Origin of the sequence: Levilactobacillus sp. HBUAS70063 (assembly GCF_038374745.1) — a bacterium.
Classification (GTDB): Bacteria; Bacillota; Bacilli; order Lactobacillales; family Lactobacillaceae; genus Levilactobacillus.
The window spans coordinates 115,134-230,476 of the sequence record NZ_JBANSM010000005.1 but is presented as its reverse complement, the minus strand read 5'-3'; the positions used below and the strand labels follow the sequence as shown (position 1 = coordinate 230,476).

Here is a 115,343-nt window from a genome sequence, read left to right as displayed (position 1 = left end):
AATCTGAATCCACTTCTGATGTGTAGTTCCTTTAACTGCTAGGCTGGGAAGAGTGTGCTTAACGGCATCCGCGACATAAATTGGTATACCGATTAGTTTGTTCGTTTTAGCTAGTTTAAAGATATCAACACGCAGCATGCGTCCGTTTTTAGCAATCCCTCTTCCCTGATTGACAGTAGTGGGTGAGGTCAATTTTTGGATAGTTTTAACATGGGTGACAATCTGTAAGTTTTTACCCATGTTAACTGTCACTTGGCCTGTTGGAAAAGCTTCTTTGGCATCCCCATCTTTTTCTATCAATTTTTGTTTGAGAACCGCATAAATATTTTGGTTACTCCCATCTTTGGCTAGTGGGTAGTTCTGAATAATGTCATGTTTAGAATCATATTTAAGTTTGTTGATGGGTGTACGTAATAGTCCGTAACTAGTTTCGTTGAAAATTTTGGGAGAATATGTGGTTTCTTCATGAGCCGGCCCCGATATTTTATGATTGGCAGTGCGAATAACGAATGCGGGTTTTAGTTGTTTAATTTGATCATCGGTATAATGCTCCCACTGGTGTCCTAGCATCATTTGCGTTGGATCGCTGGAAATGAGGGCAACTAATTCATTACGAAAATCTGGCCAAGGTTGTGGGAAACTTTCGGGAGTACCTTGGTAATTGGATTTGTTTTGTCGAAGTTTTTTACTGTAGCGTGTTTCTCGAAATTCGCTGTATCTGGTGACATCTTTGATGAATTTCGGTGTGATGCAAGCCAATACAACTGCGTCAACAGCATGATGCAAGTCAGTTGCCTCACGGTTTTTAATGATTCCATAGCGATTCCGAATATGAGCAGTTGTTGCACCATTTACTGTAAGGACAGGGGACTTACTTCGAGTAGTAAATGTTATATTCTGGCGTAAATATTGGCTGAGCAATCGGTTAATATATCCTGTGTCATTAATATTGCGAGACTTCCAAGCTATGCGATCTTTTTCGTCAAAACTTGATGTCAATAGATTCTGCCGCTTTCGAGCATTTTTAATATTGGCTATGACACAGTTTTTGAACCGTTCAGCATTTGTGGTTTCTTGTCCTAAGTACTGTAGAGGGGTGCGATTAGCTTTAGCCTGATTGCAGTGGGTTGCGGTGACAGTTTTATTAGTAAAACTATCATCGAAGCACAATGAGTAGGGAATAATGTGATCAATTTGAAAAAGAGTATCAGTGAAAAGGTGTTCTTCGTTGATTGGTTTCCCAGTGTAAAGATCAATCCCCCCCTGTTCATTGAATAGTTTTTGTTTAAGGATATTTATTCCATTAACTGGAATTCCATTTTCGCGTAATTGTTCCGCTAAAGCCTCGTTTTTGCGTTGATTTTTGTCGTTATTCTTTTTAATTTCATTTCGTTCAGCAAAATTGTGTTTGATTTCACGGGTTAGTTCAATGTGAATGGCGTCCGGTTTTCCGTATTTTTTTATGACGGCGTTAACTACTTTTAGAGTTTTGGCAACAGCTCTGTTCACTACTGGATTGGTGATGTTGTCACGTAAGTACGCGCGGTTGACTTTGTTATTCTTGAAGTCGTAACCGGCTGACTGTGCAGCCTCGTTATATAGTTGTCCCTTTTCCAAATAGGGCAGGATATTTCTCATGGTTTTCAGAGACAAATTGCTGAAGCCAGATGATTTTATTGGCAGGAGCTGTTCAATCTGATCTTCGCTAAGGCCAAGCGTTCTTAAATGTTCCCAGCGTGATGAGTCACCTTTGTAATAAGATAATATTGTCCCAATGTCGTCAATTAATTGATAGTTAGTCGTTACTTTACGGATATCTACCAGAGTATCCTGTTTAAATAATTTCTTTTCTTCATCTTTGGTAAAGTCTTTTTTTGAGTTATCATAATCAACGAGATTAAATCGTGCCTCATCGTTGAGATTAAGCTTCTTTCGGATTTGACCAAATGATAAAGACTTTAGACGTGTTGCGTCTAAAATTATTTTTCGCTGTTCGTTTGTTAGAGGGATAAATGGTTGCCCGATCATGTAGCGAATTTTCAAATTATTAAGTTGAGATAGAAAATTAAAGCGAAAAAAAGTTTCAGTTGTTTTTGCAGCGCGCTTTTCTTTTGGATCTAAAGAGTCTACACCAACCATTCGTTTAACTAGATTACCGCCGAAGCGACTTGGTTTAGCTGGTCCTTGATCAAAGTCTCTTTGGGATTGAAAAATGCTTAAATATTCGTCAGTAAATGCTCTAGTCAAGTCGGTGTTTCCTAGACAATGTTGGGAGTGGAGAATTTCATGAATTTCGTCAACCAACCACCGACGTAGGGGAAAAATTATGCTCTCTTCACGATATGTTTTGTTGTGTTTAATTTGATTGAATTCAGGAAGAGAACCCATAAATTCGCCAAAAGTTTTAAAGTCTTTGACTCTTTTATCGTTTTTTGCAATATTTGAAAGAACGATACGCTTGTCGGGGTCTTGGTTATCAGATTGTACTTCTGAGCGCCTATTAGACTTGAATCCGCGATGCCCGGCGAAGTAATAAAGGATTTCGAAGAGCTCTTCATTGGATATGCGTTCTTTTAATGCAAGCTCACGGAGATACCAAATGTCGTGGTGAGGTGTCTTAAAACTCAAAAAATCGGAGATAGTATATTTATCGAGTAGGTGATATCGTATAAATAGACTACGAACCCTCTTTTTTCGGAATTTTGCGCGTCTATTAGTTCGACGGCTTCCACGATGTTGGCGTGTTGGTCGCGCAAGTGATGATCCGTTCTTAGGGTTCTCTGCTCCAGGGAAAATTACGCTATTTAGACAAAGTATTTTGTAAGGATTTCCGTTCTTATCTGTGGCGAGAACAGCATATCCGACAGATGTAATACCAATGTCAAGTCCAAGAATATAACTCAATGTAGTGTCCCTCCAAAATTTGTGAGAATTTGGCCGATAGACAGATAACCCCCACAAGAGAACTTGTGGGGGTTAGAGCTGCACGGAAAATGATCACAAAGTGGTCATTTCCTTACTTTAAGTTCCTCTCAAATTAGGGTATAAAAGAGGTAACTAAAATGTCTCTCGACACTCCGAATTATAGCATGTATTGAAAGAGAATGAAAGACTTTTTCCAACATTTAGCCAGCTTATAATATCAGGGGGGTATACCTCTTCATAAGATACCTCCTCAACTGCTAAGTGAATTTTAGGAAGTAAGCTTGAGCTTTTGTTCGGATTTATCCGGCGAGAGTCCAGCTCAAAAAAGACAGGGACTCGCGCTCTTTAAATTAGACGGTGTGGGGCTTTTCGTTCGTTGTATAATGATTGTGCAGCACATATATTCTAGGGGGTAATTAAAGTTGTTAAATCTTAGAGGTAAACTGGTCACGGGTGCCGTGCTAGCCGGTGCGTTCGTGGGGTTGGGGATCACCACGACGACTGCTACGGCACAGGCGTCCAGCAAGTATTTGAAGCCACAATTTGGGACGTACGTCCGGGCAAAACGTAATGTTTACGTGGGAATATCGCAGAAACATGGTCGAACCTATCGGCCGTTGCTCAAGAAGAGGGGGTCCTTGCTGTTTGTGATGAGTTCTACGCAAGATCAGGGAAGTCCGGTCGTTAAGGCATCTTTTACGTCCGGTGCAGTGCACTACAATCGGCTGAAGAAATTGGCCTTTACCATGACGGACTCGGTACCTTTGACGAAGGCCAACTTCAAGAAGGTCAGTCTAAAGGCGCCGATCCGAGGAACCGTTCTGCGGCAAGGAAATGGTTTCAAAGAAGACCGCCACGGTGGTTTTGTGTCGCCTATGTTTTATCTGACGCTGGACAATTACATTCAATACTATAGTCGTGCAGCGATGAGTAAGTACGATAGCGGTGGGGAAATGCAAGTTCAGTTTGGCAATGGAATGGAAGTCTATAAGCCGACCGCCTCGGCTAAGATGACCAAGACCACGGTCAAGGGCAATACCACCACGGTTCGCTACAACAAATACATCAAGGGGCTTCCCGGCAAAAAAGTTGGCAAGCATACGTATCAGATTAAGATTAAAAATCTGAAGACCACCGGCCGTCGTTATTTTGACGATGACTATTGGGGTGGCAGTTGGGATAATTACACGGTCAACGGCAAGCCCTACTTCTCCGGCATCATCAACGATTACGGTTAAAATAAAACAGTAAATAGGCAACAAGCAGGGCCACCAAACGCGGTTAATACAACGTTTGGTGGCCCTGTCTGGCTTCTATTCAACTGCTCTAGTGGTCGTTAATTCGTGGCTAACTGTTGGACTGGTTGCTTCGTAGGCTTGTCAACGTGGGGATGATAGCCAATCAGGCGCATCGCGTTGAAGATAACCACGAGGATGGAGGCTTCGTGGACGAACATCCCACTGGCCATGTAGATGTAGCCGTAAACCAGGCCAATCAGTAAGAAGATAACCGTAGCGATGGCAATCGTGATGTTTTCCTTGGTATTAGCCGCCGTCTTCTTGGCCAGGCCAACCGCGTGATTCAATGCCGTAAAGCTGGATTGCATGAGGACCACATCCGCCGTTTCAATGGCGACGTCGGTCCCGCCACCCATGGCGATCCCCACACTAGCCGTTGCCAGGGAAGGACTATCGTTGATACCGTCTCCGACGAAGGCCACGTTGCGACCCATGTCTTGAAACTTCTTGACGAAGGTAACCTTATCGGCTGGGAGTAAGTCGGCGTGAACTTCGTCGATCCCCAGGGATTCTGCGACCGCTTGCGCTGTGGCTTGGTTGTCCCCCGTTAACATGACGAGGTGCTTGATGCCTTGGCGTTTCAGCGCAGCGAGGGCGGCTGGGACTTCCGGCCGAACCGTATCGGCAACGCCGAGGATGAAGGCTAATTTGCCTTGGTAACCCACCAGCACCGTGGATTGCCCGTCGTCTTGCATTTCGTGTAAGTCAACCAATTGTGCATCGGTTAAATCGATACCGTTGTCCTTCAGTAGGGCGGCATTCCCAACGTAAAGGGATTCGTCGTGCCATTGACCGACCATGCCGCGACCCTTGATGGTATCGGTGGTCATGGTTGGCGCGTCACTGGCAATTCGACCGGCCAGATGGGTGGTAATCGCCGTTGCCAGTGGGTGATCGGAGGTCTGTTCGACCTGAGCTACGGCCCCCAGCAGGCTGTCATCGTCCGTGTATTGTTTCATGCCGGCCACGTCCATCTTACCCGTGGTCAGTGTTCCCGTTTTATCAAAGACAATCGTGTCGACCTTAGAGAGGCTGTCGACCACGTCGCCCCCCTTAATCAGAATCCCGTTCTTTGCGCCGTTACCAATTCCGGCCACGTTGGAGACGGGAGCGCCGATAACCAAGGCCCCAGGGCAACCCAGAACCAGCACCGTGATGGCTAAACGCAGGTCTCGGGAGAAGACGAAGACCAGAATGGCGATGACCAGAACGGCCGGCGTATAGTATTGGGCAAATTTATCAATAAACTTTTCGGCAGGTGACTTGGTGTCTTGGGCCTCTTCGACCAATTCGATAATCTTGGAGAAGGTCGTCTCGTCCCCAACCTGAGTGGCTTCAATCTGCAAGGTTCCACTTTCGACCATGGCGCCGGAGTAGACGCCATCACCATCGGCCTTATTGATGGGCCGGGATTCACCGGTAATGGAAGATTCGTTGACGTAGCCGGTTCCACCGACGACCTTACCGTCGACCGGAACCTGACCACCGGCCTTGACTAAGACCACGTTGCCTTCTTCCAAATCATCGACGTCGACCTCTTCGGTTTCGCCGTCATCGTTGACCAACAGCGCCGTTGTCGGGGCCATTTCGGTCAGTGATTGGATGGCGCCCCGCGTCTTGGCCAGCGTCTTTTGTTCCAGGTAGGACCCGAAGAGAAAGAGGAAGGTAACGATTGCAGATTCTTCGAATTCCCCGATGGCAAACGCCCCAATTACGGCGATGCCGACTAACAATTCAATACTGAAAACCTTGGCCTTCAGTGCGCTGATGGCCCGCAGAACAATTGGGGCCGCGGCGATAACGGAAGCGATGATCCAGGCGGTGTCGGTCACATAGGGTACCTTGGTGAACCAGGTGTTGAGAAAACCGAGGATAATCAGTCCGGCCGACCAGAAAGTAATGGGATTAGTGTGAGCATAAATATAACGTTGGAATGCCATAAGATAACGATCCTTTCTTTGTTTGCTTGGTTTAAATGTTTCGTTCCTTGTTTATGTATCCATTATGCCTGGAAGCGGCCCCCTTTAACTTGATGCGAATCAAGTTGGCCAACTTATTTCTAATTTCTGAGTAAAAGCAGGACTTTTGTCAGGCCTATTAGACGCCAAAAGCGCGCCACCACCGGCTTTATAGCCGATGAGGACGCGCTTTATTTTTTTGATGAAAATTAAAATCTAAATAGGCAAGACCGTGAAAATTTTCCAGCTAATAAATCGTGAAAACGCCGAGCTAGTGGTTACTGGTCCCCACGTATGTCCACCAAAGATTCCGACGCTAGGAGGACCACCCGCGGACATCGGTTCTAGCAGCCTCCGGTTATGGTAGCTGAATGCCATAGGATTTGCGCGACCGTCGCTAGCTTACTTCAACCGATAGCCATCGCTCGCCCGGTCGTACGTCAGCGTGACGCTGCTGTCCGGCAAATCTAGCGTGATGGTTTGGTAAGCGGACGCGAAGCCGTGGTGTAAGAGTTTAACACCCACTTGTCCGTCCCGCACGGTGATGGCGTAACGGTTGAATTCGCCGTTCTGGTAGTCGAAGTCCAGGCCGTTGTCTTGGTAGTGCTCGTAGGTGCCGGCATTGCCGAAGAGCTTAAAGGTCATGGTCGTATCGGGTTCCTCGCTAATGTGGTCGACCGCGGGGCCCCAAGGCAGGATGGTGCCGGCCTTGATGAACAGCGGCAGCTTATCCAACGGTGCGTCGACGACGATGTCCTGTTGGCCGTTGTATTCACGGTTATTCCAGAAATCAATCCACTTACCGGCCGGCAGGTAGACGAGCCGCTTGGTCAGGGACTTCTGGACGATTGGCGCTACCAACACGTCATCGCCAACCATGTATTCATCGTTGAGGTCGCGAACGCGTGGGTCATCGTCGTAGTTTAGAACCAGTGGCCGCATGACCGGCAACCCATTTTGACTCTCCTGCGCGAACAAGTCGTACAGATAGGGGATAAATCGGTAGCGGAGCTTGAGGTATTTCCGATAAATCGACAAGGTCGGCTCACCGAAGGCCCATGGTTCTTGCCGCCGGGTGCCCATGGCCGCGTGGTTCCGGAGCAGGGGGCTAAAAATGGCGGCTTCGATCCAGCGCGTCAGTAATTCCGCGTTGGAATCGGAGGCAAACCCACCGATGTCCGTGCCGACAAAGCTAAAGCCACTGAGTCCCAGATTGCACAGTTGTGGGATCATCATTTGAATGTGTGGCCAGATGCTCCGGTTATCACCGGTCCAGACGGTCGAATACTTCTGCGTACCGGCGTAGGCGGCCCGGGTAATCACGTACGGCCGGCGCCCCTGTTGCTGCTTGAGCCCCTCGTAGGTGGCCTTGGCCATGTTGTGCCCATAAACGTTGTGCATCTTGGTATGGGTGGAGGGGGTGTCCTGATCGCTGAAGACCACGTCGTCGGGGATTTCTCCCTCGAAGGTGGCGGGTTCATTCATGTCGTTCCAGACCCCACCGACGCCCATGTCCGTGAGAAATTGGTTGTTCTTAGCCCACCACTTGCGGACCTCTGGGCGACCAAAGTCTGGGAAGGCGGAATCACCGGGCCAAACCTTGTTGATGTAGACCTTGCCGTCTGGCGTCTTCACGAAGTAGTTGTGCTTCACGCCATCCGCGTAAGTCTGGTAGTCGGGGTCCTTCTTGACGCCGGGATCGATGATGGGGATGACTTTGATGCCGCGTTGCTTTAATTTAGCCACGAAGGCCTTCGGATTGCCGTTAAACTTGGCTTTGTCCCAGGTGAAGACCCGGTAGCCGTCCATGTAGTCCACGTCGAAGTGAATCGCGTCGCAGGGGAGGTCGTATTTCTTCAAATTATCTGCGATGCCTTGGACCTCGGCCTGGCTAGCACTGTAGCCCCAGCGGGATTGTTGGTAACCCAGCGTCCACTTCTGCGGCAACGGCACGCGGCCGGTCAGGTAGGTGTAGCCCGTAACCACGTCCTTGAGGCTTTGCCCGCCGATGATGTAGTAGTCCAGGTTGCCCTGAACGGCGGAGTAGAAGTAGTAGTGGGGATCTTCCTTCCCCATATCGAAGTGACTCTTGTAGGTGTTGTCGAAGAATAGACCGTACGGATGGCCATTCTTCAAGCCCAGCATAACAGGGATCGACTTGTAGAGGTTGGGGAAATTCTCCAATTGCGGCGCCGGATTATCCACGTTCCAGTTGTCGTATTCGAAGCCGCGTTTATCGAGGTAGCCGGTCTTGTCACCCAGACCGTAGAGCTGTTCGTCGGGGGCGAGGGCCTTGATGACCTCGTAGTAGCCCGTGTCGGACTTGACGGTAGACTTGGTGACGCTATGGCCCTCGGCTTCGACCAGTCGTTCGTGAACTTTGTCGATACCCTTATCCAGCAATTGCCGTTCGCCACGGTAGTCCGTGACCAAGGCGTGACCCGCGGCATCGTAGGTGTCCACGTGGCGGTCAGCATCTAATTTCAGCGTCAAAGCACGGGTCTTTAATTCGTAGTGATCGCCAACATCGGTGAGAATGTAGTCGGTGGGCTGTTCCTTATTGCCTTCGATGGCGTAGGACTGGCCGTTATCGCCGCGATTTTCAAAGACCCGCACAATAGTCGAGGTCAACACGGTTAGCTGCAGGGGATGCTGCGGGTAATCGAAGGTAACCGTTTGTTTATTTTGCGTATAAGTTGGTAATGTCATAGAAATTCTCTCCTCAGTAAGCTAAAACTAGTGAACATCTTCGGACAAATCCTTTTGGGGCTTATCCTGCTTCAGGACGCTGATGGTCGCAACGGCAATCAGCATGGAAATCCCAGCGACCAGCATCATCCCGGGCATGGACTTGCCGACCATCCGGAAGACCAGGAAGCTGGCGACGGACGCGATGATTTGTGGCAAGCAGATGGTTCCGTTGAAAATGCCGATGTAGGAGCCTTCGTTGGACCCATTTAACGATGAAGTGAAGATGTTAAAGGGTTCGACGTGAATGGTGAAGAAGCCAATCCCGATTAAGCAGAAGGGCAGGATCAGTAAGTATTGGTTGTGAATGAAGAAGACCCAGATTAAGCCGATGGCAAAGCAGGTAATCCCGAAGCGGTACCAGAACTTCCGCTTGAAAGGATTCGTGTGCGACAGAACCAGGAAGCCGTAGAGTACGGCGGCCATGGATTGAATGAACGTCAGAATCCCGTACCAGTTACCGGCGGCTTGATACCCGGCGGAGGTGGCATTCGTGGTGTTCCAGACGTTTTGGGCAATGGCCCCGGTCGTGTAGGTCCACATGTATTGAATCCCAATCCAGGCAAACATCTGGACTAGTGCGACTTCCCACAAGGCTTTAGGCGCTTCCTTAATGAGTTGCCAGATGGACTTGTGGTTCTTGTGGGCTTGCGGATCAATCTGGTGGTAGTTGGCGTAGGTTTCGGGGTCGTATTCCTTAACGGAGTGGATGGTATAAGCCGAAATCCCCAATAGAATGGCGGCACCGATGTAGAAGGCCAACCGTACGGACAGCGGTACCACGCCTTTCTTGGCGGTGTTGGCGACACCGAAGTAGGTTAAGACGAATGGCAAAAGCGTTGCCAGCACACCGCCGAGGTTACTGAAGGCCTGTTGCCAGGACCACGCTTTATCCTTTTGATTTTCGTTGACCATATCGCCAATGATCATCCGGAACGGCTGCATGCAGACGTTACTGGACAGGTCCATGAATAGAATGGCGATGGCGCCGAAGAGCAAGGCGGCTAGTGACGCATAGCCGAAGCCAAATGACCCGGCGTTGGGTAACAGGACCATGACCAGTGCGGCGATCGGGGCACTGAACAACAGGTACGGCATCCGCCGGCCAAAGCGTGGTGACCAGGTCCGGTCGGAGTATTTTCCGACCAAGGGCTGGACGATTAAGCCGGCGAGTGGGGGCAGAATGAAGAAGAGCCCCAGGTTAGTGGGGTCGGCCCCGATGGTCTGAAAGATTCGACTCATCTGTGACGATTGTAGTGAGAAGGCCATGTTAACCCCGCAAAAACCAAACGTAATCGCGAAAATGGTCTTCAATGGTAAGTTCGGCAGGGAATTGGAAATCCGTGCCGTTTTCTTAGTGGCAGTTCCGGTCGGTTGGGCGACCCCCGCTGCGTGCGCTGTTGGTTGATTCATGGTGTGCATCCCCTTGATATAGTTTAAACCTAATTTCCTTCAACGCCTATAGCCTATCACTTTACGTAAACGTTTACAATGCCTAATTGACGGTGAAGTAAACGTTTACTTTATTTGCTGGGAAATTGACCCGAATAAGGCTATAATTGAGGCAACGATTCATTAGCCGTATCTCCAAGGGCAATCGGGACCGCTTAAAGCTGTGGTCCCAAGCCGAGCAGCCTTAGCGTTCGCCGGTCAAATGCCCGGAGACCAGAAATTAGAGGAAGTCAGGTGGAAGTCGTGACCAAACCAACCATTAAAGATATTGCGGCCCAATCAGGGGTGTCGATTGCCACCGTTTCGCGGGTGTTGGGCAATAAGACGGGGTCGTATAGTCAGAAGACCCAAAAGAAAGTTTTGAAAATTGCTAAGGAATTGGGCTACCGGAAGAATTCGGCGGCCGTGGATCTCGTCAGGAAACGGACCGACGTGATCGCTTTAATCATTAACGCCACGCCCACGAACTTCTCTACGCAGATTATCGACGGTATTCAGCAGCGCGCCGGCGAATTGGGACAGGGCGTGATGATTCTCTACGCCGGCAACCGAGACCATGCGCTTCAGCATCAAGCCATCATCACGGCGCTGGAACGGTCGGTCACGGGAATTTTACTGGCGGCGATTGAGCCGGACGAAAAAGACCTGACGTTGTTGAAGGACTCGCGAATTCCGTTTTGTTTCGTGTCACTCTATCTGGGGACGCGAGACATTCTGGCCGTCAGCTCGGACAACCGGGATCTGGCCTACCAGGCGACCCAGTACCTGATTGACCACGGACACACGCAGATTAGCCTAGCCGGTATCGACGGCTACCACACGGGAAGTCAGCGACAGGCGGGCTACCGCGAGGCCATGGCGGCTAACCAGTTGCGCGCACCGGCCGTTTTGCCCGGTGACTATAGCTATGCGTCCGGCACGAGCCTGCTACAAGCGGTTCGCGACCAAGGCGTTACGGCCGTGATTGCGGCCAGTGACATGGTGGCGGCGGGCTTACTGACGGCGGCCCATCAGCAGGGCGTTCGGGTGCCCGCGGACCTGTCCATTATGAGCATCGATGGGACCATCATTTGCCAAATCACCACGCCCGCGCTGACCAGCATGACGCAGGACTTCTACCAAATAGGAAGTCAGAGCGTCAACAAGGTGTTGGGACAACCGGCCGCGGATTTTGTGCCGGTGACCGTGACGGAGCGGGACAGTGTGGCAACCCTAACGCGTTGATTGGCCATGCTTTAGGTGAAATTGGTCAATCGCTTGAAAAAATATTTATACAGAAAAATGGGTGGTGGCGTTTCCACCGCGCAAAATAAAAAACGTGAGGTCACCTCGCAGTGTGGCCTCACATTTTTCAGATAGTTAAGCGTTAGTCTTCATCATCGTCATCGTCTTCTTCGTCCAGACCGTCGCGGGCGTCGTTGCCCAGTACAGCCTGGAGTTCACGAATGATATGGTTGTTTGTGCCCCGCAACGTGGTTAAGAAGCTGGCTAAGGCTGGGCGTTCTTCCTTTTCGGCGAGCTTGATGGCCCGGTCGATGAAGAGGTTGTGGGTATCTGCGTCGTGAACCAGCTCACTGACTTGTTCTTCGGCGGTCAGATACTTCTTGGCGCCACTTTCCTGTAGCATGTTGTAGTCGTGGAATTCCTTAGTCGTGGTGGAAACAATCTCGCCTTCATCCAACAGGAGTTCGCCGAGGGCATCGAATTGTTGCCGGTAGGTGGCGATGTAATCGCTGAGTAATTGCCGGACGCTCAGGGATAACGGGCCCTTGACTGACCAGCGAACTTGGTGGAACTTCACAATTGAGATGTGCAGGTTGGCCAGGATATGGTTGGTCATGGCACCGGCCGTGGGGACGTGATGGTCGTGGTCGGTTTGGGCTTGTTCAGCGGCGTAACGGTCTTCAACAGACATTGTGGTTGTGGTCATGGGGTAACTTCCTTTCGTATTTGGGGGATTAGAGGGCCTTAACTTTAGAACTCTTGACAACGTAACCGAGGTCAGTGACCGTGTCGGCTAGGCTTTCAGCGGTGACTTGGCTGTCATCGAATTCGGCCTTAATCTTGCTGGCGTTGAAGAGAACCTTGACGTTTTGTACGCCATCTTTCTTGCTCAGCGCGCCTTCAATCTTGGTCATGCAGGACGGGCAGGTCAGTGCATCTAACTTCATCGTTACTTTACTCATATCAAAAACCTCCTAAGTGGTTTACTTAACGTTACGATTTCAACGGATAGCGGGCTATCCGGGACTAAATCAACGGCGGTGACGTTGCTAATGAACGCTTGCCTTGATTACATAACTTAGTATACGGGCAGGCGGTCGAGAAAAACTTGACTCAAATCAAGTTGACGAATCTTTTTTGAAATATACATAAAATGAATAAACTTCAAGAACAAAAGCGCGAATTAATAGAGACTAGCGAGCGTTGTGGTTTTCTTTCCCTAAGAAATATGCGACAATGAAAAGCAGAATTTAAACAAGCGAGGGACATTAAATGTGGAAAAGTAACAAGGAAGTCAGTCTGGTGGGGATTCTGTCGGCCACCCTCCTGCTTAACGCCGCCGCAGCGTGTATGTGGCCGTTAACGACTGTCTATATGCATAACGAGTTACATCAAACGCTGACGCTGGCGGGAATTGCCCTATTGGGGATGTCTCTGTGTATGATTTTGGGAAATTGGCTGGGCGGCTGGCTCTTCGATAATTGGTCGCCGTTTAAATCAGCCGTCGTGGGAACGTTGTGTTCCTTTATCCCCATGCTGATTCTGATCTTCTTCCACGGCTGGCCGATCTTTGGCATCATGCTCCTGTTCATCGGCCTGGGCGACGGGATCGTTATGACCGTGGTCAATTCGTTTGCGGCCAATGTGACGTCCATCAGTAGTCGCAAGGTCTTTAATTATTTATATATCGGTATGAACTTGGGGGTCGTCGGCACGCTGATGGTCGGCTACCTGATGGATCACGGGGTCCAGCTGGTCTTTATCGCCGCTAGCATCTGCTACACGGCCCTGTTGCTGATTATTCTAGCGGACTTCCGCATGAAAATTACCACCAAGACGCAGCATCATCAGCACAAGGCGGCCAAACCCGCTCAGTTCAATCTGATCTGGCTGATTGCGGTGATGGTCTTTTGCCTCTACATGAGCTACACGCTGTGGGAAAGCGTGATTTCCGTGCACATGACCAATCTCGGAATTTCCTTTGAACACTACAGTCTGTTGTGGACGCTGAACGGTCTGATGATTGTGTTTGGCCAGCCGATTGCTAACCGACTGGGCGAATACTTCAAGATGAGTTCGCAGATTGCGGTGGGCTCACTAATCTTTATCCTGTCGTTTCTGATTCTTGTCTTTGCCAAGACCTACGCGATGTTTGTCCTGACCATGGTGATCCTCACGATTGGTGAAATGATTGGTTTCCCGGGCATTCCGGCGTGGATTGACAAGCTGGCCGGCGATAACGATAAGGGGAAGTTCCAGGGCATCTACAACATGGCCATTTCGTTCGGTCGGGCGATTGGGCCGTTGTACGGCGGCCTGCTGATCGAATACGGGAGTTATCGGGACCTCTTCGGCTCGGTCACGTTGTTGATGCTGTTGGCCTTAGCCGCCGTGATGATTCGGAATCGGGTCAACCAGGCACGGTTAAAATAATAGGACGTGTCATGAGTAACTTCTTCAGCGGAGTTGCTCTTTTTTCGTGCAATTTTATCAGGGGATTAACTGATAATCGGGTGGGTGTATCGGTATTGATTTGACGGGATTGTGACCGCTTTTATAAACACTGTAATAGCGGATTTGGCCATTTCGAATGTAAGTGATTGCTTCTCTCCCAAACTAGCGTAACATGCTAGAAAAAGGGGAGGTTGTGTGATGTTAATCGACTTTACGTTGACCAATTTTCGATCGTATAAGGCTACCGCGACGCTGTCATTAGAGAGTGGCGGTGGCGTGCGCCAGTGGCAACATGAAAACACCGTACCCGTGACGGCTGACCTAAGCGTGCTCAAATGTGCGGCCATTTTTGGCGCCAATGGTGCGGGTAAGAGTGCCGTTTTGGCCGGGTTAGAACGCATGCGACGGATGGTGACGGCACCGACCGAACAGATCACAGACCGCCTTCCGTACGAACCGTTTCAATTTGATCACGAGTCGATAAGGCACCAAACGACTTTTATGGTGAACTTTGATCGCGAGGGTCATCAGTACCGGTATGTCTTTAGCTACACGGCCACCCGTATCGTGGATGAAGTGCTCAGCGTCGCGGTCGGAGATGATTACGATGTCCTCTTCGCCCGGGAGAAGGGTGTGATGACGGTAATTCCCGAGGGCCTGGCCACGGCGGCGCAGCGGGTGCGGCCCAACGCCTTGATGCTCTACGCGTTTCAGAATTGGAACTATCAGCCGGCCATCACCGTATTCGAATGGTTTAGCCAAGATTTGGTCATCTTAAACGATCATCCGACGGGCACCGGCCTCGATGACGAGTGGGTCCATAGCCAACTGACGCAATTCTTGCGGGCCGTGGGTAGTGAGGTTGCCGGTCTCACGCAACGGAAGGTGGCCATTCAATTTTTGGATGGGTCGGCCTTTACGCGCCCCGATCTGTACTTGGTTTACGAAAAGTATGACGAGGAGGGAGCGGTCACTGGTCGTGAGGAGCTACCTTTGAACAGCGCGTCAACGGGGATGCGCCAGCTAGTCGCCTTGGGATTGGCCCTGATTACGGCCCAGCACGCCGCTCATCCGCAGACTATCCTGACCGATGAACGATTGGCCGCGATTCATCCGACGGCCTTAGCCGCCCTGTTAACCCTGTTTAATTCGGTGGCCAATACGAGCCAGATTGTCATGACGACCAACCAGTCCATGCTGATGAGTCAGCATTTGCGGGTGGATCAGGTGTATCTGGCTGAAAAAAACTATCGTGGCGAAAGTCAATTGGTTTCCCTATTTGACCTGGCGGACGTGCCCACGACCGGCTGGTTAGAGGACTACTTAGCCGGAAATTTCGGCGCGATGCCCCGGGTGGATGCGCACGACCTGTTGGTGGCGTTTGATCCGAGTTTGTGAGTAAATAGTGAGCGGACGTTTGTGAAAATTAAAAAGGCCGCCTCAGCAGGTAACTGAGACGACCCTAGTAAAGCATTGCTTAACGTTTTTGTAGAAACCCCTGATACTCCAGAGCCTGATTTAGCTTGGCCCGTTGTTGCGGGTCGCGTGCTAGTTCGGTCGCGATGTGGTGGGAGAAGGTCTCTGGCCGCTGGTGACTGTCGCGGGCCTGATAGTAGTCGTTAATGACTTGATTATAGGCGGCTAAGGTCGGGTCGTCTGCGGTGATGGACTGATAGTCGTTGGTGAAGTGAATCAGCGATTGTGGCATCCGGGGCTTCTGTTCGGGCGCCTCGGCGGGATGACCGACGGCAAGTCCGAAGACCGGGAACGTTAGCTCGGGAAGGTGGAAGAGGTCAATCAGCTGGGGAACGTCGTTGAGCACACTGCCCATGATGGTGCTACCCAGGCCGAGACTCTCGCCGGCCACGACCATGGCTTCCACGGCGATGCTAGCGTCGAAGATTCCGGCGAGTAGCTTGTCGGTGCTGTGTAGATTTGCTACGGCGGTTGGCGTGGCCGTGATCAATTGGGCGTTACGATACTGGTCGGCCAGAAATAGGAAGAAGTGGCCGGACTTTTCCAGCCAGGTGTGCCCGGTAATCTGGGCTAAGACCGCCAACTTTTGGGGGTCGGTCACGCTGATGATGCTATATTGCTGGGAAAAGGTACTGGTCGGGGTGTGTTGTGCGGCATCCACCAGGGTGGTGATTTCGGCCGCGGTTAATTTTTCATCGGTAAAGTGGCGAATGCTCCGGTGGTTCAGCAACGTCTTCAACGTCGGATTAGTCATGGCTGATCACTTCCTTTTGGCGCGTTACCAGGGCGTCATAGACCCGTTGTTCATCGCGCGGCACACCGCGTAGTTCGTAGTTGGCAATGAATGGCGCGTTGAACTTCTCGGCATAGCGCTTGGCGGTCAGACAATATTGTTCGTTAAAGTTACGGTTACCGCTACCGACCACGCCGATTAAGTGCTGGGCGTTGTCGCCGTAGTCGATGTATTCGCCCAAGACGTTGGTCATCAGTTCCTTGACGCCGTTGTCGATCCCGTTACCGCCATCGAGGTACGTGGGCACAAAGCAGAAATAAGGTGTCGTTTCGGCCGTGAAGTCGCTGGCTTCGCTAATTTCTGTAGCGGCAATTTCGGGAGCAGCGGCGTTTTCGGCGTGTCGCTTAGCGGCGTAGGCCGTCAGATGTTCCACGAAGTTGCGGGTGTTCCCCTCGATGGAAATAAATAAGATACGTAATGGTTGCATGGATTGTCCCTCCAATTTCGGTTGTTAACTTACCTTTAGTGTACTCGAATTTTAGCCGGAATGCTCCTAAAGTTTGCCGGCCATTTTGGATAGGTTGTCCGGTCGGCTTGTCAAAGGTGAAGCGATATGCTATCCTAGTCGTACTTTAAGAAAGAACGAGGTATTCAGCCGATGCGTAACTAATCACTCTCAAATGTTTGTCAGCTTCACCACCATTAAGGGGTGGAGTGGGCCTGCAATTGGGATTGATGGTTACGCCGACTGACTTGCCAAGTGCAATCAATGGGCGCCATTTCCGTGTGGGAAATGCGGCCACTTTTTTATTTGCCAGCCATCGATCCCTGCTTTCAAAAGGGGGACGACTCTGTGATCCAACTGAACTTAACACATCTTACGAAAATCGTCGCGGGGGAACCGCTATTTACACTCAATCAACTGACCGCACATGCCGGGGAACGCATCGGAATTATCGGCGCCAATGGCACGGGCAAGACCACGTTGGCCCACATCATTGCCGGGACGGATACGGACTTTACCGGCCAACGAACGGTTACGGCGCCCGTCACGTTGGTGCCCCAGATTGCGCCGACGAACGGTCGCTCCGGGGGACAAAGCATGCTGGACCGCGTGCGGCGGGCCCTGGCGCAACGTCCCGAGATTTTAATTCTCGACGAGCCCTCGGCCAACCTGGATGACGAGCACCAGCGCTGGCTGATTGGGCAACTCCAACATTTCAACGGGTTACTGCTGGTCATCTCGCATGACCGGGAGCTGTTGACGGCCGTGACCACGCAGATCTGGTCGTTGGCCGACCGCGTCTACACGACGTACAACGGCAACTTCGCGGACTTTATCACCCTACGCGATCAGGAGAAACGTAACGACTTGGACCGTTACCAACAGGAACAGCGCGAACGGCGGGCTCTCCGACAGGCCATTCAAGCGCGCCACGAAAAGGCAGACCGCATCCGCAAGGGCAGTCGCCACATGAGCGAGGCCGAGCGGGCGAACTCCAAGAGTATGCGGGAACAAAACGCCGGAAAGATGGAGCGGGGCGCCCGGGCGCTCAAGGACCGGATGAATCGGCAAAAGGTTGCGGGTAAACCGCGCGAGGTCGCGCCCCTTAAATTGGTGGCGACCGACCTGCCACCGGTGACCGGGAAATACGTCATTAATGTGACGGACGTTCATCTACGGCGGGGCAAGCATGATCTACTAGACCACGTGCAGTTGCGGATCAAGCCGGGCGAGCGCGTGGCCTTGGCGGGACCCAACGGCAGTGGAAAATCAACCCTGATTGCGGCCATTTTGGCGCAACGTCCGGGAATTCGCTTGGCGCCCAGCGCGCGGGTGGGTTATTTCCACCAAGACATGACGACGTTACCGACCGACCAGACGGTTTGGCAGGTGATGCGACGTGTAACGGCGCTGGACGATAATCGGACGCGCCAGTTGATGGGGGCGTTTGGTCTCAAGGCCGGGTTCTACGACCGCTTGATTGGCGAATTGAGTGGCGGTGAACGGGTGAAGGTCCAGTTGCTCGCCATTCTGGTGAGCGCTAGCAATCTATTGGTGCTGGATGAACCCACGAACTATCTGGATTTGCCGGCTCTTCAAGCGCTCGAAGACTTTCTAGTCGGCTACCCGGGCACGGTCCTCTTCGTGGCCCACGACCAGGCCTTTCGTCAGCGGGTCGCCACGCGTGTGCTGACGTTAAGCGACCATCGCTTGGTCGATCCGCAACGCGCGGCCCAGGGTGTGCCGGCCACCGATCTGCCCCGGTTACAGTTTGAATACGACCAATTGATGCAGGCGCCGGAGCTGGATACCCAACGATTGCGGGAGATTCGGGACCAGATTGCCGCGCTAAAATCGGCGCCAAACTAATGAATCGGTAAGAATTTAGTCATGAAAACGATTACCTCTAATTTTTTGATAATTTTTGCTTACGAAGACTGTTTTTTTCTGGTAGAGTAATCCATTGTGTTTGAAATGAAAGCGAGTGTGAAAACAAAATGGATTCTGTACAAAGTAGCCAAACTAATGTGGCTAAAAAAGCTCGAGTACAAGTTGCTCACCCAATGCTAGCCATGATGGGGATGCTAATCGGGGGCTTTGTCGGGATGTTCTCAGAAACGTCCCTAAATATTGCTTTACCACAATTAATGGCGCAATTAGGTGTCACGACCGCCACCGTTCAGTGGTTGGTCACCGGATACATGTTAATGGTGGGGATTGTCCTCCCGTTATCCAGTATCATTACGAAATGGTTCACCACGCGACAGGTCATCCTGTTTGCGTTGATTGACTTTATGGTCGGGGCCATTATCTCGGCCATCGCACCGGGCTTCGGCGTGTTACTCTTCGGGCGGATGATTCAAGGGATTGCCACCGGGTTAATTCTGCCGCTGATGTTTACCGTGGCCATGCAAATTTTCCCACCCTACAAGTTAGGGGCGGCCATGGGGATGGTCGGACTGGTCATCATGTTCGCCCCCGCCGTTGGGCCAACCTTAGCCGGAATCGTGCTGGGGGTTGCTTCCTGGCGGTGGATCTTCTGGCTGTTCGTGCCATTCTTATTGATTGCCTTTATCTTTGCCGTGACGTCATTGAAGAACATTGCGGAAGTCTCCCGTCCGAAGGTCGACTTCCTCTCCATTCTCTTGTCGACGGTTGGTTTCGGGAGTTTGGTGCTCGGCGTTAGCTTGGCCAGTGATCGCGGCTGGGGTTCAGCGGTCGTCATCAGTGCCTTGATCGTTGGGATTATCGTGTTGGCTTGGTACACCCATCGTCAATTAACGATGGACAAGCCAATCTTGAACCTGCGGGCCTTTGCCATCCCGGGCTTCCGGATTGGGGCCAGCCTGGTCATGATTAACTTTGGGATTATTCTCTCCGCCATGTACCTCTTACCGATGTACATTCAAAAGGGATTGCTGGTGCCCGTCGCCTTGACCGGGATCATCATGTTCCCCGGTGGGGTAATGAACGCCGTGGTTTCCGCCGTTTCCGGCCGGATGTATGACCACGTGGGTGCACAAATGCCCGCCCGGATTGGGTTCATTATCTCGATGATTGGGGCCTTGATGTTGGCCTTCACCACCACGCAGAGTGCGGTATGGTACGTCATCCTAGCCCACGTCATCTTGATGATTGGGGCGCCACTGGCGATGTCACCGTCACAAACGTACGGGTTAAACTCCCTGACCGGGCCAATTGCGGCCGATGGGAGTGCCATCATGAACACCTTACAACAGATTGTTGGGGCGATTGCCACGGCGATTGCGACCAGCCTGTTGGGGATTGGTCAAGCGGCCTACATGGCTTCTGGCGCCAATCACGCGGCGGGTGCCTTCGTTAATGGGGCCCACTACGGTTTCTTCTTCACCTTTGCTTTGGCCGTGGTCGGCTTCTTACTGGCCCTGCGGATTCCTAAGGCGAACCGGTAATTGTTTCATGTGAAACAGTCAAATTAAGTGTAAATGAAATGGGTCGCTAATCCTCGGTGGATTGGCGGCCCATTTTTAGTAGGCAATCATTAAGCTAACTGGTCCTTGCGCCGAAATACGCGGAAGACCATGACGATACAGTAAGCCAGAGCCAAGCCCCAAGCCAGCGGATTAGCGTAAGCAATGGCGGTAAAGCCGAAACCGGCGATGGATAACCAACCGGCCGCGGTCCGCCCAATTAATTCACCCATACCGGAGAAGATGGCGTAGAAGCTATGGCCCCAGCCCTGTAAGGTGTTGCGAAAGATCATCAGAATCCCGTGAACCGGGAAGTAACAGCTGATAATGATGATGTAGTAGTTGGCCTCGCGAACGATATCGGCGTGTCCCGGGCCAATGATGGCGGTCACCAGTGGCGTCTTTGCCAGATTGATGATGAGAAAGGCGGCCGCAGAATAGATGACCTGAATCCAGACCCCATCGATGATGCCGCGCTTCATCCGGCCCCGTTGCTTGGCCCCAAAGTTTTGGGCCTGATAGGTTGCCATGGCGGCCCCCACGCTTTCCATCGGCAGGGTGAAGAGCTGACGAATCTTCTCGGCGGCGGATTGGGCGGCGATGATGTTGGTTCCCAATAGGTTGATGGCGTCCTGCATGACGATGGCCCCGATGGCGGAAACCGAGTATTCGAAGCCCATTGGTAGGCCGATCAGATTCATCTTCTTGATGCGTTTCCAATTGAGGGCCCAATCCCGGCGTGTCAGGCCGAGGCGGAACTTCGGAAAGACGGTCAGGTTGAGCAGGCCGCCGATGAATTCACTAATGACCGTGGCGATGGCGGCCCCGGCGATACCCCAGTGGAAGACCAGAATGAAGAGTAGGTCGAGCCCCACGTTGATGACCAGCGAGGCGATCAGAAAGTATAGCGGATGCACCGCGTCCCCAAAGGAGCGAAGCGCGTCGGCCGAGTAGTTAAAGAGAATGTTGGCCGGAATCCCCAGAAATGAAATGGCCGTGAAGATGATGGTCAGATGGAGAATCCGGTTGGGTGTATGTAGGGCCGTCAGTAAGGTGGGAGTCAACGCGACCATCAGCGGCGTCAAGATCACCGCTAAGGCCACGCAGAGCCACACCGCATTGGTTAGGTATTGGCGGACGGCCGCGTGATTTTCCTCCCCCACACTGTGCGAGAGGGGGATGCTAAAGCCAATGCAGGTTCCCTGAACAAAGCCCATGATCAGGAAGCTCAGGGGATAGTAGGCCCCGATTGCGGCCACGGCATCCACGCCGATGAGGCGACCGACAATCAGGGTATCGATGAAGTTGTAGAGTTGTTGAAAGAGGGAGCCGCCGATTAGGGGCAGGGAAAAGAGAATAATCTGCTTAAGGGGTCGGCCTTCGGTTAATTTCAGGGGTGCCATGTGAGTCCTCCTAGTTGATAGCGTTTCCAATACCAACTAGTATACCCGTTACCCAGCAAATAAGTAACTGATCAGGGCAGACTTTTGACCACCTTTTTGGGATTCTCGGCCGCGAGCCCTACTTTTAGAGATTGCAGAGGGCAAAAACTACCGGAATGGTGGCGACGCTGAAGATAGTCGAGATACTCATCAACGTGACGGCCGGACTGGTGTCACCGTGGGCCTTCAGCGTGAAGAGCACGACGTTTCCGGCCACGGGGCAAGCCGCCATTAAGACGGTGGTGTATAGCGGGATACCGCTGAGACCAAAGGCCCTTAGAATCACGATATCGATTACCGGGAAGAGCAGGTTACGGCAGAGGAGGGGCCACCACAACCGCTGATTGAGCGAGGCGCGGTTAAATTTGACGGCGGCTAGGCTATTTCCGATGACGATCATGGACAGCGGTGTGTTGATGGAGCTGACGTAGGTGACCGTGTGGTTGAGCAGACTCGGCAGATGCCAGCCGCTCATGAAGATGGCGAGTCCCACCACAATCGCGATGATGTTGGGATTGAGCAGGATCTGCCGCCAGTTAATTGGCTCGTCCTTCGCTCGCGGCGTGAACAGGGCGATGCCGTGGGTCCAACAGAAGATATTGAAAGCGGCTAGCGAGGCCACCGCGAAGAAGACCCCGGTGTTGCCGAAGAGGGCACTGGCCAGGGGAACCCCCATGAAGCCGGCGTTGGAGTAGACCGCGCCGAACTGCATGATTCGGCGGAGGTTGGGATCTCCCCCGCGTTTAAACGCCAGAGTGGTCACCAGCACCATCACGCCATAGGTGAGGAGAATGCCCAACATGACTAGCGCCAGACTCTGAAGACGACTGGCCGAGAAGCGTTGCTCGAAGGCGTTGATGATGAGGCAGGGCGACACGATGTAGAGCAGAATATTGGTGAGATCGGTTGCGGTCTGGCCGTGCATGAAGCCCAGCTTATTAATCAGTAAGCCGACCCCCATCAGAAGAAACATGAGAATAATTTGATTCGTTAATTGGCCCATTGCCATGCGGCTTGCCGCTTCCTTTCTAAAAAGACTAGACGGTTCATTATGGGAGTAGGCGGACCGTCCTGTCAAATGGCTCGGAATTTTCTGTCTTCAGCCGTTAGTTGACTCGTGAATTTCCCACGCGGCGGGCTTACAATGGGAGAACAGGAGGAATTTCCATGGCCTTTAATCGTCGCTTCTATCGCACGGTGCGCTTTTGGAGTGGTCTAGTGGTGATTGCCTTGATGCTCCCCAACGTCATCTCGGTGAGCCTCACCAGCATCTTCTGGTGGGTCTCGCTGGCTTGCCTCGTGGGCGGCGTCGGTTACGCACTGGCTGGCTTCATCAGGCGTCGTTAGAAAAAGCCGTCACCCAGATGGGCGGCGGCTTTTTGACTAACTTTACTTTGTTTCTTGATTGTGGTCTTCGGTCGTTGCAAGCTGCTTTTGCGGCGGATTGACCGTGACCTCTAACCAGTTAATAAATGAGTTCTCGTAATCCAAGACTTTCAAGTCAAAGTTCTTCAAATGAATGACATCGTTGACCTTGACGTTCGGGTAGTTATCAATGATAAAACCGGCCATGGTCACCGTTTCGGTGGTCTCAAAGCCCTTAATATCGGTATTGAAGTACCGCTCGAAGTCGTAGGTGGTCATCTTCCCGTTAACTTGGAAGGTGCCATTCGGTTGCTTAAAGATGTACTGATCGTTAGCGTCATCGATCTCATCGCGGACGGTACCGAAGAGTTCCTCGTAGATGTCCTTATCGGTGATGATCCCGGAGGTTCCCCCGTATTCATCGACCACGACCACGATTGGCGTGCGTTTCTTAATCATCTGTTGTAAGACTTCGGTGATCGGCGTGGCCTCGGGCGTGGTGGAGATGTCTCGAATCAGCTTGTCGACGCGGACCTTGGCATCCACCTGCTGTTGGCGAATCAGGTCGTAGTTGTAGACGTAGCCGAGGATCTTATCCTTGTCTCCGTCGGCAACCACCGGCAGACGACTGAAGCGTTCTTGCAGGTAAACGTTCAAGGCTTCCTTGACGTTGGCCGTGATGTCGATGACTTCCAGCTGCGTCCGGTCAATCATGATGTCTTTAGCGACCTTATCGTTTAACTCGAACGCCCGTTGCATGTAAACCAGGTCGTTTTTTTCCAGTTCGCCACCCTCCACGGCACTCCGTGAAAGGTTGAGAATCTCGGCTTGGGAGAAGACTTCATCGCTTTCGTTAGCGACCTTCAGCCCCATTAACCGGACAACGCCGGAAGCGCTGGTGTTGAGTAACCAGACGAACGGGTAGAACAGAATGTGGCAGTAGTGCAGCGGCGTCACGATTAGCATGAGCACCTTCATCGGCATATCGATCGAAATGTTCTTAGGCACGATTTCCGTGAAGACCACTTCGAGGTAAGTCAGTAACAGCACCCCCACAACCACACTGATGGTATGCGTGGTTGCCGTGTTGAGGTGGGCCGGGGCCATGCCGTCCAAGAGCAGATCGACGAAGAATGATTCACCGATCCACCCCAAGATAATACCGGCAAGGGAAACCCCAACCTGCGTCGTTGATAAATATTCATTTAAATTGGTGACCATTTTCATGGCCCGATTGAGCTTAGTTGACGGTTTATCCCGTTCCTCGATCTTTTCTTCGAGGGCACTAGGACGCGTCTGGACTAAGGCAAACTCACAAGCAACAAAGAAAGCTGCAAAGAAGAAGGTAATTAAAATAATAATTAGGTTCACAACTATCTGACCGCTATCCACACATCATTCCTCATTTCATTATTTCTATCACTTCATTATAGCGCGTCTACCACCCTTTTAGTAGGTAGATTGAATCAAATTTTACGCTCAAAGTGCGCGTCTGGCAACCGAACAACGGAAAATAGTTGGATTAACTTTGGGGAATGAGTTACTTAACGTTTTTGCCAAAAAGGACTAGACTAAAATTAGTAACATCAAAGGAGATTTTGATTATGGCAGATACACCACAGGACGAAAAAATTGAACCGACTATCGAGATTCCAACGGATGACGTGGAAAAGGCGGCAAAGTTAATATTGACAACGGGGTATGTGACCAAGCGCGATCTACCAAAGATGGACGACTTAGCCTGGGCAACCGCATTGTCAAAGGCCGTGACCAAGCATTTCTTGGAAGATGACGATGATCACGATCCTTACGTTTACTTCGAACAATTCGACTTCGCCGGTGGGGACATCGATTCCATTCTCTTTAACATGGACATCGTGCCAACCCGTGAAGAAGCTTTGCAAGACTTAGCCGATGCGTTGGGTGAAAAGATCGTTGTCCCTAAGGATAATGACCAAACAACTTATTAAAACTCGATTTTAGGGTGAGGGGCTTCCAGCAGAGATGCTGGGAGTCTTTTTTGATCCCTAAAGATTTGATTAAGGCCGTCGTCAGCGTGCAACAAAAGCGCCGATTTTTACATTAGTAAAGGTATAGGGACCGTTGAGCGTGTTTGACCTTTAAACGGATTTCTTGACCTTTGACAATCGAACGACTAGACTACTCCTAAAACTAAATGCTGATTTGCGGGGATTAAGCCGTCAAAATTAGCACTCTAAAAATTGAGTGCTAATTATTTGCTTTTCTGACCAATACTGACTATTATAGAAAATGTAATCAAGTAAAGCAGTAAAGCAGAAAGGGGAAATTGATTATGGCTAATGATATGATGAAGCGGAACTTTGATTTCTTTGATCCAATGAATTTCTTTAATGAAGTGGGCAACTTAGGTCACGACATGTTCAGCGGTGATAATGAAATGAAGACGGATGTCGTTGAACACGATAAGGATTACGTGGTTACGGCTGAATTGCCAGGCTTCAAGAAGGATGACATCCACGTTGACTACCGTGACGACACGTTGCGGATTACCGGGAAGTCCGAAGTTAGCCAGTCTGCAAAGGATGACGACGGTCGGATCTTGCGGCAAGAACGTCACAGTCAAAATGTGGCGCGTTCCTTCTACCTGCCAAACATTGATTTGAAGCAGGTTAAGGCTGGCTTTACCGATGGTGTCTTGACACTGACCTTGCCAAAGCAAGCGGATGTCGCGGATCATCATGAAATCAATATTGATTAATACCAATCAATCATACTGTGGCGCGCGTTCTGGTCGATTTCCGGAACGCGCGTTTTTTTGTTGGCCGGAGATCCTGCCCACCGCGCTCCAGACCAAATTTGGCGAACGGTAAGGCGGCTGTGAACGTAGCAACTACAAAAAAGGCCCGCTAGTCGCCGAATGCACGGTGATTAGCGGGTCGTGGCTAGTATTGTTTGCCAGTTTCGTAAACGATTTCCGGTTCGTTGCCGGTCCGTTGATACTTGTTCAACAGGTCGATCATGGTCATTTCGTCTTCGCTTAACGTGAAATCAAAGACCTGCGCATTTTCCGTGATACGTTCCGCGTGTTGGGACTTTGGAATTGGCAGGATTCCGTGTTGGAGCTCCCAACGCAAAATGACCTGTGCCACGGATTTCTGGTGATGGCGGCCAATCTTAGCAATCATCGGGTCGCCCAGTACGGCGCGCCGGCCCAGCGGACTCCAGGCTTCGGTGACGATGTGGTGTCGTTGGTTGTAGTCCAACAAGGCCAATTGATTCAGGTAGGGGTGATATTCCACCTGATCGATGACAGGCATTTCCTTGGCCTTAGTGGCGAGAAGGTCCAGGTGAGCGGCGGTGTAGTTGGAAACGCCAATGGACTTCACCTTGCCGTCCGCCTTGAGCTGTTCAAAGGCGCGCCAGGTCTCAAAGAAGTGTTCGCGGACCGGCCAGTGGACCAATAAGAGGTCTAAATAGTCTAAGCCGAGCCGTTTCAGTGAGCCCTCTACGGATTTTAACGTCCGATCGTACCCCTGGACCTCCTCGGCGACCTTCGTTGTCAAGTAGAGCTCCTGACGGGGGATTTCTAAGCGGCGCAGCGTCTCGCCCAAGAGATCTTCGTTACGGTATAGCATGGCCGTGTCGAAGAGCCGGTAGCCCTGATCCCAGGCCGTTTTAATCGTATTATCCATGGCGTCCTGATCACTGATGAGGTAGGTGCCAAAACCGAAGCCGGGAATTTCGTGGCCATCGGCGAGTTTGATGGTATCTGCAAGACTGGTAAGTGTCATTATTTTTCCTCCTTGGCGTTAACGTACGGTCACGAGCGGCGTTGCGCGCCCCTCTGATCGGTTGATAAGTCTTATGTTAGGCCAATTTAGACTATCTGACAACGCTTACTTTTTGGTTTTAAACTGATCGTACAGGTTGATCGACGCCTCAATTAACATCCCGAATGTCATGAGCCACATGGCCAGCATGTCTTGATGGGCGAGCATGCATCCCAGCAAGATGAGATAGAGAATAAATAAAATAACCGCGGATGATTTGTGATTCATCGTAAAGCCTCCCTTGGATAATTAGGTCCATCTCCATTTAACCACGTCTGGCGGCGACTGTGAACTGCTAGCGTTTCACTTAAGAATCGTAAAAAAGACGACAGATTAGTCGTTATGAAAGCGGATTATCGGTTACAATGTGGGTAAAGAACCGGTAAAGGAGGGCGCCCAGATGACAGATCGTTACCTACCGCCATTGGATCAGGGACTCACGGAAGCTGAAGTCCGGCAACGCGTGGCAGATGGCCTCAAGAACGACCCACTGCCGCCGTTAACGCGGAGTGTGAAACAAATATTTCGGGATAACTTATTAACGTTATTTAACTTAATCAACGTGCTCTTGGGCGGCCTCGTGCTGTTTACGGGGAGCTATAAAAATCTGCTGTTTTTAGGGGTCGTGGTCTTTAATACCGGGATTGGCATCTTTCAGGAAATCCGCTCCAAACGCCAGGTAGATAAGCTCGCCCTGCTGTCGGAGGGGAAAATCAACGTCCGCCGGGGCGGTCAGGTGACGGCGCGTCATCAAGACGAAATCGTTCAAGACGACCTGCTCATTATCGGGCGGGGCGATCAGTTGCCCGTGGATGGCCTGGTACGCGAGACGGCCGGCATGGAAGTCGATGAATCCCAGATTACCGGGGAATCCACGCCGATCGTGAAGAACACGGCCGATCAGCTGGTCTCCGGTAGCGTCATCTTAGGGGGCAAGGCGGTGGTTCAGGCCACGAAGGTCGGTAGCAGCAGCTTCGTGAAGCAGTTAGCCCACTCGGCCAAGCAAAAACGCCGGTCTGCCAGTCAGTTGCTCATCATCATTAATCGCATTATCAAGGTGCTCACGTTTGCCATTATTCCGCTGGGGGCGGGGCTGTTCATCTCGTCTCTAATGCGCGGACAGGATCAGAACCGTGCCATCCTAGGAACCGTAGCCTCGATGGTGGGGATGATTCCGGAAGGGCTGGTTTTATTGACCTCGGTGGCCCTGGCCGCTGGGGCGTTCACCCTCGGTCGGCGCCATGTCCTGGTACGGGAGTTACCGGCCATCGAGGCCCTGGCGCGTGTTGACGTGCTCTGTTTGGACAAGACCGGGACGATTACGAACGGTAAGCTGGTGTTAGAGAGCGTGGAAGGCGTGGGCGACCAGTCGCCGGAACGGTTAAAAGCGGTGTTGGCGCAGTTGGTTGCCGCCACGGGCGATGATAATGAGACCGCCACGGCCGTGAGAAACGCCTTGGGGACACCCACCGTGGCATCGTCGACGGTCTTGCCGTTCTCGTCCGGTCGTAAATGGAGCGGTGCCCAACTCGCGGACGGGGCCTACGTTATGGGGGCGCCGGAGTTTATTTTTGACACGGTGCCCGCCGCGGTCCAACGACGGATTCAAACGTTGGCGGCCCAAGGCTACCGGGTTCTCCTGTTAGCCAAGGTTGCCGCGTTAACGACGCCCAAGCCCACCGCCCCGCAGGCCATGGGTTTAATTCTGATTACCGACGAATTGCGACCCCGGGCGCAAGATACCTTTAATTTCTTCGCCAATCAGGACGTGGCCTTGAAGGTCATTTCCGGTGATAATCCGGTTACGGTGGCTAGTATCGCCGATCGGGCGGGTATCGTCGGGGCCAAGCAGTTGGTAGACATGAGTCAGGTGGGGGCCGAACCCGATTACGACCACCTGGTGGCTAATTACAACGTCTTTGGCCGAGTCACGCCGCAGCAAAAGCAGGGGCTGATTAAGGCTTACCAGACGGCCGGGCACACCGTGGCGATGACGGGGGATGGGGTCAATGACCTGCTCGCGTTACGCCAGTCGGATTGTAGTATTGCCATGGCTTCCGGAAGTGAGGCCACCAAGAGTCTTGCCGACTTCGTCCTGGTTGATTCGAACTTCGATGCGATGATTAACGTCTTAAATGAGGGGCGCCGAGTCATTAATAACATCGAACGGGTGGCCTCGTTGTACCTGATTAAGACCATGTATTCCGTGACCTTAACGCTGATTTTTATCTTCATGAGTCGGAGCTATCCCTTTGAACCCATCCAGTTAACGCCGATTTCGTCGTTGATGGTCGGGATTCCGACCTTCTTTCTGGCCCTGCAGCCCAACTACGCGCGAATTGCCGATCGATTCATGAAGCAAGTCATGGAAATTGCCGCGCCAGCCGCCGTCTGTGTCGTCGGGTATATCCTGGTGATTATGGGGTTGGGCACGCAATTTAACCTCAGCTTTGCGACCACGTCGACGTTGAGTGTCTTGATGACGGGGTTAATTAGCCTCAACGCCCTGATCATGGTGGCGCGGCCACTCAACCGCTTCAAGATTGGCCTGATCGCCTTAATGGCCGGTTTATTTGCGGTCATCTTCCTGTTGCTGGGGCCAATCTTTTCACTGGTTAGCCTGATTAATTGGAAATTAGCGCTGATTTATCTGCCACTCATGGTCAGCGTCCAGCCGGTCTTCATCCTGGTCCAGGAAATCCTGGGTAAACGAATCCTGAGTCGAATTCGGTGGCGTTAAGGGTCGCGGCCAATAGCATAGTGACTTAGTTGTGAAACGAGCGAACCATCACCCGGCCAACCGTTACTCATCATGGCGCTAGCTGAGATCGCGTTAATTGGTCGTATCTAGTCGCTACCACTAGGTAATATGCTATAATGAAAGTTAGAAATGGAAGGGTAGGGAAGAAATATGGCTGATTATAATCAATACACCCGTTGGGAAAATCAGATGCACAAGGCAAAGTTGCCACGATGGGATGACTTACCGAAGTTTGACCTCTACATGGACCAGGTGACCGCACTAATCAATGACATTCTCGGGCCATTGGGTATCGATACCATCACACCAGCGATGATTAATAACTATGTGAAGCACCATGTCATTTTGGCGCCCGTCAAGAAGAAGTATCAAACCATGCAGCTGACGGATATTTTGATGATCAGCCTCCTGAAACCCATGTTCCAAACGGATACGGTGCGTTCGGGCATCGACCAGATTACGGCCGGCGACTATCCCAAACAAGCCTACGACAACTTCATTGGTCAGCTGGAGAACCGCCTGCACCATTTGGGTGAAGAACAGGTCCAACCGGCGGCCAAGGATCTCAACGAAAAGCTCATGCAGGTCGCGGTAGACGCCGTGGTCGCACGCCTGCAGTCCGAGAAATTGCTGCACTTGATCAAGCGGCCGATTCGTAAGATTGAAAAGAAATAGGGTTAAAGCAATAGAGAAAACGCGTCAACACGAAAAAAGTGTTGGCGCGTTTTTTAATTGAAATTGAGGTGTCCCCCACAGCAGGCGGAACCCCTGGCAGGCGCAGGCTCCTGGCTTCACTAATTTTAGTGGGCAGAACACCATCGTTGTGAGAATAAGCGCATTAATTCTACTTTCAATCTTTAAATCGAAATCTATTGCGTCTGCGTTTCCAACGTTAAGTCATTCATAAAGGTCAGAAGCAGGTTGGCGTAGCTCGGGTGGTCCGTGTTGTCTTTGATTTCCTGTTGAATCAGGTGAAGATTGTTGGTGATGACCCCGTTGACGCCGATAAACATCATCTGGTCCATGGTGGTTATATCATCGATGTCCCAGGCGTAAACCTTCTTGTGTTCCCGGTCGGCCTGCTCGATGAAGGTGTCGTTGAGCGTGGTTTCCTCCATGGTGTAGGCGTTGGCCCGTGTGTGGGGGAAGGTGAGGTTGTACGGCAGAATATAGCTGACGAACAACTCGGGATGTTCTTTCTTCAGTCGGTTCATGATGGTGTAGCTTAACGTATGCACCTGTTCGTGATTGGCCAGGATGCGGGCACCAAACTGCCGGTAGAACCGCTCCGGCAAGTCCTTCGTGTCGGCTCCGCCAGTTTTAATCTCGATGAGGAGTTTCTGATGATGTTGGATGGCCGAATTGAGGTAGTGGTTAAAGCTAGGAATCTTGGCCTGGTAGCCATTTTCGGTCACGGTGATGTGGGTGAGTTGCTTGAGAGTCAACGAGGAGACCTTGCGATTGATGCCAGCGAGGGCCTTTAGGTTGCCATCGTGCATGACCACGAATTGATGGTCCTTGGTCATTCGGATGTCCATTTCCACGTAGTCCGGCTTCTCCCGACTGGTCTTAACCATGGCGGGAATCGTGTTCTGCACGCCATTGCCGTTATCCACACCCCGGTGGGCAATGGTCAACGGTTTGCTCATAGCCAGACCGTTGAGATAAATCAGGTTGAATCCAACCAGCGCGGCGCTAATGACAACGAGGCCGCTGACAATCAACGCGCGGGTTCGTAGTCGAGTCTTGGCCGGTTCGCGGAAGCTAAAGAGCATGGATGGTGTGGTCTGATGGATATCGTGGCTACTGAGAATCACCATCATGAAGATCACGGTGGCGTAGCAGACAATAAATTCCGTAATGACTTCCATCAAAAATAGATTAATCGTGGCCGCGACCAACGCCACGTGGGTCTTGTCGAAAAAGACTTGGCCGACGTATAAGGCGGCGTAGATGAAAGCCACGGCAATGCTGACCATGATTAAGGTCACGATAATTTTGAAGAAATAGTTCCAGAAGTGGCCGCGCGTCCGTTGCCAGCTGAGGCGAATGGCTTCGCGGCTGTGGTAGTGGTCGATCATCATCAGCGGAAGCACAGCGATGAGTCGAATGCCCAGGTAGGCCGCGCCGACGTAGAAGATGCCGAGGAGGACCGCGAAGACGTTGTTATCCATGAGATAACTGATGATAAAGGCGGGAATCTTAGCCTTGTTGAGCAGGGGCGTGGTGAAGAGTTCGCTCGCGAATGGCATGAGAACAATAAAATAAACAATAAAGAAAAGAAAGGTACTGGGGGAGGCGCCGGCAATACTACGAATGGTATCCCCCAAAATGCCGAGCATGGTCTGTGGCCGTCCGTGGCGGATATTGGTAATTCCCAGTAATAAGTAAGCAAATTGCCAGTAAATTAGGGTCACGATTGCTAGGAGAATGAGAAGCAGTCCCACGATGGCGAGGGGATGATTAAGAACAAGCGATCCGATGTTGGTGTAAGAAATATAGGGTACGTGTTGCCATCGCATGAGTGCCGAAGTCAGCCACGTTAAGATGGGGACGGCAATGTAACTGACCACGAGGTTCGTCAAGAAGACGAGGGTCACGTAGCTTCCCCAATGGCTAAAGAAGTGATGGTTGGCATCGCGCCAAAAAGCCCAAGGCCGCATAAAAATCACGCTTTCCGATTAATAAGTAGGGTGGTGTTCCAGCGGGAAATGCCGCAGATACACCACGTCTAAGCTAACTTTAGCATAGTCTGCAAACGGACGGGCGAAAATCGGTTAAGTTAAGTGAAAAAAGCTTGGCAACGACAAACGTTACGCGCCACGTAAACGATTGCAATGAAAAAGAAAGGACTGGTTGTGATTTAAAATACATATAAAAATAATTTTAAAAAAGTTTTGGTGAAGTGTATGCGCTTACATTAGCCGTGGCTGTAAGCCTTGCTATCAGTGGGTTTGTTTGCCAATCTAACTAGTTGTGATTTTTTTAACATAAACCTCTTGCAGAATTTCAAAAAGGTGATATGATTTAACTCGTGAATAACTTAACAAGATGTTTTCAAATGGAGGCATAAGAATGTTAAAAGACGTGAAAGAAAACCCAAAAGCTAAAAAACAAGAAAACGGCGAAACCGTTGACCAAATGATCGACCGGTTGACCGCGAAAGCCCATGATGCTCTGTGCGCCATGGATGACTTTACCCAAGAAAAAGTTGACCACATCGTTCACCAAATGGCGATTGCTGGTTTGGACAAGCATATGGAATTGGCCAAGGCCGCTTACGAAGAAACCGGTCGTGGTGTGATGGAAGATAAGGCCGTTAAGAACATGTTTGCCACCGAAGAAATCTGGCACTCAATCAAGCATGATAAGACGGTCGGCATCATCAAGGATGACCGTGAACGTCAATTGATTACGGTCGCCGAACCCCTGGGTATCTTAGCCGGGGTGACGCCCGTGACTAACCCAACGTCAACGGCAATGTTCAAGTCCTTGATTGCGGTGAAGACGCGGAACCCAATCATCTTCGCCTTTCACCCACAAGCACAGAAGTCTTCCGTGATGGCTGCCAAGGTCGTCCGGGATGCAGCGATTGCTGCAGGAGCCCCAGAAGGCGTGATTCAATGGATCGACAAGCCTAGCCTGGAAGCCACGACGGCATTGATGAATCACCCAATGGTGGCCAGCGTCTTGGCTACTGGTGGTCCTGGGATGGTTAAGGCCGCTTACTCCACTGGGAAGCCAGCCTTAGGGGTTGGTCCTGGTAACGGTCCGGCTTACATTGAAAAGACGGCCAACATCAAGCGTTCCGTTTACGACATTGTTTTATCGAAGACGTTTGATAACGGGATGGTTTGTGCTTCCGAGAACAGCGCCGTGATTGACCAAGAGATTTACGACGATGTGAAGAAGGAAATGGAAGCTCGCGGCGTCTTCTTCATTAAGAAGAGCGACGAGAAAGCTTTAGCCGACGCAATGTTCCGGCCAGAAGGCGGCGTTAAGGGTCCCGTTGCCGGGATGTCGGCCCAAAAGATTGCCGAACTTGCTGGGATTAAGGTACCCGCAACGGCCAAGGTCTTGGCAGCCGAATTGAAGGGTGTGGGTCCTAAGTTCCCGCTGTCTCAAGAAAAGCTGTCACCCGTTCTGTCCGTCTACAAGGCCAAGAGCCACGAGGATGCCTTCAGACTCTGTGATGAACTCCTCCACTTCGGTGGATTGGGTCACACGGCCGGCATCCACACGATGGACGATGATCTCGCTACGGAATTTGGGATTAAGATGAAGGCCAGTCGGGTCTTGGTTAACACGCCATCCGCTATCGGGGGAATCGGGAACCTTTACAACGAAATGATTCCTTCATTAACCTTAGGAACCGGTTCATGGGGCAAGAACTCCGTGTCCCATAACGTTTCCTCATTTGACCTGTTGAACATCAAAACGATTGCAAAGCGGCGAAATAATATGCAGTGGATTAAATTACCTCGAGTTTACTTTGAAAAGACGTCTGTCCGTTACCTGGACGATATGCCTGGCATCAAGCGGGTCTTCCTGGTAACCAGCCCATCCATGGTGGAATTGGGTTACGTTGACACCGTCTTAAATGAATTGAAACGGCAACCAGATGGCATTGAATACTCCCTGTTCTCAGACGTTGAACCCGACCCAACGACCGATACGGTTAACCGTGGGGTTGCGCAGATGCGGACGTTCAAGCCGGATACCATCGTTGCCTTAGGTGGGGGCTCGCCAATCGATGCCGCCAAGAACATGTGGTTATTCTACGAAGATCCGAACGCTAGCTTCTTTGGCGCCAAGCAGAAGTTCTTGGATATTCGGAAGCGGACTTACAAGTTCCACAAGCCACACAAGGCCCAATTCGTGGCCATTCCAACGACTTCTGGGACGGGTTCCGAAGTAACGCCATTCTCCGTGATTACCGATTCCAAGACCCACGTGAAGTACCCATTGGCCGACTACGCCTTGACGCCGGACGTGGCTATCGTGGATTCGCAATTTATCCAAACGGTACCGAAGAAGACGGTGGCTTACTCCGGACTGGACGTTTTGACCCACGCCATCGAATCTTACGTTTCAGCGATGGCCTCCGATTACACGCGGCCATGGTCCTTACAAGCCATCAAGTTAGTCATGGAAAACCTGACGAACTCCTACAATGGGGATGTTACGGCGCGTGAAGAAATGCATAACGCTTCGACGCTTGCTGGCATGGCCTTTGCCAACGCCTTCCTCGGGGTGGACCACTCCATCGCCCACAAATTGGGTGGCGAGTTTGGCTTACCTCATGGGTTAGCGATTGCCATCACCCTGCCACACGTTATCCGGTACAACTTCAAGGAACCAACGAAGCTGGCTATGTGGCCGAAGTACGAGTACTTCCGGGCGGATGAAGACTACGCACAGATTGCTCGGTACCTGGGTCTGTCAGGAAACACCAAGGAAGAATTGAAGGAAGCCTTAGTCAAGAAGGTTATTGATTTGGCTCACTCGGTTGGTGTGACCCTGAGTCTGAAGGCTAACGGGGTGGATAAGGCCCACTTCGACAAGACCGTGGATCACTTAGCGGAATTGGCCTTTGAAGACCAATGCACTACGGCTAACCCAAAGGAACCGCTAGTGTCAGAATTGAAGCAGATCATGATTGATGAATATGACGGGAAAAACGTTGAAAAATAACGGTTAACCCGGGACGGTCGCTCTGAAAAGGGCGACCGTTTTTTCGTTTTCTACTATATTATATGAGCCGTGGAGATCGGTTTGATATGGAAAAGCAAGGGGTGGCGGAGACGGAAAAGGAAGAAATAGCGAATTTTTTGAATAGAAGGAACCGGTTATTGGCGATGACGGTTGTCGTTTTAGGGTGAAATTAGGCGATCTTTGGGGGAGAATTGCTGACGGTTATCGAGAATTTCACGCGTGATTTTGGTGAATTTTGCCAAAAATGACCGAATTTTCATCGAATTATCATTAAAAAGCATAAAAAAATCGCGATTTTCAGTGCAAAAAGCACGTAAAAACACCGGCCTTTTTCGCCAAAATGGGTAAAAATTGGCTGATTAAAGCGTTTTATATTACGGTGGAGTTACAAATATTACGGAATGTCATAATGTAATATTTTTCTTAACCTCCGTGTAATCTAACATCAATTTGAATGTAATACCCATCAGTTATTCTAATAGCCGTTAAGCAAACAAAGGAGGACATTCATTTCTTATGAATATCAAAAAAGCTTTAGTTACGACTTTAGGGACGGTAGCCGTTGTCGGTGCCGGTCTCTTCGCCTCAACGCAAACGGCTAACGCCGATACTGTTACGGTCAAGCAGGGGGATTCTGTTTGGTCATTAGCTAACACGTACAACACGTCAGTCAACGCCATCGAAAAGGCTAACAGCCTTGCCAACAGCAACTTAATTTATGTAGGTCAAACGTTAAACGTGCCAACCAGCACGACGACGTCAACGACTGCTGCTAACGTTGCTAGCCAAAACTACAGCAACAACACGACGGCTCAAACTAGCCAATCCACGACTAGTCAAGCAACCACGTCTTACTCTAACCAAGCCGCTACTAGCAGCACCACGTCTGCTTCTACGGGTGTTTCTGGCTCCGAAGCCAGTGCCAAGGCTTGGATTGCGGGTAAGGAATCCGGTGGTTCATACTCAGCACGTAACGGTCAATACGTCGGTAAGTACCAATTGAGTGCTTCCTACCTAAACGGTGACTACTCTGCCGCTAACCAAGAAAAGGTTGCGAACAGCTACGTTGCTTCCCGTTACGGTTCATGGTCTGCTGCCCAAGCTTTCTGGCAAGCAAACGGCTGGTACTAAAAACTCAGCTCATTTAATCGTTTAAATCAAGTAAGCTCTCATGGATGCAGGTCCGTGGGGGCTTTTTTGTGCGTTTTAGGACGTTTTCTTCTATATAAGAAGAGATCGCGACGTTTGCCGGGAAACAAGGCGCGCGCAGCCGGACACTTATTGGCTGGTATGCTGACCACAGCGTGTGAGATTGACTAAACGTCACGCTTTTTCTAAAAAATGGCGAATTCAGTGGTGAGTTCAAGGCAAATTTTCGCTGATGAAGGGGACGGTTTGATTAAATTCGTCACATCTCGGCAAAGAAGCATTCGAAAACCGGGTTAATGTTTCGGTACGGTTAACCATGTTACAGTTTGTCATTTAACCGCTTTTTTCTTAACGCGGGTGTAACTCAGGAACAATCGCGGTGTAACGTCCACAGGTTATGATAGGTCTCGTTAAGTAATTGATAGACAAACCGCTTCACTTAAATTAAAAGGAGGACATTCATTTTTATGAATATCAAAAAAGTTTTAGTTTCTACTTTAGGTACTGCTGCAGTGTTAGGCGCTGGGTTATTTGCCGGCACCACTTCCGCTAACGCCGACGTCCGGGTAACGGTGAAGTCGGGAGACACTGTCGCTAAGATTGCTAACCAATACAGTTCAAGTGTTTCTTCAATCGAAAAGGCCAACAGCTTAAAGAACGTCAACTTGATTTACGTTGGTGAATCCTTGGTTGTTCCTAGCTCGACTAGCACGAGTGCTTCAACGACGACTAGTCAATCAGCACAAACCACGACGCCAAGCACGTCAACGACCACTACGGCCGCTAAGACTAGCGCCAACACTTACAACACCACGTCCGCAGCTTCAACTGGGACCAGCACCACGTCAACGAGCACGTCTTCAACGACCAGCTCTGATTCCTCAGCCAAGGCGTGGATTGCCAACAAGGAATCCGGTGGTTCATACACCGCTTCTAACGGGAACTACTACGGTAAGTACCAATTGAGCAAGTCTTACCTGAACGGCGATTATTCTGCTGCGAACCAGGAAAAGGTAGCCAACTCTTATGTTAGCTCCCGGTACGGTTCTTGGGCAGCTGCGAAGGCCTTCTGGCAAGCAAACGGCTGGTACTAAGCCGAATCTGATCGCTTGAACAGCGAGTTTATAAACTAAGATAAGAAACGACGGTAAAACCTTTGCGGGTGGACCGTCGTTTTTGCGTTAGCTAAATGGCGAAAAATCGGGATTTTCGCCCCATTCCTGTCAAAATGGGGGTGACTGTCACCGTTTCGTAACATTCGGACAACTTTCCTGTAACTTAACAACGTTATGCTATTCTTAATAAATTCGTTAGGAGGGATTTCGTTGAAGCTAAAGTCACTGTTCATGGTTATGTTAATGTTAGTTTCGATGATCCTGCCTAGCGTTGCCACGGTTGCTAGCACGAGTACCACTGCGGAAGCTAGCGTTAAGTACGTTTGCACCCTGTCCAAGAAGGAAAAACGGGCCAAGGCCTGGATTGCCAATAAGGAGTCTGGCGGTAATTACCGTGCTAGCAATGGTCGGTATTACGGGAAGTATCAGTTGACCCGCTCATACTTGAAGGGTGATTATAGTAAGGCTAATCAAGAAAAGACGGCGGATAGGTACGCTCACAGTCGTTATGGCTCGTGGGTTAAGGCCAAGCGTCATTGGCTATCCTGGGGCTGGTTCTAAGTTGGTTATCATGATGTAAATGAGTTTTCCGCTACACGTCTTAGGTGACGCGTGGCGGATTTTTTATTTTAAGGAGCATGAGGCTGGTATGGTGGTTAACGTTACCGTGGAGGCCTTTTCGTCTAATTAGGGTGACTGGTTAATGGCATGCGGTTATGTGCGAAGCTAGCTGGGTGTTAACACCTAGCGATTGCCTCAGCGGATCGGCGAAGTGGCTAAAGGACGCCGAAATATTGTGCGTCATTTTGATTGTAAACGGTTCCGGACTCCGATAAACTGTGATCAACAACAGAGTGGGAGGCGTATCATGGCAAAAGTATTGGCAATTAATGCGGGAAGTTCGACCCTAAAATGGCAACTATTTGCAATGCCCGAAGAACGGGTGATTGCATCGGGACTCGTTGATCGGCTGAACCTGCCGGGATCGATTTTTAAAGTAAAACTGGCTAACGGGGAGAAGTATTCGGAAACGCAAGATAACATTACGAATAAGTTGGCAGCGGCGATGGTGCTGACGCGGTTGAAATCATATGGGATTCTGCAACATTTACGTGAGATTACCGGGGTTGGCCATCGCGTGGTGGCGGGCGGCGAGATTTTTAAGGACTCCGCGGTGATTACGCCGACCGTGTTGAAGCAGATTAAGGCACTGAAGGATTATGCGCCGCTGCACAATCCAGTACAGGCCTACTACATTGAGGTATTTGCACAACTCCTGCCACACGCGCAACAGGTTGCCGTATTTGATACCGCCCTGTACACGCAACTCCCTACGGTTAACTATCTGTATGCCATTCCGTATGCGTACTACGAAAAATTTGGGGCCCGTAAATACGGCGCTCATGGGACGAGTCATCGCTACGTGGCGGCGCGAACGGCGGAACTATTAAAGCGCCCTTTAGCTGATCTGAAGCTGATTACCCTTCACCTGGGGTCTGGTTCGTCGATTACGGCATTTGACCACGGACGGGCATTAGACACCTCAATGGGTTTCACGCCGTTGGCCGGAGTTATGATGGGGACACGTTCCGGCGATATTGATGCGTCATTGGTGGCGTTTCTGGCTGAGAAATTACATAAAACGATGCCGGAAATGATTGGGATCTTAAATCACCACTCTGGACTGTTGGGGATTTCGGAACTTTCGCCGGACCAGCGGGACCTCGAACAGACGCAGGAGGAGCGGCCAAAGTCCAAGTTAGCCTTGGACATGTTTGTCAATCGCGTGGTGCGCTACGTGGGAAGCTACGTGGCCGAACTAGGCGGGGTGGATGCCGTGGTCTTTACGGCCGGTTCTGGCGAGAATGGGATTGCTATGCGGCAAGCAATTGCCGATAAGCTAGCCTACCTGGGCATTGCTATAGATCCAGCAAAGAACGATTTTCGAGGACAGGAACGGGTAGTTAGCCCGGACGGCAATGCCGTGAAGGTGCTCGTCGTTCCGACCAATGAGGAACTCATGATTGTTCGCGATGTTGCCCGGTTAACGCAAGAATAGAGGAAGGACCCGCGTAATGGCGGGCCTTTTAAATTAGCCAAAACTAACGTGGCGCCAAGAAAACTTCTGCGGCTCGGCATGACTTTAGCATACCGGAACGGTCAACGAAATACGACAACAATTTGATTATTCTTTTTGGCGGTTTAGACGTCATGCCTGGAAATGAATTTGTTGATGAACAGTGGTTAACGGCGACAAGTCTGTTAATTTCAAATTATAAATAATATTATTAATAGTTAATACTTGTAATTCGTGGAAAAATCTCGTATGCTAAGACTACAAATTAAAAACGACATCCGTAATTGGATGCCGTTTCATTGAAAGGTTAGCTCATGTGCAGATCCCGTCGCCGGTAACCCCACCAACCAAGGAGAATCAGACCAAGACTTAGAAGGATGAGCCAGCTAAAGTTGGACCACTCAACATCGTGACTGGGAACTTTATTCATCCAGCCAAGTGGTGACAAATGTTGCGCCCATTTGGGAAGTTTTAGCATACCACCCATATAGATTGAAATAAAACCAAGGCCCAAGTATAGCCAGTTAAGGCTTCTAATTCGTGGCCACCAGCCAATGATGGCTGTGGCAATGCCGATAAAGACCAAAATTGCCGGCAGTTGTCCCCAAATGGATTGCCAAAACTCGAAGACCGTGAGTCCATCTTTGGGGTGACTCAAGGTGGCATTGCCCACAAAAATTAAACTACTGATCGCGACACCGTAAGCGATGACGCTGGTGAGCAGTCCCGTACAAACGTAACTGAAGAATAGTCGCGTCCGGGAAAGGGGCCGCGCGTAGAGTGATTCTAGCCAACCGTTCGTTTCGTCACTGTAGAGTTTGTAAATAAGCTGGATACCCGGGACGGCAGCCAGTGCCGCCATCAGAATAACCAAAGTAGAGGTAAAACTCACCAGCATAGCGTGATTCGCTTCGTGCACAACGTTGGCACCGAAAACCTGTTGCATGGTCGGGTTGGTTTTCAGCATATTGCCTACGCTATTGTAGATACTGCCGTAGGTCATGGCCAAAATGGCTAGGCCAACAATCCAGCCAATGATAACGTTGTGTTCGCGCCGCCAGAGTAGCGATGCGGGACCACGGAGAAAATCGGATGCGGTTCGCCGACCAGGTTTGGTAGCGATGGCGCCGGCGTTTAAGTCCCGGTGTAAGTTAATCAGCGCCGCAAGGCCAAAGAGTACCAGGCCGGTGAACAAAGCCAGCAGAATCGGTATCCAGTTGGGGTGGTAGTAGGGCGAAATCTTTTCTACCCAACCCAAGGGTGACCACCACGTGTAGTCGGGATTTTGAATATCGGTGACCATGCGGACAATGTAGGTCAGTCCAAATAACAGGTAAGCCAATCCGGTGGCACTGGCCGAGTGGTCGGCCAACTGCGCCGTCACCAGCCCCAGCAGGCCAAAGACCAGGCTAACGGCCGCTAACCCGAGCGCCACGGCCCAGTTGCCGGCCGTTGTAATACCGTGCATGTTGGAAAAGCCTAAGCCGACGCCGTAGATTACGGTAATTAGGGCATTGACCAAGACCAATTCTAGTGCCGCGGCACAGAGGGGGGCTAGCTGACCAACCGCACGGGAACGAACGAGTTCGGTAATGCCTTGGTCTTCTTCCCCCCGAGTGGCATGGATTCCTAACATCAAGTTCATGATAATTTGGGTAATGGCCATGAAGACGACCATTTCCGTTGAAAAGATCTGCGCCGTGGAAGGGTCATTTTTGAATTTGAAGGCCCCCAACAGGGCCACCATAGCAGGACTCTTGAGGGTATCCTTGATTGCCGCGATTTCGTGTTGTGTTCCGAAAATATCGGTGAACTTAAAGGCCACACCAACCATTAAACCGGCGAGAATGAGGACCCAGATGAAAATCCGAAAGCGGTCGCGGCGTAGTGCAAGCCCAGTCAAGCGACCCGTGCGGGCAAAGCGAGATGTCATGTCCCTCACTCCTTTTCCGTGGTGTAGTAGTGCATGAAGAGATCCTCCAGCGTTGGCGGCGTGCTCTGTAGCGCCATAATGTGGTGCTCGGTCAAGGCCAACATGACGGCGGGCAGGGCTTTAGCCTCCACGGAGAACTGCCATTCGTTGGGATGGTGGCCAGCTTCAACATTGTGGACACCCGTTAACTGGGTGAGGTCGATGGGCGTCTTCAACGTGGCGGTCATGACCGTCCGTTTGAGGTGGCGCATTTCGGCAAGGCTCCCCGTTTCAATGATATTGCCTTCGCGGATGATGGCGATCCGATCGCACATGCGTTCAACTTCGGAAAGAATATGACTGGAGAGGAGAACGGCCTTCCCCCGGCGCTTGAGTTCCAGGACGGCCAGTTGAAATTGGCGTTCGTTGAGGGGATCCAAGCCAGAAGTTGGTTCATCAAAGATGTAGAAATCGGCTTCTTGAGATAGTGCCGCAATTAAGGCGACCTTTTGGCGATTTCCCTTTGAGTAGGTCCGGGCCTTTTTAGTCGGATCGAGACCGAACTGTTTGATTAAGTCATCGGTCCGCTGAGAGTGCTTTGAGCCATTCATTTTGAGTAAGAGATCAACGATTTCACCACCGGTTAAGTTGGGCCAGAGGTAGACGTCACCGGGGACGTAAGCCAGGCGCTTATGGATAGCGACACTGTCATTCCAGACATCTTGGCCGAAGATGGTGGCATCACCGCCTGTTGCGCGAATGAGACCGAGCAGAACTCGAATAGTCGTTGACTTCCCCGCACCGTTGGGACCGATAAATCCAAAGACTTCACCGGCGTTAACGCTGAAGGTGATGTTCTTCAAAGCCTGAAAGCGCCCAAACTTTTTTTGAAGATGGTTAATTTGTAGTACTGGAGTTGCTGTCATCTGAAATCCCTCCTCACGGGTATCTAAATTCGCTATCATCGTAAGCCCCTGACTAGTGGAAGTCAATAGAAAAGTGAACTATTTTTTGAAAAAAGTTCACTAAAGTTAAAAACGCTTCCTAAATGAGATATGATAGAATAAGTAACAGAAGTTTATTGCAAAAAGGTGGTGAAGCGCGTGGCGACGAATCAAGAACGGCGGCAACGACAGCGACAGAATATTCTTAAGGCGGCAACTAAACTTTTTATGCGGGATGGTTATAAAGTCACGCATATCAAGGATGTGGCGGCTGAAGCGAATGTTTCACAGGTAACCCTTTACAAATATTTTGATAGCAAACTGGTGTTAGGCCATCAGGTTGTTTTGGACATGATTGTTCAGGGTTATGCGGCCTATCAGCGGATGGTTGATGATCATACGCGTTCTTTCCGTGAACTCATTCAGCTCATGATTACGACGAAGACGGGGTACGCCGGTGAAATGAGCGACGACTTTTATCAGTTTGTGACCGATGACTTGCGCGGGGCCCTAGGTAATGATGAGGCGCAGCAGGCCTACCAAGCAGGTAAGGCGAAATTCTGGGATAGTGTGATTGCACGGGGCCGGGCAGCCGGTATGATTAGTCCCATGCTTTCCGATGAAGCCTTGATGATGTATTTGGACATGTACGTGCAGTATTTTAGTTCACCCAGCAGTCATCCCATGATTGGGGACGCTAAGACTTACAAATATTATGCGGATCAACTGATGCACCTATTTTTCTATGGCTTCATTGGCAATCCACTGCAGGATGACGAAGATTCGACGAAGGAGCGAGCAAACTAGTATGGCAGATGTAGACGTTTTAGCCGCAGTTAAACAATTTTCACAGTCCAAGATGGGGGATGACGAGACCGGCCACGGGTTTGATCACATTCAGCGCGTTGTGGGATTGGCTGATCGTTTGGTCCGGCGCTACCCGGAAGCCGATCGCTTGCTGACGGTGACCGCGGCGTACTTACACGACGTGATCGATGAAAAATTGGTGGCCGATACCGATCTGGCCAGTCGGGAAGTTCGTTATTTTTTGACCCAACAAGGATTTACCACGGACCAAGTCGACACGATCTTTTTAATCATGGATAACATGTCTTACCATAAAACTCTTGATGGCACCGCCAAGCCGTTACCATTGGAAGGCAAGATTGTTCAAGATGCCGATCGGCTTGATGCGATTGGCGCCATTGGAATTTCGCGCGCCATCTATTTCGGCGGTCATTTCGGTGAAAAAATTTATGATCCAGCCGTTCAGCCCCGAACCAAGATGACCCACGCCGAATATCGTAATTTAAATAACGAAACGATTATCAATCACTTCTATGAAAAGCTGCTGACGTTAAAGGACCTGATGAATACGTCAGCGGCCAAAGAGTTAGCCGAACATCGCCAACAAGTCATGTTGGACTTTTTAGCGGAGTATAAGGCGGAATGGAACGCGGAGGCATAGGCTTTCGCGTTTTTATTTGTCGGGAAGTCAAAGTTAGGGATTTAAAGATTCTATATCAAGTGATATACTATGACTGTACGCAATGTTCACGTTAACATTTCACTATCCATCGGAATGGTAGCGCTAACTTAATCGGTGTACATAACTAATGTATTAGATAGACGGGATCGAAAAAAGTTTCAGAAATTGGGAAATCTTTACTTTTTCCTATTAGACCGTGTCACACGTGCATTGAATGATATTTTGACGCTGGCAAAAAGGTTGACAATTTCTGATAATATTGTATTATGAAATCGGTTACACTGTCATACTAGTATATTAGTTGGGCGGTGCTGATTGTTCGACCATTAGTTGAATTTAACAGTTCGATACTTTGACAATACGAAAGGGCGGTTTCAGATGGTTAAACTAACGGATGATTACTTAAATAACAAGGCAGCTTTTGCGGCAGCCGGGATTACGGTTCCTACTTATGATCAAGAAAAGTTGCGGACAGCAACGAATGAACACCCACGTTGGGTTCACTTTGGTGGGGGGAACTTGTTCCGTGCGTTCCACGCCGCCATTGCGAACACTTTAATTGAAAAAGGCGAATTGGACTCTGGTGTTATCGTTGCCGATACTTACGATGACTCAGTTGTCGACGGTGTTTACAAGCCTTTCAACGACCGGATTTTACGGGTTGTGACGAAGGCCGACGGTAACTTTGATAAGGACTTGTTTGCTTCTGTAACCGAAGCATTGTTCGCTACGCCAGCTCGTGAAGCTGATTGGAAACGGATGCAAGAAATCTTCAAGGCACCTTCATTACAAGTGGTTTCCTTCTCGATTACTGAAAAAGGCTACAACTTAAAGACGGTTGCCGGTGACTTAAACGACATCACCAAGGCTGACTTGGCTGCTGGTCCTGAAGCACCTAAGGGCAACATGGCTGGTTTAGTTTCCTTATTACTGGGTCGTTTCCAAAACGGCGCAACGCCATTAACCTTGATGAGCACCGATAACTTCTCCAACAACGGGGACAAGTTAAAGGACAGTGTCTTGACGATTGCCAAGGGCTGGAAAGAAAATGGCTTTGTGGGCCAAGACTTCTTAGACTACTTACAAGACAGCAAGAAGATTAGCTTCCCACTGTCCATGATCGACCGGATTACGCCAAACCCATCCGAAGCTGTTAGTGCTAAGTTGAAAGACTCTGGCTTCGAAGACCACACGATTATTCACACGCCAAAGCACACCAACATTGCCCCATTCACCAACACTGAAGAGGTTCACTACCTGGTCGTTGAAGATAACTTCCCGAATGGCCGGCCAAAGTTTGAAGATGCCGGTGTGATCATGACTGATCGTAAGACGGTTGGTGAAGCGGATGAAATGAAGGTTACGACCTGCTTGAACCCACTGCACACGTCCTTAGCAATCTTCGGTAGTGTTCTGCAATTCAAGTCAATTTCTGACGAATTACAAAACGATGACCTGGTTGGTGTTATCAAGCAAATCGGTTACGTTGAAGGCTTACCGGTTGTAACGGATCCTAAGGTTATCAACCCTAAGGAATTCATTGACCAATTGGTTACGAAGCGTTTGCCTAACCCATACATTCCAGATACGCCACAACGGATTGCTACCGATACGTCACAAAAGATTCCAGTGCGTTACGGGGTAACGATCAAGCAATACGTTGACCGCGACGGCTTCGATCCATCGACGTTGGAATTCATCCCATTGACGATTGCCGGCTGGTTCCGTTACCTGATGGCTGTTAACGATGAGGGTGAAGCCTTCGAACCAAGTCCAGATCCAATGATGGATGACTTGAAGAAGTATGTTGGCGACATCAAGTTGGGTGAACCAACCGATGTCCACGCCCACTTGAAGGACGTTTTGACTAACACGTCTATCTTTGGCCAAGACCTTTACGCAGTTGGTTTAGGTGAAAAGGTTGAAAACTACTTCAGCCAAATGATTGCTGGCAAGGGTGCTATCGTTAAGACGATTGAAGATGCCTTAGCTAAGCACGCTAAATAAAGAATAAATTGTCGATCGTCACGCAGAATTTACGAGGAGTGAGAAGTTTATGATCACCATTCAAAATAGTCGCTTTCGGGTTGCGATTAATGAAGTTGGCGCCGAGTTAACCCATTTTGTGGATCAAACGACAGGTCGTGATTTAATTTGGAATAACGATCTTTGGCCAAAGCATGCGCCGGTATTGTTCCCGGCAATTGGTCGTTCGAATGAGGACAGTTACTTGATTGATGGTCAAAAATTCGAGATGCCTCAACACGGGTTTGTCAGCGGCTTAACGTTTGCAGTTGCCAAACAAACCGACTCGGCAGTGACCCTGTCGGCCCGTGCAACTGACGAGACGAAGAAAATGTATCCCTTTGATTTCGAGCTACGGGTGACGTTTAGCTTAACGGCTGATGGCTTGAACTTGAAGTTCGATGTTGAAAACCACGATGACCAGGATCTTTCCTTCTCATTGGGGTCCCATCCGGCATTCAACGTGCCATTCTCAGATGGCGAACAATTTACGGACTATCAAGTGGCCTTAACGCCGGCGCCACAAGACTTAACCCACTTCGAGATCGTAAAAACGCCAAATCCATTCCGTAGCGGCAAGAGCTTGCCGGTTAAGAATGAAAATGGCGTGATTGATTTGAACTATCCAATGTTTGACGATGGTTTGATTATCCTGAGTGCGCCTGGATTAGAACATGTGACGTTACGGTCTAAGGTTAGTGGCAAGTCCATTACCTTAGATGTAAAGGACTTTGACTACGTCACGTTGTGGACCAAGGAAGGGGCTAACGCGCCATTCCTCTGTGTTGAACCATTCAACGGGTTGCCTGATGTTTCCGGCGATCTGCGTGAGCTGAGCACTAAGGAAGGTAATCACCATGTCGCTGCTGGTCAAACGGCAACGATGGCTTACGACATCCACGTTAAGGACTAACTTAACCGATTGTAGGCCGTGACCTTACCGGTAAAACGCTGACCGTCAGTGGCTTGGGCCACCAGTGTGGTGATGCCACCGTTGGCCGGGTAGTTGGTCAGGGCGTCAAAGTCCGGGCCGTACCGCAGAACCAGCGAGCGAATCAAGGTCCCGTGGGTGACCACGAGTAAACGGTCGCCATCGTGGGCTTCGGCGAGTAATTCCTGAATGCCACGATCGACGCGAGCACTGAACGTGGCGCCGTCTTCCGAAAGGTGGCGGGGATCTGCGGCGTGCATCGCGTCACGGGCGGCATCAAACGAGTATTTCTGGATAATTTCGGCCTGAGTGCGACAACCTAAGTGTTGTTTCTCACCGACCGCGATCCAGGCTTGGTGAAAGTCCAGGCCCTCGTACGAACCGAAGAAGACTTCACGAAAATCTTCGTGTTGTTCCGGTTCGGCCTGGAGGAAACGATTCGGTTGAATGATGTGTTTGGCCGTATCGATTGCCCGCTTGAGGTCCGATGCATGATAGCTTTGATAGCGGGTGTCCTTGAGCAGTTGGCCGACTTGATCGGCCGTGGCGATACCGTCAGCCGTCAGCGGTGAATCCGCCCAACCCTGGAGTTTATCCATGGTGTTGAAGATGGTTTGCCCGTGGCGGACGAAATCAATGGTAATAGTTTTCATAAAAGAAGTAGCCTCCTAGGATATGTATATCAACATTATACGCATATTCGCGGGGGCGGGTGTAAGATTGAATTTGAATTTAATTATTTTGGAGGTTTTTGGAAAATGGCACAATATAAAATTGCGGTGGTTAACTCAAGTAGTTTTGGACAAGTCTTCAAGGAACACTGGAAGCAAATCGAAGAAATCGGTGAAGTTAAGCGGTTCATGCTGCCAACTGACATCGATGGTAAGTCATTAGCCAAGGAATTAAACGGCTACAACATTATCATTGCTTCCGTTACGCCAATGTTTAACAAGGAATTCTTTGACAACAAAGACGAAACCTTACTGATTTCTCGTCACGGTATTGGCTTTAACAACGTTGATATCAAAGCTGCCAAGGAACATGGGACGAAGGTTGCCATTGTGCCACAACTGGTTGAACGTGACTCCGTTGCCGAAAACGAATTGGCTAACTTGATGACCTTGGTACGGCGGACGGTTCAATCCGCAGAACGCGAACGTGATGACCGTTACGAAGACCGGGCCGAATTCATGGGTAATGAATTATCCGGCAAGACCTTTGGGGTTATCGGCTGTGGGAACATCGGTAGCCGAGTAGCCGAATTGTTCAGTGTCTTTGGTGGCCCAATCCTGGTCAATGACCCAGATCCTAAGGCTCCAGCTGGCTGGTTGAAGAGCCACAACGTTCAACGCGTTGACTTGGATACGTTGCTGGAAAAGGCGGATTACATCTCCTTGAACGCGTCCTTGAACGATGGCAACTACCACTTAATCGACGCCAAGAAGATTGCCAAGATGAAGAAGGGTGTTTACCTGTGCAACAACGCTCGGGGTGCCCTGATTGATGAAACGGCCCTCTTAGACGGGATCAAGTCTGGCCAGATTGCCGGTTACGCTGCCGACGCTGTTGAAGTGGAACCAGTTCGGGCAACCTCACCATTACTGCAAAACGACCGCGTCTTATTGACGCCACATACCTCTGCTTACACCTACGAATGCTTGCACGGCATGGGTGAAAAGTGTGTCAGCGATGTGAAGAATATTGTTGCCAACAAGCCGTTGGTTCGTGAATTAACAAGTACTTTAGCCTAGTAAACAGGCCGAACGGGACCATGTGCTGCTAATTGGGGGCACGTGGCCCCGTTTATAGCCTAACGCGACATACGATGCACGGATATTTTAAAGCAAGCAGCCAAAAATCGCCAAAATAAAAGGAAGTTGAAAAATTATGGATTATTTAATCGGAATTGACGTGGGAACCACGAGTACCAAAGCCGTTCTGTACAATACTGACGGGGAAATCTTCGGTTACGCCAACAAGCTGTACCCCCTGATTCAAGACAACCCCGACATGGCTGAAGAAGATCCAGACGTCATCTTTGATGCCTCTGTCGAAGCCTTAAAGGAAGTTACGGCCAAGGCCGATCCTAAGGAAGGGAAGATCTTAGGGGTTTCCTGGTCGACCCAACAGCATAGCCTGGTGGGGATGGACAAGGACTACAAGCCAACCACGCGGGCCATTACGTGGGCCGATAATCGGTCTGAAAAGGTGGCTTCCCGGATGGCCAAGGATGGAAGCGGTCTGGAACTGTACAAGCGGACCGGCTTACCAACCCACCCCATGGGTGTCGTCTACAAGTTACTGTGGATTAAGGAACAGCATCCCGACATTTACCAAAAGACCCAATACTGGGTTGGCCTGAAGGAATACCTGTTATACCGGTACTTTGGTCAACTTAAAGAAGAGACCAACATGGCTTCAACTACCGGTCTGTTCAACATCCACACGATGGACTGGGACGAAGAATCCATGAAGTTGACCGGGATTACCCGCGACCAACTGCCAGAACTCGTGGACACCACGTATCAGATGAAGGGCCTGCACCCAGAGATTGCCAAGAAGATTGGTTTCTCCGCAGACACGCCATTCATCATGGGTGGTACCGATGGGGCCCTCTCTGAAATCGGTTTGGGCGCCATTAACAAGGGTGAAGTTGCCGTGACGATTGGGACTTCCGGTGCGGTTCGGACCTTCGTGGACAAGCCGCAAATCGACCCTAAAGGCCGGATTTACTGCTACCCCGTTATGCAGGGTAAGTGGATTATCGGTGGCCCAGTGAACAACGGGGGGATTGTCTTCCGTTGGGTTCGGGACAACCTCTTTGCTCCCGAAAAGGCGCAAGCCAAGAAGGAAGGCAAGGACCCTTACGATCTATTAACTGAGATTGCCAGCAAGGTCCCAGCCGGTTCCGACGGCCTGATCTTCCACCCATTCTTGGGCGGTGAACGGGCCCCTATCTGGGACGGTAACGCTCGGGCTTCTTACTTTGGGTTAACCCGGCAACACAACCGCTCACACATGGTTCGGGCTGCTCTGGAAGGGATTGTATACAACCTCTACACCGTTGAGTTGGCCTTGAAGGAAGCCATGGAACCAACGGCCATCTTGGCAGCCGGTGGGTTTGCCCGGTCACCACTCTGGCGGCAAATGCTGGCGGATATCTTCGAAGAACCCGTTACCATTCCAGAAGCCTTCGAAAGTGGTTGCTTGGGTGCCATGGTGATTGCGCAGATTAGTTTGGGCTTAGCCGACGACCTGTCCGTCGTTAAGAAGTTTATCGGGAAGATGAACACGTACAAGCCAAACCCAGAAACTTTCGAAAACTACCGGGAAATCATGCCAATCTACATCCGACTCGGCCGGAAGTTACAAACTGAGTACGACAGTATCGCAGAATATCAACGGAAACGCGCACCAAAGGAATAAATCGTTAGTTTTGATGATTTATTTTCAAAAACTGCTTGAAATTTGTAAAAGTTTTTCATATAATAAGAATCGTTAACTGATATATTACTTTTTTCAAGCAGAGAGGAACTTATACCATGAAGATTGGATTAGTTGGATTAGGTAAGATGGGTAGCAACTTAGCTCAAAATATGATGGACAACGGTCACGAAGTTGTTGGATTTGATTTGAACAAAGATTTTGTTAAAGAAGTTGCCGGATTCGGCGCAGAACCTGCTACGTCACTGGACGACTTGCTTAGCAAGTTGCCTTCTCCTAAGATTGTTTGGTTGATGCTGCCAGCTGGCAAGCCAACCGAATCAACTGTTGCCACGTTGACAGAGGTATTGACTGCCGGCGATTACATCGTTGATGGCGGGAACTCCTTCTGGAAGAACTCCGTTGAGGACGCCAAGAAGGCCGAAGCCAAAGGTATCAACTTCTTCGATTGTGGGACGTCTGGTGGTCAATCTGGTGCCCGGCATGATGGAAACTTCATGATTGGTGGGACCAGTGCGGAAGCCTTTGAAACGTTGAAGCCAGTCTTCGAAGGCATTGCTCAAGAAAATGGTTACCTGTACACCGGCGCTGCTGGTTCAGGCCATTACTTGAAGATGGTGCACAATGGTATTGAATACGGGATGATGGAAGCTATCGGTGAAGGATTTGATGTTCTGGAACACAGTGACTTCAACTACGATAACGAAGCCGTTGCCCGGTTGTGGAACTCCGGTTCTGTGGTTCGTTCATGGCTGATGGAGTTGGCTCAAGAAGCCTTCGCCAAGGATGCCAACCTTGAAGAAATTCGGGGAACGATGCACAGTTCTGGTGAAGGTAAGTGGACGTTACAAGAAGCCCTCAACCAAGAAGTTCCAGTTCCAGTTATCAGCCTTGCGCTGATGATGCGTTACCGTTCAATGGAAAACGATACCTTCACGGGTAAAGTTGTTTCTGCTCTACGGAATGGTTTTGGTGGCCACGCGGTCGACAAGATCAAGTAATCCTAAAAATTTAAATGACATCGCAGACGAAAGCTCAGGCCAAGCAGCCTGAGCTTTTTTGTTGGTTTGAGAAATTAGGATGACGTGAGTAAACTGGTATTTAAGTCTAGTGGCTAAGGGGGAACCAATCTCAAAATAGGTCGACTTTTGTCGTAGTTTTGGGGCGTGCTAAGGCGTGGCTAATGAAAGATGTTCACGCTGTGTGAATATAAATTAATTTATTCTACGAAAATGTAGGGAACGGTTATCTCTTCCAAATGCTGATGTGACGGTCTTTAAAGTTCAATCAGCTATTAGTAGTGATCAAGAAAAGCGAAACGTCCGTTGACAGCGCTTTCACTAACTAGTAAGATATGGGTGTTGGCAGAACTGGTATATTACTATTTCAATTGTGGGATAACATATTCTTCGATTGCGAGTAGATTACTAGATAAGACAGCTTTTTTGGACAAGGAGTGAGATTAATGAAGTTAAGCAGCAAGATTCAGTCTGTGGAGAATCGGGGCGACTATTTGGCCATTAAGACCAATGGCGCCCAGTTTCAAGTTTACCTGCTGGATGATAACATTATCCGGATGCGGGGAACGTTCAAGGACGAATTTGCTCCAGAAGCATCCTATGCTTTGGTCAAAACTGCATGGGCAGATAAGACTGATTCGTTAATGGCCGGTGAACGGGAACGGGTTCAACCTCTTCCGCTCGACCTGAAAGAGGATGCGGATAGCTACTCGGTCTCCACGAAGAACTTAACCCTGAAGATTAATCGTGAACCATTTGGGTTTGAAGTTCTCGATAAGGCGGGCAACGTGTTACATAAGGATTTACCGAAGCGCGCCTTCCTTCAAGATGACTTGGGTCGCTCATACCATTACAGTACGATGGGCGATCACAATTTCTTCTATGGTTTTGGTGAAAAGTCCGGTGAATTGAATAAATTCAAGCGGCGGATGCGGATGCACAACACCGATTCCTTAGGTTGGAACGCGGCTAAGTCGGATCCACTTTACAAGATGATTCCGTTCTATATTGATTTCGACAGTGAAATGAATATCGCTTCAGGACTTTACTACAATAATTCCAATGACTCAACGTTCGATATGGATAGCGAGCACAGTAACTACTGGCACCGTTACAGCTACTTCGAATGTGATGGTGGTGATCTAGATGTCTTCTTCATCGCCGGGCCAACCATTAAAGACGTGGTGGAACACTACACGGATCTGACGGGGAAGACGGCCATGATGCCTAAGGCTTCGTTGGGTTACATGGGGTCAACCATGTACTACACGGAATTGGACAAGGATGCCGACCAGGCGATTTTAGACTTCGTCGACACCTGCAAGCAAAACGACATTCCGTGTGATGGGTTCTTCATGTCATCCGGTTATACGACCGGTGAAGATGGCAAGCGGTACGTCTTCAACTGGAACAAAGAACGCTTCCCAGATCCACAGGAATTTGTGAACAAGTTGAAAGAAAAAGGGGTCTTACTCGCACCGAACGTTAAGCCGGGGATGCTGATTACCCACCCCTATGCGAAAGACTTTGCCGACGCCAATGCTTACATCAAGACGCCGGATGGCCAGCATGATCAAGAAGACCAATACTGGGGTGGTGCCGCCCACTTCGTTGACTTTACCAGCGAAAGCGGCCGGAAGACTTGGGCGAAATTTATGACCAAGCAGCTCCTGTCCCTCGGGATTACCAGTATCTGGAACGACAACAATGAATACGAAATTAATGAAACCGCCGCCAAGGTTGACGCGGATGGCGTTCACCAAACGATTGGTGAGGTCAAGCCGATTATGCCAACCATGATGGCTAAGACCGCGCAAAAGGCGATTGCCGATTATGATCCAAATGTCCGGCCGTACCTGATTAACCGGGCCGGGTTTGCGGGGATTCAACGGTATGCGCAGACTTGGGCCGGGGATAACCGGACGAGTTGGACGAACGTGAAATACAACATTCCTACTATCTTGGGAATGGGTCTTTCCGGGGTAGCCAACCAAGGCTGTGATATCGGGGGCTTCGATGGACCGGCACCGGAACCAGAATTATTTGTCCGCTGGGTTCAAAATGGGATTTTCCAGCCACGGTTCTCGATTCATTCCTCCAATGACGACAATACCGTCACGGAACCTTGGATGTACCCGAGCTACACGAAGTATATTCGCGATGCCATTCAGTTGCGTTACCAATTGATTCCGTACTTCTACTCACTGTTGCATGAAGCTTCTGTGACTGGGGCACCGATCATGCGGCCGTTGGTTTACGAATTCCAAAACGATCCGAAGACCTTTGAAGAAAGCTTCGAATTTATGTTGGGGGCTTCACTCTTAGTCGCCAACGTGGTTGATAAGGGTCAAACGACCAAGGAAGTTTACCTACCAAAGGGTGCCGATTGGTATGATTTAACCAATTATCACTACTACAATGGGGGTCAAACCGTTGAGGTGCCGGTCGACTTGGGGAGCATTCCGATGTTCTTACGGACGGGGAGCATTATCCCTGAAAGCAAGGGCTTGATGAATATCCACAACGATACCGTTGAAAACTTAGACGTTTTAGTTGAACCCACCACGGCGAGTGACTTCCAGTTGTACGAAGATGACGGCAAGACCATGAGTTACAAGCAAGGGGACTTCTTGACCACGGATATTTCCGTTAAGCCAAGTCAGCACCAAACGTTAATTAACTTGCATAAGCAAGGATCTTACGATTCCAAACTGAAGCGGTACACGTTCCGCGTTTGCTGCCCAGACATTGCGCCATTAACTATCGAACTGCAGGGCAAGCCACTGGCTCAATTCTTGAAGTTTGATAAGTTCAACGCAGCCACTGAAGGTTGGTTCTTCGATGGCGAGAAGCGTCAAGTGATCATTAAATTTAATAATGTAAGCGATTCAGACATTGAGCTGAGCATTGAATCCAGTGTTAAGGACTTAATCTCAATCTAAATCTAATTATTTGCTATATTTGCGGCATCTCACTTTTTTAAAATTATCTTGGCAAAATTGCCGGAGGTTGGAAAAATGGATACACAAAAAACAAGTATTGATCGTTCAAAACCGTTTGGTTGGGCGGACCGTTTTGGTTACGCCTTAGGGGATGTTGGGAACAACTTCTCATTCGCTGTTGTGAATACCTTCTTGATGATCTTCTACACCAATGTGTTGGGATTATCAGGGGTAACCGTGGGACTCTTGTTCCTAATTGCCCGGTTTATTGATGCCATTGCTGATATCACTGTTGGTCGGTTGGTCGACAGTAGTAAGTTACACAAGCGGGGACGGTTTATTCCGTGGATTGCCCGTTTCAAGTATCCACTGCTGATCGCGACAATCTTGGTTTTTGTGCCATTCGTTAAAGAGTGGGCGTTTCCATTCAAGATTACTTACGTCTTTGTCACTTACTTACTGTGGGGGATTTTCTACTCCACGGTGAACATTCCTTATGGCTCTATGGCGTCCGCGCTTAGTGACTCACCTAACGATAAGACTTCCTTATCGACTTGGCGGAGTCTGGGTTCGGCGACTGGGAGTGCCATCGTCAGCTTCGTGGTACCCATCTTTATGTACGTGGGTGCTTCACAGAAGATTGACGGCGTCCGGTTTTGGATCGTGGCCTCGATCATGGCGCTCTTAGGTTTCGGCTGCTATATCTTAACGAGTAAGTTACCGACCGAACGGGTACGGACACAACGGAGTGAATCGGTTCCGCTGGGGACTGTGCTGAAGGATATGTTTACGGACCGGGCGTTGGTTATTCTGGTGGTTTTGGATATCATCTTGGTCATTAACCAAAACTTATCGGGAACGAACATTTCTTACCTCTTCAATGATTATTTTAAAAATAGTAGTGCCATGTCCATTGCCTTAATCTTTAACTTTGCGACGGTCCTGCTATTAGCGCCATTCGCCCAATACTTCACCAAGAAGTTTGGTCGTAAGGAAGTCACGACGGTTTCGCTGTTCTTTGCCAGCATCGTCTACGGTATCCTGGTCTTCATTCATACGAGTAGTGCCACGGTTTATCTGGTCTTCCTGTTCTTCGGTAGTTTAGGCGCGGCCATGTTCAACCTGATGGTCTGGGCATTTATTACCGATGTGATTGATAACCAGCAAGTGACGACTGGTATTCGGGAAGACGGGACCATCTATGGGGTGAACTCATTTGCCCGTAAGGTGGCGCAAGCCTTGGGCGGTAGCTTTGGGGCCTTCATGCTGACGATGATTGGGTACGTTTCCTCCACGACCGGTGGGGCGGAGCAGTCCCAGCAAGTCATTGACCGCATCTACTATCTGGCTTCGGGAATTCCAGCGGTCTGCTGTGGTTTGGCCGCGCTAGTGATGTTGTTCCTCTACCCACTGAATAAGAAGCGCGTTGAATCTAACGCCGCTATTCTACGGGAAAAGAATTTGAAGAACTAATCTGAGCGACGACGGTTGGACAGATGTCGCATAAATTAGGATTTAAGTAGTTTGAAAGTAATCACCAATAATTTTGATAAAAATTAAAGGAGACCTTTGTAATGGCTTTATTGAACGAAGACTTTTTACTCACGAGTGAACCAGCGAAGAAGCTGTTCCACGAACACGCAGAAAAGATGCCGATCATCGACTATCATTGCCACCTTGATCCTAAGGATATTTACGAGAACAAGAATTATCCAAATATCACGCGGATCTGGTTAAATGATGGCAACGCCGGTGACCACTACAAGTGGCGTTTGGAACGGGCTAATGGGGTTCCTGAAGAACTCATCACTGGGGATGGCGATGAGTATCAGAAGTTCTTAGCCTGGGCCAAGACCATTAACCGTGCGATTGGGAACCCACTCTACGAATGGACCCATTTGGAATTGAAGCGCTTCTTCGGAATTGATGAAGTCTTCAATGAAAAGAGCGCACCGGCTATTTGGAAGAAAGCGAACGCCTTACTCCAAACGGATGACTTCAAGCCACGTAACTTGATTAAGAATGCTAACGTCAAAGTGGTCTGCACCACGGACGATCCAGCTTCTGACTTACACTACCACAAATTGTTGAAGGCCGAAGAGAAGGAAAATGGCTTCAAGGTCTTACCCGCAATGCGTCCCGATAATTTGGTACGGATTAACCAGGGCGACTACGGCGAATATATGAATAAGTTGAGCGAAGTCTCTGGAGTCGATATCACTGACTTGAAGTCCCTGACGAAGGCTTTGGAACAACGCTTCACCTTCTTTGCTTCAATGGGTGGTCGCCTGTCCGACCATGGGTTAAACACGTTCCACTACGCCGAAGCTACCGACGATGAGTTCAATGCCATCATGGCTAAGGCACGTCAGGACAATCAACACTTGACCGACGACGAAGTTAACAAGTATCAGACGACCTTACTGAAGGTTCTGATGCGGTTAAACCAAAAGTTTGGCTGGACGATGCAATACCATATCAACGTCTTACGTAACGCGAACGGCCCAATGTTCCGCAAGTTGGGTGCCGATACGGGCTGGGATTCCATGGGGTCTCAACCCGGGATTGCCGGTGAAATGATGAAATTGTTGAGTGCGATGTCTGAAGAAGACAGCATTCCTAAGACGATTCTGTATTCCACGAACCCGAACGACTGGATGGAATTGGCCACTGGGATGCAAAGCTTCCAAGGCGATGGCGTTCAAAAACTCCAATTAGGCTGTGCATGGTGGTTCAACGATACCCGCGATGGGATGCACGACCAATTAAACATTTTGGCCCAACAAAGCCTGTTGCCAAACTTCGTGGGGATGCTGACGGATTCACGGAGCTTCCTCTCCTACACGCGGCACGAATATTTCCGTCGGGTGCTGTGCAACCTGATTGGTGAATGGGTCACGACGGGTCAAGTACCAGAAGATTACGATTACCTGGGTAAGATTGTGGAAGATATTTCCTACAATAACGCTCACGACTACTTCGGGTTCTTTGATGAAGACTAGTCGCTTAAAATAGTGAGGTGCTAACCTCGGAAACGCGATGTTTATTTCTCCTATAAGGGAGGGATGGACATCGTGTTTTTTGTTTACATTTGGTTTTCCAAGTGAATTCAAAATGAAAAATAATGGAAATTCGACTCGATTCGGGCAGGAATTCCGACCAATTTCGGGTCAATTCTAACTAATTTTGTGATAATTTTCAGATTATGGTGTAAAACCGCGAAAAAAGATTGAAAGCGATCGACGATAGGGGGATGATATTAATGCTGCTGTTTTTTACAGGTTGGTCTGCTGACCGACGTGAACATTTTCGGCAGGGTAAAAAAGAAAATATGATGGGTGAGGTATTGAGTGATGCATTATTCTTTATTCGTTCGGTGTATGGCCGAGTTGATTGGGACGGCCGTGATGGTTGCCCTGGGTAACGGTTCGGTGGCCAACGTGGAGTTAAAGGGAACTAAGGGCTACCATGGTGGTTGGATTCTCATTGGTTTTGGTTACGGGATTGGCGTGATGATTCCGGCGTTAATGTTTGCCACGATTTCGGGTGCGCAGATTAATCCGGCGATGACGGTCGCCATGGCCGTTACTGGTAATTTTCCTTGGCAAGAAGTGATGCCATACATATTCGCACAGACGGTCGGGGCCATCGTTGGTCAGCTGGTATTGGTTCTGGCCTATAAGCCTTACTATGACCGGACGACCGATGCCGAGGCGATCCTGGGGACGTTCTCCACGATTGACGCGGCTAACAGCCAACTGAATGGCTTTATCAATGAGTTCGTCGGCACCTTCTTGTTGGTGCTGGGAGCGGTCAGTATGACTGCAGATAAGATCGATCCGCGAGCAGATTTTATCGGACTAGGCTTTCTGGTCATGTGTCTCGTCATTTCCTTTGGGGGACCGACCGGACCGGCGTTGAATCCTGCTCGAGACATTGGGCCCCGCTTGCTTCACGCGGTTTGGCCGTTCCCACATAAGGGGAGTTCGCAGTTTGCCTACAGTTGGGTGCCGATCGTGGCGCCAACCGCAGGAGCGATTGCGGCGGCTGTGTTGTACCAGCAAGTCTTTTAAATAATTTTTTGAATCAGGCCCTCAAAAATTGAGCGTCTGATTTTTCTATTGATTGGTGATTTTAGGAGACAAAATAATGATTTTTAGCGAATAATAATATAAAATCAAATAACATGATACGGATACTCTATTGGCATCAGTCAAGCTAATGGTACCGACTGCCCTTAATCTGATTAACAAAAACCAGAATTATGTTTAGAAGTCAATTAATAACTGCGAGGGTAGTTTAGCGGTGGAATAAAAAGTTCGTGAAAAAATTTACGAGCAGAGTAGTCACTGTTAGGGCTTGAGCGACTAGCAAGTTAATCGTTTTACTAATCTCCGGTAGGATCACCCGTTTCAAAAAAATCAAGGGAAAACTGGTGACACCTGTGTTAAACTAATATACAAGTAAAATGACGTAGGTATTAAGGAGGTGTAGTTGAGATGCAACAAATGACGAAAAATATGCGAAATGAGGCGTATTCCGAGCTTCGCTATCGGATTATGCACAATAAGTTTATCCCTGGTCAAAAAATCTCTGAGAAGACGATTTCAGAGGAATTAGGGATTGGTCGGACGCCAGTTAGAGAGGCGATCATTCGGATTGAACGGGATGGGTTGATCGATGTCATTCCGCAGAGTGGGACGTATATTTCGCAAATCGATATGGAAAAAGCCAAGGACGCACGCTTTGTCCGGCAAAACGTTGAGGTTGAGATTATGCTGGAGACCACTGCCAAGATGACGGATGCTGCGTATCACGAGCAGAGGGTAAACTTACGGGAGCAAGCGGTTGCGATTCAAAAGGAAGATCCAGATACTTTCTTCGATCTCGATGAGGCCTTTCACCACCGGTTTTACACGGTTGCGGGCCGCGATAATATTTGGGATTGGTTACAGACCGTAAACATGCAGTTGAACCGGTTCCGGTGGATCCGACTAAAAGTTAATACGCTTAATTGGCAGACAATTCTGCAGCAGCATGAGAACCTGTTGGATGTCGTCTATCGGCGTGATCTGGAAGATGTTCGGTTCCAAACGACCGCGCACTTGAGATTGATGCTACAGGAGCGCAAATATCTGCTGGATAAGTTTCCGGGATATTTTATGAACGTGGGTCCAGGCGACAAAACTGATTTGGATATTTAACCAGATGACATCGTCGGCGATGGCGTGAACTATCGGCGGCGTTTTTTATCGGAACCGGGAGGCAAGACGGCTGGTAATCTCGATAAAAATTCACTATAATGAACACGTTAACATTTTTAAATGAATGCGCTTCCATCTCAACGTTATCAAGCCGCTGCAAAGCGAAGCGCCTTGCTGGTTTCTCTTCTTTTCAGGACCCATCACGGACAATTTACAACGTGAAACTTGTTACAAGATGGCATGGAACTTGGTTATGCTGATTTTAAGTCTGTGATATATGAGAGGGCTTTTCTGCTGGCATGTGCTAAACTGGTATGTGGGCTGAGCAGAGGGAAAGAGCATTCATTAGTTGGTTAATCACTACTATATGGAGGTAATACCATGGCATTCAATATGACCACTCAATACGCGCACAGTCCCGAAGATATTGACCATTACAACACCGACCAGATGCGTGAACAATTTTTGATGGAAAAGATTTTTAGTCCAGACGACATTCTGTTGACGTACACGTACAATGATCGGATGATTTTTGGTGGGGTTACGCCAGTTCATGGTCCACTAGAGATTAAGCTGGACAAGGAGTTAGGCGTCAATTACTTCCTAGAACGGCGCGAATTAGGCTTTATTAATATCGGCGGTGCCGGGACCGTTACCATTGATGGCACGGAGAGCGCGATTGCTCCTCACGATGGTTTTTACATTGGGATGGGAACCAAGCACGTAACCTTTGATTCGATTGACCCGACGACGCCGGCTAAGTTCTACGTGGTTTCTACGCCAGCTCACAAGACCTATCCTAATAAGAAATTGGTCTACAAAGACGCGATCGCCATGCCTAAGGGTGATCAAGAACATATGAACAAGCGGGTTATTCACAAATACATCGATGCGTCGACCATGCAGACGTGTCAGCTTCAAATGGGTTACACGGTTCTTGAACCAGGAAATTCGTGGAATACGATGCCTGCTCACACGCATGCTCGGCGGATGGAAACGTACCTGTACTGTGAATTTGGCTCTGCAGATACCCGGGTCTCACACTTCATGGGGACCCCTGAAAATACCAAGCATATCTGGATGAAACAGGACCAAGCCGTCGTCAACCCGAGTTACTCAATTCACTGTGGTGTCGGGACGACGAACTACGCCTTCATCTGGGCAATGTGTGGTGAAAACCAAACTTATGATGATATGGATCAAGTTGCAATGAATGATCTGCGGTAACTAAGACGAGAGAAGTCTCCTAGTTGCTGTTAAGTTGCTAATTGCGACTAAAAGGAGAGAACGAGAGATGGAAATGGGATTTCGCTGGTATGGCCCCGATGAGGATGCCGTTAAGCTCCAGGATATTCGGCAGATTCCGGGCGCTCAGCAGGTTGTCGGTGCACTATTCGATGTACCGGTTGGTGAGGTGTGGCCGCTGGCTAAAATCAAGGCGTTAAAGGCCCAGATTGAAGCAGCGGGTTTGAAATTTACAATTGTCGAATCCGTTAATATTCACGACGATATTAAGATTGGCCTGCCAACCCGGGACCACTACATTGAAAATTATCAACAGACGATTCGTAACCTCGCTCAGGTGGGTGTTAAGACGATTTGCTATAATTTTATGCCAATTTTTGACTGGATTCGAACGGATTTACACTTCGAATTGGCGGATGGGTCCAAGGCGCTTGCGTTTCAAGAACGCTACACCGCGGAGGATCCCCAGGCGCTTATCCAACAAATTCAGCGTGGCGATAACGGCTTCAGTCTCCCTGGCTGGGAACCGGAACGACTAGCTAAGGTTCAACAGTTATTTAAGGCTTACGCGGATGTGGATGCATCGCGGCTATCAGCTAATCTCAAATACTTCTTGGACGCGATTTTACCGGTCTGTGAAGCCTGCCATATTCAAATGGCCTTGCACCCAGACGATCCGCCGATGCCGTTATTTGGCTTACCACGAATCTTTAAGAACGCTGCTGATATGCGGGCCATCGTGGCCATGAATCCCTCGCTTGCGAATGGCTTTACCATTTGTACGGGTAGTCTGGGTGAGAACCCGGACAATGACATTCCCGCCATTATTCGCGAGTTTGTAGCCCAGGGGCGGGTGCCATTTGTTCATGCACGGAATATCAAGTTTACTGGTAACGGTCGCGACTTCCGCGAGGCGGCACACTTGTCCAGTGCGGGTTCTCTTGATATGTTTGCGATTATGAAAGCTCTTCATGATTCTGGTTTTGACGGCGTGATTCGTCCGGACCACGGTCGTGACATTTGGGGAGAAGCGGGACGTCCCGGCTATGGTCTTTACGATCGGGCACTGGGATTAACGTATCTGAACGGACTGTGGGAAGCGATTGCCAAGTCCTAACGGGAGGTGTAGGCGATGGGCGAATTACTGACGATTGGAGAACCAATGGTGGTCTTCGAAGCTCAGGAGAGCGATGTTGATCTGACCACGGCTCAAAAGTTTCAGAAATTTTCTGCGGGGGCGGAACTCAACGTGGCGATTGGCATGGCCCGACTGGGGCACCCGGTCGATTATGTCTCTGCAGTGGGCGATGATCCTTTCGGTAGCTACCTGCGACGGGTCTTACGGACCGATGGCGTTGCCGATGCGGCGATGCTCACGAAGCCGGGCTTGCCGACGGGCTTTTACCTTAAGCAACGCGTGACCCATGGTGACCCGGCCGTTGCCTATTTTCGCCAAGGATCGGCGGCGGCCAATTATCAACCGGCCGATTTGGCAACGGTGAACCTTGCGGGCGTTCGGTTTGCCCACCTCTCGGGAATCTTCGCGGCCTTGTCAGCCAATTGCCTGGCGACTTACCGGCAACTCAATGCTGATCTGGTCTACAACCGAATTCCAGTGACCTTCGACCCCAATCTTCGCCCGACATTGTGGCAGTCTCAAGCAGAAATGATCCGGGTAACCAATGACTTGGCCCGTTATGGGACCATCGTTATGCCGGGACTCAGCGAGGGTCGTACCTTGACGGGCCAGCAGACGCCGGCAGCCATTGCTGATTTCTATCTCCAGCAGGGTGTCACGACCAAAGCCGTTATTGTAAAGTTAGGCGCGGACGGGGCGTTTGCTAAATTAAGGAATGGCCAACAGCTAACGGTACCGGGATTTTCCGTCCCACGAGTCATTGATACTGTGGGAGCGGGCGATGGCTTTGCCGTTGGTCTTATTTCCAGTTTGCTGGAAGGGCAGCCGTTACCCAAGGCTTTAAAGCGGGCCAATGCCATTGGCGCGATGGCCGTTCAAAGTCCGGGTGATAACGATGGTTACCCGACTAGACAACAGCTAGACCAATTCTTGAAGACACCGTAAATTGAAAAAAACGATGAAATCGTCGGTCCAAACACTGTATTTGGTCGGCGATTTTGTTATAGTAGGTCTATTAGCAGTTCTGCAGATAACGTCAACACCTTAGAAAGTCTCGAGGCGTGCTTAAAGTTAACCCGCTCAGCTGCAGAAATAGAGAGTCGAGCAATTGATGATCGTAACAGGGAGGCAGTAAGACATTGGAAGAGGTAACGATTTTAACAATTGCTAAGCGCGCTAACGTTTCGCATACCACGGTTTCACGTGCTCTGAACGATAGTCCCTTAGTCAAAGAAGAAACAAAACGTAAGATTCGCAAGATTGCGGACGATTTGGGCTATGTGCCCAACATTAATGCCAAGGGGTTAGTTGAGAAGCGCTCCTTTATTATTGGAATCTTCTTCTCAGAATTGGATACAGGGACGTCACCGAGTTTCTTGGTAGATGTTATCAATCGATCGAAAGAAGCCTTACCTGTCGGTTATTCGATTTCTATCGACAGCATTGAGGCGTTGGATGGGAGTAACGCCATGAGCCGGCACCAATACGACGGAGCCATCGTCGTGAGTCAAAGTACGAACGATGATGCGTTTATCAACATGATGATTGAACGGGGCTTGCCTGTCGTTATCCTCAACCGAAAGATTAATCGGGAGGACGTCTCCAACTTCACGACGGATGACTATCTAGGCGCTCGGAAATTAATGGAATATGCCGTTCGAATGGGGCATCAGAAGTTTGGCCTGATCAAAGGGGCCAGCGACTTCGTTTCGACGCATGATCGGCAGCAAGCCTTTCTAGACGTCACGGCAGCTAGTGGTGCAACGGTTAAGCCGGAGTGGATTCAACAGGGAACGTATTTGCCAGATAGCGGTTACGAGTCCATGCGAACGATCCTCGGGGCAATCGACACGCCAACCTGTGTCTTCGCGTCTAACGATGATATGGCGGCCGGTGCGGTTCGAGCCTGCCAAGATCTGGGGTACTCCGTGCCGGATGACATCTCAATTATTGGTTATGATGACATGAGTTACGCGAAATATTTGGTTCCACGATTGACGACGGTCCGCAAGCCAACCGATGATATTGTTCAAGAAGGAATTGATGCCTTGACGAAATTATTGGACGGTTCAATGACGGATCCAATAAAAAAAGTAATCGTCCCAACGTTGATAGTCCGGGATTCTGTAAAGGATTTGCGAAAATAATCCTTTTTTTATTAAAAAAATTGTTAACGTGTGCATGAGTTTGTGATAGTATAGACATTGTTAAAGGAAAGCGCTTACTAATGTGTCGTTGGAAGCTCTGACGTTTAACATTTGTTGTGGAAACCGATGAGCGATAGCGATACAGCGTTAATGTTTGTGTTAACGTGTGTATCTAAATTGTAAGCGATTTCGGTTAACGGTTTGAAGCAGATTCAAGGAGGTGCTCAAATGAGCGAAGAAGCAGCAACAAGTCCAAAACCCGCCGTTAAAGATGGGGAAATGATGAATGACTCCTCAAAGCGGATTCCTACTCATGAAAAGATTGCTTATGGGTTTGGGGACTTTGGTAACGGCTTCATGTTTGACCTTGGGCAAGCATACCTGACTAAGTTCTGGATTGATGCGTGTGGTATCGGTGCCGGAGCCGTCGCTGGGATTTTTGCTTTCACCAAGATTTTCGATGCGTTTATGGATCCAATTGCCGGGTCAGTTATTGATAACCGGAAGAACATCGGTAAACGTGGTAAGTTCCGTCCGGTCATGATGATTTCAGCCATCATTTTAGGGATTATGACCGTCGTAACGTTTACGATGCCATCTGGTCTCACTGGGGTCCAAAAGATTATTTATGCATATGCTGCATACATGATTTGGGGCCTGGTTTATTCATTTACCAATGACCCGTACGGTTCTTTGGCTTCCGTTATGTCCCGGAACTCGCAAGACCGGAGCTTCATGGCGACCTCTCGTCAAGTTGGTTCTGTCGGTGCCCAGTTCATCGCCGGGGTTGCTTTCATTCCTTTGATGGGTTTGATTGCTAACGGGAACACTGGTGTCAAAGAAGAACATGGTTACTTCTGGGCAGCCGCAGTCTTCGCTGTCATCGGGATTGCAATGTTTGCCGTATGTTACTTTGGAACCAAGGAAAATGTTAAGGTTCACCGGGCAACTGGTGAAGCAGCCAAAAAGGAAGGCTTTAAGGATTACATCAAAGTTATCTTTAAGAACGGTCCTTTAGGTGCCTTGATTCTGATGACCTTGTTTACCATTTCTGCCATGAACACGAACAACCAAATGATGGTGTTCTACGCACAATACAACTTGGGTAACATTGGTCTTCAGCCAATCATCAACGCTATTATGATGGGTTGCTCAATCGTCGGGGTCTTCATGATTCCTACGCTGACCAAGCACTTTGGTCAAAAGCGGACCGCAATGTGGAGTTTCGTTGTTGGTGCCGTAGCCAACATCTTAAACTACTTCTTGCCTTCCAACGTTATCACATTCATCGTCTTAGTTACCATTGGTTACACGGCTTTAGCTATTCCTAACGGGATTACTTGGGCCATGGTTTCCAACGCGATTGACTATGGTGAATGGCGTTCAGGTGTCCGTAAAGAAGCTATTACATACGCTGCATTTAACTTCTCACGGAAGATTGCACAATCACTGGCTGCTTTAGTTAGTGCCGGTGTCTTGGCCTTAACGGGTTACGTTGCCAACGCAACGCAAACACCGCGTGCCTTAAATGGTATCAAGGCCGCTATGACGTTATATCCTGGCCTTTGCTTAATCATTGCCGCTGTTGTAATCGGTTTCTTATACAAACTGGATGACAAGCGCTTTGGTGAAATTGCCGATGACCTTGACCATGGTCGTTGGGAAGGCGGCAAGATCGGTGAAAGCAAAGCTACCGACCAAGACAAGGATTAGTCGTCACACTAAATAATTTGGGATCACGGTTTTTAAAAACTTTATCAAACTACATTATGGAGGGTTATATCAATGGACTTACAAAAGTTAGTTTCAGATGTCTATGAGATTATTGCTGCCCAAGGTAACTATGACAGCTTATCAGATAAAGAAGTTTATGCACCTTCAATTCAAGTAGATCGCCGCAACGTCTACTTCATCTTACATGAAACCGTTAACAAGCAAACTGCCAAGACTTTGGTTGTTTACGAAGATCGCGATGACGTCAAGGACTTTGACGCCAAGGAAAGCATCGTTGACCACAACAAGACGTTAATCACTGGTGACTTAAACGAAACCAACTGGCGTGCACTTGCTAAGCGCTTCGCTTGGATCAAGCCTACGTCTCGTCACGGTTACAAGTACACCTTTGGTTTAGGTGACCGGTTAGGCAACGCTTCTAACGCTCACTTACGTTTGTTCAAGGGCCGGGGCATTGTACCTGTCTTAGCACAACAATCCATTCGTGAATTACTATTGATGAACCGTACCGAAACCGATGTCTTATTGGATGCCGGCTGGGCCGTCTTTGAAGAAGGTTACACCGATGGCTGGGTTGACGATGGTGACCACGTTAAGAACCCTCACGAAGTTGACTACGCCGTTAAGGCTGGTTGCACCATGATTACTTTGGATGCTACCGAAAAGATTCATAACGAAGTTGCTAAGTTCTCCGATGAAGAATTGGATGAAAAGTTCAACGCTTTGGATGACGACTTAGTAGAACGCTTCAACAAGACTTACTTGGACAAGACGTTCCAAATCAGTGACGACGCTTCCGTTCACTTCTCCAAGCGTGACGTTGAAGAATCAGTTCTGATCTTCTATGGAGCTGTTAAGTACGCTATCTTCATCTACCACAAGTTCATCGTTCCTTACAACTTGGACTTCGAAATTTCTATGGATGAAACGATTGTGCCAACGACACCTGCAAACCACTACTTCTTTGCTAACGAATTACATCGTGAAGGCATCACTCCTGAAACCATCGCACCTAAGTTCTACGGTGAATTCCAGAAGGCCATTGACTACATCGGTGACGTTAAGCGCTTCGAACGTGAATACGTTGTTCACGAAGCCATCGCTGAAAAGTTTGGTTACAAGTTGAGTATTCACTCAGGTTCCGACAAGCTTTCCGTTTACGAAATTATCGGCCGGATTTCCAAGCAACACGGCTGGCACGTTAAGACCGCTGGGACTAACTGGTTGGAAGCTCTCCGGGTTATTGCCCATGTCGATCCTAAGTTCATGGTTCAACTTTACAAGTTTGCTTACGACAACTTGGATGACGTTGCTTCATTCTACGTCTTCAACGCACAAACCGATGGGACTGCACCAAAGCCAGAAACGATCAACGAATCCAACGTTATGAGTTTGCTGGACGGCGATGACTCTCGTCAAGTTCTGCACACGATGTACGGTTCACTCTTGAACGCTCAAAAGAGCTACAAGTACGTTTACCGTGACAAGTTCTTCAAGATTTTGAAGGAACACCAAGACCTGTACGACAAGTACTTGAACATCCACATTGCAGAACACCTCGACTTACTTCAAGGTTTGGCAAAGTCCAAGGCTGAAGTTCAAGCTAAGTACGAACCAAAGATTAACGAAGACTAATTAGATTACCGCTAAGTAATTAGTACAACTCTACAAGGAGGAATATCCTGATGGCTTTATTGGACGACAATTTCTTACTCGGCAATGACATGGCCAAGAAACTTTTCAACGACTATGCCAAGGATATGCCAATCATTGACTTCCATTGTCACTTAAACCCAAAGGAAATCTATGAAAACAAGAACTATCCTAACATTACACGGATTTGGTTAAACGAAGGCGTTTACGGCGACCACTACAAGTGGCGTCAAGAACGGACCAACGGGGTTCCTGAAGAATTAATCACCGGTGACGGCGATGAATATCAGAAATTCTTGGCCTGGGCTGAAACGATCGAAAGTGCCTTGGGGAACCCACTCTACGAATGGACCCACTTGGAACTCAAGCGTTTCTTCCACATTGACGAAGTTTTGAGCCGGAAGACCGCACCAGACATTTGGAAGAAAGCCAACGCTGAACTCCAAACTGATGCTTTCAAGCCACGGAACTTAATCAAGAATTCCAATGTTAAGGCTGTCTGCACGACCGATGATCCAGCATCTGACTTGCACTACCACAAACTGTTGAAGGAAACCGAAGCTGAAAACGGCTTCCGGACTTTACCAGCAATGCGGCCTGACAAGTTGATCCAAGTGGACCGTGATGGCTTTGCCGACTACCTGAAGGAATTGAGTGAGGTTTCTGGTGTCAAGATCACTTCATTCAAGACGATGATCGATGCTGTTAAGCAACGGTTTGAATTCTTTAGTGAAATGGGTGGCCGTCTATCTGACCATTCTCTGTTAACTTATCACTTCATCGAAGCTTCAGACAGCGAGCTGAATGCGATCTTTGATAAGGGTGTCAACAACGAAGAATTGTCGCCTAAGGAAGTTGACCAATACTTAACCGCTCTATTGGAAAACTTAATGAAGTTGAACAAGGAATTTGATTGGACGATGCAGTTCCACATCAACTCTATCCGTGACCTTAACCGGCCAATGTTCGACAAATTAGGCCCTGATACCGGTTATGACGCTGTTGGGACGCAACCTGATATTGCTGACCAAATGGCCAAGTTATACACGAAGATGCAAATCACCCATGACATTCCAAAGACGATCTTCTACTCCTTGAATGACAACGATTGGATGCAATTAGCAACCATGATGGGGGCCTTCCAAGAAGGTGGCAAACAACGCTTGCAACTCGGTGCCGGCTGGTGGTTCAACGATACTGCCGAAGGTATGGACGAACAATTGCGGGTCTTCGCCGAAGAAAGTCTGTTGCCTAACTTTGTTGGGATGCTGACCGACTCACGGAGCTTCCTGTCATACCCACGTCATGAGTACTTCCGTCGGGTTCTCTGCAACTTCTATGGTAAGTTGGCTGAACAAGGCCGGGTACCTGATGATGAAGAAATGTTGGGGAAGGTTGTTCAAAACATTTGCTACAACAATGCTTACAACTTCTTCAAGTTCTTCCCAGACAAGACGCCTGACGAAATTTTCGGCAAGCTGACGGTTAATAACTAGGGTAAACGAAAAAGTCTCGCATGAGCTTCCGTACGGGAGTCCTGCGGGGCTTTTTGTTTGCCGTGAGCCCGGAATTTTGCGTTACACCGCTCTTGTCGCAACGCTGAACGAGCTCTAAACTGAAGATACGATTTATTTTGAGAAAGGGGCGTCTCTACTTATGAATGAAAATCCATTGAATATTCTGCATACCATTGGCTTCGATCAGCTATATCCTGTGATTCGCTGCCAATTGACGTTTAGCGATCCTTTGGACCAGGACCGCTTAGTGAAAGCCATTAATCTCACGGCAAAGGTGGTTCCCGAACTGTTCTGTCGCTATGAGATGAGTGACAATAGCTGGCAACCGGTCGTCCAAGACGGTCGGGAGGTCCTGAATGTCTTGCCAGACGATGCCCAGCTCGATGCTACACCGGATTGGGAGAAAGAAGCTCAGGTCCGTTTTGAACTACAGCCAGCTGGTAAGGGTAACCGGTTGACCATCACCATGAGTCATATCTTGACCGATGGCAGTGGGTTTAAGCAGTACCTGTACTTATTGAGTAAATGCTACAGCCAGGGCGCTACGACGATTAATAGCGTGGTTAACGTGGTTAATCTCGACTGGTTAAAGGACCTTCTGAAACAGCATCCAGCGGCCGCTAAACAGGGCAACGTGGACCATCCGGCCAAGCCGTTAGCCTTGCCGCAATTGACGAACGAGACGGGTGAACAGTCGCGGCCTAACGTGAGTGGCTGGCGCTTGACGCCGGACCTGACGCGTAGCCTGATCAACGCGACCCACGCGCAAGGTGTGACGGTTAATGACGTGCTGCTGACGACCTTCGGCAAGGCGGTTCAGGCCTTCGATCGTGACGGCGATGAGCTGGCCATTCCTTGCCCCACGGACATGCGGCAGAAGATCGATGAGGACCCGGCAGCGCTACGGATTGCCAACCACACGGCGCGGTTCAATCCGGCCATTCACTCACCACAAGACGAAGCCATCTCGGTTTCCGTGCAGAAGATGCACGTCGAAATGCAACGCCTAAAGGACCACGACCAGTTCCTAGATTCCGTCCGATCCTTGATGGCGCAGTATCAAACGGAGTCGATTAAGCAACTACAAGAGATTGTGGAGGCCAACTACCACGTTCGGGCGATTGCGTTCACTAATTTTGGCATTATCGATGACGCGCGGCTCCAATTTGCCGAAAATACGGTGACCCATTGTCTGATGACCGGTTCGTTCCGGTACGCGCCGATGTTCCAGGTTGCTTGCAGCACCTTTAAAGGTCAGTTGAGCCTGGGCTTTAACATGATCGGAACGACCGAGGAAGTCCAAGTCGGTCGGGTCGTCGTTCACGATATGATTTCTCGGATGAAAGAGTTCATGAATCAATCTGAAGTGGGTGCCGATGTGCTTTAAGCATTAATGGCATGAAAAAAGCTCTCCCACAATGGGGAGAGCTTTTTGACTACCCTGAAATTACTTCAGAGGTTCAGTTTGCTTTTGGATGAGTTGCGTGTAACTTTGTGATAAGGATTGTTGCGTTGCGGCGTCAGAATTAGTCGTAGAAGCAACGGCTTGGGTTGCGAAGACACCTGAACCAAAAACAGCAACGGCAGCGACAACAGCTAATACGCGATTAAATACATGCATGATATAAATACCCCTTTTTCTTTTCTCTTCTCTTTTGTTCACGTGAACATCGTATGATTTTCTGAAAACAAAGTCAAGGGTCAAAACTTAATGTAATGGTTTTCATTGAAAACTTTTTTGTATTTCGTGCCAAATCCCGAAATAAAAGGCTTTCTGCAACCGATTTAATGGCAAAATTCCCATGAAAATTTTTGAAAAGGTGGGTATGATAGAAGGTAACGAGTAGTTGTAAGAAAGTGAGATGTTCAAATGACGCAAGTACCAAACGATCCAGATAAAGTTTCCCGGAAGAACTTAATTGCCATCTTTGCGGTGGCGATTATGGCCTTTCTGGGCATTCTGGTGGAAACTTCCATGAACGTGACGTTCCCCACCTTAATGCGGACGATGCACGTTTCCCTGAGTACGGTTCAATGGATTACCACGGGCTACTTACTGATGGTGGCCCTATTGATGATTACCTCGGCTTTTCTGAAGCAGCGATTTAAGAATCGGCAATTATTTATCGCCGGGGCCTCGCTCTTTATTTTAGGTGATTTAATTTGTGCGCTCGCACCGAATTTCCCCATCCTTTTGTTAGGCCGTTTAATCCAGGCGGGGTGTGCTGGGATTGCGATTCCACTAATGTTTAACGTTGTCTTGGAAAGTGTTCCGCGTTCGCGGCTGGGCTTCTACATGGGCTTGGCTGGCCTGATTCTGATGATTGCGCCGGCTAGCGGGCCGACTTTCGGGGGGATCATGGCTTCCCTGGGTAATTGGCGCTTGATCTTCTGGTCAACGTTACCGGTCGAAGCCCTAATTCTTCTATTGGGGGTTGGCGCGATCAATCAATTCTCGCCTGTCCGGAAGGTTCACTTTGTTTGGGGGCAGTTTAGCTTACTGGCGGTTGCCTTCGTGAGTTTCACGATGGGGCTGAATAGTCTGACTAGCGCTGGCTGGTTAAGCTGGCAGTTCATGGGTGGGATTTTGCTCGCGATTGTGATGATGACGGGCTACATTCTGGTGGCCAAACACAGCGATCAGCAGTTGCTCAAACTGGAAATTTTCCGAAACCCGGTCTTCACGTTTAGTTTTATTGCCTACGTTATCCTACAATTCTGTAACATCGGGATTAACTTCGCCCTCCCAAACTACGCCCAGATTGTTGTGGGAGCCAGCTCACTCTTTGGGGGGCTGATGTTGCTTCCTGGTAGCCTGGTGACGGCGATCTTACAGCCGTGGTTTGGCCACTTGCTGGATGAACATGGTGCGCGGTTGCCGATCTTGCTGGGGAGTAGTCTCTTCCTGGTGGCCGCTGCCGGGTTCACCATCTTAGGCCAGCGGTTAAGCGTCCTGGTGATTGCGATTCTCTACGTGGTCTTTAGTATCGGTCGGTCCATGGCCTTTGGGAACACCATGACCAATGGGCTAAAGGAAGTCGATTTCAGCCAACGGGCGGACGCCAACGCCATCTACAACACCGGCCAGCAGTTCGCCGGCTCGGTGGGGACCACCATCCTGGCCTCGCTGATGTCGTCCGTTAAGGTTAGCGGCATGTCCTACGCACACGAGACGGCGTTAGGGAGTCAATTAGCCTTTGGCTTGATTCTGACGCTGAGTATCTTGAACTTTGGGCTGTATGCCATTGTGTTCCACTATCAGAAGACAGATAAATAACTAAAGGTTGAAAGTAGAATAAACGCGCTGATTCCCGGAACGATGGTGTTCTGTTCACTAAAATTGGTGAAACCAGGAGCCTGCGCCTGCCAGGGGTTCCGCCTGCTATGGGAGACACCTTCAGCCTGAGAGGCGGGCTTCCGGTTCGCTGGGAAGCCTTGCAGAACCCGCAAGGCTCCCAAGTCGCCCCACGCTGTAAGCTGAGAAAAAACCTCAGCTAACACCGTCGACACAGCTTGCTCCACCGCGATCCAACCCATATTTGGCGAACGGTAAGGCGACCGCTTTCCACTGCGAAACTGTAAACGACTAAACTTAACGCCGTGAGTTGCGCGATGACCATAGTTTTAGTCGCTTTCTATCCTTTAACCTTCAGTAAATAAGTTGGATCGTCAAAAACGCCGCAAGCTCAGAGCTTACGGCGTTTTGTTAGTGTTCCTTAATTTGAAAAGCCAGTCGCACCACCAGATTGGTGAATAAAGACACCAACAGGGCATAGCCTAGGATGAGCGCCAGCAAAATCACGGCGGCCGTGATGACCCGCAGATAGCCGCTGGCAATGTTGCCCATCGTTAGTAAAACGGTAATCACCACCACGACGGTCACAAAGCCGATTAAGCCGATGCGTGAATTGGCAAAGTCGGCGGCGCTGAGGTCGAAGCCACCAATGCTGATATTTAACGACAAGAGAATCATGATGATCCAACGCACCAAGGGATGGGAATCCCCACCCAGTGCGGCAATGAACCCCCGCCAATCCAGATTGAAGGGGTCGGCAATCAGCGTCAATATCCCGTTGAATAGACTGGGAATCAGTAGGGCGGTCAGTCCCAGCAGCACCAGCGCACAACCGAAGATGGGGGCAATCCCAATGAAGAGGTTGCCCGTGGTCTGATACCAGTTGCGCCGGTTCCACGTGTGGTTGACGTAGCCCAAGGCCAGATCAGGATTGCCGTCCGGGCCAATCCGTTGGGGATGGGGCCGCTTGAGCAACCGCACCTGATCGATCCTGTGGCCAAATAGGACGGCCATCAGGAGGTGACTGAGCTCGTGAAGAAAGATGCCGATGAACCCCAGGTAGAGTTCGCTGTTCACGCCCAAGCCGTTGGCCAAAAATTTCTTCGTATCCCGATTCAGATACGTCAGTAGCGTGACGAAGACGAAGGGGATGATCAGGAGATCTAATCCCACAAGGCCTAGATTCTTTAAGATCAGGCTGAGGTCGGTATTCATGGCCTACTCCAGCAGGTCGGTGAAGGTACCGTGGACCAGGTTAGCGAGGTCCGTGGCGTTCAGTTCAACTGACCGGCCAATCTGTCCGGATGAAACTAAAATGGTGCCCTGTTCCTTAGCGGTCGTGTCAAAGTAAATGGGGAAGTGATTCTTCTCCCAAATCCCCACCGGCGTGTTGGCACCATGTTCGTAACCCGTGGTTTTAACCAAGTCTTTGAGGGGCACCATGTCCACTTTTTTATTGCCAGAGACCTTAGCCAACTTTTTTTCGTTAAGATGTTCGTCGATGGGGACGACCCCCACGACCGGACCCGTGGTTGGACCGCTGAGCACCAGCGTCTTGTAGATCCGGTGTTCCTCGACGTTGGCGTGGTCTACTTCCATCTGAGCCACGTCGCCCTTGAGGTGCGTGGCGAATTCAACCTGTTTGTAGGGGACCTTATTTTTATCGAGAATCTGTTCGACTAGCGTCTTGTGTAGCCGCTTGCCTTTCTTTTTCTTAGCCATTTAACTCACCTTTCACAACAAAAAATAGTAAATTGGACCGCACTTTAAAAATAAATGGAACGGTTGTTTCCTGATAAAAGCAGACACCGCCGCCAAAACCTGTTATACTCTATCACAGTAGAAGTCTAGTTGAAGAGTTATGAGGAGATATCATGGCAGATTTAGTCTATCGACAGGTAATGCGGGACTTAAAACAACGCATCCATCAAAATGAATTTCCCAATAAGCGGCTGCCAGATGAACGAAGCCTGAGCGAAGCGTACGGGGTCAGTCGCAGCTCAGTTAAGCGGGCGCTGAGTGTGCTCGCCAACCAGGGGATTATCTTTAAAAAGCGCGGGTCCGGAACCTTCATTAACCCATTATATATGAAAAACCAATCAATTTTTCAATATGAGGGCTCAAATTTAGGAATTACCGACAGTATGAAGTCGGCCGGCACCACGCCGGGCATCCGTTTGCTTAAATTTGACGTTATTCCGGCCAGCAAAGAAATCCAGCAGGATCTGTTCCTGGCGGAGGGGGATTTCGTTTACGAAATCAAGCGGCTGCGGCTATTCGAGGATAAACCCTTTATGATTGAAACCGGGTATATTCCCATTAAAATTGCCCCGAACTTATCGCAGAAGACCGTTTCGGAGTCAATCTTTAATTACTTGGAATCCCAGGGGAAAGTCGTCACCAAGTCGTTCATGTCCATTCGGACCCAACCATCCACGGCAGACGACCAAAATCTGCTACATCTTAAGCCGGTGGAACCCGTGGGTATCATGGAAGGGGTCTTCTTCCTCGATGATGGGACGCCGTTTGAAGTGTCTAACATGCGCCTGCACTATCAATATTTGAACTATAACACCTTTGTTTCGTTAGATGAAGAATAAGCAACGAGGAGTGACGCCTGTGAGGGGGTCACTTTTTGATTGGTCTAGTTTATGGAATGGCATAACACGAACACTAACACAACGTTTTCTTATATTGGTATAATTAATTGTAATGAATATTGTGCCCAGAAATTGTCTGGGATAGCCTGAAAAGGGCGATTTCATGCGGATTATCAAGGGGTCCTACTTTTGATAAAATTGATACGGTCCAATTATCAAAAAGGTTGACTTTTATTTAAAAAGCGTTATTATAAGACTTGTAAAAAGCATCCCGGTATTCACTTACGAGATAAATTTTACGTTAAGTTCTATCAACTAGATTGTGCAGTTACAAATTCAAAGAAGGAGTGTTAATTACATGGCAAATGCAGACTTCGACTCCAAGACTTACTTGGAAGGCGTTGACAAGTACTGGCGTGCAGCAAACTACTTATCAGTAGGTCAGTTATTCTTGCGTGACAACCCATTATTGAAGCGTGACTTAACCTCTGATGACGTGAAGATTAAGCCTATCGGACACTGGGGGACAATTGTTTCTCAAAACTTTATCTATGCTCACTTAAACCGGGCAATCTTAAAGTACAACCTGAACATGTTCTACATCGAAGGTTCAGGTCATGGTGGCCAAGTTATGGTTTCTAACTCATATCTTGATGGTAGCTACAGTGAAATTTATCCAAACATTTCTCAAGACGAAGAAGGCTTGAAGCGTTTATTCAAGCAATTCTCCTTCCCAGGTGGCGTTGCTTCCCATGCCGCACCTGAAACGCCAGGTTCTATCCACGAAGGTGGGGAACTTGGTTACAGCCTGTCACACGGTACTGGTGCGATCTTAGACAACCCAGACGTGATCGCCGCTGTTGAAATTGGTGATGGGGAATCCGAAACTGGCCCATTGGCTGCTTCATGGTTCTCTGACAAGTTCATCAACCCAATCAAAGATGGTGCGGTTCTGCCAATCATCAACATGAACGGGTTCAAGATTTCTAACCCAACCATCCTATCACGGATGTCCGACGAAGACTTAACGAAGTACTTCGAAGGAATGGGTTGGGATCCTCACTTTGTCGAAATCGAAGCTGGTGACACCGACTTTATGCGGGTTCACGAAGACATGGCTAAGACGATGGACGAAGTTATCACGAAGATCAAGGCTATTCAAAAGCATGCTCGTGAAAACAACGATGATTCATTACCTAACTGGCCAATGATTATCTTCCGTTCACCTAAGGGCTGGACTGGTCCTAAGGCTGACTTGGATGGTAACCCAATCGAAGGGTCATTCCGGGCTCACCAAGTTCCAATTCCTGTTGCTGCTGGAGATATGGAACACGCTGACCTGTTGGTTAACTGGTTGAAGTCTTACAAGCCAGAAGAACTCTTCAATGAAGACGGTTCTGTTAAGCAAGAAATCCGCGACATGGCACCTAAGGGCGATCAACGGATGGCCATGAACCCAATCACTAATGGTGGGATCAAGCCACAACCATTGAAGCTCCCAGATTACAAGAAGTATGCTGTGGACACGACTGAACACGGCAAGACGATTGCCCAAGACATGTTAGTTTGGTCCAAGTACTTGGCCGACACCATGAAGTTGAACCCAGATTCTTTCCGTGCCTTTGGTCCTGACGAATCCAAGTCTAACCGGCTTTACGCGATGTTGGATTATGGTAAGCGTCAATGGATGGAAGACATCAAGGAACCTAACGATGAAAACATGGCTCACGAAGGCCGGGTCATCGATTCTCAACTGTCCGAACACCAAGCTGAAGGTTGGTTGGAAGGTTACGTTCTGACCGGTCGTCATGGCTTCTTCGCCACCTACGAATCATTCGGTCGGGTTGTGGACTCCATGTTAACCCAACACTTCAAGTGGTTGCGTAAGGCTGCCGAACAAGAATGGCGTCATGACTACCCATCCTTGAACTTCGTTGACACGTCAACTGTCTTCCAGCAAGACCACAACGGTTACACCCACCAAGATCCTGGGATGTTGACCCACATGGCTGAAAAGAAGCCAGCCTTTATCCGTGAATACTTGCCAGCCGATGCCAACACTCTGTTAGCCGTTGGTGACGTTGCTTTCCGGAGCCGCGAAAAGATTAACATCATCGTGACCTCCAAGCACCCACGTCCACAATGGTTCTCCATTGATGAAGCCACTAACCTGGTTCACAATGGTTTGGGCTACGTTGACTGGGCTTCTACGGACCAAGGTCAAGAACCTGACGTTGTCTTCGCCGCTGCTGGTACTGAACCAACTTGGGAATCCTTAGCCGCAATTTCTCTGTTGCATGACGAATTCCCAGAAATGAAGATTCGCTTCATCAACGTGGTTGACCTGTTGAAGTTGCGTTCTCCTAAGTTGGACCCAAGGGCAATCTCTGATGACGAATTCGATCGTCTGTTCACGACCGATAAGCCAGTTATCTTTGCCTTCCATGGCTTCGAAGGCCTGATCAAGGATCTCTTCTTCGACCGTCACAACCACAACTTACACGTTCATGGTTACCGTGAAAACGGTGATATCACCACGCCATTTGACATGCGTGTCCTGAACCACTTGGACCGTTACCACTTGGCTAAGGAAGCCGTTGATGACATCGATGAATACGCCGTTAAGGGCGCATACTTCGCACAACGGATGGACGACATGGTTGCTAAGCACAATGCTTACATCCGTGAAGTTGGGACTGACTTGCCAGAAGTTAACGCTTGGCAATGGAAGCCATTGAAGTAATTGAGTGATTAGCGATTTGGTGATTAATCCGAATTAAAGAGAGCATCTCCTAAACTCGTATGAGTGGTGGGGATGCTCTTTTAATTTGGCCAGCAACGGGCGGAAAATTAGTTGTGGGCAGTGACCAATTAATGGCTAAAGACGATAGTTCACTTTATTTTGGAAAAAATGCGGCGTGAACCCACTTTTTCCTGTAATATAAGTTATTACCCAGCGGTGGTTAAACCACGGTAAATCCCGCGGCCGTCAGCACCTGGGTGACCGGTGCGGCTTGGTCGCTGGCGATGTGGAGCTCAATGACGCGGGCTTGCTGGTCGCGGACCACCATTAGGGTTTGAATGCTCAGGTGGTGTTCGGCTAGAACCTTGCCGATAGCGAAGATGACGCCGGGACGGTCGTGGGTTACGCGGACGCGGCAGACAATGCCGGGTTCGCCGTAGCCGGAGATGTTCAGGAAGGCTTCCAGAATGTCGTTATTCGTGATGATACCCACGACGCGCGTCTCGCGGGTGACCGGGAGAACGCCAATCTGGTGCTGACGCATCTGGTAAATGGCTTCCTCTAACTGTGCAGTCGCGGCGATCGTTTGCACGTGTTTCTCCATGATGGTCGCCACGGTGGTCTGGGTTAGTATGTAATTGGTCTCGTAGACGGAGAGACTCGTGGCCTGCGAGGGTAACGCGCGGCCAATAATCCCCTGTGTAATCAGACCGACCAGGCGATTGCCATCGAGCACCGGTAAGCGGTGAATCTGATTGTCTTTCATCAACGCGATGGCGGCGCTGACGGTGGTCTGGGGACTGGCAATAACTAAGTGGGTTGACATGTAATCTGCTACACTCATGGATTAACCTCCTAAGTAGGCGCGTTGAACGGCCTGATTGGCGAGTAGGTCCTGACCGGTTCCTTGTAGCTTAATCTGACCGGCGGCGAGGACGTAGCCCCGATCGGCAATAGCGAGGGCCTTGTTGGCATTTTGTTCAATCAGTAGGACGGTGGTTCCGGCGGCGTTAATGGCGCGGATGATCTCAAAGATTTCGTTAATGAAGATGGGCGCTAACCCCATGGAGGGTTCGTCGAGCAACATCAACTGGGGGTGCGACATCAGGGCCCGGCCCATGGCGAGCATCTGCTGTTCGCCGCCGGATAGGGTTGCGGCATCCTGATGGCAGCGCTGTTTCAGCACCGGAAAGTAGTGATACACCTCCGCGTAGGCCTGGGCCAGGTTCTGGCGGTCCTTGCGAATGAAAGCGCCCATCTGGAGGTTCTCCTGAACGGAGAGACCGGGGAAAATGTGACGCCCCTCCGGAACCTGCGAGATGCCCTCCCGGACAATCTTGGGGGCGGCTTCTCGCTGAATCGGGTGGTTACGGTACGTGATTTTCCCGCTGGTGGGGCGAATGATGCCGGAAATCGTATGCAGAATGGTGGATTTACCCGCGCCATTGGCCCCGATGAGCGTGACGATCTCCCCGGTGTGAATGGTAAAACTGACCTTTTTAATGGCCTGAATAGCACCGTAATTGACGACTAAGTCTTGAACATCGAGCATTAAGCTTCATCTCCTAAATAGGCGCGAATCACGTCCGGATTTTGTTGAATATCGGCCGGGGTACCCTCGGCCAGCAGGGCGCCGTGTTCCAGCACGTAGAGCCGTTCGACCACGTTCATCACCAGCGACATGTCGTGTTCGATGAGGACGATGGTGATATGAAAGTCCCGTTGAATTTGACGAATCAATCGCGTTAAATCGGCCGTTTCCTCGGGATTCATCCCGGCGGCCGGTTCGTCTAAGAACAAAAGCTTGGGCTTGGTCGCCAGCGCCCGAACGATTTCTAGCCGGCGTTGCGTCCCATACGGGAGGTTCTTAGCGGGTTGGTCGGCCACGTCCGTAAGGTCAAAGATGGCCAATAGGTCTCTCGCGGCTGTGGTCATGGCGGCCTCGGTCCGATAGAACTTGGGCGTCCGAAAGACGCTGGCCAGAAAGCCGTCGTGATAGTGGTTGGTCATGGCGATCCGCACGTTGTCTAAGACACTGAGTTCCTTGAAGAGGCGAATGTTTTGGAAGGTCCGGGAGAGCCCTGCCTGTGCGATCTGCGCGGGGCGCTTACCGTTGAGCGATTGGACGCCCTGGTCGGTGTACAGGGTGATGGCGCCAGATGTGACCGGCGTTTCGCCCGTTAAGAGATTGAAGAGCGTGGTCTTACCCGCGCCGTTAGGACCAATCAGGCCGACCAGCTCATTTTGATCGAAATGCACGGAGACGTTGGCCACGGCGGTCAGACCACCGAAGTTTTTGACGAGCTGCTGTGCGGTTAAGAGGGGACTAGTCATGCGTCGGGACCTCCTTTCTGGTGCGGCCGAAGCGTTTGAATGAAAACTCCCAATTGCCAAGGAGACCGGCGGGTTTGAAGATCATGATCAGAATCAACGCCAACGAGTAGATGATCATCCGCAGGGTACCGAAGTTCTGGAGAATCGTATCGAGGGCGCCCAAAACGATGGCGGCCACGAAGGTTCCGGTAATGCTGCCGACCCCGCCAAGCACGACGATGATCAGAATGGCAATCGAGGCCATGATGTTGAAGTCGCCCGGGGCGATGGTCTGAATGTAGGCGGCGTGCAGGGACCCACCAATCGCGGCCGTGCCGGCGCCAAAGACAAAGGCGATCAGCTTCCAACGCGTCGTGTTAATCCCCATCGCCTCAGCGGCAATCTCATCTTCGCGGACCGCCATGACGGCGCGACCGCTGCGACTGTGGATGAAGTTAACCGTGATGATGGTCGTGAGGCACATCAACACGTAAACCGTGGCCCAGGTCACTAACGGGGGAATGTTGAAGAGTCCCGCCGCCCCGTTGGTGATTTTAAAATTGTTGATTAAGATGCGAATGATCTCGGCGGCGCCCATGGTGGCGATGGCGAGGTAGTCTCCCCGTAAGCGTAACGTGGGGATGCCCACTATCAGCGCGGCCACCATGGCAATGACGATGCCGACGCCCATGGATAGGTAGAACCCCAGCGGCGTGGCCATGTTTTGCGTCATGATACCGGTCGCGTAGGCGCCAATCGCCATGAAGCCGGCGTGACCAAGTGAGAATTGACCGGAGAAGCCGATGATGAGATTTAGCCCCGTGGCCAGGATGATGTTGATGCCGATGGTGACCAGCATATTTTCGATGAAGGCGTTGATGATGCCAAGAAATTCACACGCATCGATTAGACCAAAGACCAGGACCATCACGCCGAGCCAGGTCAGATTGTATTTCAGATTTGCTTTCATGGATGGCACCTCCTAAACCTTTTCCTTCGTCTTCTTACCGAAGATCCCGGCCGGCAGGACCAGCAGGATTACGATTAAGACGACGTACACCACGGCGTCCTTGTAGGCCGATAGACCCACCGCTTGGACGCCGGTCTCCAGAAGACCGATCAGGAAGCCACCGACCGAGGCACCGGGCACCGACCCAATGCCGCCAATGACTGCGGCAACGAAAGCTTTGATCCCCGGCGTCATGCCCATCAGTGGGTCAATCGAGTTGTAGTACAGACCGATGAGCACGCCGGCAGCCCCCGCCATGGCGGAGCCGAGCGCAAACGTAAAGGAGATGGTGTGATTGAGATTGATGCCCACCAGTTGGGCGGCCTCTGGGTCAACCGAGACGGCGCGCATGGCCTTGCCCATCTTGGTCCGCTTGATGATGATTTCCAATAAAAGCATCAGGAGGCAGGCCGTTCCGAGAATCAGTAGTTGAATGTTGGAGATGTGTAGGCCCAGCACGTGGTAGGTCACGGTGGTGATGACCTGCGGGAAATTGCGCGTATTAGCCGAGAAGAAATAGGTCATGGTGTTTTCGAGCAGAAAGGAGACACCAATGGCGGTAATCAACGCGGTAATTCGCGGGGAATGCCGGAGTGGCCGGTAGGCGAAGTATTCAATCAGAACGCCCACCAACGCACAGAAAATCATGGCGGAGAGCATCGCGAAGATAAAGTTAAAGTGCAGGCCGTTGATGACGTAGTAGCCCCAGAAGGCGCCTAGCATATAAATATCACCGTGGGCAAAGTTAATCAGCTTAATAATGCCGTAAACCATGGTGTATCCCAGGGCCAACAGGGCGTAAATGCTGCCTAATGACAGACCGTTAATCAGTTGTTGTCCGAATGTCTGCATGTACTCACTCCAATCTTAACGGGATTATTTGATGGTGTAGGCTTGCGAAACGCGACCGTTCGTCAACTTCTCAATCACCATCGACTTTTCGGGGTTGTGGTGTTGGTTCATGGTGATGGTCCCGGTGACGCCCTTAAAGTTCTTGAGGTGAGCCAAGCCGGTGGTAATCTTCACGGAATTGGCCGAGTGTTCGCTCTCGATGGCGGACTTAATCATGTAGACGGAATCGTAAGCCAGCGCAGAGAAGGTGGGGGCGGTCGTGTGGTACTTGGCCCGGTAGGCCTTCAGGAAGCTGGCGGCTTGAGCATTGGTCTCGCCGGCCTTCGTGGAGAATGGCGTGGTGTAGTAGATGTTGCTGGTGTTGGCCTTGCCGGCAATCTTCGTCAGCTTGGCATCGGCCATGCCATCGCTTCCCACGATGGGTACGTTAATCCCGGCCTGGCGCGCTTGTTTGATGATCAGCCCCAGCTCGGAGTAGTAGCCCGGTGCGTAGATGGCGTCAATCCGCTTGTGCTTGAGGGCGGTCAGGATGGCGTTGAAGTCCTTGTCGCCCTCCTGGAAGGTTTGACTGCTGACAATCTTGCCGGTGTAGCTTTGCTTGAAGGCCTTGGTCAGGCCGGTACCGTAGTCACTCGAGTTATCGGTCAAAATGGCGACGTTCTTGGCCTTGAGGTTTTTGGTCATAAAGGTGGCCGCCGATGATCCCTGGTAGTTATTTTGGAAGCAGGCCCGGAAGATGTATTTCTGAACGGTACCGTTCTTCTGAAGTGTGTAGCCCGGGTCGGTTGCCGAAGGGCTGACGGAGGGCACCTCGGCCTTGGTCATGTTAGGAATCGAGGCGGTCCCGGCGTTCGTGGCGGCGGGGCCGACCACGGCGACGACCTTGTCGTTATTCACCAGCTGAGCGGCCACCGAAGCGGCGGTGGTGTTGGACGTCTTGTTGTCGCGAATGACCAACTGAATCTTCTTTTTGGATTGGCCGACCTTGATGCCCCCGGCTTGATTAATCTTATTGACGGCGAGCTGAATGCCTTGCTTTTGCTGTTGGCCGTAGCCGGCGGCCGAACCGGAAAGCTCCATGTTAACGCCAATTTTGATGGTCTTGCCCGGGTTGTTGCCTTGTGCGCTACCGTTACTCTTGGCCGTGCTACAACCGGCGAGTGTTAAGACGGTGGCGAGTGCACCTAGTTTAAGGAGTGTTTTTTGCCATTTAATCATTTGTCATCCCTGCCTTCTTATTTTTAATGAAACGTGATGGTACCCAATCCTCCTTTGTTCTAACAAAAAGACCTCATCCACGGGGTGAATGAGGTCTTACACGGATGCCGAGCCCTCATTACCACACGGGAAAGAAGGGCTCAGCACTTGAATTTTGAGGGTTAACTCAAGGTCAAGTGACCGGGTCCTTCTTCGTTAATAATAAGGCTGCCAATTGAATAGCCAGGGACGGGTGCATAGTGGTGGTTGTTGGTTTAATCGTCATCATGGTCGTCCCTCGCTTTCAAAAGTTGTTGTTTTAGGTTAGTTGATGAGTCTTACGATAATTAAAATTAGATGAGATGTCAAGACTAAATTTAATCATATTCAAATGTTAAGCGGCCGAAGTCCTTGGCGCCCAACGTTCCTGACCGGTTAATTTTTTATTTAAAGGTTGAAAGTAGAATAAACGCGCTGATTCCCGGAACGGCAGTGTGCTGTCCACTAAAATTGGTGAAACCAGGAGCCTGCGCCTGCCAGGGGTTCCGCCTGCTATGGGGGCCACCTTCAGCCTGAAAAACGGGCTTCCGGTTCGCTTGGAAGCCTTGCCAAACCCGCAAGTCTTCCAAGTCGCCCCACGTTGTAAGCTGAGAAGAGACCTCAGCTAACACCGTCGACACAGCTGGCTCCACCCCTGGCGATCTCCGGCAGGACAGTGTTTGTCAGCAACACCGGCGTTTATCGACAAATTGATTGTTATGTTGGGTTAAGCCGCTGGTTGCTGCCCAGCAATGTCGTAGCCGTGAGTGAGCCAAATATGGGTTCAGCCGTGGGAGTTCCCTTAGCGGCGTTTTTTGCCGGTTAGGGAACTGGCGTCTTTGAGACGTGGGCTGTCGGCTCAAAGCGAGGTGTCGAGACCGCACTGTGGCTCGACCCGTCCGCCCACCGCGATCCAACCCATATTTGGCGAACGGTAAGGCGACTGCTTTCCACTACGAAATTGTAAACGACTAATATTAACGCGATGACACTAGTTTTAGTCGATTTCTGTCTTTCAACCTTCAGTTTATTTAAAAACTAAGGTTAGGCCTCGTTTTACAACCGTTAAATGAGCGCTTCTGGGCTGCCAGGACTTCGGACGCGGGGCCGTCTTTAATGGCGAGCCGAACGGTGGCTCAAGAACCAAGCCGGAATGGCCGTCACCAGAATAAAGCCGACCGACCACAGAAAGGCCGTCTGGTAGGCGGCATTCAGGCCGACACGGGGTAGGGCGTGTTGAATAATGGTGGCGAGGACGGCCGTCCCCATGGCTCCGCCGATATTTTGGAGCATTCGGGTGGCCGTGGTGGCCTCGGCAATCAGTGACTTGGGCAGTCCCGTGTAGCTGTCGGCCATGACGGGGATGGTCAGCCCCCCTTGACCAATGCCGCGAATAAAGAGCGCCAGTAGCACCCACCACAGACTGGTGGAAGCCGAGAAGAAAACGAACGGCAAGGTGCCGGCCACGGCCACCACGATAGCCACCAAGACGACCCACCGGGCGCCAATGCTATCGGTTAATTTACCAATCTGACTGCGTGAGAGCAGCAGGCCCACGCCTTGGGCGATGAGATAAGTCCCGGACCAGACGACGCTGAGCCCCCGCGTGTTTTGGAGATACAGGGGGAGCAGGAACATCGCCCCGTTGACGGCAATACCGGAGAGCATCAGAATCACCACGGCGGCGTCAAAGGTCGGTGACTTGAACAGTTTCAGGCTGACCAGCGCCTTGTCCGCCTGAAAGTAAGCGTAGAAAACGTAGGCCAATAGGCTCGCCGCGGCCACCAATAGGGGGAGCCAGACATGCTGTGAGGTGAAGTGATCGCCCGTGCTGAAGCGCGTAATGCCGATGATGGCAAACGTAAAGAGACTTGCTAGCAGGGCCAGGCTGGGAAGGTCGAGGCGCTTACCCCGATTGGGAGCGGGAAAGGCTGGCATTTTCCAGTCCAGTAGGACCAAAGAAATCGCCACCAGCGGAATGTTAATCAAGAAGATCCAGTGCCAGTTCAGCGCCTGAATCAGGTAGCCGCCGATGGTCGGCCCCAGAATGGGAATCAAGACGGCCGGCATTCCGACCACGGCCATTAACTTACCCAGACCGGTGCTTCCGGCCACCTGAACCACGAGGGTCGTAATCAGTGGGACGATCATGCCGGCCGCCGCGCCTTGAATAATCCGCCCGCTGATGAGAACCGGTAGTGTGGTGGCCCAGCTGGAGAGAAGTGATCCCAGCAAAAAGACGACCAGAGCGCCCAGATACAGGCGTTTACCATCGAACCAATTGGTGGCCCAACCGGTGACGGGAACCGTAATGCCCAACGCGAGAACGTAGCTGGTGGTAATCCACTGGACGGCGTTGACGGAAACGTGGAGTGACTTCATAATAGTGTCGAGAGCAACGTTGGTCATGGTGGTGTCGAGCAGTGGCGCGATGGCCCCAATGACCAGGAAGAGTGCGATTTGTGTGATATTTTGTTGCGATTTTTGTGTAGACATCGAATCACCTGATTTTTAAATTAGATACGGCCGTATCTTATTGACGGAATATTACACCCGAATTTAAAAAAAGACAAGGGAGACTAATCGAAATGGCAGAAAAAAAGACCCGACGACGGGGGCCGGCCCTGACGACCGCGATTTTGGAGGCCGCCTGGGCCCAACTTCAGGAGAAGGGCTACCAAGCCCTCACCATCGAAGGCGTGGCGGCCGCGGCTTCGACCACCAAGACGGTGTTGTACCGGCGCTGGCCGGATAAGGCCCACCTCGTAATCGCCGCCTTTGCGCGGTTCGGCGGGTTCACGGGCTATGTGGTCCCGGATACCGGTAGTTTACGGACGGATTTTCTGGCGTTAATGGGCCAGATGGCGGCCTTCTTGGATAAATTACAGGACGAGACGTTTCGGGGACTGCTGGCGGATCGTCTCCAGCACTTGGAGTTGGATAACTTACTGACCCAAGCCAACGACCACGACCCGGATCATGGTATTCAAAAGATCGTCCAACCCCTGTTGGATCATGCGGCCGCACGTGGGGAGATTACCCACGCTCAGTGGCCGGATCGGTTGGTCAACTTACCCGGCATCCTCCTGATTAACGAAGTGATTACTCGGCAGGCTTTGCCTTTAGAGGCCCGGTATGAAATAGTTGATCAAATCTTGTTGCCGGTTTTTGGGGCAACTTCGTCACGGGATTAACGTTGTGGATATAACAAATACCGGCTCGAATCGTGGGAAACGATCCGAGCCGGTATTTTTAGCGTGGTATAATATTCCTAATATTACGCGGGGCGTTCCAGGCTCACCGCGAGAATGGTAACCTGATAACTGGCGTTAGGCGCCTTGACGGTCACCGTTTCGCCGGGACGGTGACCCAGTAAGGCCTTGCCCAGCGGCGATACACGGGTAATCTTGCCCGCCTCGAGGTCGGCCTCCTGGGTGCCCACGAGTTGATAACTGACCTGATCGTCATCGTCCATGAATTTAACGGTGACCCATTTGCCCAGCTCGACGCGCTCGTCGTGGCTGGGCGCGATGACCTTGGCGTACTGTAGTTGCTTGTTGAAGAACCGTAGCTGGCTTTCCAGATGCCGCAGGTCCCGCTTGGCCGCGGAATATTCCGCGTTCTCTGAGAGGTCGCCGTGGGCCCTGGCCTCGGCGAGAATGGCGATCTTCTCCGGTCGGTCGGCCTCTAGTGCCGCGATTTTTTGTTGCAGGTCGCGATACCCTGCAGCGGTGATGGGATTGAAATCTCCTGCCATGTGCTCCACCTCATTTACAATCGAATTTACCCCAATTTTACCAAGTTTTTTGAAAAAGAAAAGGAGTTCTCCCTATGAAGTTATCCGTCTCATATTGGTTACGTCAGGCCGGCATTGGTCTGGTCTTTATCCTCGTGATTGCCTTACTCGGGCATCTCAATTATGCCCAGTGGCGCCTGTTGCCAGGAATGACCGGTGCCGACTGGTATTTTCTGGTGAGCTGGCTGTGTTTTCCGTTCGCCAAGTGGGTCATTTTGGAGGATAAACGCGCGGTCCAGGCCCCCACGATTCACCGTAAGAAAAAGCAACGAGCGGCCGATCAGACGGCGTCGGTCTATGAACGCATGAGTCGGCCCCAACGGGAACCCCGCCTGGAGGCCGCCCCCAAGGCCCCGTTGAAATGGTATTGGCGTGGCTTGGTAGACATCGCGTTGGCATTCTTTGGGCCCTTAATTTTGGGCGGTTACGTCACTTATTCGCTACGACACAATTGAATTGTGCTGATTTTTACTGCTTTAACGTGCAAAAATTGACGTTTTTGCGACTTAGCGTACGATAAGCAAAAACCATGGTAAAGTTATGACAGTTGGAAGGGGTCAGTTTCACAGGACTGATGTTGCGAATCAACTAATTAAAGTATGCGTGGTTGTGGTCACAATTTGGGGGAGGCCGCAATCAGATTCGCACCCTGAGATTATCTAATCAAGTGGACAGTTGGCAGAGTAGAAGATTAGTCTGAAACTTAGGCGCCAGTAGCAGGATTTTCAGTGATGGACTGAAGAGTAAGTGACTGAATCGGGTTATCATAATACCTAAGGGATTCATGACTTCATTAGAACTTGGGGGAGTGCTAATTAAGCCAACGCCGGTAATTAAATAATCCAATCAAAAGGGAATCATCTGAGGGGATGATTCTTTTTTTGTGGGAGGAAACGATTGCAACCGGGGGTGAATCAAGGTACATTAAGGAGTAATAGGGTTACGGTATAATTGGATTGTGGTATTGGTTAATTTAACATTTTTTCGAACAGGATTACTATTAGAGTGAAAGGACGTGATCGGGTGTTAGCCGTCTATCTTTGTGAAGATAATCCGGAGCAACTCGTCCACTATACGGATGTCATCAAACGCTACATTATGATTAATGACTATGATATGCAAGTTCGTCTGGCAACGCCCAGTCCCAAAGCGTTGTTAACGGATTTAGCCGACAATCCCCCGGAGTACGCACTGTTTTTCTTGGACATTGAGTTTCCCGCGGAAGACACCACGGGACTGGAGACGGCGATTGCCATCCGAAAGCAACTGGGCTTTGCCGAGATTGTCTTCGTCACCACCCACTCGGAAATGGCGTTACTGACCTTCGAACGGAAGGTGGAACCCATGGACTTCGTGGTGAAGGACTTAGGGCGGGCCCAGATTGATCAAAAATTGCGGGAAAACGTGGACTACGGGTATCAGCGCTATACCAATTACTTAGGCAACACGGAAAATCTCTTTAGTTATAACATCGGTGGGCGGACGTTTAGCCTGCCAATGGGCGACGTCTACTTCGTGGCGACCGCCGCCACCCCACATAAGGTGACCGTCCACGCGGCCAATCAATTGATGGAGTTTCCGGGATTCTTGAAGGATATTGCGGATCAGTATCCGGAACTCTATCGGACGGATAAAAGTTTTCTGGTCAATTTAGACAACGTTAGTGGCATCGACACCGCCACCCGGCGCCTGATCTTTCCGAACGGGGACCAGACGGATGTGGCGACGCGCCGGTTCCACGAGGTCAAGACACTGGTGCAAAAACATTTAAAGTCCTGAGAGGGTGCAAGAAATGGTGGACTTATTTCAAATATTTGATCGCCGCTTCTGGGTAAACCTGGTCTTGGCGGTCACCATGCAATGGTTCATCACGTTGTGGATTGGTGTAATTCGCCCCCAGAACTGGAAGCTCCCCTTGAAGTGGGTGGGGTGGGGGTTAATCCCCGCCTTTATCGGGCAGTCGTGGAGCCTGTTGATTCCGCCCATCAGTGCGCTGGTCTACCTGGTTCATCACCGGCGTAAATCGGCGCTAATCTTTGTCAATGCCACGATCGTCATTTATTTAGTCGTGGTGTTGATTAACGATGTCTGTCGCCAGGTCTTCATCGAGTTGTGGGGCCTGGACTTTACCAATGGCGCGTCCGGAGTCGCCGCGCGACTGATCTTCCAATTCGTGATCTACCTGCTAATTTCGATCGGGGTGTCCGGCATGCGGCTACAACCGGGGAACCTGGATGCTCTGGACTTCAGTCGCAAGGAGCAATGGACGGTGATGGGGCTTCTGGCCAGTCTAGCGCTACTCGCAGAGATGTCATCGCTGATTATTCACCACCTGCAGATTACCCACGCCATGTTGACGTTTGCGCTGAGCATCGAACTCGTGATGATTTTATTGATTGCGGCGAGCCTCTTTGCCTTTCTCCAAAGCTTCTTTCACCGGCAACGGGTGCGGGCTAACTATCAAGAAAGCCTGTTAAAGAATCGCTATGACCGGCGCATGTCCGATCAGGTCCGAGCCATTCGGCAATTCACGCACAATTACCAGCAGCAGATGCTCCGCCTAGGCGACTATCTGGACGCCGAGGATTACGAGGGTCTAGCGACCTACTATCAAACGCTGAGTTCGCGGTGGTCGACGACTCACCACCTCGTGGGTCTTGAGGCGGACGGCCTCCAGCAGCTGGGTGATCCGCCGTTGAAGAGTTTACTCTTTCAAAAATTACTGGCGGCGCAAAATCAAGGTAAGGAAGTTCGGCTGGAGATTCCCGATCCGGTGAAGACGCTACCCATGGATAGCATGCAGCTCCTGCGGGTGGTCGGCATTCTCCTGGATAACGCGATTGAGGCCCCCGTCGTCGGGGATGACCACACGATTTATTGTGCGATTCTGGACTATCCCGGTGCGGTGGAACTGTCTGTGGCCAACCCGATTTCGGCCGACAATCCGCCGAAGATTAATCAGTTCATGCAGGCCGGATATTCCACCAAGGGGGGAAACCACGGCCTGGGACTGAGCACCGTTCAGGAGATTGTCGATCGGACGGCCAACGCCGCGTTGCAGATTGCCAACAAGCACGGCCGACTGTTCTTTACGGTTATTTTAACGAAACCGGGGAGGTGAGCACGTGATTACGGTTAATTCGGTCAGTTTTGGCCTTGCCGACTTTTCGTTGGTTTTTTGGTTCGTTTACTTTCAATACTACTGGTTCCCACGATTACACGTGAAGAAGAATTTCTTACTGTTCTGTGCCGTCATGGGCCTAGGCTTCACGGCCTTGGATCTGCTAAATCCCTTTACGGCGGCGAGTTCGCTACTGGGAATGCTCCCCATTATCGTGCTTTTGTCAGTCGAAGTCGGGATTCTCGCGTTCAAAAATAGTTGGCAGTATCTACCAGCTTTTATCGACGTGTCGATTCTGGCCTATCTGTTGATTGAATTTATCGACATGACGGTGATTGCCGGCACCATTCGCCTGACGAGTGTCACCTTTGCGGCCAGCGTGTGGGGCACGCTGACGGAGCTGACAATCGATACCGTCCTGTTCACCATGGTGGCCATGGGCATCTTGCTGACCCGGGCACCGATGGAAAACCTGATTCAGGCCATGCTGGGGCGTTCCACGGAGTACCTGTTTCTCATCTTCATGACGGTCTTGGGTCTGGTCTACATTTTATTTGAATACTCGTTGCAAAGTCTGGCCGATTCCGACCACTACCTGATTTTCTTAGCCGGAATTTCGGGCACGCTGGTCGTGGGCCTGACATTGAGCACCTACATGCTGATGCAGACCCATTTGCAGGAGGAACATACCCAGTTGCAGACGCAGCAACAGGCCTTTCGGGAGCAGTACACCACGGAGCTGAACCGTCAGTTAGGTGCCGTGCGTAAATTCAGTCATGACTATCAAAACATGTTGCTGGGGCTAGGAGGCTATCTCGAGGATCACGACTACGAGGGCTTTCGCCAGCTCTACATCGACATTCGTTCGGGCTGGGCGACCAGCAATGCTGCCGAGCTCACGGTGGACGACCTCTCGAACATTCCAACGCCGGGATTGCGCTATGAGCTGTACCACAACTATCTCTTGGCGCGCGAAAGTGGGGTTCAGCTCTTCGTGAAGGTTCCGGAACCTCTGACGGCGACGGTCTCAGCACTTAAAGAAATGGTCCGGCTGGTCAATCAGACGATTCCGCCCATTTTACCCGGAATCAGTCACGTGAAGCCGCCGATGATCACGCTAGAATTGACCGAAACGGCGCAGTTGCTACGCCTTTCGCTGACCTTTCCGGTGCCCGCGGACGCGCAGGTCGATGGCAAGCACCGGGTGGTGGCGGAAAAGGGGATGCTGGACTTCTCCAAACTCCAACGTTCGTTGCCACAGGCGGCCACGAGTACGCTACAAGTCAAGCTCCACTGGGGCCAGCTGATCGTTGCCCTACCAAAAGGATAGTTCAAGCCTTGGAAGTTTCACAAAGTTTGTTTGCTGAGACAATTAACTAGAAAGTAATGTAGTGGATAAGTACGATTACGAAAGCGCTTGCAATTCTACTGCCATCTGATATACTGAGACATGTAATACCAATCAATCTTTCAGAGAAGCCCGAATAATTTGGCAGTTTGACGGGTTCTCGACTTTGTGAAAGTAACTCTTATCGTAAAGATTAGACTTGCCTTTACAGACCGGGCCAACTGTTCAGTTGACGCGATCAGGTTGCTCAATGCTACATATTGAGATATGGCTAAGCTGAGTGAACAGCGTTTTTCTGACTACACCTTAAAGATGTTGCGAATACTCAATGATGCTGGGAACCGGAGCCGGTTACTCCGGTTTTTTTTGCGTCCACGGGGCTTGGCGCGATGCCAGTAACACTGCCGGTGGTTGCAGTTACATGTGCGGAGGCTGGCCGCCTTCCGTTCGCAAAATATGAGCTGGATCGCGGTGGGCGGACGTTCCGAGCCAAAGAGCGGTCTCGGAACTCGCTTGGAACCGCAAGCCCACGTTTCCAAGACGCCATGCCCTAACCGGCGAGAATCGTGCCGCTAAGGGCATCCCACGGCTGAGCTCATATTTTGCTTCACTTCCGGCTACGGTCTACGTCATCAACTACGGTTAGTTTGGTGTCATCCACGACGATTAGCGTTCTTAGCGTAGTCGGAGCCGATGCAACGTGGCTGTCGTTCACAGTCTACCTCGTAGGCGGCTATCAGCAGGTTGAACGTCCAATAATCGCAGACAATCAGGTATGGTAATTTAAGCGAAAATCACTGTGGTTTTTAGCCCTTACTAATCACTAATGTAAAATCTCAGAGATTTGATGCAACGCTGGCGGCAACTAAAGGAAAACTTTAGGAATGGATGCGGCAGTTGGCACACGAAAAAACGTAGCGTAATCCCGGCCGCACCCGGAGTTACGCTACGTTTCACTTTATCAAACTATCTACATTAAGTTGACTACTCCCCAAACCAATAAGATGGCCAACATCCCCGCCAGAATGATTAGGGCTAGTTTTTGTTGCCAGCGCATCAAATCCCCCCTAGCCATATCAACTGACCATAGTATAACGAAAATTAATGATTAACAACCACAATCGTCCTTATCGTACAATTTTTGACGATTACGAGTCTGGGGTTGACAAACCCGCGGCTAATCGCTAAATTGGGCGAAATCTGACGGTACGGGGGCCGTCACGGTCGTTAGGGGGCCGTCAATGGTAAAAGGCTGGGGGAAGGTTAAACGCCAGCAGTGAAGCCGTAAGCGGTCCTGACTGGATGGCCCGTAGAGCGGGTCGCCAATCAATGGGTGACCGGCCGCGGCGAGGTGTACGCGAAGCTGGTGGGTGCGGCCGGTCTCAAGCCAGAGCTTAACGAGCGTGGCGTTTTCGCGGTGGTCACAAGCGGTGTAGTGGGTCACGGCGGCCTGCGCCTGTGGGCCGTTGACCCGGCGTTTGCGGCGATCCAGCGGGTCACGGCCAATTGGGGCGGTGAAGGTACCGCTGCCCTGCAGATGGCCACGGACCCACGCCAGATAGGTCCGCTGCACGCGTTTCTCGGCAATGTTGCGCACCATGATTGGAACTACGGCGGGCGTCTTGGTCATCATCAAGGCCCCGGTCGTCTCCTGGTCCAGCCGGCTTAAAATGTAGGGGCCGGGTTGACGGTCACCCAGGTAGGCGGCCACGTGATTAAGCGTGGTGCCGCGTTCACCAGGTTGGTTGGGGTGGGTTTTACTGCCCCGCGTTTTATTTACCACCAGGAGATCGGCGGTCTCATAGAGAACGGCCACGGTGGCGGCGCTGTCGAGCGCGACGTCGGGAAAGGGTTCGGCAAAGTCGGTGGGCAGAAAGGTCAGTTGGACGACCTCACCACCACTCACCGGTTGATTCATGGACCGGTATGAGCCGTTGACCAAGACCCGTTGGCTGATTCGCAGGTCGTGGATGAGGTGCTTGGGAATTAGCCAGGCGCTGAGGAGTTGACGTAGGGGCTGTGACGTTTGGTTGAGGGGCAGGGGGATGGTGTAAGACCAATGCATAAGGCGAAGTCGTCCTTTCTAGCGGTTTTTTCAGACAAAATGACCCGCCGCGGGTGCGACAGGTCATTTTAAAAGTTCGTTTATTTAGTCAGTTCTGGCTTAACGATCAACACGTCGCAGATTGCGGAACGACTGACGTAGTTGGTAACGGAACCAACCATCAACCGTTCAACGGCGGTCAATCCGGTTGACCCAATCACGATTAATTCTGAACCGTGGTCTGCGGGGAATTCCCGGGCGATAACGGGCTTAGGATTCCCAAACCGTACGTGAATGCTGACATCCGGAACGCCGGCGTTAATGGCTTGTTGCTTCAAGCTTTCCAGCCGGTCTTGAACGTCTTGCGAGAGCTTGTAGATTACATCGCCACTCACAGCGCCACCGTAAGTATCGCTGAATTGGTTAACTTCGAGAACGTTTAAGATATCAAGATGCGTTTGGTTACGTTTAGCGACTTCAATTGCTTTTTCTAAAACTGGTTGGGTTGCCTTAGAACCGTCAACGGGAACCAGAATGTTCTTGTATTGTTGTAACATATAGAATGCCACCCCTTCACGAGACATGTTGATACTTTACCTATACTATATCATTTATTGCCGGCTGTGTAAGCACTTAATTGCCCGTCTCATAGTGAAAGGACGTGAAAAAGCCGTATTTTACGGGGTTGATGCGAATCAAAAAAATCTGGGCCTCACACTTGACTATCCGTGGCATCAGCCGAAGTGGTGAGGTCAGGCCGTAAATGGCGGCTAATGACTGATAGTCGTGCCATGACGGATCGTTAAGGATATGGATTTTTAGCGAAAATGAAAGGCCTAGACGTGATCCAAAGGGCTGACCGTTCAGTCGGGTGTCTTCGTTAGGCCGGTCAAAGAACTGGGAAAAGCGGTGATAATAAAATAAATATCGGACGCCATTTTGTGGCGGGTATTTGGTCGATTTTAGGGGAATCTATCGGGGCTAGCGTGGTTATTAAAACACTTATAAACGGCGACACACCGGGATTTTTGGGCTTGGCAGGGACGCCACTTTCGCGTATAGTGGCGAGTACAGAACTCAAGATGAATTGGGGCGTATCATGAAATATTAGCTCAACCGTCGGCTAGCACTAGCACAAACGGGGTGGTCGGTGGGATTGCGCGGAGGCGGAGTAATCGTAACCTGGGGTGAACTGATGGCGCGGGGACCGGCACCGTTACATGTAATTGGGGTTCGCCGTCTGCCCATTGGGGTCTTAGGCCGCGTCGTGAGTGACGTGGATCCGTTGGGCCGTGGCGATTGCCACTAAAAAAACCGCCGCATCGCAGAGGATGTGACGGTTCAGTTGGACTAGATTGGCGTTCGCCTACTTCATGCTTGAAGAAGTAAAGGACAATCCGGACCAGAAGTTACTGTTAGCTGGACTCATGTTGAAGCCCTTAACCCGCTTGTTAACAGGTGCCCAGTTGTAGCTGAATGAATCAGGGGCAACGGCCGCTTGGTCATTCATGTATTCTTGCCATTGCTTGAAGGCCTTGATCCGGTAGCTTTCATTCCAGGCCTTGCTGTTGTTCATGTTGTTCATCAGTTGGGTGTTCTTCTTAGAAACGAAGTGACCCATGTTGTAAGTTGCGTCTTCACCGTAGATTTGCGTAGGCGTTGGTTCGGATGATAAGCCCCAGGCAGCGTCGTAGACGTCAATCTTACTTTGCTTAGGTGCTTGCAACGTGGAGTAGAAGCTGTTCATTTCCATCGTCTTACCCGTGGCAAACTTCACGTTCAAGCCAATCTTGTGCCATTGTTGCAGGTAGTCTTGGTATTCGGCGGCTTGAGCTGAAGTCCCGGTCATGGCACCGAAGTAGATGGTTAACTTCTTGCCATTAGGATCGGAACGCCACTTACTACCGTTACGCTTCTTGTAACCGGCATCGGTCAGCAACTTGTTGGCCTTCTTGATGTTCAGTGGGTAGCCCTTGGCTGAAGAATCCCAGTACTTCTGGAAGATTGGTGGGATTAGGGTGTTGGCCCGCCAAGTAATACCGTTCCCGAACTTCTTGCTGATGGCATCGAGATTCAGAGCGTACATCATGGCTTGACGTAAGCTCTTGTTGGCCATCTTGCTATTCTTGTCCATGACGTTCTTTTGGGTCTTGGTGTCGTAGTGCCCCACGTTGAAACCAAAGTAGTCATAGGACAACGCTGGTTGACCCGTAATCTGGTAGTTCTTGACACTCTTCAATTGCTTGTAGTCGGTCCCGTGCAGAACACCGTAAGGCAACGTGAAGTCGTACTTGTTAGACTGGATGGCCTTGTCGATGTTGTTGGAAGAAACGACATTGATTGAGATGTGCTTGATCTTAGGGGTCTTGCCGTAGTAGTACTTGTTTGGTGACCAAGTGGTGGATTCACCTTCGACCACCTTATCCAACTTGTAAGGACCCGTGAAGATTGGGTTCTTCCGGACTTGCTTGGAGGAAGCTAACTTGGCAATTGGGACGTTCTTGATGTATTCGTAAGGTTCAACGGTTCCCCAGATAAAGGAGTTTCCCAGGTATTGCATAGCTGGGGTGACTTTGGTCAAATGAATAACCACAGTCCGCCCCTTTTGACCATCGGGGAAGGTAATCCCGGAGATGGTCTTGGCGTTACCCGTGTGGTAGGCCGCCATCCCTTTGATGTTATTGAAGTCGGCGGAGTATTGTTGCGAAGTCGTCTTCTTGTTAGCGATGACTTCGTATGGATACTCGATATCCTTGGCGGTGACGGGATCACCGTTAGACCACTTGGCGTTCTTCCGTAACGTAATCGTGACGGTCTTGGCCTTCCGATTGATCGTTTGGTTAGCTAAGCCACCCTTGATGATCTTGAAGTTCTTATCGGTGTGGAACAGGCCGTTGGTGTTGTTGGCCTGGTCACCACCGGGTGAGAAGACGTCGGTATCTTCGGAGTTTGTCGACAGAACGGGGTCAGAGATCCCTTGGAATGGCGAGTCGTTTGGTTCGGCCAGCTTTAAGGTGCTATTCTTAGTGGCCGTCTTATCGGTCGCTTTCGTGTTCTTATAAGCCGCTTTTAATTGCACGGAAGCGCCGCTAGTGCCGCTCTTGGAACTGGATGAACTCTTGCTGGAACATGCCGCGAGGCTGACGGTTGCGAGAACCGCCATGGCGGACAAGGCAAGCTTTTTCTTATCCATACTATGTTTCCCCCTTGATTTTAAAAAATCCTCTATGAGACAGGCGTATGATTCTCCTCAGGATCACGCGTCGTTACGGTGAATTGAACGTCCTGCTTGATGAGTGGGCACCATCTCCTCAAATGGCTCATGTATTTAAGCTAGTTGATTGAACCCTGACGTTGCGAAGCATCCGCAGCGCGTCGAAGCACTTGGCCAACGTAGCTGATTGAAAGACATAAAATAATAATTTCTAACGCCGCTGGGAACCAGGTCCACCAGTATTGGGTGATGTTGTTCGGGTCGTTGGCGTTAGCGATCATCGTCCCTAACGACGGCGTCTGGCTGGGAAGCCCGAAGCCCAGGTAGGATAGTCCGGTTTCAACCCCGATGTTCTCGGCGAAGGAAAGGGTACAGTCAACGATGATTAAAGAAGAAATATTCGGCATGATTTCTCTAAAGATAATCTTCCAATGACTGGTCCCGGAAGCCTTGGAGGCGGCCACGTAGTCCTTTTCCGCTTCGGCCAAGGTTCGCGACCGAATCAGCCGTGACGTACCTTCCCAATAGAAGATGGAAAAGATAAACGTCAGGGTGACGGAGTTGTAGTGGGGGATGATGGTGACCAAAACGATGATCATCATGGTCATTGGCAACATCATCATGAAGTCGTAAATCCGTTGCATGCCCCAGTCGATGTAGCCGTTGAAGTAGCCGGAGATTAACCCCCAGCAAATCCCGAAGGTCGAAGAGATGACCGTCAGTCCGATGGCGATGCCGATGGAGTTCCGGGAACCGACGATCAGCTGTTTAGCCACCGAACGCCCCGCCGAATCGGCCCCGAGCCAATAATCGGCGGTAAACGGTTGGTTGAAGTAACCCATGATGTTGGTCTCCATCATCTTGGGCGTATTGATGAACAAGGCGCCAATCATGACGAAGAGGATGAAGCCCACGATGATGATGAGGGCCGCCATGGCGGGTTTGTCCGCCTTAAATTCACTCCAGATAATCTTAGCCGTGGAAGGCGTGGCCTCGGCCTGCGCTTCCTGGGTTAACCGGGCTAAATCAGCCGCGGAAATATCTGAGTGTTGTTCGAAATTTTCTGCCATTCTGTTTAGCCTCCCTTACTGGATTCGAATACGTGGATCGACAATGCTTAGAATAATATCGGATAACAATGTTCCAATCAGGTTCAAGATCCCGTAGATAAGGACCAATGCGGTGATGACGGTGTAATCCCGGTAGCTAATGGAGTTCACGAAGAGCAGCCCCATGCCGGGATACGAGAAGACCGTTTCGGTAAAGATGGACCCGTTTAACAGACCGGTGATGGAGTAGCCGGCGAAAGCGGCGATGGGTAGCAGGGAGTTCCGGAAGATGTGGTGCCGGTAGATATCCTTGCTAGGAACCCCTTTCGACCGCGCCGTTCGCACGTAATCGGAATGCTTGGAGTCAATCACTTCGGAACGCAGGTACTGGACGATATTGACGGTCCCGAACAACGCCCCGAGTAAGCCGGGTAGGAGAATATGGTAGAAACGCGATCCTAAGGTTTGTATCCAGTTGTTAGCGCTCGAGGAAATCGACCCGGTCGTTGGGAACCAGCCCAACACGTAACCGAAGATCCAAATGCCGATGACCAAGATGACGAAGAAGGGAATACAGTAGGTTACGTAGGTGTAGACCCGGATGATGGTGTCGGGGAGTTTGCCTTCATGCCGCCCGGCGTAGACGCCCATTGGCAGGGCGAAGACGTAGGTCAGAATCATGGTGAAGAGGGCTAACCATAGGGTGTTCGCAGCCCGACCACCGATTAAGCGAGTAACCGGTTCCTGATACTGATAACTGTTCCCTAAGTTACCGTGGAACAGGTGAACCACCCAGTTCCAGTATTGCTGGTACCAGGGATCGTACAGACCATTGATTTTCATTAAATGGTGAATCTGTGCGGGGTCCGCCTTCGGGTTAATGGAGCCGGTGAACGGGTCACCGGGCATGGCTTTGGCCAGTAGGAAGACCAGAATACTTAAGATAATAACTTCGGGAATCATGATTAAGAAACGCCGGAGAATTGTTTTCCACATTAGGCCTGCACCTCCCCTTCCTGACGAGCGAGTTGTTGCGCAACATTTTGCGGTAAGGCAACGGCGTGAGTCGGGGTGACCTGAACCAATGGGTAGGCCTCCCCCTGTTCGTCGTAGTACTTACTCCGCTGTTCCCGGTAGACTTCCTCAACGGCTAGCCGCGAAGCACGGTGGGCCTCACGCGAGTTGACGTTGGTTTCGGGAATGGCGGCCAGGAGTCGCTTGGTGTAGATGTGCAGGGGATGATTGTAGATGTCATCTCGCGTGCCAATCTCCACTAAACGACCGCGGTTCATGATGGCAATGTTATTGCACATGTGCCGAACCACCCCTAGATCATGGGAGATGAAGAGGTAGGAAATGCCGAATTCACGCTGAATCTTCTTCATAAAGTTCAGCACCTGCGCTTGAACGGAAAGGTCCAAGGCAGAAACCGGTTCATCGGCAATGATTAGCTTGGGATTCGTGGCCACCGCTCGGGCGACACCGATCCGTTGGCGTTGTCCACCGGAGAACTGGTGCGGGTACTTGTAGAGGGCATCCGCGTCCAGACCGACGATGTTTAATAATTGCAAAACCCGTAATTTTTCATCGTCTTTGCTTAGGTGTTCAAAGTTCCGGAGAGGTTCGGCGATGATATCTTCGATCCGCTTCCGGGGATTCAGACTGGAGAGTGAATCCTGAAAGATCATTTGGACATCGTGGTTGTAATCCAACTTGCGGCGATTCTCGGCCTTGGTAATATCGAGACCCTTGTATAGGATGGAACCGCTGGTAACCTTTTCGAGGCCAACCACGGATTTACCAGTGGTGGACTTACCGGACCCGGATTCACCGACCAGTCCGTAGGTTTCGCCGGCCTCGATGTTGAAGCTGACGCCGTCCACGGCCCGAACGGAATCGGTGATACGGTTCCAGAAGCCGGAACGAATCGGATAATGAACTTTTAAATCCTTAATTTCGATTAGGCTCATGCCTTCACGCTCCCTTGCTCATCTGGAAATTGGAAATGCTTGTAACAGGTACACCGCACCTCGTGACCGGGGGCCACCTCGTGCATCGTCGGATTCTTTTCGTGAGCCTCGGCCGGCACCCATGGAATCCGGGGGGCGAAGCGATCGCCCGTGGCCGGCATCTTTTGTAAGGAAGGCACATTGCCCTGGATGACGTAGAGGTCGTCGTTTTCATTGTCTCGTTGAGGCATGGACCGCAGTAAGGAGCGGGTGTAAGGGTGCTCAGGTGTATTGAAGACCTGTTCAACCGCTCCCTGCTCGACGATTTGGCCGGCGTACATAACCGCCACCCGATCGGCCGTCTCGGCCACCACCCCTAAGTCGTGGGTGATGAGGATGATGCCGGCGTGATTTTCTTTTTGAATATCGCGTAAGACGTCTAGGATCTGGGCTTGAATGGTCACGTCGAGGGCCGTCGTTGGTTCATCGGCAATGATGAGGTCCGGCTTGCAGGCGATGGCAATGGCGATGATGACCCGTTGCCGCATCCCCCCGGAGAGTTCGTGGGGGAACTGCCGCGCGGTCCGTTGGGGATTGACGATCCCAACCTGGTCGAGCAATTCGAGCACGCGCTTGTGCTTGTCCTCGGCGGAGAGGTCGGTATGGTAGTCCATGACTTCACTGATCTGTTCTTCAATTCGTTTTAACGGATTCAACGCAGACAAGGGGTCCTGGAAGATCATGCCAATTTTGGCCCCTCGGAATTGGTTGTAACCCTGTTCATCAAGTTTCAGGAGGTCGGTGCCTTCAAAGTCGACTTCGCCGGAAATTTTAGTCTCTGCCGGATCATGGAGTCCCATGATGGTAGTGGCTAGGGTACTCTTACCACAGCCTGATTCACCAACGATGGCGAGAATTTCGTCGTGTTGGACCTGGAGGTTAATGTGGGAGATGGCGTCATAGTACTGGCCGTCGATCTTGAAAGCCGTGCTGACGTCCTTAATGTTTAGAAAGTTTGATGCGGTTTCCACGGAAATCCCTCCCAATGTTCTAATCTACTTCTCATTTAGAGATAAAGCTTGATGAATAAACGTCTTGGCGTATTCAATTTGCTTGAGAACAATAATTGTTTTTGATTATAGTTAATCAAATTCTCATTTACAACCCCCAGATTTTAAATTTGGTCATAAAATATTCATAAAATCCTCATAAACTTTGTTATATCAATCTTCGCAGAAATTGAATAAAATGATAAAAAATTTAACTTAAAACCATTAAGTTGGTCAATTTGCTTGCTAAACCAATAATTAATGGGGGTGATGTATACAATTATCTGAAAAGTTATGCATGTATATTTCAGATGAGAATCTGCTAAGGGATATCAGCGAAGACGTCTGTTTGCCGAGAGAATGTGGTATGATACCAGTATTGATTACAGACTTTTTGAAAGCGATGGCTAGACGATGAGATTAGACTTTTCCGTTGCCGTGCACAGCTTGCTCTATCTGGACGAGAACCGTCCTCGAAAGATCGCGAGCCGTGAACTGGCAACGTCACTCCAACTAAATGCGGTGATGATCCGCAACATCCTCTCCGTGTTGCACAAGCAGGGCTACATTGAAGGCTCCGTGGGCAAGAATGGTGGGTACCAGTTAATCCGGAGCCTAGACGAGATTAATGTGGGGGAACTCTATGATTTGACGATTCCACCGACCATTAGCTACGCGCGCTTCATCACCGGGGATTCCAAGGGAACCAAGAACACGGACGCCACCGATATTTCGGCGAACATCTCGCAGACGCTGACGGACTTGTTCACGCTGGCCGATGAGGATTATCGTAAGTTTTATCATCAATTTACGATGACGGACCTCAAGCAAGACCTCCACACGCACGGTTATTTCCGTCGACTAATTAACGACTAGATTTGGTGAGCAAAATGCTACTAAACTTTAGTTAGTGGCGTTATAATGAGGGTATAAAATCGAATGGTGACTAAGGCCACCATTAATAACAGTCAGGACCGCCAGGGGTGAACTCTGACGGGGGCTGGGTCCGTGCCGTGTGCATGGGCCTTTTATTTTTGCCGCAAGTACTGGTTGGCCCGGCGCAAACGTTCCCCCAATCCCGCTGAATTTACACATGTTTTTCCATTATATTGACGCTAAATTGTAATCGGTTCCAATGCGTGCTATGATTTATCGTAGCCGGGGTCGTTACCCGGCGATTGGTTAATTCGAAAGGGGTTTTTGAGTTATGTATTGGTATGCCATGAAGTCACATGATATTCGTCACAACTTAGCGACCGAACAGTACTTAATGAACAATAAGCAATTCGATGAACCGCTGGTTTTGTTCTACTACGAGGGACCTTGCATCATCGTTGGGCGGAATCAAAACACGTTGGAAGAAATCAATCAGAAATACGTGGAAGAAAATAACATCACGGTCACCCGTCGGTTATCGGGTGGTGGCGCTGTTTATCAAGATCTCGGCAACCTTTGCTTTAGCTTTGTGGTTGATAGCGATAGCGAAGAATTTGGCGATTTCAAGTCGTTCGTCCAACCCATCGTCGATGCCTTACATGCCATGGGAGCCAAGTCCGTTGAGGTTTCCGGCCGTAATGACATCTTAGTCGATGGCAAGAAGTTCTCCGGTAACGCGATGTACTCGCACAGCGGCAAGACCTTCTCTCACGGAACGTTGATGTTAGACGTGGACCAAGACGTGATTGCTCACGCCTTAAACGTGCCGGAAGATAAGATGAAGTCCAAGGGGATTAAGTCCGTCCGTTCACGGGTCACGAATCTGAAGCCATACTTAGCCCCAGAGTATCAGAACTTGACGGTGCCGGAATTCCGCGACACGTTGTTGAAGGAATTGTTCCACGTGGATAGTCTCGACGCCATTGCCGACAAGGAAGTCCAGATTGCGGATAGCGAACAAGCCGCGATCGACAAGATCTTCAATGACTACTACGCAAACTGGGATTGGGTTTACGGCAATTCCCCAGAGTTCACGGTCAAGAAGCGGCAACACTTTACGGCGGGGACCATCGATGCCCGGCTGTTGGTTGACGGTGGTAAGATTGAAAATATCAAGTTCTACGGCGACTTCTTCGGGCCGAGTGACGCCACGGAATTGGCGGATAAGCTCAATGGTGTGCGGTATGACCGCGAGCATGTGGGTGCCGTGTTGAACAGCGTCAACACGCAACTCTACTTCAACGGGATTGACACCGAAGACGTGCTGAACCTCTTGGTGGATTAAATCTCGTCTAAGAATTGGTGGATTTGCTGATTTTAGCCGCTAGATACGTTAGAATAGAAATTGAAATTGACGAAAGCGTGGTCGATTGTGGCCGCGCTTTTAATTACTTAGCAATTATTGAGGAGTTTAATTCTAAATGAAAGATCGTAACGTGATTGCCTGGGCCATCATTTCGATGTTTGGCTTCCTGGTTATTAATTTTCTGATGTCGCGCTCGTTTGTTGGGTTGACCACGTCTATGGGTGAATTCTGGCGGTCTTCTGCGCTGGCAGTGGCCCTGTATGCCATCACCATTGTCCTGGCTGCCCTAGATTGGCGGCCGTCGTTTTATCTGATGGGGCTGGTCATCGCCATGTACACGCTGGCTTTAATCAGCGTGGTTATCACGATGTGGGGTTACGACCACACCACGTTAATGGTGCGGATTCTGATGTCGGCCGGGAGCATTGCCGTCATGGTGGCCAACGCTTATTGGCTGGTTCTGGCCTTACGGTTACGGAAGGCTGAACGAGACAGACGTGATCGGAAACGATTCGGGCATTAAAACGAGGTGGGTAAATGAAGCGAGAAGTACAAGCATTTATAGATGCAGTAGCAGATGATCAGATTGAACATTTCACGGCGGAGACCACGCAGGCGAAGTTCTTTGCCGATCCGGACGAGGCCATGGCGCCCTTGGCCGCGTTCATCCGACAACAGATTGGCGCGGACCAGCTGGCCCAGGCCGAATTGAAGTTGACCGATACGGCCGTTTCCGTGCGGTTAGAGATGAGTGTGATTAATTTACCACTGCAAGATACCAAGACCATCGGCAAGATTATGGAAACCAATGTGGAGCAAGACCTGAACGTTTACGCGGTCATTGAGACGCCGGATATCAACGTTTCTGGCTTGCGGATCGACGCCTTGGCCCCGGCCACGACGTACGTGGAACAGGCGCAGACGGCCGACCAGAGCCTCCACGACTGGTTGAACTTGCAGATTGAAAAGCTACAGGCGGCGGCCACCAACAAGGAAGAAACGGACGTCAAGAAGTCGTCGACCGCCAAAAAGAAATAGTCTTGCGTAACGGCCATTGCTGTGGTAGTATATTTGGTATGCGATGAGTCGAGAAATCACGCGTTCCTTGCTTGCAAGGGGCGTCCGCGCAAGCGGCTAGGTGAATTTGTCAGCAGGGCACAGATGTCACCGTATTGTGACGTGTCTGATTTTGAGGGAATGTGGATTCCGAGATAAATCCATTCGCTTCGGCGAGTGCTGTGGTAAAAACGTCTGTTTCGTCCTTAGGGATGGAGCGGGCGTTTTTTTTTGCCAAAATTTGAAGGATGTTGACTTATGAAGGAGAACGACTAGCCTTGACTGAAAGCTCGCGGACCGATCCTTCTTCGCTCGCACTAGGACGATCGTTTAAAGAGTGAAGGGCTTTCCTACTAGCAAATGATTGATAGATATAAACAATTTTGAGATTAACTAGCCATACTGTAAAATGTGTGGTATCTTTTTATATAAAATAAATGTTATGGTTATAGCGTACTGAAAACTAATGAACAAGGGCGATAGATGAAGGAGATAACAATGATGATTTTATATCGAGTTTTGTTGGCGATTGGCGTGACGTTGGGCATCGGGTTAATCTGGAATTTTTGTTGGTCGCGCAGTCAGGTCACGGACCATGCCTTAGAGGCGAGCGCCCAGGTGATGGCCCGCTCGGAGCGGGTTCGGTCCAATAGTCCCGTCTTCACGGTCGCCGAGCCATCTCAATCCGGCCGGGAGCCGGCGTTTACTCACACGATCGTGACGCCCAATGATGACTACGCGGTCAAGCTGTACTGGGGTGGCCACTACCGGCGACTGTACGTGACGGCACCGCAGGGCATTAACGTTTATCAGACGAGTCGCTTGACGGGACCGGTGCGCCACATCCGACAGGGCAAGGCAGTCGCCGTGGCGCAGGTTATCAAACGCGGGGAGATGACACGCTACCGCTTGGCCAACGGCACCTACATTACGGGCAACAAGCAGTGGGTTTCGCCCACGCAACCCCGAACGATTAAACAGGTGCGCGCCAAGACAGCCGTTCGACGCTATGAGGACGTGAACCTGACTAAGGTGGTGACGGCTTATCAAAAAGGAACGGTTCCTAACGCGCGGTTCAGTGAGGGCTAATGGCCGTTTTACTGCCGGTCGACAGCGATCGTCTGTTTTTGTGAAATTCATGGTATCCTAAGGGTATCAAGTCTTTTGGAGGCGTTTCATGCAAGACGAATTATTTAACGTTCCCCCGGTTGTCTACTGGGGGTGGCTGGTGCCACTGCTATTCGGTGCGATCTTCTTCATCCGCTATGCGCTTGAGAAACGCCGGTTGAGCAATGGTATTTGGTTTTCGCTATTTTTCTATACCACCATGGCGATGCTGGCGGTCTCCATCGTTGGGTTTGGCAATAAATGGCTGTTTGCCATCAGTCTCATTTTGTTTATCGGCGTCATCCTGCTGATTGGGTTGGCGTTTGCCTTACAAGCCTTTCTCCTGTTGTGGAACGCGTGGATCGTGTGGCGGCGGGAGAGTCATACGCTAGCCAACATGTTGACGCTCTTCTTGGGCGTGGCGATTCTGTTGGCACCGTTCGTGGTTCGGTGGACCTCGTTGTACTTACCCGGGCCGCTGGCGACCTTCATCAATCTGTTTCCCGGGATGGTCATCTTCTACGTGCTCTTCTGGTTCTACAATTATTTGACGATGCTGGTGATTTATCAATTTAACCATCCCCGTTATCGCCAGGACTACCTGATTGTTCTGGGCGCCGGCCTGCTCAATGGTAACGAGGTGTCGCCGTTACTGGGCCAGCGGATTGACCGCGCACTGAAATTCTATCGCAAGCAGCTACGCAAGATTGGCCAGGGACCGGTCATCATCTTTTCCGGCGGTCAGGGCAGCGATGAAACGGTTGCGGAGGGCGTGGCCATGCGGCAGTACGCGATCGACCACGGCCTTCCACCGGAACAGGCGATTGCCGAGGACCAGTCCAAGACGACCTACGAGAATATGGTCTTTTCTAAGCAGATTATCGATGCGCGGGGGACCGTACAACCCAAGATTACCTTCGTGACCAACGGCTACCATACCTTCCGGGCGGGGATGATTGCCCGCAAGGCGGGAGTGCCGGCCAACGGGATTGGCGCCCACACCGCGAAGTTCTTTCTCCCCAACGCCATCATCCGCGAGTATATCGCCATCTTCGTGGGTAACAAGCGCTGGCACGCGATTGCCATTGGATTGATGTTTCTGCTGAGCCTCGTGCTGGTTTGGGCGGAGTACCAATAGACCTAGGGTGACCGCCGCCAGGAAAAAGATGAGCAAGTTTAACTAAAAAAGCAGCCCTAACCATCGCCGGTTAGGGCTGCTTGCGTTATTCATCACGATGGGCTTGGTAGCTCGCGAATGCCGCGTAACCTACTGCCACAATCAATAAAGTACCCAAGCCGTAAAATAAAATATTCCCAAATGCGACCATGACTGGTTCCTCCCTCTGCCGATTAACCAGTAACTATATTATCAAACGGTTAATCGTGGGTAAATAAGTAACGGGTAGTTTTTGCATTTGTAATATTTCGCGCGTTACTTCACGAGGTAGACGTGGTCTTGGACCAGGTCGATTGGCGTAAAATGCCGGTTGAGGTCGCGGGTCGCCTTGTTCTCCAACAGTTCGGCGTGGTCCCAGAAGGCTTCGGAACCGGTGGCCCCATGGGGTTCGCCGATCACCACGAAGTCCACGTCGCGGTGATCGGCACGCATGGCCTGCAGAAGCTCCCAATCTAACGGCAAGCCGTCGGGCGACCAGGACATGACGACCACACCGACTTGGTCCCGGTACTTCTGCCAGGCGTCCACGGCGGCCAGGGGTTCAATCTGGGTCAGGGGATGCCGACCGGTCTCGTTCTCGGCGGTCCAGGCCTGACTGTCCGTGGCGTAAACGGTCTTGTGGGCATCGCGCAGGCCCTTCGAGATGTAGCCGTTGCCCGCCATGACTTCCAACACGGCGCGATCGCCAACGAATTTGGCCAGATCGGCCACGAACGGTGCGGACGTGTAGGCCCACATGCCGTAGTGATTTTCCAAGTAGTCACGGAATGACCGCAAGTCGTGGTCCAGGGCGGGGAGCGCGTCGGTTAGCTCGTTCCACAGCCGATCACCGGTAGCATCGCCCGCGGGATATTGTTCACCGATTTTTTTAAAGATCTGGTCTTGAATGTCGTCGGGTAACTGTAGTAGCGGGACCTGTTGAGGTAAATCGCCCGCGGCTAGCATGCGGTCGGCCAGCAGGACGTTGCTGATGAGAATTTTTGCGGCCGGAATCGCGTTGAATTGGTGGTAGTAGTCCGTCATTCGCGCGATATAAGCCGTCTTGCGTTGGGTTAAGGGTTGGTGTCGAATCTTTTTTTTAAGTTGCCGTAATTTCTTAGGATTCACGAGAAAGGTCCTTTCTAAACTTGACGTGTGGGGAATAACGAAAAAGTCGACCGACAAGCTCCGGCCGACTCTAGGTGGTTAATGATCATCTAAGTGTAGATCCAATTCTTCTTGTTGGTTCGTATCCGGTGGCGTGACCCGATTCTCGCGGCCATGCAGGTAGCCGTCAATCAACTGGTAAATCTCGTAACGGTCGCGGCCGCTCAACAATTCCCGATTAAAGCTCAACTGCTTGCCGGAGAGAAATAAGCGACCAAGATCATACTCATCGCGTTCCGCTTTCCCGGTTAAATAGTCCATGGTGACGTCAAAGTATTCCGCGAGCTTGCGGACCTCAATGAATGAGGGGGTCCGGATGCCCCGTTCCCAGTTACCAATCTGTGACGCCGTATTTGGATGCTCGTCTGGCCCCACGGACTGTTGTTCGTTTAAGGCCGTTGCCAGTTGTTCCAATGTAATGTGTTGACCGCGCCGTAAAGCCCGAAGTCGTTCAGAAAACATTCAACTCACCCGTTTCTTTCGCTAGTCTTTACTTTCATTATACCACTTAGCGTTACTTTTAATCGAAAGTTGACTAGTTGACCAGTGAATCGGTTAGCCGCATGAATTCCGCCACGTCGCGTTTGATTAATTTGACGCCGGCTAGCCAGAAGTCCGGCTTGGTCAGATCGACGCCCAGGTGCTTGCGGGCCAGGTCCTCCGTGGACATGTTGGCCGTATCCCGCAGCAGGGCGATGTAGGCGTCTTCGAAGTTGCCTTCCTGCTGCGCCTTGGCGTAGATGCCGAGACTGAACAGGTAACCGAAGACGTAAGGAAAGTTGTAGAAGGACAGGTCGTCGATGTAGAAATGAAGCTTGCTGGCCCACAGGTGAGGGGAGTAGGTCGACAGGTCATGGCCAAAGGCTTCCTTCTGGGCGTTGAGCATCAGTTCGTTTAATTCCGCCGGCGTGACCAGCTTCTGTTGCCGAAGCTGGTAGAAGCGCGTCTCAAAGAGATAACGGGCCCGAATGTTCAGGAACATCGCTACGGGATTGTCCATCTTGGCATTCAGCAGCGTGATCTTTTCGGCGGGCGTCTGAGCCGCCTTGACGTTGGCGTCCGCCACGATCAGTTCACCAAAGGTCGAGGCTGTTTCTGCCACGTTCATCGCGTAGTCTTGCCGCAGGTACGGGAGGTCTTCCATCACGCTGGAGTGAAAGGCGTGGCCGAGTTCGTGTGCCAGCGTGGAAACATCGTTGGGCGAGCCGGTAAAGGTCATGAAGATTCGGGATTCGTGGGTCTCGGGGGCACTCTCCATCCAGCCGCCGGGAGCCTTTCCCGCGCGGTCTTCGGCCTCAATCCAGTGGTGTTCAAAAGCGTGTTGGGCCAGCGCCGCCATCTTCGGCGAGAACTCGCCGTAGTATTTGATAATAAAGGCGGCCGCCTCGTCGTAGGTGAAGTGGTGGAGGTGACTTCCCGGTAGGTTCAGTGGGGCCTCCACGTCTTGCCAGCCGGCGTGCTTCTTTCCCAGTAGGGCCGCCTTACGGTCGAGGTAGTCGAGGAGAAATTGCTTGTTGTCGTCTACCACCTGCCAGATGGTATTGAGGGTGGCGGCACTGAGTCGGTTGTCCTTCAACGGTTGCCGGAGAAAGTCGGTGGTGCCATGGGCGGCGTACTCGGTGAGGCGGAAGCCGGCCAAATGGTTTAACGTGTCGGCAAAGAGTTGTTCCTTATCCGTCCACGCCTGTTCCCAGGCCGGCAATAACTCGGCGCGGTACTGGGGGTCGGCGTTGCCCAAGAGATTATTGTCCGCTTGACCGGCGGAGAGGGTGAGCGGCTGGCCATTCGCATCGTGGAAGGGGACCGTGACCGTTGCGACCAGCGAATCGTAGTGGGCGCTCCAGGCCGCCTTGCCATCGAGGTCCAGCCGGTTGATGAGGGCTTCCGTCTTGTCATCGAGCAGTTCCTTACCGTCGTTACGCATCTCTTTGAGGTTAAAGGCCAGCGGTTGTAGGTCTGGCTGCGCGAGCATCGCGGCGAAGTTGGCATCGGGCACCTGAACCAAGACCTTCTTGAGCTTGCCACTCACGTTGTCGGCCTGGTTCTCCAGATCGTTTAGCCGGGCATTGACCGGTGCCACATCGGGATTGTTAATATCGGCCGAGCCAACGGCGGAGATGAAGAGGCCGGCCTGGCCAATTCCGGATTCGATGGCTTGAAGCTGGGTGATAATCTTGTTGAACTGCTGATAGTGTGGGGCATCGCTGGCAGCATCCCAGCGGTCCAGTAGGTCGCCTAAGGCCGCGATGGCAGTCTTGAGCTGTGCTAATTTAGCTTTCAGTTGAGCGGAATTGATGCCGCCGCTAAAGAGTGAATCGAGATCCCAATTCAATGAATATTTCATAAGTAACGCCTCCTAGGTCGCCACGTGCTACGGATTATTTTGAACAATAAGTATAGTGAAGCTGGTTGAACATGAAATTGGTAAAAAGCGGGCGTCGTCGGCAGCCTTGTTCGGAGCGGTTCGCCTTGCCGTTCGCGAAATTTAGGCTGGAACGCGGTGGACGGACGTTTTGAGCCAAAGGGCGGTCTCAAAACTCGCTTGGAACCGCCCCAAATCGGTGTTTCCAAGGCACAATTCCCTAACCAGCAAGAATCAGCCGTTAAGGGAATCCCGCGGCTGAGTTCATCTTGGGCTTCACTCCCGGCTACGGTGGTGTTAGCTATAGCAATGACCAACGGCGTGACAGACGGGACTACGGTAATTCTGGTCCAACACTAAGGTCAAGCTAAGCCACCAGTTTGTGCCTACCAAGAGTTCTGACACGGTGATGGCCTTCAGCAGAAGCTAACGAGGGCTCACCGAATATGGGCGCATGTCCTGAACTTAGCGTTATGGTTGACTGACCATATGTAGCCGTGAGTGAAGGGAAATCTAGGCTCAGCCGGGGGATTTAGGGGCGATTTTAGCCGCTAAATCGGTGACTTTGAGACGGTGGTTTTCCGGCTCAAAGCAAGGCTCGAGACCGCCCTGTGGCTCGGGCCGGCCTTCCCCAGCGATCCAGCCTAGATTCCACGAACGGTAAGGCGGCCAGCTCGGACAGTAGTGCTGACAACGGCCAAATTCCTTTAGCTGATTCCCGTCAGCCTTAGTTCAGTGAGGCTAATCATCAGTCGGGCACGGGTTGTGCTCATTATAGCAAACTTCGTAACGATTGCGCTGGTCCAAAGAACTTCGTATACTATCACAAGAGAGAAATGTGGCCGCTAACAGCTAGTGGTCCGAGAATTGGGAGGCAACAATTGTGAGTAAACGTAAAAAATGGGGGCTCATCAGCCTAGGGATTTTGGTCGTTGTGATTATTGGCGGCTTGTTGGGGGCGAGCCTGTACTTCTACAACATGACGGTCGCTAGTGGCAAGAAGAGCTTCGTGGCCACCAGCACCACACTGAAGAAGACCGACCCTTTGTATCACCAGAAGAAGTGGTATCGAGACGTCGCGAAGCAACATTGGACGGAGAAGGCGGTCGGGACAAATCTAAACTTAGTGGCCGATTATATTCCTGCCGCTAAGGCCACCAAGAAGACGGTGGTCTTGGTCCACGGCTTCGGGTCGAACAAAGAAGCCATGGGCGGTTATGTGGCGATGTTTCACCAACTGGGCTACAACACACTCATTCCCGATACGCGTGGTCAGGGACAGAGCCAAGGCAAGGTCATCAGCTACGGCTACTACGAGAGCAAGGATTATTTGAAATGGGTCAAGCAAGTCATCGCCAAGCAGGGTCCCCAGTCACAAGTCGTTTTATTCGGCGTGTCCATGGGGGGCGCCACGACCATGATGACCAGTGGCCTGAAGACGCCGCGGCAGTTGAAGGCCTATATTGAAGACTGCGGCTATACCGATGCACAGGCGGAGATTACCTATCAAGCCAAGCAGATGTATAACATTCCTTATTGGCCACTGGTTCCCCTGACCATTGCGGTGGCCAAGGCGAAGGCCGGTTTTAATTTCAAAGACGCCAACGCTTTGGCGGCGGTGAAGAAGAATCATAAGCCGATGTTATTTATTCACGGTGGCGCCGATACGTTCGTGCCAACGCGGATGGTTTATCAGGTTTATCGCGCCGATGCCGGACCGAAGCAATTGCTAGTGGTGCCCGGTGCTAAGCATGCCGCGGCCTTGTCCCACAGTCCGGCTCGTTACGAACGAAAGGTCAAGGCATTTCTCGCCGAATACGTGCACTAAGTTAAGGAGATGAGGGCCATGGAACCCGTGGTCACCAAGCAATTTCGCCCGTTAACCGAGACCATTCTGGCCCTGGGAGCGACCCTATTGATGGGGATCATTGATGTCGATACGTTTCTGGAACACGGCGAGGCCTTCGTCAGCGCGCAGACCGGGAATCTCGTGGTCGGCGTGGTCAAATTGGTCACGGACGGCTGGCAAGCGGCCTGGACCAACGGCTTCGTGTGGGTCGGCTACTTTATGGGGTGTTTTGTGGCGCAGGGCTTGAGCGAACGCCTGAGTCGGGGAAATCCGCGGCATCAATTGCGGTGGCTAATGGTCTTGGACGTCGTGGCCTATACGGTTATTGCCTTTTTTCAGCGAGATTTAAGCGATCCGTGGCTGTTATTTCTTCTGGGGATCGTGGCCGGCTATGAACTGACGACCTTTCGCCAGGTGGGCGGGGTCGCCATCAACAATGGCATCATGACCGGTAATACCAAAGGGTTAGCGACTAGCTGTTACCAGGCGATTTTTGACCACGACCGGGTTGCGCGGCACCGGTTATTTCAGTTGCTGAGTGTCCTGACGACCTTTCTACTGGGCTGTGCGCTGGGCGTATGGCTGGCCAACGTCGCGGTCTTGGATGTCCTGTGGGTCGCCAGTGGCTTCAAGGTGCTACTACTCGTCTGGCTATTTATTCCGGCCGCCATGGAAAAACCAGCCGAGTGAACGGTTGGGTTGTGGCCGTAAATAGCGTATAATTAACAAGATAAGAGACCAACCCACCCGAGACCACCTCGGGAGTGAAAACTAAGGAGCACAGCATATTGTTAATAACAGGACTAGTCATCGGTCTGTTGTTGATCGGGCTGGTGCTCGGCTACCTAGTCAGACAGCGGCAGCATCGCGCAGAATTATTGGCGGTGCAAGCCAAAGCCCGCGACATTATCGCCCAGGCGACCGAGCAGACTAAAGAAAAGGTGGATCGACTCAACGAGAAAAGCCGACGCACCACTTTGGCCTATCAACAATCCGTAAAAGACGAACTGACCGAACAACAACGAGATATTCAGGTAAGAGAACAGCGGCGGCAACAGCGTGAAAAGTTGTTGGGCCAAATGGCCGTGCGGTTGGATGACCAAACGGCGATGTTAGACGAACGCAGCCAGGCTAACCGTGAGCAACGGCAGGCCATTCATCTTCTGCACGATCAGGCCGGTCAACTCCGCGAGAAGCGTGAGGAGACCTTGGCTGATCAGGCGGGGATGGATGTGAAGGCTGCCCAGGATAAAGTGGTTCAAGACACCGAGTTGGCCTTGAAGCGCGACCGTGATGTCGAGGTAAAGGCCTTGAATGACAACGCGGAGGCCAGCGCCGAACGGTGGGCCAAGGACGTGGTGCTTTCCGCCACTGAAAGTGGCCCCCAGGATTTGCCCAAGGAACACTTGGAACACACCGTCACCGTTCCCAACGGTGAGATTCGCAGTAAGATTATTGGTCGCGAGGGCCAGCACATTCGGCTCCTCGAGACGTTGACTGGGACGGATTTGATTTTTGTTCCGGACGACAACACCGCGTTATTTATTAGCACGCACGATCCGATTCGCCGTGAGGTGGCCCGTGTGGCCCTGACGAATCTCGTGGCGAGTCGGCGGATTTCGGCGACCCAGATTGAAACGCAGGTCGAAAATGCCCAACGTGACGTCAACCACAGCCTGTGGGAGACCGGGGAACAGACCGTCAGCCTGCTTCACGTGGGGTGGATGCATCCCGATCTGATGAAGCTGATTGGCCGGCTCAAGTACCGGACCAGTTATGGGCAAAACGTCCTCCTGCATTCGACTGAAGTGGCCCAGTTAACCGGAGCCATGGCGGCGCGGTTGGGCTACAACACTCGACTCGCGCGGCGGGCCGGCCTGCTTCATGACTTGGGGAAGGCCATTGACCACGAAGTCGAGGGCACCCACGTGGAGATTGGGACGGAGTTTGCGCAGAAGTATGGCGAAGATGAAGTCGTTATCAATGCGATTGCGGCCCATCACGGCGACGTTGAGAAGACGTCGCCGCTGTCCGACTTAGTCGCGGCGGCCGATGCCATCTCCGGCGCGCGGCCGGGGGCCCGAAGTGAATCGGTTGAGGATTATATCAACCGACTGCGGGCGCTGGAAAAGATTGCCAACGACCAGGAAGGCGTTTCGGAAAGCTATGCCATTCAGGCCGGTCGGGAATTGCGGATTATCGTGAAACCCAAGGAGTTGGACGACCACGCGGCGGCCAACCTCACGCAGGAAGTAGCCAAGCAGATCGAATCGACGTTAACCTATCCCGGCAAGATTAAAGTCACCACGATTCGCACGTCCACGGCGGTCGAATACGTGGGCGACGAGAAGAAAAAGAAGAAACACAAGAAGAAAAAGGCAGCCAACGCGTAGCGCGTGAACCGCCGGAAAGCAGACAGGTACTGTTCGAGTTGGCGGGGACCTGCCTGTTTTCATTTTGACGAAATCTAAAAAGAGCCGTTATCACGAGCATCTCATTTGAGAGATAACCGTGATAACGGCTTTTTAGCAACGCCAAAAATTATTCGGGATCGTAAACCACGGTGAAGTTCTTGTTCGCAGTGGCGTCGATCGTCGGGTGGGCCTGCAGGTAGTCGGCGATGATTTCGCTCATGGCACCTTGGCTTTCGGCCCGAATCTTGTCGGCACTGTACATCGGGTAGTGGCCACCACCCACCGCGCGATATTGGTTCAGCGCGATCCGTAGGTGTTGGTCATCGGCAATGGGTTGGCCGTGGTACGTCAGGTTTTCGATGCGGTGACCCATGGGTTTGGCCACGTTGATGCGGTAGTCAATTCCCTCGTACATGTCGTAGTTGTATTGCCGCCGTTTGGGATGGATAAAGGCGGGATTGACGATGATTTGACCGTTCTGTGAGCTGAAATAGCGGGCGGTCACTTCCAACGCCCCCTTGAGGTCCGCGCCGGTAATGTTCAAGAGGGACAGGCCGTTGGGATAGACGTAGTTGGTCATGATGTTTCGCATGGTAATCGGATTTTCAAAGCCACGAGCTTCATCGTTGAAGAGGGCGGTAGCGGAAATATCCGCCCCCATCGTGGCCATTTGGACTTTTTGAATGAATTCAATGTACGGTGTCTCGTCGATCCGAGCGGCGAAGGGGTCGGTGAAGGTCATATCGCCCTTGATGTGGCCGAGCGGTTGATCCAGCCAGTGGCCGACCTCGCGATTCAGGCCATCCGCGGCGGTCAGCACCTTTTCATCAAGCGGGGCTTCGGCGGCGGAGACTAGTTCCGAGTCGTGGTCGACCACGGTAATCTTGCCGGTCGCGTCCCGTTCCAGGTCTAGGGTAATCTTACCGATGGCCTGACCTCGGAAGCCGGGTTGGGTCGTGGGAATGTCAAAGACGTCCGTGGCTAACTGCCGGTGTTGGTGACCGGTGACTAAGGCGTCGATGCCCGGAATGGCCTCTAAAATGTGGTAGGCTTCGTTTTCGCCAACGTGAATGTCATTGGGCTTACCGGTGGTTAAATCGCGCTCAAAACCGCCGTGATAGCACACCACGACGATGTCAGCCTGTTCACGGATGATGGGCACATATTTTTTCGCGGCTATGTAGGCGGATTCGAACTGTAAGCCGCTAATGTTAGTGGCCTTTTCCCACTTGTAGACGGCCTGGGTGGTGAGCCCCAAGACGCCAATCTTGATGCCATCTTTTTCGAGAATACGGTAGGGTTGACCGTACTCGGGGTCGCCATTGCTGTCCAAAATATTGGCACAGAGAATGGTTCGTTTGGCGTCCCGA

General features: G+C 50.7%; 92 protein-coding genes (2 of these 92 cut by a window edge). 53 read left to right on the top strand and 39 right to left on the bottom strand.

Translation table 11 applies throughout. The features are described from left to right. On the bottom strand, window positions 1-2,904 hold the 5' portion of the coding sequence (gene cas9, locus V8I28_RS09525; RefSeq protein ID WP_341779893.1) for a type II CRISPR RNA-guided endonuclease Cas9. It extends 300 nt beyond the left edge of the window; only the first 2,904 of its 3,204 coding nucleotides appear in the window; its start codon is at window positions 2,902-2,904; its stop codon lies beyond the left edge, outside the window. 443 nt (window positions 2,905-3,347) lie between these two features. On the opposite strand from cas9, the gene V8I28_RS09520 reads away from it, so the two are divergent. Next, entirely contained in the window at window positions 3,348-4,163 is an 816-nt protein-coding gene (locus V8I28_RS09520; protein ID WP_341779892.1) for a hypothetical protein, read from the top strand. Window positions 4,164-4,261: 98 nt separating this feature from the next. On the opposite strand, the gene V8I28_RS09515 is transcribed toward V8I28_RS09520, so the two are convergent. The 3 genes from V8I28_RS09515 to V8I28_RS09505 form a co-directional block, all read right to left on the bottom strand. Then, window positions 4,262-6,163, bottom strand: a complete 1,902-nt coding sequence (locus V8I28_RS09515; RefSeq protein WP_341779891.1) for a heavy metal translocating P-type ATPase — start codon at window positions 6,161-6,163, stop codon at window positions 4,262-4,264. Window positions 6,164-6,583: 420 nt separating this feature from the next. After that, window positions 6,584-8,890 carry a glycoside hydrolase family 31 protein gene (locus tag V8I28_RS09510; RefSeq protein WP_341779890.1) on the bottom strand — a complete coding sequence of 769 codons (2,307 nt, stop codon included), beginning with the start codon at window positions 8,888-8,890 and terminating at the stop codon, window positions 6,584-6,586. A 27-nt stretch (window positions 8,891-8,917) separates the two neighbouring features. Beyond that, on the bottom strand, window positions 8,918-10,342 hold the full coding sequence (locus tag V8I28_RS09505; protein ID WP_341779889.1) for an SLC45 family MFS transporter: 1,425 nt from the start codon (window positions 10,340-10,342) through the stop codon (window positions 8,918-8,920). Between the two features lie 282 nt (window positions 10,343-10,624). Here V8I28_RS09505 and V8I28_RS09500 point away from each other — a divergent pair, with 282 nt between their 5' ends. After that, entirely contained in the window at window positions 10,625-11,605 is a 981-nt protein-coding gene (locus V8I28_RS09500; protein ID WP_341779888.1) for a LacI family DNA-binding transcriptional regulator, read from the top strand. A 142-nt stretch (window positions 11,606-11,747) separates the two neighbouring features. On the opposite strand, the gene V8I28_RS09495 is transcribed toward V8I28_RS09500, so the two are convergent. Both V8I28_RS09495 and V8I28_RS09490 read right to left on the bottom strand, forming a co-directional pair. Continuing rightward, window positions 11,748-12,311: a Dps family protein gene (locus V8I28_RS09495; protein ID WP_341779887.1), complete on the bottom strand. Its 564-nt coding sequence runs from the start codon at window positions 12,309-12,311 to the stop codon at window positions 11,748-11,750. Between the two features lie 28 nt (window positions 12,312-12,339). Further along, on the bottom strand, window positions 12,340-12,567 hold the full coding sequence (locus V8I28_RS09490) for a heavy-metal-associated domain-containing protein (RefSeq protein ID WP_341779886.1): 228 nt from the start codon (window positions 12,565-12,567) through the stop codon (window positions 12,340-12,342). Between the two features lie 310 nt (window positions 12,568-12,877). On the opposite strand from V8I28_RS09490, the gene V8I28_RS09485 reads away from it, so the two are divergent. Both V8I28_RS09485 and V8I28_RS09480 read left to right on the top strand, forming a co-directional pair. Continuing rightward, window positions 12,878-14,038, top strand: a complete 1,161-nt coding sequence (locus tag V8I28_RS09485) for an MDR family MFS transporter (protein WP_341779885.1) — start codon at window positions 12,878-12,880, stop codon at window positions 14,036-14,038. Between the two features lie 219 nt (window positions 14,039-14,257). Further along, window positions 14,258-15,457 (top strand): AAA family ATPase, encoded by a 1,200-nt coding sequence (locus tag V8I28_RS09480; RefSeq protein WP_341779883.1) that lies wholly within the window; start codon window positions 14,258-14,260, stop codon window positions 15,455-15,457. Between the two features lie 79 nt (window positions 15,458-15,536). Here V8I28_RS09480 and V8I28_RS09475 read toward each other — a convergent pair whose 3' ends face one another. Both V8I28_RS09475 and nrdI read right to left on the bottom strand, forming a co-directional pair. After that, window positions 15,537-16,289 (bottom strand): NADPH-dependent oxidoreductase, encoded by a 753-nt coding sequence (locus V8I28_RS09475; RefSeq protein WP_341779881.1) that lies wholly within the window; start codon window positions 16,287-16,289, stop codon window positions 15,537-15,539. After that, window positions 16,282-16,755 carry a class Ib ribonucleoside-diphosphate reductase assembly flavoprotein NrdI gene (gene nrdI / locus V8I28_RS09470; RefSeq protein ID WP_341779880.1) on the bottom strand — a complete coding sequence of 158 codons (474 nt, stop codon included), beginning with the start codon at window positions 16,753-16,755 and terminating at the stop codon, window positions 16,282-16,284. Before nrdI ends, V8I28_RS09475 begins: the two co-directional genes overlap by 8 nt. A 366-nt stretch (window positions 16,756-17,121) precedes the next feature. On the opposite strand from nrdI, the gene V8I28_RS09465 reads away from it, so the two are divergent. Further along, window positions 17,122-18,642 carry an ABC-F family ATP-binding cassette domain-containing protein gene (locus V8I28_RS09465; protein WP_341779879.1) on the top strand — a complete coding sequence of 507 codons (1,521 nt, stop codon included), beginning with the start codon at window positions 17,122-17,124 and terminating at the stop codon, window positions 18,640-18,642. A gap of 128 nt (window positions 18,643-18,770) precedes the next feature. After that, the gene (locus V8I28_RS09460) at window positions 18,771-20,204 is read left to right on the top strand and encodes a DHA2 family efflux MFS transporter permease subunit (protein WP_341779878.1); all 1,434 of its coding nucleotides are present in this window, start codon (window positions 18,771-18,773) and stop codon (window positions 20,202-20,204) included. An 89-nt stretch (window positions 20,205-20,293) separates the two neighbouring features. Here V8I28_RS09460 and V8I28_RS09455 read toward each other — a convergent pair whose 3' ends face one another. Together V8I28_RS09455 and V8I28_RS09450 are read right to left on the bottom strand one after the other, a co-directional pair. Continuing rightward, the gene (locus tag V8I28_RS09455; RefSeq protein WP_341779877.1) at window positions 20,294-21,625 is read right to left on the bottom strand and encodes an MATE family efflux transporter; all 1,332 of its coding nucleotides are present in this window, start codon (window positions 21,623-21,625) and stop codon (window positions 20,294-20,296) included. A 124-nt stretch (window positions 21,626-21,749) separates the two neighbouring features. Next, window positions 21,750-22,673 (bottom strand): AEC family transporter, encoded by a 924-nt coding sequence (locus V8I28_RS09450; protein WP_341779876.1) that lies wholly within the window; start codon window positions 22,671-22,673, stop codon window positions 21,750-21,752. 101 nt (window positions 22,674-22,774) lie between these two features. On the opposite strand from V8I28_RS09450, the gene V8I28_RS09445 reads away from it, so the two are divergent. After that, window positions 22,775-23,011: a hypothetical protein gene (locus V8I28_RS09445; RefSeq protein WP_341779875.1), complete on the top strand. Its 237-nt coding sequence runs from the start codon at window positions 22,775-22,777 to the stop codon at window positions 23,009-23,011. A 42-nt stretch (window positions 23,012-23,053) separates the two neighbouring features. On the opposite strand, the gene V8I28_RS09440 is transcribed toward V8I28_RS09445, so the two are convergent. After that, window positions 23,054-24,421, bottom strand: coding sequence for a hemolysin family protein (locus V8I28_RS09440; protein WP_341779873.1), 1,368 nt, complete (start codon window positions 24,419-24,421; stop codon window positions 23,054-23,056). 212 nt (window positions 24,422-24,633) lie between these two features. On the opposite strand from V8I28_RS09440, the gene V8I28_RS09435 reads away from it, so the two are divergent. Continuing rightward, window positions 24,634-24,999, top strand: coding sequence for a hypothetical protein (locus V8I28_RS09435; RefSeq protein ID WP_341779872.1), 366 nt, complete (start codon window positions 24,634-24,636; stop codon window positions 24,997-24,999). 344 nt (window positions 25,000-25,343) lie between these two features. After that, on the top strand, window positions 25,344-25,769 hold the full coding sequence (locus tag V8I28_RS09430; RefSeq protein WP_341779871.1) for an Hsp20/alpha crystallin family protein: 426 nt from the start codon (window positions 25,344-25,346) through the stop codon (window positions 25,767-25,769). Window positions 25,770-25,953: 184 nt separating this feature from the next. Here V8I28_RS09430 and V8I28_RS09425 read toward each other — a convergent pair whose 3' ends face one another. Next, complete coding sequence (locus V8I28_RS09425) at window positions 25,954-26,802, bottom strand: aldo/keto reductase (protein WP_341779870.1); 849 nt, start codon at window positions 26,800-26,802, stop codon at window positions 25,954-25,956. Between the two features lie 105 nt (window positions 26,803-26,907). After that, entirely contained in the window at window positions 26,908-27,069 is a 162-nt protein-coding gene (locus V8I28_RS09420; protein ID WP_341779869.1) for a hypothetical protein, read from the bottom strand. Window positions 27,070-27,241: 172 nt separating this feature from the next. On the opposite strand from V8I28_RS09420, the gene V8I28_RS09415 reads away from it, so the two are divergent. Continuing rightward, complete coding sequence (locus V8I28_RS09415; protein WP_341779868.1) at window positions 27,242-29,581, top strand: cation-translocating P-type ATPase; 2,340 nt, start codon at window positions 27,242-27,244, stop codon at window positions 29,579-29,581. Between the two features lie 171 nt (window positions 29,582-29,752). Further along, a complete protein-coding gene (locus V8I28_RS09410) occupies window positions 29,753-30,277 on the top strand; it encodes a DUF1836 domain-containing protein (protein ID WP_341779867.1) in 525 nt (174 codons plus the stop codon). A gap of 194 nt (window positions 30,278-30,471) precedes the next feature. Here the strand turns inward: V8I28_RS09410 and V8I28_RS09405 are convergent, their stop codons facing one another. Then, on the bottom strand, window positions 30,472-32,265 hold the full coding sequence (locus V8I28_RS09405; protein ID WP_341779911.1) for a glycerophosphodiester phosphodiesterase: 1,794 nt from the start codon (window positions 32,263-32,265) through the stop codon (window positions 30,472-30,474). Window positions 32,266-32,677: 412 nt separating this feature from the next. Here V8I28_RS09405 and adhE point away from each other — a divergent pair, with 412 nt between their 5' ends. The 5 genes from adhE (at window position 32,678) to V8I28_RS09380 (ending at window position 39,640) form a co-directional block, all read left to right on the top strand. Further along, window positions 32,678-35,296 (top strand): bifunctional acetaldehyde-CoA/alcohol dehydrogenase, encoded by a 2,619-nt coding sequence (gene adhE, locus V8I28_RS09400; RefSeq protein WP_341779866.1) that lies wholly within the window; start codon window positions 32,678-32,680, stop codon window positions 35,294-35,296. A 537-nt stretch (window positions 35,297-35,833) separates the two neighbouring features. After that, on the top strand, window positions 35,834-36,448 hold the full coding sequence (locus tag V8I28_RS09395; protein ID WP_341779865.1) for an aggregation-promoting factor: 615 nt from the start codon (window positions 35,834-35,836) through the stop codon (window positions 36,446-36,448). Between the two features lie 485 nt (window positions 36,449-36,933). After that, window positions 36,934-37,560, top strand: a complete 627-nt coding sequence (locus V8I28_RS09390) for an aggregation-promoting factor (RefSeq protein ID WP_341779864.1) — start codon at window positions 36,934-36,936, stop codon at window positions 37,558-37,560. Between the two features lie 231 nt (window positions 37,561-37,791). Continuing rightward, window positions 37,792-38,142 carry an aggregation-promoting factor C-terminal-like domain-containing protein gene (locus V8I28_RS09385; protein WP_341779863.1) on the top strand — a complete coding sequence of 117 codons (351 nt, stop codon included), beginning with the start codon at window positions 37,792-37,794 and terminating at the stop codon, window positions 38,140-38,142. Window positions 38,143-38,449: 307 nt separating this feature from the next. Continuing rightward, window positions 38,450-39,640: an acetate/propionate family kinase gene (locus V8I28_RS09380; protein WP_341779862.1), complete on the top strand. Its 1,191-nt coding sequence runs from the start codon at window positions 38,450-38,452 to the stop codon at window positions 39,638-39,640. 325 nt (window positions 39,641-39,965) lie between these two features. Here V8I28_RS09380 and V8I28_RS09375 read toward each other — a convergent pair whose 3' ends face one another. Beyond that, the gene (locus V8I28_RS09375) at window positions 39,966-41,591 is read right to left on the bottom strand and encodes an ABC transporter permease (RefSeq protein ID WP_341779861.1); all 1,626 of its coding nucleotides are present in this window, start codon (window positions 41,589-41,591) and stop codon (window positions 39,966-39,968) included. Window positions 41,592-41,596: 5 nt separating this feature from the next. Then, on the bottom strand, window positions 41,597-42,496 hold the full coding sequence (locus V8I28_RS09370; RefSeq protein ID WP_341779860.1) for an ABC transporter ATP-binding protein: 900 nt from the start codon (window positions 42,494-42,496) through the stop codon (window positions 41,597-41,599). A 177-nt stretch (window positions 42,497-42,673) separates the two neighbouring features. On the opposite strand from V8I28_RS09370, the gene V8I28_RS09365 reads away from it, so the two are divergent. The 4 genes from V8I28_RS09365 (at window position 42,674) to V8I28_RS09350 (ending at window position 46,941) form a co-directional block, all read left to right on the top strand. After that, window positions 42,674-43,321, top strand: a complete 648-nt coding sequence (locus V8I28_RS09365; RefSeq protein ID WP_341779859.1) for a TetR/AcrR family transcriptional regulator — start codon at window positions 42,674-42,676, stop codon at window positions 43,319-43,321. 1 nt (window position 43,322) lies between these two features. Then, a complete protein-coding gene (locus V8I28_RS09360) occupies window positions 43,323-43,982 on the top strand; it encodes an HD domain-containing protein (RefSeq protein WP_341779858.1) in 660 nt (219 codons plus the stop codon). Window positions 43,983-44,381: 399 nt separating this feature from the next. After that, the gene (locus V8I28_RS09355) at window positions 44,382-46,010 is read left to right on the top strand and encodes a mannitol dehydrogenase family protein (protein ID WP_341779857.1); all 1,629 of its coding nucleotides are present in this window, start codon (window positions 44,382-44,384) and stop codon (window positions 46,008-46,010) included. 49 nt (window positions 46,011-46,059) lie between these two features. After that, complete coding sequence (locus V8I28_RS09350; protein WP_341779856.1) at window positions 46,060-46,941, top strand: aldose 1-epimerase family protein; 882 nt, start codon at window positions 46,060-46,062, stop codon at window positions 46,939-46,941. On the opposite strand, the gene V8I28_RS09345 is transcribed toward V8I28_RS09350, so the two are convergent. Next, window positions 46,938-47,612 carry a histidine phosphatase family protein gene (locus V8I28_RS09345; protein WP_341779855.1) on the bottom strand — a complete coding sequence of 225 codons (675 nt, stop codon included), beginning with the start codon at window positions 47,610-47,612 and terminating at the stop codon, window positions 46,938-46,940. The genes V8I28_RS09350 and V8I28_RS09345 overlap by 4 nt on opposite strands. 105 nt (window positions 47,613-47,717) lie before the next feature. Between V8I28_RS09345 and V8I28_RS09340 the strand changes: the two genes are divergently transcribed. The 16 genes from V8I28_RS09340 (at window position 47,718) to V8I28_RS09265 (ending at window position 70,389) form a co-directional block, all read left to right on the top strand. Beyond that, a complete protein-coding gene (locus V8I28_RS09340) occupies window positions 47,718-48,710 on the top strand; it encodes a D-isomer specific 2-hydroxyacid dehydrogenase family protein (protein WP_341779854.1) in 993 nt (330 codons plus the stop codon). A 136-nt stretch (window positions 48,711-48,846) separates the two neighbouring features. Further along, the gene (gntK, locus tag V8I28_RS09335; RefSeq protein WP_341779853.1) at window positions 48,847-50,385 is read left to right on the top strand and encodes a gluconokinase; all 1,539 of its coding nucleotides are present in this window, start codon (window positions 48,847-48,849) and stop codon (window positions 50,383-50,385) included. A gap of 116 nt (window positions 50,386-50,501) precedes the next feature. Continuing rightward, window positions 50,502-51,404 carry a phosphogluconate dehydrogenase (NAD(+)-dependent, decarboxylating) gene (gene gnd / locus V8I28_RS09330; RefSeq protein WP_341779852.1) on the top strand — a complete coding sequence of 301 codons (903 nt, stop codon included), beginning with the start codon at window positions 50,502-50,504 and terminating at the stop codon, window positions 51,402-51,404. 464 nt (window positions 51,405-51,868) lie between these two features. Then, the gene (locus tag V8I28_RS09325; protein ID WP_341779851.1) at window positions 51,869-54,364 is read left to right on the top strand and encodes a TIM-barrel domain-containing protein; all 2,496 of its coding nucleotides are present in this window, start codon (window positions 51,869-51,871) and stop codon (window positions 54,362-54,364) included. A 75-nt stretch (window positions 54,365-54,439) separates the two neighbouring features. Further along, window positions 54,440-55,837, top strand: coding sequence for an MFS transporter (locus V8I28_RS09320; protein WP_341779850.1), 1,398 nt, complete (start codon window positions 54,440-54,442; stop codon window positions 55,835-55,837). Window positions 55,838-55,938: 101 nt separating this feature from the next. After that, a complete protein-coding gene (gene uxaC, locus V8I28_RS09315) occupies window positions 55,939-57,366 on the top strand; it encodes a glucuronate isomerase (RefSeq protein ID WP_341779849.1) in 1,428 nt (475 codons plus the stop codon). 351 nt (window positions 57,367-57,717) lie between these two features. Then, window positions 57,718-58,437 carry an MIP/aquaporin family protein gene (locus V8I28_RS09310; protein WP_341779848.1) on the top strand — a complete coding sequence of 240 codons (720 nt, stop codon included), beginning with the start codon at window positions 57,718-57,720 and terminating at the stop codon, window positions 58,435-58,437. Window positions 58,438-58,863: 426 nt separating this feature from the next. After that, window positions 58,864-59,568, top strand: coding sequence for a GntR family transcriptional regulator (locus V8I28_RS09305; protein WP_341779847.1), 705 nt, complete (start codon window positions 58,864-58,866; stop codon window positions 59,566-59,568). 381 nt (window positions 59,569-59,949) lie between these two features. After that, window positions 59,950-60,795 (top strand): 5-dehydro-4-deoxy-D-glucuronate isomerase, encoded by an 846-nt coding sequence (kduI, locus tag V8I28_RS09300; RefSeq protein ID WP_341779846.1) that lies wholly within the window; start codon window positions 59,950-59,952, stop codon window positions 60,793-60,795. Window positions 60,796-60,862: 67 nt separating this feature from the next. Further along, on the top strand, window positions 60,863-61,930 hold the full coding sequence (gene uxuA, locus V8I28_RS09295; protein WP_341779845.1) for a mannonate dehydratase: 1,068 nt from the start codon (window positions 60,863-60,865) through the stop codon (window positions 61,928-61,930). Between the two features lie 15 nt (window positions 61,931-61,945). Next, entirely contained in the window at window positions 61,946-62,896 is a 951-nt protein-coding gene (locus V8I28_RS09290; protein ID WP_341779844.1) for a sugar kinase, read from the top strand. 194 nt (window positions 62,897-63,090) lie between these two features. After that, window positions 63,091-64,098, top strand: coding sequence for a LacI family DNA-binding transcriptional regulator (locus tag V8I28_RS09285; RefSeq protein WP_341779843.1), 1,008 nt, complete (start codon window positions 63,091-63,093; stop codon window positions 64,096-64,098). 228 nt (window positions 64,099-64,326) lie between these two features. Next, complete coding sequence (locus tag V8I28_RS09280; protein ID WP_341779842.1) at window positions 64,327-65,811, top strand: glycoside-pentoside-hexuronide (GPH):cation symporter; 1,485 nt, start codon at window positions 64,327-64,329, stop codon at window positions 65,809-65,811. Window positions 65,812-65,883: 72 nt separating this feature from the next. Further along, window positions 65,884-67,467 (top strand): tagaturonate epimerase family protein, encoded by a 1,584-nt coding sequence (locus V8I28_RS09275; RefSeq protein WP_168899340.1) that lies wholly within the window; start codon window positions 65,884-65,886, stop codon window positions 67,465-67,467. A 50-nt stretch (window positions 67,468-67,517) separates the two neighbouring features. After that, window positions 67,518-68,981 carry a glucuronate isomerase gene (gene uxaC / locus V8I28_RS09270; RefSeq protein ID WP_341779841.1) on the top strand — a complete coding sequence of 488 codons (1,464 nt, stop codon included), beginning with the start codon at window positions 67,518-67,520 and terminating at the stop codon, window positions 68,979-68,981. 160 nt (window positions 68,982-69,141) lie between these two features. Beyond that, window positions 69,142-70,389 (top strand): hypothetical protein, encoded by a 1,248-nt coding sequence (locus V8I28_RS09265; protein ID WP_341779840.1) that lies wholly within the window; start codon window positions 69,142-69,144, stop codon window positions 70,387-70,389. A gap of 60 nt (window positions 70,390-70,449) precedes the next feature. Here V8I28_RS09265 and V8I28_RS09260 read toward each other — a convergent pair whose 3' ends face one another. Beyond that, complete coding sequence (locus V8I28_RS09260) at window positions 70,450-70,623, bottom strand: hypothetical protein (protein WP_341779839.1); 174 nt, start codon at window positions 70,621-70,623, stop codon at window positions 70,450-70,452. 249 nt (window positions 70,624-70,872) lie between these two features. Here V8I28_RS09260 and V8I28_RS09255 point away from each other — a divergent pair, with 249 nt between their 5' ends. After that, window positions 70,873-72,279: an MFS transporter gene (locus V8I28_RS09255; protein WP_341779838.1), complete on the top strand. Its 1,407-nt coding sequence runs from the start codon at window positions 70,873-70,875 to the stop codon at window positions 72,277-72,279. Between the two features lie 429 nt (window positions 72,280-72,708). Here V8I28_RS09255 and V8I28_RS09250 read toward each other — a convergent pair whose 3' ends face one another. Both V8I28_RS09250 and ybaK read right to left on the bottom strand, forming a co-directional pair. Continuing rightward, entirely contained in the window at window positions 72,709-73,512 is an 804-nt protein-coding gene (locus V8I28_RS09250) for a hypothetical protein (RefSeq protein ID WP_341779837.1), read from the bottom strand. A 3-nt stretch (window positions 73,513-73,515) separates the two neighbouring features. After that, window positions 73,516-74,019: a Cys-tRNA(Pro) deacylase gene (ybaK, locus tag V8I28_RS09245; protein WP_341779836.1), complete on the bottom strand. Its 504-nt coding sequence runs from the start codon at window positions 74,017-74,019 to the stop codon at window positions 73,516-73,518. A 152-nt stretch (window positions 74,020-74,171) separates the two neighbouring features. On the opposite strand from ybaK, the gene V8I28_RS09240 reads away from it, so the two are divergent. Both V8I28_RS09240 and V8I28_RS09235 read left to right on the top strand, forming a co-directional pair. Then, window positions 74,172-74,897 (top strand): GntR family transcriptional regulator, encoded by a 726-nt coding sequence (locus V8I28_RS09240; RefSeq protein WP_341779835.1) that lies wholly within the window; start codon window positions 74,172-74,174, stop codon window positions 74,895-74,897. Between the two features lie 358 nt (window positions 74,898-75,255). Beyond that, window positions 75,256-77,640 carry a phosphoketolase family protein gene (locus V8I28_RS09235; protein ID WP_341779834.1) on the top strand — a complete coding sequence of 795 codons (2,385 nt, stop codon included), beginning with the start codon at window positions 75,256-75,258 and terminating at the stop codon, window positions 77,638-77,640. A 220-nt stretch (window positions 77,641-77,860) separates the two neighbouring features. Here the strand turns inward: V8I28_RS09235 and V8I28_RS09230 are convergent, their stop codons facing one another. The 7 genes from V8I28_RS09230 to V8I28_RS09200 form a co-directional block, all read right to left on the bottom strand. After that, on the bottom strand, window positions 77,861-78,484 hold the full coding sequence (locus tag V8I28_RS09230) for a CBS and ACT domain-containing protein (RefSeq protein WP_341779833.1): 624 nt from the start codon (window positions 78,482-78,484) through the stop codon (window positions 77,861-77,863). 3 nt (window positions 78,485-78,487) lie between these two features. Next, window positions 78,488-79,192: an ABC transporter ATP-binding protein gene (locus V8I28_RS09225; protein WP_341779832.1), complete on the bottom strand. Its 705-nt coding sequence runs from the start codon at window positions 79,190-79,192 to the stop codon at window positions 78,488-78,490. Beyond that, window positions 79,192-79,974: an ABC transporter ATP-binding protein gene (locus V8I28_RS09220; protein WP_341779831.1), complete on the bottom strand. Its 783-nt coding sequence runs from the start codon at window positions 79,972-79,974 to the stop codon at window positions 79,192-79,194. Before V8I28_RS09220 ends, V8I28_RS09225 begins: the two co-directional genes overlap by 1 nt. Next, complete coding sequence (locus V8I28_RS09215; RefSeq protein WP_341779830.1) at window positions 79,967-80,923, bottom strand: branched-chain amino acid ABC transporter permease; 957 nt, start codon at window positions 80,921-80,923, stop codon at window positions 79,967-79,969. Before V8I28_RS09215 ends, V8I28_RS09220 begins: the two co-directional genes overlap by 8 nt. Window positions 80,924-80,935: 12 nt before the next feature. Then, on the bottom strand, window positions 80,936-81,814 hold the full coding sequence (locus tag V8I28_RS09210) for a branched-chain amino acid ABC transporter permease (protein ID WP_341779829.1): 879 nt from the start codon (window positions 81,812-81,814) through the stop codon (window positions 80,936-80,938). A gap of 24 nt (window positions 81,815-81,838) precedes the next feature. After that, window positions 81,839-83,032: an ABC transporter substrate-binding protein gene (locus tag V8I28_RS09205; protein ID WP_341779828.1), complete on the bottom strand. Its 1,194-nt coding sequence runs from the start codon at window positions 83,030-83,032 to the stop codon at window positions 81,839-81,841. Between the two features lie 1,131 nt (window positions 83,033-84,163). Beyond that, window positions 84,164-85,546, bottom strand: coding sequence for an MDR family MFS transporter (locus tag V8I28_RS09200; protein ID WP_341779827.1), 1,383 nt, complete (start codon window positions 85,544-85,546; stop codon window positions 84,164-84,166). A gap of 92 nt (window positions 85,547-85,638) precedes the next feature. Between V8I28_RS09200 and V8I28_RS09195 the strand changes: the two genes are divergently transcribed. After that, window positions 85,639-86,244 (top strand): TetR/AcrR family transcriptional regulator, encoded by a 606-nt coding sequence (locus V8I28_RS09195; RefSeq protein WP_341779826.1) that lies wholly within the window; start codon window positions 85,639-85,641, stop codon window positions 86,242-86,244. Window positions 86,245-86,327: 83 nt separating this feature from the next. Here the strand turns inward: V8I28_RS09195 and greA are convergent, their stop codons facing one another. Next, window positions 86,328-86,807 (bottom strand): transcription elongation factor GreA, encoded by a 480-nt coding sequence (greA, locus tag V8I28_RS09190; protein ID WP_341779825.1) that lies wholly within the window; start codon window positions 86,805-86,807, stop codon window positions 86,328-86,330. A gap of 74 nt (window positions 86,808-86,881) precedes the next feature. On the opposite strand from greA, the gene V8I28_RS09185 reads away from it, so the two are divergent. From V8I28_RS09185 to V8I28_RS09170, 4 genes are all read left to right on the top strand, one after another. After that, window positions 86,882-87,301: a hypothetical protein gene (locus tag V8I28_RS09185; RefSeq protein ID WP_341779824.1), complete on the top strand. Its 420-nt coding sequence runs from the start codon at window positions 86,882-86,884 to the stop codon at window positions 87,299-87,301. Between the two features lie 550 nt (window positions 87,302-87,851). Beyond that, window positions 87,852-88,625: a response regulator transcription factor gene (locus V8I28_RS09180; protein WP_341779823.1), complete on the top strand. Its 774-nt coding sequence runs from the start codon at window positions 87,852-87,854 to the stop codon at window positions 88,623-88,625. Between the two features lie 13 nt (window positions 88,626-88,638). Next, on the top strand, window positions 88,639-89,967 hold the full coding sequence (locus V8I28_RS09175; protein WP_341779822.1) for a sensor histidine kinase: 1,329 nt from the start codon (window positions 88,639-88,641) through the stop codon (window positions 89,965-89,967). Between the two features lie 4 nt (window positions 89,968-89,971). Continuing rightward, window positions 89,972-91,297 carry a signal transduction protein gene (locus tag V8I28_RS09170; RefSeq protein ID WP_341779821.1) on the top strand — a complete coding sequence of 442 codons (1,326 nt, stop codon included), beginning with the start codon at window positions 89,972-89,974 and terminating at the stop codon, window positions 91,295-91,297. 1,195 nt (window positions 91,298-92,492) lie between these two features. On the opposite strand, the gene V8I28_RS09165 is transcribed toward V8I28_RS09170, so the two are convergent. The 7 genes from V8I28_RS09165 to V8I28_RS09135 form a co-directional block, all read right to left on the bottom strand. After that, window positions 92,493-93,380, bottom strand: coding sequence for an RluA family pseudouridine synthase (locus V8I28_RS09165; RefSeq protein ID WP_341779820.1), 888 nt, complete (start codon window positions 93,378-93,380; stop codon window positions 92,493-92,495). An 80-nt stretch (window positions 93,381-93,460) separates the two neighbouring features. Continuing rightward, window positions 93,461-93,916: a universal stress protein gene (locus V8I28_RS09160; protein WP_020089089.1), complete on the bottom strand. Its 456-nt coding sequence runs from the start codon at window positions 93,914-93,916 to the stop codon at window positions 93,461-93,463. An 809-nt stretch (window positions 93,917-94,725) separates the two neighbouring features. Continuing rightward, window positions 94,726-96,552: an oligopeptide ABC transporter substrate-binding protein gene (locus V8I28_RS09155; RefSeq protein ID WP_341779819.1), complete on the bottom strand. Its 1,827-nt coding sequence runs from the start codon at window positions 96,550-96,552 to the stop codon at window positions 94,726-94,728. A 140-nt stretch (window positions 96,553-96,692) separates the two neighbouring features. Continuing rightward, window positions 96,693-97,643 carry an ABC transporter permease gene (locus V8I28_RS09150; RefSeq protein WP_341779818.1) on the bottom strand — a complete coding sequence of 317 codons (951 nt, stop codon included), beginning with the start codon at window positions 97,641-97,643 and terminating at the stop codon, window positions 96,693-96,695. A gap of 15 nt (window positions 97,644-97,658) precedes the next feature. Next, the gene (locus V8I28_RS09145) at window positions 97,659-98,618 is read right to left on the bottom strand and encodes an ABC transporter permease (RefSeq protein ID WP_341779817.1); all 960 of its coding nucleotides are present in this window, start codon (window positions 98,616-98,618) and stop codon (window positions 97,659-97,661) included. After that, a complete protein-coding gene (locus V8I28_RS09140; RefSeq protein WP_341779816.1) occupies window positions 98,618-99,592 on the bottom strand; it encodes an ATP-binding cassette domain-containing protein in 975 nt (324 codons plus the stop codon). Before V8I28_RS09140 ends, V8I28_RS09145 begins: the two co-directional genes overlap by 1 nt. Next, complete coding sequence (locus tag V8I28_RS09135; protein ID WP_341779815.1) at window positions 99,589-100,602, bottom strand: ABC transporter ATP-binding protein; 1,014 nt, start codon at window positions 100,600-100,602, stop codon at window positions 99,589-99,591. Before V8I28_RS09135 ends, V8I28_RS09140 begins: the two co-directional genes overlap by 4 nt. Window positions 100,603-101,034: 432 nt before the next feature. On the opposite strand from V8I28_RS09135, the gene V8I28_RS09130 reads away from it, so the two are divergent. From V8I28_RS09130 to V8I28_RS09105, 6 genes are all read left to right on the top strand, one after another. Next, entirely contained in the window at window positions 101,035-101,496 is a 462-nt protein-coding gene (locus V8I28_RS09130; RefSeq protein ID WP_341779814.1) for an RrF2 family transcriptional regulator, read from the top strand. 331 nt (window positions 101,497-101,827) lie between these two features. Continuing rightward, window positions 101,828-102,841, top strand: coding sequence for a lipoate--protein ligase (locus V8I28_RS09125; protein ID WP_341779813.1), 1,014 nt, complete (start codon window positions 101,828-101,830; stop codon window positions 102,839-102,841). 136 nt (window positions 102,842-102,977) lie between these two features. Further along, window positions 102,978-103,385 carry a hypothetical protein gene (locus tag V8I28_RS09120; RefSeq protein WP_341779812.1) on the top strand — a complete coding sequence of 136 codons (408 nt, stop codon included), beginning with the start codon at window positions 102,978-102,980 and terminating at the stop codon, window positions 103,383-103,385. Window positions 103,386-103,399: 14 nt separating this feature from the next. Next, window positions 103,400-103,900, top strand: a complete 501-nt coding sequence (locus V8I28_RS09115; RefSeq protein WP_341779811.1) for a hypothetical protein — start codon at window positions 103,400-103,402, stop codon at window positions 103,898-103,900. A gap of 519 nt (window positions 103,901-104,419) precedes the next feature. Then, the gene (locus V8I28_RS09110) at window positions 104,420-105,007 is read left to right on the top strand and encodes a DUF5776 domain-containing protein (RefSeq protein WP_341779810.1); all 588 of its coding nucleotides are present in this window, start codon (window positions 104,420-104,422) and stop codon (window positions 105,005-105,007) included. Between the two features lie 88 nt (window positions 105,008-105,095). Then, the gene (locus V8I28_RS09105; RefSeq protein WP_341779809.1) at window positions 105,096-106,163 is read left to right on the top strand and encodes a YdcF family protein; all 1,068 of its coding nucleotides are present in this window, start codon (window positions 105,096-105,098) and stop codon (window positions 106,161-106,163) included. Window positions 106,164-106,457: 294 nt separating this feature from the next. Here V8I28_RS09105 and V8I28_RS09100 read toward each other — a convergent pair whose 3' ends face one another. The 3 genes from V8I28_RS09100 to V8I28_RS09090 all read right to left on the bottom strand — a co-directional run bounded on the left by V8I28_RS09100 (window position 106,458) and on the right by V8I28_RS09090 (window position 109,692). After that, window positions 106,458-107,309 (bottom strand): SAM-dependent methyltransferase, encoded by an 852-nt coding sequence (locus V8I28_RS09100; protein ID WP_341779808.1) that lies wholly within the window; start codon window positions 107,307-107,309, stop codon window positions 106,458-106,460. A 78-nt stretch (window positions 107,310-107,387) separates the two neighbouring features. Beyond that, the gene (locus V8I28_RS09095) at window positions 107,388-107,810 is read right to left on the bottom strand and encodes a helix-turn-helix domain-containing protein (RefSeq protein WP_341779807.1); all 423 of its coding nucleotides are present in this window, start codon (window positions 107,808-107,810) and stop codon (window positions 107,388-107,390) included. Between the two features lie 73 nt (window positions 107,811-107,883). Next, window positions 107,884-109,692: a M3 family oligoendopeptidase gene (locus V8I28_RS09090; protein ID WP_341779806.1), complete on the bottom strand. Its 1,809-nt coding sequence runs from the start codon at window positions 109,690-109,692 to the stop codon at window positions 107,884-107,886. Window positions 109,693-110,593: 901 nt separating this feature from the next. Between V8I28_RS09090 and V8I28_RS09085 the strand changes: the two genes are divergently transcribed. The 3 genes from V8I28_RS09085 to rny all read left to right on the top strand — a co-directional run bounded on the left by V8I28_RS09085 (window position 110,594) and on the right by rny (window position 113,952). Continuing rightward, a complete protein-coding gene (locus V8I28_RS09085) occupies window positions 110,594-111,538 on the top strand; it encodes an alpha/beta hydrolase (RefSeq protein WP_341779805.1) in 945 nt (314 codons plus the stop codon). Window positions 111,539-111,556: 18 nt separating this feature from the next. After that, window positions 111,557-112,249: a YoaK family protein gene (locus V8I28_RS09080; RefSeq protein WP_341779804.1), complete on the top strand. Its 693-nt coding sequence runs from the start codon at window positions 111,557-111,559 to the stop codon at window positions 112,247-112,249. Between the two features lie 98 nt (window positions 112,250-112,347). Next, window positions 112,348-113,952, top strand: coding sequence for a ribonuclease Y (gene rny, locus V8I28_RS09075; RefSeq protein WP_341779803.1), 1,605 nt, complete (start codon window positions 112,348-112,350; stop codon window positions 113,950-113,952). 148 nt (window positions 113,953-114,100) lie between these two features. Here the strand turns inward: rny and V8I28_RS09070 are convergent, their stop codons facing one another. After that, on the bottom strand, window positions 114,101-115,343 hold the 3' portion of the coding sequence (locus tag V8I28_RS09070) for a bifunctional metallophosphatase/5'-nucleotidase (protein ID WP_341779802.1). 332 nt of this gene lie beyond the right edge of the window; only the last 1,243 of its 1,575 coding nucleotides appear in the window; the start codon falls outside the window, past its right edge; the stop codon is at window positions 114,101-114,103.

Coding starts and splice junctions, on each gene's coding strand:
- V8I28_RS09095 (WP_341779807.1), bottom strand. CDS start 107,810: ATGTTTTCTGAACGACTTCGGGCTTTACGGCGCGGTCAACACATTACA.
- V8I28_RS09240 (WP_341779835.1), top strand. CDS start 74,172: ATGGCAGATTTAGTCTATCGACAGGTAATGCGGGACTTAAAACAACGC.
- V8I28_RS09505 (WP_341779889.1), bottom strand. CDS start 10,342: ATGAATCAACCAACAGCGCACGCAGCGGGGGTCGCCCAACCGACCGGA.
- V8I28_RS09255 (WP_341779838.1), top strand. CDS start 70,873: ATGACGCAAGTACCAAACGATCCAGATAAAGTTTCCCGGAAGAACTTA.
- V8I28_RS09220 (WP_341779831.1), bottom strand. CDS start 79,974: ATGACTAGTCCCCTCTTAACCGCACAGCAGCTCGTCAAAAACTTCGGT.
- nrdI (WP_341779880.1), bottom strand. CDS start 16,755: ATGCAACCATTACGTATCTTATTTATTTCCATCGAGGGGAACACCCGC.
- uxaC (WP_341779849.1), top strand. CDS start 55,939: ATGGCTTTATTGAACGAAGACTTTTTACTCACGAGTGAACCAGCGAAG.
- V8I28_RS09425 (WP_341779870.1), bottom strand. CDS start 26,802: ATGACACTTACCAGTCTTGCAGATACCATCAAACTCGCCGATGGCCAC.
- V8I28_RS09260 (WP_341779839.1), bottom strand. CDS start 70,623: ATGCATGTATTTAATCGCGTATTAGCTGTTGTCGCTGCCGTTGCTGTT.
- V8I28_RS09350 (WP_341779856.1), top strand. CDS start 46,060: ATGATCACCATTCAAAATAGTCGCTTTCGGGTTGCGATTAATGAAGTT.
- V8I28_RS09450 (WP_341779876.1), bottom strand. CDS start 22,673: ATGGCAATGGGCCAATTAACGAATCAAATTATTCTCATGTTTCTTCTG.
- V8I28_RS09150 (WP_341779818.1), bottom strand. CDS start 97,643: ATGGCAGAAAATTTCGAACAACACTCAGATATTTCCGCGGCTGATTTA.
- V8I28_RS09165 (WP_341779820.1), bottom strand. CDS start 93,380: ATGCATTGGTCTTACACCATCCCCCTGCCCCTCAACCAAACGTCACAG.
- V8I28_RS09230 (WP_341779833.1), bottom strand. CDS start 78,484: ATGAGTGTAGCAGATTACATGTCAACCCACTTAGTTATTGCCAGTCCC.
- V8I28_RS09210 (WP_341779829.1), bottom strand. CDS start 81,814: ATGCAGACATTCGGACAACAACTGATTAACGGTCTGTCATTAGGCAGC.
- V8I28_RS09355 (WP_341779857.1), top strand. CDS start 44,382: ATGGTTAAACTAACGGATGATTACTTAAATAACAAGGCAGCTTTTGCG.
- gntK (WP_341779853.1), top strand. CDS start 48,847: ATGGATTATTTAATCGGAATTGACGTGGGAACCACGAGTACCAAAGCC.
- V8I28_RS09390 (WP_341779864.1), top strand. CDS start 36,934: ATGAATATCAAAAAAGTTTTAGTTTCTACTTTAGGTACTGCTGCAGTG.
- kduI (WP_341779846.1), top strand. CDS start 59,950: ATGGCATTCAATATGACCACTCAATACGCGCACAGTCCCGAAGATATT.
- V8I28_RS09080 (WP_341779804.1), top strand. CDS start 111,557: ATGGAACCCGTGGTCACCAAGCAATTTCGCCCGTTAACCGAGACCATT.
- ybaK (WP_341779836.1), bottom strand. CDS start 74,019: ATGGCTAAGAAAAAGAAAGGCAAGCGGCTACACAAGACGCTAGTCGAA.
- V8I28_RS09265 (WP_341779840.1), top strand. CDS start 69,142: ATGAATGAAAATCCATTGAATATTCTGCATACCATTGGCTTCGATCAG.
- V8I28_RS09115 (WP_341779811.1), top strand. CDS start 103,400: ATGAAGCGAGAAGTACAAGCATTTATAGATGCAGTAGCAGATGATCAG.
- gnd (WP_341779852.1), top strand. CDS start 50,502: ATGAAGATTGGATTAGTTGGATTAGGTAAGATGGGTAGCAACTTAGCT.
- V8I28_RS09360 (WP_341779858.1), top strand. CDS start 43,323: ATGGCAGATGTAGACGTTTTAGCCGCAGTTAAACAATTTTCACAGTCC.
- V8I28_RS09195 (WP_341779826.1), top strand. CDS start 85,639: ATGGCAGAAAAAAAGACCCGACGACGGGGGCCGGCCCTGACGACCGCG.
- uxaC (WP_341779841.1), top strand. CDS start 67,518: ATGGCTTTATTGGACGACAATTTCTTACTCGGCAATGACATGGCCAAG.
- V8I28_RS09490 (WP_341779886.1), bottom strand. CDS start 12,567: ATGAGTAAAGTAACGATGAAGTTAGATGCACTGACCTGCCCGTCCTGC.
- V8I28_RS09430 (WP_341779871.1), top strand. CDS start 25,344: ATGGCTAATGATATGATGAAGCGGAACTTTGATTTCTTTGATCCAATG.
- V8I28_RS09205 (WP_341779828.1), bottom strand. CDS start 83,032: ATGATTAAATGGCAAAAAACACTCCTTAAACTAGGTGCACTCGCCACC.
- V8I28_RS09320 (WP_341779850.1), top strand. CDS start 54,440: ATGGATACACAAAAAACAAGTATTGATCGTTCAAAACCGTTTGGTTGG.
- V8I28_RS09140 (WP_341779816.1), bottom strand. CDS start 99,592: ATGAGCCTAATCGAAATTAAGGATTTAAAAGTTCATTATCCGATTCGT.
- V8I28_RS09215 (WP_341779830.1), bottom strand. CDS start 80,923: ATGAAAGCAAATCTGAAATACAATCTGACCTGGCTCGGCGTGATGGTC.
- V8I28_RS09510 (WP_341779890.1), bottom strand. CDS start 8,890: ATGACATTACCAACTTATACGCAAAATAAACAAACGGTTACCTTCGAT.
- V8I28_RS09310 (WP_341779848.1), top strand. CDS start 57,718: ATGCATTATTCTTTATTCGTTCGGTGTATGGCCGAGTTGATTGGGACG.
- V8I28_RS09160 (WP_020089089.1), bottom strand. CDS start 93,916: ATGTTACAACAATACAAGAACATTCTGGTTCCCGTTGACGGTTCTAAG.
- V8I28_RS09475 (WP_341779881.1), bottom strand. CDS start 16,289: ATGACTAATCCGACGTTGAAGACGTTGCTGAACCACCGGAGCATTCGC.
- V8I28_RS09290 (WP_341779844.1), top strand. CDS start 61,946: ATGGGCGAATTACTGACGATTGGAGAACCAATGGTGGTCTTCGAAGCT.
- V8I28_RS09485 (WP_341779885.1), top strand. CDS start 12,878: ATGTGGAAAAGTAACAAGGAAGTCAGTCTGGTGGGGATTCTGTCGGCC.
- V8I28_RS09345 (WP_341779855.1), bottom strand. CDS start 47,612: ATGAAAACTATTACCATTGATTTCGTCCGCCACGGGCAAACCATCTTC.
- V8I28_RS09110 (WP_341779810.1), top strand. CDS start 104,420: ATGATTTTATATCGAGTTTTGTTGGCGATTGGCGTGACGTTGGGCATC.
- V8I28_RS09375 (WP_341779861.1), bottom strand. CDS start 41,591: ATGACATCTCGCTTTGCCCGCACGGGTCGCTTGACTGGGCTTGCACTA.
- adhE (WP_341779866.1), top strand. CDS start 32,678: ATGTTAAAAGACGTGAAAGAAAACCCAAAAGCTAAAAAACAAGAAAAC.
- V8I28_RS09420 (WP_341779869.1), bottom strand. CDS start 27,069: ATGAATCACAAATCATCCGCGGTTATTTTATTTATTCTCTATCTCATC.
- V8I28_RS09090 (WP_341779806.1), bottom strand. CDS start 109,692: ATGAAATATTCATTGAATTGGGATCTCGATTCACTCTTTAGCGGCGGC.
- V8I28_RS09325 (WP_341779851.1), top strand. CDS start 51,869: ATGAAGTTAAGCAGCAAGATTCAGTCTGTGGAGAATCGGGGCGACTAT.
- V8I28_RS09130 (WP_341779814.1), top strand. CDS start 101,035: ATGAGATTAGACTTTTCCGTTGCCGTGCACAGCTTGCTCTATCTGGAC.
- V8I28_RS09405 (WP_341779911.1), bottom strand. CDS start 32,265: ATGCGGCCTTGGGCTTTTTGGCGCGATGCCAACCATCACTTCTTTAGC.
- V8I28_RS09185 (WP_341779824.1), top strand. CDS start 86,882: ATGAAGTTATCCGTCTCATATTGGTTACGTCAGGCCGGCATTGGTCTG.
- V8I28_RS09380 (WP_341779862.1), top strand. CDS start 38,450: ATGGCAAAAGTATTGGCAATTAATGCGGGAAGTTCGACCCTAAAATGG.
- V8I28_RS09460 (WP_341779878.1), top strand. CDS start 18,771: ATGGATTCTGTACAAAGTAGCCAAACTAATGTGGCTAAAAAAGCTCGA.
- uxuA (WP_341779845.1), top strand. CDS start 60,863: ATGGAAATGGGATTTCGCTGGTATGGCCCCGATGAGGATGCCGTTAAG.
- V8I28_RS09480 (WP_341779883.1), top strand. CDS start 14,258: ATGTTAATCGACTTTACGTTGACCAATTTTCGATCGTATAAGGCTACC.
- V8I28_RS09225 (WP_341779832.1), bottom strand. CDS start 79,192: ATGCTCGATGTTCAAGACTTAGTCGTCAATTACGGTGCTATTCAGGCC.
- V8I28_RS09235 (WP_341779834.1), top strand. CDS start 75,256: ATGGCAAATGCAGACTTCGACTCCAAGACTTACTTGGAAGGCGTTGAC.
- V8I28_RS09395 (WP_341779865.1), top strand. CDS start 35,834: ATGAATATCAAAAAAGCTTTAGTTACGACTTTAGGGACGGTAGCCGTT.
- V8I28_RS09455 (WP_341779877.1), bottom strand. CDS start 21,625: ATGGCACCCCTGAAATTAACCGAAGGCCGACCCCTTAAGCAGATTATT.
- V8I28_RS09515 (WP_341779891.1), bottom strand. CDS start 6,163: ATGGCATTCCAACGTTATATTTATGCTCACACTAATCCCATTACTTTC.
- V8I28_RS09145 (WP_341779817.1), bottom strand. CDS start 98,618: ATGTGGAAAACAATTCTCCGGCGTTTCTTAATCATGATTCCCGAAGTT.
- V8I28_RS09435 (WP_341779872.1), top strand. CDS start 24,634: ATGGCAGATACACCACAGGACGAAAAAATTGAACCGACTATCGAGATT.
- V8I28_RS09495 (WP_341779887.1), bottom strand. CDS start 12,311: ATGACCACAACCACAATGTCTGTTGAAGACCGTTACGCCGCTGAACAA.
- V8I28_RS09105 (WP_341779809.1), top strand. CDS start 105,096: ATGCAAGACGAATTATTTAACGTTCCCCCGGTTGTCTACTGGGGGTGG.
- V8I28_RS09410 (WP_341779867.1), top strand. CDS start 29,753: ATGGCTGATTATAATCAATACACCCGTTGGGAAAATCAGATGCACAAG.
- V8I28_RS09120 (WP_341779812.1), top strand. CDS start 102,978: ATGAAAGATCGTAACGTGATTGCCTGGGCCATCATTTCGATGTTTGGC.
- V8I28_RS09125 (WP_341779813.1), top strand. CDS start 101,828: ATGTATTGGTATGCCATGAAGTCACATGATATTCGTCACAACTTAGCG.
- V8I28_RS09155 (WP_341779819.1), bottom strand. CDS start 96,552: ATGGATAAGAAAAAGCTTGCCTTGTCCGCCATGGCGGTTCTCGCAACC.
- V8I28_RS09370 (WP_341779860.1), bottom strand. CDS start 42,496: ATGACAGCAACTCCAGTACTACAAATTAACCATCTTCAAAAAAAGTTT.
- V8I28_RS09305 (WP_341779847.1), top strand. CDS start 58,864: ATGCAACAAATGACGAAAAATATGCGAAATGAGGCGTATTCCGAGCTT.
- V8I28_RS09275 (WP_168899340.1), top strand. CDS start 65,884: ATGGACTTACAAAAGTTAGTTTCAGATGTCTATGAGATTATTGCTGCC.
- V8I28_RS09340 (WP_341779854.1), top strand. CDS start 47,718: ATGGCACAATATAAAATTGCGGTGGTTAACTCAAGTAGTTTTGGACAA.
- greA (WP_341779825.1), bottom strand. CDS start 86,807: ATGGCAGGAGATTTCAATCCCATCACCGCTGCAGGGTATCGCGACCTG.
- V8I28_RS09175 (WP_341779822.1), top strand. CDS start 88,639: ATGGTGGACTTATTTCAAATATTTGATCGCCGCTTCTGGGTAAACCTG.
- V8I28_RS09200 (WP_341779827.1), bottom strand. CDS start 85,546: ATGTCTACACAAAAATCGCAACAAAATATCACACAAATCGCACTCTTC.
- V8I28_RS09250 (WP_341779837.1), bottom strand. CDS start 73,512: ATGAATACCGACCTCAGCCTGATCTTAAAGAATCTAGGCCTTGTGGGA.
- V8I28_RS09415 (WP_341779868.1), top strand. CDS start 27,242: ATGACAGATCGTTACCTACCGCCATTGGATCAGGGACTCACGGAAGCT.
- V8I28_RS09280 (WP_341779842.1), top strand. CDS start 64,327: ATGAGCGAAGAAGCAGCAACAAGTCCAAAACCCGCCGTTAAAGATGGG.